The organism is Ochrobactrum sp. RH2CCR150 (assembly GCA_014138095.1).
Taxonomy (GTDB): Bacteria; Pseudomonadota; Alphaproteobacteria; order Rhizobiales; family Rhizobiaceae; genus Brucella; species Brucella gambitense.
Window position 1 is genome coordinate 1 of the sequence record JACGXE010000012.1, and the last position, 113,457, is coordinate 113,457.

A 113,457-nucleotide genomic window follows, 5' to 3' on the forward strand; every position below is an offset into this window, starting at 1 on the left:
TACTTTGTGCTGGCTGTGTTCGTGCTTGGGGTCTTCGCCATCTGGCGCATCACCAACTCGCCCTTCGGCATGATCCTGAAATCGGTGCGCGAGAACGAAAGCCGCGCCATATCGCTCGGCTATTCCGTCAATCAGTATAAGCTGGCCGCATTCGTGATGTCGGCAGGCCTTGCGGGCCTTGCAGGTGGCATGAAGGCGCTTGTCTTCCAGTTTGCGACACTCACCGATGTCGGCTGGCAGATGTCGGGCGAGGTCATCCTGATGACCCTGCTTGGCGGCATCGGCACGCTGATCGGACCCATCGTCGGCGCCGCCTTCGTCGTCGCCCTCCAGAACTATCTCGCAACGTCCGACTTCCCCGTCACAATCGTCACGGGCCTCATCTTCATGGCATGCGTCATACTCTTCCGTAAAGGCATCGTCGGAGAGTTCTATGCCTCACGTCTAGGAAAGAAACTGTTCGGGTAATCACCCATCAATGAGCCGCTGTATCGGCTGATCGCGGCTCCGCATTTTACTGGATATACAATCATGACCGACACCTACGATTACATCGTGGTTGGCGCGGGCACGGCAGGTTGCGCCCTCGCGAACCGACTGTCCGAGAATCCCGACCGTTCCGTCCTGCTGCTGGAAGCGGGCGGCAAGGACAATTATGCGTGGATCCACATCCCGGTCGGCTATCTCTATTGTATCGGCAATCCGCGCACCGACTGGTGCTTCACCACGGAAGCCGAACCCGGCCTGAACGGCCGCGCGCTCGGCTATCCGCGCGGCAAGGTGCTTGGCGGCTGCTCGTCGATCAACGGCATGATCTATATGCGCGGTCAGGCCCGCGATTACGATCTCTGGCGGCAGGCCGGTTGCGAAGGCTGGGGCTGGGACGATGTGCTGCCGCTGTTCAAGAAATCGGAAGATTATTATGCGGGCGCGAGCGCCCTGCACGGTACCGGCGGCGAATGGCGCGTCGAGAATGCCCGCCTGCATTGGGATATTCTTGATGCTTTCCGCGATGCCGCCGTTGCCGCTGGCATCCCCGCCACCGACGACTTCAATCGCGGCGACAATGAAGGTGTGTCCTATTTCAAGGTCAACCAGAAGCGCGGGATTCGCTGGAATACTGCCAAGGCCTTTTTGCGCCCGGCGCTGGAACGCCAGAACCTGCGCGTTGAAACCGGCGCGCATGTACGCCGCATCGAGATTGCAGAATTGCGCGCCAATGGTGTGACCTTCGACCAGAACGGTACGACCCGCATCGTCAAGGCAAGGCGCGAGGTCATTCTTGCCGCCGGTTCCGTCGGCTCGCCGCATGTGCTCGAACTGTCGGGCATCGGGCGCGGTGACGTGCTGCAACAGGCAGGCATTCCGGTCACGCTGGAACGCAGCCAAGTTGGCGAGAACCTTCAGGATCATTTGCAACTGCGTTGCGCCTATAAGGTAACGGGTATTCCGACCCTCAATGAGAAGGCCAACAAGCTTTTCGGCAAGGCGATGATCGGGCTGGAATATCTGCTGCGCCAGTCCGGCCCCATGTCGATGGCGCCGAGCCAGCTTGGCGTCTTCACCCGTTCGGACCCGTCCTATGAAACTGCCAATCTGCAATATCATGTGCAGCCGCTGAGCCTCGAGAAGTTCGGCGAAAACGTTCACCCCTTCCCCGCTTTCACGGCCAGCGTATGCAATCTGCGCCCGGACAGTCGCGGCTCGATCCACGTCAAATCGCCGGATCACCGCACCCAACCGGCCATCCGGCCGAACTATCTTTCCGCAGAAAGCGACCGCCGTGTTGCAGCCGACTCCATCCGCCTCACCCGCCATATCGTTGCGCAGGCGCCCTTGCAGCAATACCGCCCGGAAGAATTCAAACCCGGTCCGAGCTATGAAACGCAGGAACAGCTGGAAAAAGCCGCAGGCGATATCGGCACGACCATTTTCCACCCGGTCGGCACCTGCCGCATGGGACAGGATGCGGAAGCGGTTGTCGATCCGCGCCTGCGGGTCAACGGTATTGCGGGTCTCCGCATTGCCGATGCGTCCATCATGCCGACCATCACGTCCGGCAACACCAATTCGCCGACGCTGATGATCGCCGAGAAGGCTGCACAGATGATTATCGCGGATAATCGGTAAGGCAGTGCCTATGCGGGTGGAGAATACTTAAACAAATAACTAGAGCGGCTCCGACGATTCAGCTTTTACGGAGCCACTCTAGAACCAGATTCCTGAGAGAACAGTGAGCGGAAATGGCAATCCGCTCACGCGTCTGTGAACGCAATTTCAGATTTGCTGCTGCTCAATTTTCAGAAAAAATTTTCCTTGTTTAATTCCATGCAAACGGGAATTATCGGCATCAGGGAGGGCTGGGGAGAATGATCATCTAATGATCGCAATCCGGGACCGGCTTTCCAAAATGTTCAGCTAAGGAAAACAAAAATGTCGTCAGCCCTTTCCCGTTACGCTTTGAGCCGTCGCGCCGGTCTGAAAGCCCTTCTCTTCACCGCTGCAGCGCTGACCGTTGGCTTTGCCTCGGCCCCGAGCCATGCAGAAGACAAGACCATCAAGGTCGGCATCATGGGCGGCGAAGACGAAGACGTCTGGAAAGTCGTTGCCGAAGAAGGCAAAAAGCACGGCCTCAACATCGAGCGCGTGACCTTCAACGACTATAACCAGCCGAATGAAGCGCTGGAGCGCAAGGAAATCGACGCCAACGCTTTCCAGCACAAGCCTTATCTCGATGAGCAGATCAAGCAACACGGCTACAAGATCAGCGTTGCCGGTTATACGGCTGTCTGGCCGATCGGCATCTATTCGCGCAAGCACAAGAGCCTCGACGAAGTGAAGGAAGGCGGCGTCATCGGCGTGCCGAACGATCCGTCGAACGAAGGCCGCGCGCTTCGCGTTCTCGAAGAAAAGGGCCTGATCAAGCTGAAGCCGGATGCAGGCATTCTCGCAACGCCGATCGACATCGTCGAAAACCCGAAGAAGCTTGAAATCAAGGAACTCGACGCCGGTGTGGTTGGTCGTTCCATCGACGATCTCGATGCAGCCATCGTCAACAATGACTGGGCTGCCAAGGCAGGTCTGAAGAAGGAAGAAGCCATCGGTTGGGAATCGAAGGAAAACAATCCTTACAACAACTTCATCGCGGTCCGCAGCGAAGACGAAAACGCCGAATGGGTGAAGAATCTGGTCGCTTCGTTCCAGAACGACGCCGTGAAGGCCGAGCTCGACCGCGCCTATAAGGGCACCGGAATTCCGGCCTGGAAATAGGCTTTTCATCCGCAAAACACCGCGCCGGAAAGTGTTTCCGGCGCGGCTTTTATTGACGTATGAAAAAAAATTGCCCAAAAGCATCGGCGTTGAGCATTAGCTCCATGGCTTAGCCAGGCCTCATTATTCCTGAAGCCTCATCCGATTGCAGTTTGCCGCTGTGCGCAGCGGTGCTTCAAACTATAGAAGAAACGACCGTGACCCCCGTGACCCCCGCGATCATTGAACCGCCATCCACCGCAACAGCGCCCATCGTCGAGATGAAAGACGTGCGCCGAATGTTCGGGAACACGGCAGCCATCAATGGCGTGTCGCTCTCCGTATCACGCGGCGAAATCCTTGGTATTATCGGTCGCAGCGGCGCGGGCAAGTCCACGCTGATCCGCTGCGTCAACGGCCTCGAAAAGCCCGACGCAGGCTCGATCCAAATCGAAGGTCGCGAAATCAGCGGCCTCGGTGAAACCGAGCTGCGCCCTTTGCGCCGCCGCATCGGCATGGTGTTCCAGCATTTCAATCTGCTCTCGGCCAAGACCGTTACGGATAACATCGCCCTGCCGCTCAAGATTGCAGGCAAATCCAGGACCGAGCGTGCACGCCGTGTCGCCGAGCTGCTCGAACTGGTGGGCCTGTCCGACAAGGCAAACCATTATCCGGCCCAGCTTTCCGGTGGCCAGAAACAGCGTGTCGGCATCGCACGCGCGCTTGCCGCCGAGCCCGCGCTGCTGCTGTCCGACGAGGCGACATCGGCGCTCGACCCGGAAACCACCCAGTCCATTCTGGCCCTGCTGAAAGACATCAACACCAAGCTTGGCCTGACCATCCTGCTCATCACCCATGAGATGGATGTCATCCGCCGCATCGCAGACCGCGTTATCGTGCTTGATCATGGGGCAATTGCCGAAGAAGGCCCCGTCTGGAAGGTCTTCGCCAATCCGCAATCGCCGGTCACGCAGAGCATGTTGCAGGTGCTGACACCGGAACTGCCCGCCTCGTGGCGTGCGCGCCTGACGGACAAGGCAGGTGATCGCGCCATCCTCCGCGTCAAGCTTTCAGGTGAAGCCGCGCGAGGCGCTTTCTTCAACGATGTGGCAACGGCAACCGGCCTCGTGCCGCAGTTGATCCATGGCGGCATGGACACGATCCAGGGCGAGCCGGTCGGCACGCTCTTCATCAGCCTACCCGCTGAGGACAAAGTGAAATTCGAAGCCGCCATCTTCTATCTCAACACCCATGCAGACGCCACGGAGGTACTCGGCTATGTCTCAGGCAATGCTTGATCTTCTCTGGCGCTCCTTCTGGGAGACCATCATCATGACCGGCTTTTCGAGCCTGATTTCGCTCGTGGTCGGTCTGCCGCTCGCCCTCATCATGATCCTGACCGAACGCGGCGGCCTTGCGCAGAACCTGACGGTCAACACCCTTTTGGGCGCGATCATCAACGGCTTCCGTTCGGTGCCGTTCATCATTCTTCTGGTGGCGCTTATCCCCGTAACCCGCTTCATCGTCGGCACGTCGATCGGCACATGGGCCTCCATCGTCCCGCTCTCGATTGCGGCCATCCCCTATTATGCGCGCATCGCGGAAGTATCGCTGCGCGAGGTCGATTACGGTCTGGTCGAAGCGGCGCGCTCGATGGGCGCAAGCCGCTGGACAATCGTGCGCGAAGTGCTGGTGCCGGAAGCCCTGCCCGGCATCATTGCCGGTTTCACCGTGACGATCATCACGCTTGTGGGCGCTTCGGCCATGGCAGGCGCCATCGGCGCAGGCGGTCTTGGCGATCTCGCCATCCGCTACGGCTATCAGCGCTTTGAAACACAGATCATGATCGCCGTCGTGATCATCCTGATCATCATGGTCTGCGGCATTCAGTGGATCGGCGACCGTCTGGTCAGCCGCCTCGACAAGCGCAACCTGCGCGCCTGATCACGCTCGCTTACCGCTTCCTCTCACGGAAACCCGCTTCCAGCGTGTTTCCGTCGGGATCGAAGACCAGCGCCGCGTAATAGCCCATCTCTTCCGGCCCCTGATAAGCGGGACTGCCACTGTCGCTGCCACCGGCGCTCAATGCCACGCGGTGAAAGGCTTCCACCGCATCGCGGCTTCCAGCTGTGAACATGAGATGCAGATGTTCGCCCGGCTTCGCCTCGGCTGCATCCATAGCCACGCCGTCTGCAGGACCTCCAGAACCATGAATCCAGAGGAAAGGCACTGGCGCCCTCTCCCCGCCGCTGACGAAGAAGCCACTGCCCGAACGCGCAATAACTTCCAGTCCAAGCTCAGGCATACAGCTTTCATAGAATGAAAGGCTGCGGCGAATATCTTTGGCTTTGAAGCCAATATGATCGAAGAGCGACATAGATACCAATATATCGCAGGCCAGAATAAAGAAAAGCGGCGCGCCCAAATTTGGGCGCGCCGCTTTTCATTTGGAAATGTTTTCGCAAATTATCCGCGGGTGCGCGAAAGTCCGTCCTTCGCAGGTTGGTATCGCGGATCGAGCTGCACAGCCTTCGAATAGGAGCTGGCAGCTTTCGCCTTTTCACCGCGATGCTCGTAAACCAGCGCCTGATTGGCCCAGCTTTCCGCAACGCCCTGATCCAGCGTGATGGCCGTGTTGAAATCGTCGAAGGCGTTGTCGTAGTCGTTCAGCGCCACATAGGAAAGGCCGCGGCCGTTATAAGGCTCCGGCGCTGTGGAGTTGAGCGAAATCGCCTTGGAGAAATCCTCGATGGCCTGCTTGTGCTGGCCCTTGGCCTGATAGATCAGGCCGCGATTGTGATAGGCGCGACCATCAGTGGTCTGCAAGGCGATAGCCTGATTGAAATCGTTCAGAGCCTGATCGAGACGGCCCGCCTGACGGTAGACATTACCGCGACCGATATAGGCGGCGTCATACTGTCCATTGAGCTGGATGGCCTTGCTGTAGTCCTGTGCAGCCTTGTTGGTATCGCCCATATAGCGATAGACCAGCGCGCGGTTGGAATAGGCCTGATAGAAATTCGGATTGAGCGCAATTGCCTGATCGAAATCGCGGATCGCTTCCTTGTAGCGCCCGGCCTTGCCATAGGCAGAGCCGCGAACATTGTAGCCTTCCGGATCACGCGGATTGGACTGGATCACGCTGGTGAGCGAGCTGATATTCTCGCTCGAACCCTGCGCCCGATCAACAGTGCTCAGCGCAGTCGTGGTCGAGCTTTGGCAGCCAGCCACAGTCAGAGCCAACAGCGTGGCAGCAATCAAAAAACCGTGACGACCGATTCCAGCCCGGTTTCCACCGAATGTCTCAACTCCCGAAATCCTGGTTTCGGACGATTGCATCACCTTGAAGCGTGTTGGCAACGACAGTGTTCCTTTTAGTTCCATCGAAACCGGGCAGTTACGGCCCGTTTCTTCTCCACCCCGCCCCGGCTTTCGTTCAACGCACGGGCGCTTCACAGCCGAAGAGTCTTGCGGGACCGCCTTGTTCATTTCAGTCCGCGCCAGCCCGGCAAGGGCTCACTGGAACTGTCAGATAAAAACAGCGAAAAGGCGGCAGCAAAAAACCTGTATCGCCTTCCAATATCCGGCCCGAAAGCTGAATATCCTAATCATTTGTTTTTACACATAACTCGCCCGGCAAAGTCTAGAAACTTTTTTAGAGCCAACGCTAAACTTTAATAAAAAGATGAAACCGAGCTGTTTCGGCAACAAAAACTCTGAAATCAGGACATGCAAAAACCGGCGCAACCGAAGGAAGCACCGGAAAGCAAAAAGGCGCCACAAAAGCGGCGCCTGTTTTGAGGTCGATCAGCGAGCGCCGCGGGCGCCGCCAACGAGGCCTTCACGCTGTGCACGCTTGCGAGCGAGCTTACGGGCGCGACGAACGGCTTCTGCCTTTTCGCGAGCGCGCTTTTCAGATGGCTTTTCGTAGTGGCCGCGCATCTTCATTTCGCGGAAGATACCTTCGCGCTGCATCTTTTTCTTGAGAGCGCGGAGAGCCTGATCAACATTATTATCGCGGACGAGTACCTGCACGTGTATTCCCGTATCGGTTAGAATTTCGGTTAAGCCTGAGGCCGTTCGGGGGTCTTTTAACGATTTCAGCCGGACTGACCGGCCGAGCAACGCCCTAAGGCTCCCAAGCTTCGCAACGGAAACGCTGCAAATTGGTGCTGGCTATTACCAGATCGAGCCCAGGCTGTCCACCTCAACATGCAAATTTGGCCATCTCCCCCTGTGAAATACCGTCTTTACACCAATTGACTATAGTTCCGGCCAGACAAATGCGTTAATGAGCCGCTCGTTTCCCGCATAATTCGGCCTCAATAGTCGTCCAATGGGGATGCCCCACCCCGCTTCCGGCCTTCTACAGAGTTAACCGGCGCGTTTCCTGTTTTTTGATTCCATTTGTTTGTTTCATGCCCCTCCGCAAGCGACTCGTTATCCAGTTCACAGGCTATGAAGGCCTGCACCCCAAAGCCGTCCGCGTGCGCCACGCGCAAGTCCTGAAAGACTTCGACAAGCTCTGGAACGCCAAGACCAAGCTGCCGCCCATGACGGACGAGCCGGACAATAGCGGCACGACGTTGGCTGTCACTGAGGGCAATGGCTGGCGAACGGAGACCGAGTTTTGCCAGTTCGGCACTGCGGATATTTTTGACGACTACGCCGCGCGCTCGACGCCCAGGCGGATGCTGACCGGCTTCTTCGCCTTCATGAACATCCTGTTTACCGGCACGCTGTGGCGCTATCTCACGACGAGTTGGCGCTTCGTGCTGTTCTTCCTGTGGCCATTCCTGCTGTCGCTCGCCATTTTGGGCGTTGCAGCCCTTATCGCCACAGCGCCGATGCTGGCCGGTTTTTCAGCGCTGCATCTTCTCTGGTCCGCGCCGCTCGCAGCCTTCCTTGCAACGCTTCTCGTGCGCAGGCCCGGCGACAAGTTCTTCATGTCCTATCTGCTCGACGACTGGTCGGCAGCCTATGACCGCATTCATGACCGCAACGCGAAGCTGAACCAGCGCCGGACGGCCTTTGCCGAGACGCTGATGCGCAAGATCGAAGAAAGCCATGCGGATGAAGTCATCATTGTTGCGCATAGTCTCGGCACTGTGCCCGCTATCGAGGCGCTTGCCACCGTTCAGCGTCAGCGCCCCGACCTTCTGAAGCTGCAGCCGGTATCGCTGCTGGCCGTCGGCTCCTGCCTGATGATGATCGCCCTGCATCCACGAGCGAAAGCGCTCCGCGAGGATGTGCGTGTGGTGCTTGAGGATAGCCCGGTCCTATGGTCGGAATTCCAGGTGCTGACAGATATCATCCATTTCTACGGTTCCGACCCAGCCAGCGCCCTTAAGATCAAGGCGGTCAATCCGCCACTCATTCATCGCATCCGTTTCAAGAACGTCCACAGCGAAAACCGCTACAAGCGCTCCAAGGGCAACTTCTTTCTGATGCACCTTCTCTATGTGCGCGGGGCCGAGAAAAAGAACTTCTACGATTTCGGCATGTTCCTGCATGGCCCGTTTTTCTTCCGCGAGCTGATGACCACGCATAAAGGAAAAGCCGCCCCTCTCGATGAAGAAGGGCGGCTTCCGGTATCCTATCGCGAAGCGGCTTGATGCCGTTCAGCCTTAGAGCCTGAATCAAAAAGCGACATGTGTGTGCGAAAATGGTGATTTTCGAGTACCGGAGCGGAGCGTACTTTTGGGTCCGTGAGCACCGGAATGAAGGAAATTGCCATTTGCAGCCACACAGGGCGACTTTTGGAACAGGCTCTTAGTCTTTTGGCGGCTCTACAACGGCAATCGTCAGCCAGGTGGCCGTCAAGGCGGGTTTCAGCGAGTTCTCGATTTCGAGCGTCACATCGTAATAGTTCACGACTCGTCCCGATGGGCGAATATCGGCATCGGCCAGCTTGAAGCGCGCACGCACCCGCGCGCCGGTCTTGACCGGTGACTGGAAGCGCAGCTTGTCGAAGCCGTAATTGATGCCCATCGTTGCGCCTTCCAGCATGGGCAGCGCTTCATAGGCCAGCGTGGACAAAAGCGACAGCGTCAGAAAGCCATGCGCAATGGTGCCGCCAAAGGGCGTTTCCTTGGCAGCGCGTTCCGGATCGACATGGATGAACTGGTGATCGTCGGTCGCATCCGCGAACTGGTTGATCATTTCCTGTGTGACTTCGCGCCACTCGGAACATCCGATTTCCGTGCCGATTGCGTCGCGCAACTGATCGAGCGTGATTGCGTCTTTCATTCGCTGGCCATTCCTGCTGAACTGATTTGCCCTTTGTTTAACCCATAGCGCGCTTAGTGTCTGAATCAAAAAGCGGCAGGCCGTGGCGAAAATGGTGATTTCGAGAACCGGAGCGCAGCGTACATTTGGGTACGTGAGCACCGGAAGCGCAGAAATTGCCATTTGCAGCCCGGCATGGCGACTTTTGGATCAGACACTTAGGCGGCAACCAGAATTTCCCGCGCAATGTCATCCCAATGCGTGAAAACCTGATGCGCGCCCTTGGACGAAAGGCGCTCGGCATGGCCGTCATAGGTATGTGCGCCGCCGGTATAACCAAAAGCGGTCATACCCGCAGCAATCGCGCCTTCGACACCGAAGGGTGAATCCTCGATCACCACGCAGCGCGACGGATCGACGCCCATCTTGTCGGCGGCGAACAGAAACAGATCCGGCGCAGGCTTGCCGCGCTTCACCATGGTGGACGAATAAACCGCATCGCCGAAATAATGGTTGATGCCTGTCTTTTCCAGACTGAAGGCAATGCGCTCGGGATGCGAGGACGAGGCCACGCAACGCTTCTGCGGCAGTTCACGCAGGAAGCTGGCGATACCAACGGTCGGCTCCAGCGCTTCCGCGAACAAGGTCCGGGTGGCAGGCCAGAATTCGCCATCGACGCCATCCGGCAGGCGATGGCCGGTCATATCCTCGATCATCTTCATTATATCGGCCTGTTTCATGCCGATTCCCTTGGCCACCGTGCCCTGCGGCAGTTCCATGCCGTGATTGGCATAGACGCGCTCGAAAGCGAGGCAGGACAGAACTTCGCTATCGACGAGAACGCCGTCACAATCGAAGATCACAAGATCAAAGGGGGATACACTGCTCATTTTGGCTCCAGTGGCCCTATAAAGGGATGCATATTTTGTCGCGCAGATTGGGGATGCGCGCCTGTCGGTGTTGATATAGAGACTGTTGGTCTATTACGCACGTAATTCAACACGAACGTGACAATATTACCGATTACCGGCCAGGCATTCCCAGCAAAAGTGTGAAGCGATTTTGCGTTTGGGAATGCATAGATACAAAATTGCGGCCATTAGCTTTGCGGAGAGTTTCATGACGACAAATGTGGCATTGGTTGGACTGGCACGCGATCTTGCAGCGCGAGCTGAAACCGGCAAGCCGATCCGCATCGGTCTCATTGGCGCTGGCGAGATGGGCACGGACATCGTCACGCAGGTGGCGCGGATGCAGGGCATCGAAGTCGGCGCACTTTCCGCCCGCAGGCTTCCAAACACGTTCAAAGCTGTGCGCACCGCCTATGGCGACGAAGAAAATGCGCAGGAAGCCAACAGCGAAGCGGCGATGACCCGCGCCATCGAGAATGGCAAGATCGCCGTCACCGGCGACAATGACCTGATCCTCTCCAACCCGCTGATCGATGTCGTGATCGACGCCACCGGCATTCCGGAAGTGGGCGCGGAAACCGGCATCAAGGCGATCCGCAATGGTAAGCATCTCGTGATGATGAATGTCGAAGCCGACGTCACCATCGGCCCCTATCTCAAAGCCGAGGCCGACAAGCGGGGCGTGATTTATTCGCTTGGCGCCGGCGATGAGCCATCATCCTGCATGGAGCTGATCGAATTCGTGTCCGCCATGGGCCACAAGGTTGTGGCCGCCGGCAAAGGCAAGAACAATCCGCTCAATTTCGATGCGATCCCCGACGATTATCAGGAAGAGGCGGACCGCCGGAACATGAATGTCCGCCTGCTTGTGGAATTCATCGACGGCTCCAAGACCATGGTCGAAATGGCGGCCATCGCCAACGCCACCGGGCTTGTCCCCGACATTGCAGGCATGCATGGCCCCAGAGCCGCGATCGACGAGCTGAACCGCACCCTGATCCCGAAAGAAGACGGCGGCGTTCTCAACAAATCGGGCGTGGTCGATTATTCCATCGGGCGCGGCGTATCGCCGGGCGTCTTCGTCATCGCCAAGATGGAACATCCCCGCCTTGTCGAGCGGCTGGAAGACCTGAAGATGGGCAAAGGCCCCTATTTCACCTTCCACCGCCCTTTCCACCTCACCTCGCTGGAAGTGCCGCTGACCGTGGCGCGCGTGGTGCTGCACGGCAAGACCGATATGGTGCCGCTGCCGAAACCCGTGGCGGAAGTCTGCGCGGTTGCCAAGAAGGATTTGCAGCCGGGCGACCGTCTCGATGCCATCGGCCAATATTGCTATCGCTCCTGGATCATGACGACGCCGGAAGCCCGTGCAGCCAAGGCCATTCCCTGCGGCCTGCTCCAGAACGGCTCGGTCATCGCGCCGATCAAGAAGGGTGAACTCATCACCTACGCCAATGCTGCGCCGCAGCCCGGCTCGAAGATCGCCGAACTGCGCGCTTTGCAGGACAAGATGATTTACGGCTGATCCGGCCTCATGATGTCAGAAATATACCGGCAACTGAACAAACGAGGGTACCATCGAGCAAAATGCAATTCTGGTTCCGAGGCATCAGACTAGTCGCTTGTTTCCTTGTCGAGAATGAAAATGGAAATGTCTGGCTGCGGGATCGCTTCCACCGTTTGATTGCTGAGCTTGATATCCGACGCCTGTTGGTCATCCAGAAATTTGGCAAAATATTCGGTTTTAAATATTGTTTCTATCTCATCATCACTCATAGACGTGCATTTACTATACACATCCTTCCCAAATTTATGAAGATGCTCCAACGTTGCCAGCACTCGCATTATCTCGTCAGGCTTGCCTCCCATTGCATCGGAGGCTGCAGCATGTAGCAGAAACAAAGAACCCGGCAAGGCTTGACGCTCTCCTGCGGCACAATAGATAAACGTTGCGGCTGAAGCTGTCATACCACCGTTGATGGCCCTGACGGGAACAGATGAACCCTTCACAATCGTATAAGCCAGCAATCCGTCAAAAGCACTTCCACCCGGGCTGTTGATGACGAGATTTATGCCTTTCAATGAAGGATATTTTATACTGAGCTGATTGAACGTATCCCCCAGTTCTGCAACACTCTTTTGCGTCACTGTAGCAGTAAAATAAACATTAGCCGTAACCGCATTTTTACCGTCGTCCTGAGGGAAAGTAGCGATAACTTCGGCTTGCGCATAAGAAAAATTAAAAATATAGATCATAATAAAAATAATGAAGTTTTTCATAAAACCTCCAAAGAAATAAATAAATAAAGGGCGGGAATTTCCCGCCCTTTATTTCAATCAGAAATCAATTTAGTGATCAAGCGCCTTCACAATACTCTCCACCATCTTCTTCGCATCGGCGAAGAGCATCATGGTGTTGTCGCGGAAGAACAGTTCGTTTTCCACGCCCGCATAGCCGGAGCCCATGCCGCGCTTGATGAACAGAACCGTGCCGGCCTTGTCGACATCGAGGATCGGCATGCCGAAGATGGGTGACTTCGGATCGGTCTTCGCGGCTGGATTGGTGACGTCATTTGCGCCGATAACGAAAGCCACATCGGCCTGCGCGAATTCCGAATTGATGTCTTCCAGCTCGAACACTTCATCGTAAGGCACATTGGCCTCGGCCAGCAGCACGTTCATATGGCCCGGCATGCGACCGGCCACCGGATGGATGGCGTATTTGACTTCCACGCCTTCCGCCTTGAGCTTGTCGGCCATTTCACGCAGTGCGTGCTGGGCCTGCGCCACCGCCATGCCGTAGCCCGGCACAATGATGACCTTGGAAGCGTTCTTCATGATGAAGGCAGCGTCGTCGGCAGAACCCTGCTTGACCGGACGCTGTTCAACCTCGCCAGCCGGACCGCCAGACGTATCGCCGCCAAAGCCGCCGAGAATGACCGAGATGAACGAACGGTTCATGCCCTTACACATGATGTAGGACAGGATCGCGCCCGATGAGCCGACCAGCGCGCCGGTGATGATCAGCGCCAGATTGCCAAGCGTGAAGCCGATGCCTGCCGCTGCCCAGCCCGAATAGGAGTTGAGCATGGAAACCACGACCGGCATATCCGCGCCGCCGATTGGCACGATGATCAGCACGCCGAATACCAGCGACAGCAGCACGATCAGCCAGAACACGAAATGGCTTTCGGTGTTCACCAGCACAACAACCAGCACCACGATGGCTGCAGCCAGCGCGGCATTGATGACATGACGTCCCGGCAGCATGATCGGCTTGCCCGACATGCGACCGTCAAGCTTGAGGAAGGCGATGATCGAACCGGTGAAGGTGATCGCGCCGATGGCGACGCCCAGCGACATTTCGATCAGCGCCTGACCGTGGATCTGGCCTACTTCGCCGATACCGAAGGAATGCGGCGAGTAGATTGCGGCAGCGGCCACCAGAACGGCAGCAAGACCGATCAGCGAGTGGAACGCGGCGACGAGCTGCGGCATAGCCGTCATAGCGATGCGGCGTGCGATGACCGCACCGATACCGCCACCGATGGCGATGCCGATGACGATCAGCGACAGGCCGCCGAAGCTTGGACGCGCCAGCAGAAGCGTGGTGACGATGGAAATCGCCATACCGATCATGCCGTACATATTGCCCTGACGGCTGGTCGTCGGATGCGACAGGCCGCGCAGCGCCAGAATGAACAGCACGCCGGAGACGAGGTAAAGGAAGGCTGCGAGATTAACGCTCATAATGGTTCAGCCTCACTTTTCTTTTTTCTTGTACATGGCGAGCATGCGCTGGGTGACCAGAAAGCCGCCGAAAATGTTGACGCTCGCGAGAATGAGCGCAATGAAACCGAAGCCGGTTGCCCAGCCCGAAAGCGAAAGGCCGACGGCCAGAAGCGCACCCACCACGATCACCGATGAAATGGCGTTGGTAACGGCCATCAACGGGGTGTGCAGCGCAGGCGTGACCGACCACACGACGTAATAGCCGACGAAAATCGCCAGAATGAAAATCGCAAAGCGGAACACGAACGGATCAATCACGCCACCCGATGCGGCATGCGCGGCAGCCGCCGCAGCATCACCCAGACCACCTGCGTTTTCCGCAGCCTGACGGACAGCATCTGCGGCCTGGTTCAAGCTCTCAAGAGCTTTATCGAGACTAGTTTCGGCCATTATGCCTCTCCTCCATCAACAGGAGACTTGGGGGAAGACGAAGACTTAGCAGCAGTCTTCGGTGCTTTTGCAGGCGCTTTTTTCGCTGCTTTCGGTGCTGGTTTGGCATCGCCGACTACCTCCGCCTTCGCCACTTTCGGCTTAGGTGCCGCTTTCGGCTTGGCAGCAGGCTTCGCTGGCTTTTCAACAGCAGGCGCGGCTGCGGCAGGCGTAGCATCAGCCTTGGCGAAAGCCGGATGCAGGATCGCACCCTGATGCGTCAGGAGCGTTGCCTTGACCAGTTCTTCCTGCGGATCGATCTTGAGAAGCTTGGTTTCCTTGTCGACGAGCGTTTCAAGGAAAGCAATCAGGTTGCGGGCATAAAGCTGCGACGCGCTCGCAGCAATACGGCCCGACATGTTGAGATGGCCGACAATCCTAACGCCATTTACTTCAGCAACTTGACCAGGCACAGCGCCTTCCACATTGCCGCCGCGCTCGACCGCAAGATCGACCAGAACGGAACCCGGACGCATGGAAGCGACCATTTCCTTGGACACCAGACGCGGGGCCGGACGGCCCGGAATGAGCGCCGTGGTAATGACGATATCCTGCTTGGCAATATGGTCGGCAACGAGTGCGGCCTGCTTCGCCTGATATTCCTTCGACATTTCCTTGGCGTAACCGCCGGAGGTTTCCGCGGCCTTGAACTCATCATCCTCAACGGCGATGAACTTCGCACCGAGCGAGGCGACCTGTTCCTTTGCAGCAGGGCGAACGTCGGTTGCCGTCACGACAGCACCGAGACGACGCGCCGTTGCAATGGCCTGAAGACCCGCAACGCCTGCCCCCATAACGAAGACCTTGGCGGCAGGAACCGTACCGGCTGCCGTCATCATCATCGGCATGGCGCGGTCATAGACTTCCGCCGCGTCGATCACAGCCTGATAACCGGCAAGGTTTGCCTGCGACGACAGCACATCCATCACCTGCGCACGGGTGATGCGCGGCATGAATTCCATGGTGAAAGCCGAAATTCCGGCCTTTGCGAGCGCCGCCACCGAATCTTCATGACCATAGGGATCAAGCATGGCAAACAGTGCTGCGCCCGATTTATACCCTTTGAGTTCCGTTTCCGTGGGACGGCGCACTTTCAAAATAACGTCTGCCGTTTTGGCGTCAGCCGTTGTGCCTATGCGGGCACCGGCGGCAGCAAAATCGGCATCGGGAATGCGCGATTTCTCACCGGCGTTTTTTTCCACGACGACATCGAAGCCGAGCGCGATGAATTTCTTCACCGTCTCCGCCGATGCCGCAACGCGTGTCTCGTTGGGGTCACTCTCTAGCGGGATAAATAACGTCTGGGCCAAGCTGGTTTCCCTTTCATGGTCGTAATCCGGGCTTGATCCGGCCTTGCGGTCGGGCAGAATTGCGAGCCTCTCAAATGAGACCCTTTGAAATAAACTGAGATACAGACATGCATAAAACCTCGGCACGGTAACCCATGCCAAGGCATTCGATCAAATCATGCGGGGTTAATCCCGGTTCGCTCTCTGAGCTTGCAGCATTTTTGCAAGACCGGATGACGCCATCCGGCCTGCGTCAATGCGCTAGAGGATGAACCAGGCAGCGACGCAGACTAGGACAAAAAGAATGGTCGCGGAAAAGAAACCACCAGCGAAAAAGCCGAACGCCATGGCAATCATAAGGGCGACAACCGCCACCGTGCCCCATTTAAACAGGCCCGTGAAACCGGCATAAGTTTTCTCATGCTCAGCATAGTCCATCGGTGCGCCAAGTTCAGCCGGAGCCGTCGTATGATGTTCTGCCATTTTCGTTCCACCCATTCAGATTTTCCACCCAACATCGATGATGTTAAGCGAAAACACCTGCAATCTTCAATCTGCACACAACAAAAGCCCGGCATGAACGCCAAGTCTTTTCGTCGCAGCAACCCTCTCACTCCGCGTAAAGCGGTTCCGCAGTCTTCGTAAATCGGATTCGCGCGATGCGCTACATCTAATTATTTAGAACACTGCCTATAGAACGCATAGTAATCGCTTATACGCCCAGTCCCGTATATTTCGCAGTCGGCAATATCGTCAGCGGCACAACAGTGCTGCGGCTATCAGCAAACATCGCCTGCCGCTCGCGCGGCAATGACTTGAAGAACGGAAAACGCACCGCGACCGCATCGCGAATATTGCGGATCGGCGCGGCCCCCAGCCCAACCTTGATGCCATAGCCCGCATGTTCACGCGCATCGGCCATCATCGACGTGCCGAAAATACGTTTGTAAAACGCCATATGCTCCGGCTTGACCGAAGCAAGGCATTGATCGGCCACGAAAAATTCCGATGCCATCGCGGCAATGCGCAACGTGATATAGGGTATGGCCGGATATTCGCTCAAAAGTTCCGGATCGGCGGCAAAGCGGGTCGGATCGACGAAATGCATGCCGCTATTGAGCAACGGATCGAGGATATCGGGAAACAGCGCATAGCTTGTTCCCTTGCGATGATCTGGCGTGATGTGATGAATGCGCAATGTGCTGACGAGCTGCCCGTCAACATGCACCCCATAGACGAAAGCGTGGCTGTCCCGATCGATATCGTCGACAATGGACGGCACTTCGGCCTCATCCATCACATTGCGGGTACGATAGGAGCGGTAGCGAAGCCGACCGATCTCTTCCAGATCTTCCGCATGGACGATCCGTCGATATTCGACACGATCCAGAAAATGCAGCAGCTGTCGCGCAAAATTGGATAGCGGCGGTTTCTCCCCCGAGACAGCTGAATCAGTCATATAAGCGATTTCCGCACCACCAAATCATGCAAATCATGCACTTCAATTTAGCGCGCAGAATAAGCAGGTTTACCTTCATGTAAAGGTATAAGTTCAATTGTTTATTTCATCCGCTATCCGCCTTTTTGGTGTCACCTGCCCTCCCGTCTGCCGAGACGCTGAATTCCATTCACAAACGTGAAAAGAAGTGCGCAAAAATTCGCTTCAAAAAAAACACAACGCGCTCATCTGACCTCCAGATCGGAACGCGCTTATGTTCTAAAATCCGACTTAACGAGACCAGCCGGAAGCCCTTATAAAGCGTTGGCGATGGCCTGAAAGGCATGCATGGACTCATTCTCCAGTTCCTGCCCATCAACATTATAATTATCGTAAGCCGATGTCTTTGCGATCACGACCTTCTTGGCTGGGTTCACGTAAATGAACTGACCATATATCCCGATCGCAGCGTAATCTCCTTGATGATCAACCGGCAACCACCACTGATAACCGTAGCCAAACGGGACATCGCGTAACGCTCCGGGACGTCCCGGCAGAAGGTAAGGTGCATCCGGGGTTACCGAATCATGCACCCATTGCGCAGGGACCAGCTGTTCGTCGCGATAGTTCTTTCCCTCGTTCAGATAAAGGAGACCAAAACGGGCATAATCACGCAAAACTCCGTTGAGCCCGCCTGCGGCCGCGACCTCCCCGGTCGGGTCTGTCAGCCAATACGCATCGGCCTCGGCACCCAGTTTGGTCCAGAGTTTGTCAGCAAAATATTTTTGCAACGGAACGCCGGTCGCCCCTTCCAGCACCATAGCCAGCACCTGCGTATCCGAAGATACATAGTGGTTGACCGTTCCCTGCGGACGCTCACTCACCAGCCCGGCTGTAAACCGGTTAATCGATCCGCGCTTCATCTCCACGGCATAACGGACAATATCCGAGTTCGGATGACCATATTCTTCGCTGAACTTGATACCGGAAGCCATTTGCAGCACGTTCTTGACCGTGACCCCTTTATAGCCGCCGCCCGCCAGAATTGGCGCGTAGTAATCAACTGCCTGCTCCAGCTTGATTTGGCCATCGTGCACCGCATTTCCGACAAGGAATGAAACGAACGACTTGGACACCGAAAACGCGATGGCCTGCGTCTTCTCCGAATTGCCACGTCTGTATTCCTCATGAACGACGACACCGTCTTTTAGCACGATGAAACCGGTGGTTTTGCTGCGTTCCAGCCATTCAGATAGTTCCCGCATCACGTCTTTATAGAAGAAACTATTCGGCAATGGACGCTCCGCCCTCAACAGCGGACTGACTTCGCCTTCACGCGCAACTCGAACCGACGGATACTGCTTGTAAAGACTACGAAAATTCGCGTCTATGTTCTCGGGCTTGAAGGTCTGGGCATATTGATAAACAACCCAGGCCGTTTGAATTCGACCCCAAAATACAGCGACAATGGCACAAAGAACCAACAAGAAAGCAATAAAAATAAAAAACTTATTGCGAGATACAAACTTCATCCGGACCCCCTATAATATAATTATATCAGTATAATTTAAATATAAATGAAACAAATATCAGTATAGCAGACGACCCTGCTTCAGGCAACCGTACGACCGCCTTCGCGCCATGTGACGGATTTTGTCGTCATGGAGCCGATTGTGTCCGCAGGCAGCGGCATGCCGAGAAGATAGCCCTGCACAAGATCGGCGCCAGCGGCAACGCGAATGAGCGCCAGTTGCTCTTCGGTCTCCACACCTTCGACGGTGACGCCAAGACCCAGCTCATGCGAGAGCTGCGTCACACCGCGCAACAGCATCAGCGACCGGCGGTCGGTGGTGATATCGCGGACAAAGGAACGGTCGACCTTCACCTTGGTTAGCGGCAGCGTGTTGAGATAGCTGAGGCTGGAATAGCCCGTACCGAAATCGTCGAGCGCGATATTGATGCCGGCATTTTTCAGCCGTTGCAGAACCATGGATGTCTTGTTGCGGTCGGCAATGATCGCGCTTTCTGTCACTTCGACTTCCAGACGATGCGCCGGAAGACCGGACTTCTGCAAGGCAGAGGCGATATCGCGGGCAATCTCGCTGCTCTTCAGATCGATGGCCGACAGATTGACGGAAACGCCGATACGATCACCCCAGGTCAGGCAGTCCATGCAGGCCTGTTCCAGCATGAAACGGGTGATATCGGTGATAATGCCCATTTCCTCGGCCAGCGGAATGAATTCGGCTGGCGGCACGTTGCCCAATTCTGGATGCACCCAGCGCGCCAACGCTTCACAGGCAACAATGCGCAGAGACTGCGCACTGACGATTGGCTGGTAGACAACCTTGATTTCATTGTTGCCAATGGCCTGCCGAAGATCAGCCTTGAGCTTCTGGCGGCTGCGATATTTGGTATCCATCGCGCCGACGAAAACCGCCCATTGCCGGTCTTCATGGCCCTTCGCTTCATAAAGCGCCAGATCCGCATTGATATGCATATTGCCGACATCGCAATTGGCAATGTTTTCAATCGCAATACCGGCGCTGATGTCGATATGGACGTGATCACCATCGAGATCATAAACGCCAGACACGACCGACGTGATGTGATCCATGACACCGGTAATTTCCGCCTGCGTCTGGAGATTGAAAACAAACACGACGAATTCGTCGCCGCCAAACCGTGAGACCACAAAGCGCTGCTGGTCGAGCGAATAGAGCCGCTGCGCAAACAGCCGCAACAACACGTCGCCCGTATGGTGGCCGAGCGTATCGTTGACATGCTTGAAGTGGTTGATATCGATGACCACCAAAGCAGCAAGGCTTTCCGGCGACTGTTGAGCGCGCAGCGTGCGCACCATGGTCTCGAAATAGTTACGATTGGGAAGACTGGTCAGACCGTCGAACCGCGCCATGTGCTGAATGCGGGCTTCCGCCTCGACGCGCTGCGTCACATCCTCAAACATGAGAACCGCGCCGTCGCCGACTGTCTGGTTACCGATACATTCTATATAGCGTTCACCGGAAAGCTGGAAAATGTCGCGCGTCTTGCGTCCGGCGACAAGGTCGGTCATGCGGGCGCGGACATTCGCCATATCATTATGCGGAAACAGCCCTTCCCGTGCGCAATAGCGCAGCAGCACTTCCAGCCTGCGCCCATGCAGCTTGGTGTGTTCGGCGATCCGCAGCATCGCCTTGGCCTTGTTGTTGATCACCGCAATCCGCTGCTGGCCGTCGAGCATAAGAAGGCCCTGCGGCATGTTATTGAGCGCGGCATCGAACCGGCCCGCCACAATCGACAAACGCCGCTTGCCCATGACGGCTGCAAAGAGAAACTCACGCAGTCCGTTGGCCATCTCGATATTGGACAGGAAATACGGGATCAGCAGCAGGCCGATGATGATGTGAAAGGGAGTCCCCGCAAGCACAAGCCCGGCCAGCACCGGGATAAGCGTGCAAATCGACATCAAGACGACAGCCTTCGCCGAGGCATAATTGCGCCCGACGATGGAAACGACCGAAGCCAGCAGAATGGTCAGGCTGGCCAGTTCGGCAAAGGGATCCCGCAGCACGAAGATCGAGAAGAAGCACAACATGCCAAGCGTCGCACAAACCAGCGAAGCGCCGATGAGATAGCGCAGTTCCCAGCGGTCGAGATCGGCGGATGTGAGATGGGTGAGCCTGGCGCGATCGAACTGCCGCATGTCGTAGAGACGACCGAGAGCGACAACGGCAAAAAGCCCGGCAAAGCCGATGAAATGCCAGTCGACAGTTTTCACATAGATGACAACACAGGCCACGACATGGGCCAACAAGCCAAACCAGAGCGTGGTGCGATTACCATACAGTGATCGCATGAAAGAAAGCCGCACGTCTGCAGGTATGTCAGGTTTACGGCTCCGCCACATGTCCTTGCTTGTATCCCTATCGTGGGGGCAATTATTGCACTAATGACTTAAAAATATCTTTCGCGAAATGAAACCACAAGCTGTTACCCCCGCCACCATAAGATGTATCCCAATTATTCTCACGGGAACAACTTAACTGCAACCTAGAAAACAGCAATACAACCATAGGCTTTCGTGGCGAAGGCCCTTGAACAATTTAGCTATGAAAGCAGAGTGGAAAAACGAGCTGTATTACGCCTCCCGGCGCGCTGGCTGTTCGCAGGTATTCTACAACAAAACTAGAGAATATCCCCGAATAATAACAGCCGACGGGGAAAACCCGGAGGAAACCACGCTAGTGCGGAATAAATCCCCATCCCGCACTGACGCCCTCAGAGGCTGTGACCACCGTCCACATTGACGATGGTGCCGGTCATGTAGCGGCTAGCATTGGATGCCAGCATCAGCACCACACCGTCCAGATCCTGCGGTTCACCGAGACGGCGCAGCGGATTACGTCCTTTGAAGTAGCCCGCAGCCGGTCCATTGAGCTGTTCTTCATTGATTCGGGTCGGAAACCAGCCCGGCGAGATCGCATTGACGCGAATATCATGTGCGGCCCATTCGAGTGCAAGCGCACGCGTCATCTGGGTGATGCAGGCCTTCGACATGGAATAGGCGGCAGCGCCTTTCTGCGGTCTGTCGCCCAGAATACTGGTCGTATTGATGATGGAACCGCCTGCGCCTTGCGCGATCATGCGGCGTGCAGCTTCCTGCGCCACGAAGAAAGCACCCGCGACATTGACCTCGAAAATATGTTCGAGCATGTCGCGCGTCGTGTCGAGCGCCCGCGCCATATGGGCGACACCAGCATTGTTGAACAGGGTCGAGATCGGCCCGAAACGCTGCTCGGCTTCATCGAAGGCGCGCATGATTTCATCCGGATGGGTGACATCCGCCATGATTTCAAGAACTTCACCGCCCGATGGGCACAGGCTTTCACCTGCATGCGTGCGTGAAATAGAGATCACCCGCGCCCCGTGCCCTGCCAGCACATGCACCATGCGCAAGCCCAGACCCGAGGAGCCTCCCGTCACGGCAATGACCTTGCCCCGGACGGAGAAAAGCTGATCGTCAGTCATACATCCCCTCAACTGCCAATCCATCTTTGCCCCTGGTAGAGCGCATCCCGAAAAGAGTGAAACAATTTTCAGGATGCGCCTCGCTGCAAAATTCTAGAGCACATTCATAGCGGCATTTGAACCGCGCGCAGACGCAAATTTAGCCTTAAATCGGGACAATACACAAAAGGCGCGCGAGCGTGATGAAAAGACGACACTTCCCGCCAATCGCGTGAGGTTATGCTGATGCACATCTTGCCTGAAAACTGTTTCACTCTTTTCGGGATGTGTTCTATTGCAGAAGGCTGAATGCCGCTCCAGATAAGAGCCAAATCAACGGATCCGAGTGCTATGTCGAAGTCCCGCCCCCTGATTGCTGTCCCAACTGACGTCAAACCTTTCGAGAACTACACCTGGCATGCGGCACCGGATCAATATCTGGCTGCAGCAATCGATGTCGCGCAAGTGACACCGCTTCTCGTGCCAAGCTTTGGCGACAAGATGGATCTCGACGCCATTCTCGACGCAGTGGACGGCGTGTTGATCACCGGCTCGAAATCGAACGTCAATCCGTCGCTTTATGGCGTGGAACCGAGTGCCGCTTTCGAACCCTATGACAATGCCCGCGACGCGACCTCGCTGCCGCTGATCCGCGCAGCCATTGAAAAAGGCGTGCCAGTGCTGGCGATCTGCCGCGGCATTCAGGAGTTGAATGTGGCGCTTGGCGGCACACTCGCCACCGAAATTCAGGAATTGCAGGGTCGCATGGACCACCGCGCGCCGGAATCTGAAAGTCAGGCAGAGCGTTTCGCTATCCAGCACCCGATCCGGATCAAGCCGGATTCATGCCTCGGCGCAATTTTGAAAGAAGACAGCGTGCGCGTGAACTCCGTTCACCGTCAGGCTATCGACCGGCTTGCGCCACGCCTTGAAGTGGAAGCTGTGGCTGAAGACGGCACCGTGGAAGCCGTTTCCGTCAAGGACGCAAAGGGCTTTGTTGTCGGCGTCCAGTGGCACCCGGAATATTGGGTCCAGTCCGACGCCCCCTCGCGGAAGATATTCGAAGCCTTTGGCGATGCGGTGCGCGAGCACAAGGGTGGGGAATAGGGGAATAGGGGAATAGGGGAATAGGGGAATAGGGGAATAGGGGAATAGGGGAATAGGGGAATAGGGTGATTGACGCAGAGGCGTCTATCAAGCTCCTTCTTCACTTACTCCCCTACTGCCTTACTCCCCTACTCCCTTAACATGCACCGTTTCCGGCACCGGCGTGATCGCCTTGCCGGTATCAAACCATGAGATGAGATTGTCGATCACCAGATCCGCCATGGCCTGACGGGTCTTATGCGAGGCCGATGCGATATGCGGCAGCAAAACCGTGTTTGGCGCATCGAGCAGGCCTTGCGGCACTGACGGTTCATTCGAGAAAACGTCCAGACCCGCAGCGGCGATGGTGCCATTGTTCAGCGCCGCAGCCAGCGCGTCCTCATCGACCAGCGAGCCGCGACCGACATTGATCAGCACGCCATCGGGCCCGAGCGCTTGCAGCACTTCGGCATTGACCGCCTTGGCAGTTTCCGCACCGCCCGGAGCAACTAGAATAAGCGTGTCTACCGCCTTGGCCAGCTCAAGCAGGCTCGGATGATAATCGTAAGCGACACCCTCAGCCTTGGTGCGATTGTGATAGGAAACCGGCAGGCCGAAAGCCTCCACACGATGGGCGACCGCCTTGCCGATACGGCCAAGGCCGAAAATGCCGACCTTGCGTCCACGCAGCGACAGCTTTGACAGCGGATAACGGCCTTCCTTTTCCCAACGGCCCGCACGCAGGAATTCTTGCGACTTCGACAATTCGCGCACGGTGTCGATCAGGAGACCAAGCGCCGTATCCGCCACTTCGTCGGTCAGTACGTCTGGCGTGTTGGTGACCATCACATTTCGGGCAGCGGCATATTTGGCGTCAACCGCATCATAACCAACGCCGAAATTGCCGATGATTTTCAGGTTGGGCAAAGCGTCGATCAGCGCCGCATCGACGGTGGACATGCTGGCAATGCCCTGCACGTCGCCCGCCCAGGCCGCATCGACCAGCGCCGCATCACCGCGCGGAATACGGCGGACGGAAAACTCCCCGGACAGACGGTCGACGGCATAATCGTTGAAGTTTCCGAGCACCAGAACGGTTGCGTCGCGCTTGGTCATGACAATATTCCTCTGGGAAGCATTTCGCAGTTCACGGGGAGACCGGCGACCGGTCTGGGTGAACCGGACCCGGAGCGGGGGAAATCAGGGATGTTTGGGCTTGGACGTCGATTGCCTTATATGCAGTTCCGGCTTGATGAGTTCCTGCGTCGAGGCAACCTCGACACCGTTCAACTGATCGAGCAGAGCGCGGGCGGCGCGGCGGCCAACTTCGCGCTGGCCGTTCCAGACGGTTGTAAGCGCAGGCGTGGCAATGGCCGCCTCTTCCAGATCGTCATAGCCGGTGACGGAAATATCGTCGCCCGGCACCAGTCCGGCGCGCGCGATCCCGTTCATCAGGCCGATTGCGGTCAAATCATTCCAGCAGACGGCGGCGGTCGGCTTGTCCTTCAAGGCGAGGAACTGCGGCGCGACTTCGAACCCGCCCTGCTTGGTACGCGGACCCGCAATGCGCCAGTCGTCGCGAATTTCCAGCCCGGCTTTGTCCATCGCCTGCACATAGCCGCGATAACGGTCACGGCCGGTCGAGGTCTGGTCGGTACCGCCAATCATCGCAATGCGCTTGTGACCAAGTGAAATCAGATGGTTGGTGGCAAGGCCGACGCCATAGGCATCGTCGCCGCGAAACACCGGCGCGTGAACGCCTTCGACACTGCGCGCGATGAACACGACCGGCAGGCCGTTATCCTCGGCAATCTGGATATCTTCCGGTGGCGTGCCGATGGCGGGCGACATGATCACGCCGTCAGCGCCAAGCTGCAAAAGCGTATCCATGAAGGTGCGCTGCTTTTCCAGCTGATCGTAATGATTGGAAAGAATGAAGGTCTGGCGCGACCGGTCGAGTTCCGATTCGATGGATTTCAGAATTTCCGCGAAGAACGGGTTCATGATGTCATGCACCACGACACCGACGATCCCTGACCGTGATGTACGCAGGCTCGCTGCCCGACGATTATAGATATAACCGATGGCGCGGGCATGTTCCTTGATCTTCTCACGGGTCTGGTCGGCGACAAGCGGACTGTCGCGCAGCGCAAGCGAAACGGTAGCTGTCGAAACACCCAGCGCATCAGCGATGGTCGAAAGCTTGATTTTCTGGGCCAAGTCGCCTCCCCCAACGGTCCATGCCACGAACACCCCTATGTCTCACGTCACACGGGCGTCATCATTAAAACGGTTATGCCATTGCAATTATTGAATTGGAAGTTTTTTTGGCAGTAACCCGTAGCCGGATTTGCTTATTCGGCTTCGTCGTCGTCGCTGGCATCGGACGATGGTTCTTCAACCACACGCGAGAGACCACGCAGCGCAAGATTGCCTTCCATACGGCCAAGCATTTTCAGGAAAGTCTTGCGTTCCTTCTTGTCGAGACCCTTCAGCATGTCCTTGTCGGTCTTGCGGATGGATTTCTCGATCGCCTTGATCGTCTCAAGCCCGGCCTGGGTGAGATAGACATGCGACTGGCGCTGATCGGTTTCGGACGCACGCTTGGCGACAAAGCCCTGCCCTTGCAGGCGCGCAATCGTCTTGGTGATGGTCGGCGGGCGCACACCGAGGCGCTGCGCAAGCACGCCGGGCGTCAGTCCGTCTTCAGCAGCGAGTTGCAGCATGACTGCGTCCTGCCCGGCATAAAGTCCCTGTTCCAGAAGCCGTGTGGCCAGAACTGTTCTTGAAAGACGCGCGACGGATTGTAACCGGTAAAGTACAACCGCTTTATTGTCCTTGTTCATTGCCACCTCACCCTTTGTTGCGACTTCATTTTGTCGCTCGATCGACATTGCCCGAGATGTTTATAGCGTAAAATATTGTCCGACTTATGAAACAACAAGGTTAAAAACGTTCCGCTAAATCAAAAGCCAGTCTTGTCGCCGCTCGGCTTGCCCCTCCGGCGAACCGAGTTTAGGTTCAGGGCCCGATAAACAAAGTGAGGAAAACATGACGGAACTGCGCGATCAGAACAGCGATATGATTGTCGTCCTGCCCCTTGGCGCACACGAACAGCATGGCCCTCATCTGCCATTCGAGACGGATACGATTATCGCGGAAGGTATTGTCGCGCGGGTTGGCGAGGCGATTCCGGCTGGTCTGAACGTCAACTTCCTGCCGGTACAGCCTGTCGGCTATTCCATCGAACATATGGATACGGAAGGCACCCAGAGCCTTGCCTTTTCGGAAGCGGTCAACCAGTGGATCGGCATCGGCGAAAATCTGCACGCGGGCGGCATCCGCAAGCTGGTCATGCTCAACGCCCATGGTGGCAATTCGCCTTTGATGACCATCGTTGCCACTGAATTGCGTGTCCGCCTTGGCATGCTTGCGGTCGCAACCAGTTGGACTCGCTTCGGCCTTCCCGAAGGCCTGATCACTCCGGAAGAGAAGGCGCTCGACATCCATGGCGGTTTTATCGAAACCTCGGTGATGCTGGCCCTGCGACCCGACCTCGTGGACATGTCGAAAGCTCGTAATTTCAGCAATGCGCAGTCCGGCTTTGCTCAGGAGTTCAAATATCTGCGCGCCTATGGCCCGCATGCGTTTGGCTGGAAAATGCATGACCTGAATGCCGACGGCGTTGCAGGCAATGCTGCTGCCGCGACGGCAGACGCAGGCGAAAAGCTGATCGCCAATGCCGTGTCCGGCTTTGTCGATCTGCTGCGCGACGTCGACCGCTTCGATCTGGCGCGGTTCAAATCCTGAAGCGGGAAACCGCGCGTTTCCGGTCAATCCGACCAGCGGTTCATCAATGGCGGGAATGTGATGCGGCAGATGTAATAATATAGCGTTGCATATGGTATTACTGTCGTCGTTCCCTTATATGAATTGTCCGATCTGAAGCCCCGTTATGCGCCTTTGTGCGCCGACCGATCCGGGGCCGTAACTTCAAGAGGCAAGACCATGAGCCAGGCTGAAGCCCAAACCACAGCAGAGGCGACCACTGAAGCTGGCCGCATTCCCGTTACCGTTCTGACCGGTTATCTGGGCTCGGGCAAGACCACCCTTCTCAACCGCATTCTGACCGAGAATCACGGCAAGCGTTATGCCGTGATCGTCAATGAATTCGGCGAGATCGGCATCGACAACGACCTGATCGTCGAGTCGGATGAAGAAATCTACGAAATGAACAATGGCTGCATCTGCTGCACCGTGCGTGGCGACCTGATCCGCGTGGTTGAAGGTCTGATGCGCCGCCCGGGCCGCTTCGACGCCATCGTCGTGGAAACCACCGGCCTTGCCGATCCGGTTCCTGTCGCACAGACCTTCTTCATGGATGACGACGTGCGCGCCAAGACCGGCCTCGACGCTGTTGTCGCGCTGGTCGATGCCAAGCATCTGCCGCTGCGCCTCAAGGACAGCCGCGAAGCCGAAGACCAGATTGCCTTTGCCGATGTGGTGCTGATCAACAAGACCGATCTGGTAACGCCGCAGGAACTGGCCACCATTGAAGCGACCGTGCGCGCCATCAATCCGCATGCCGTGATTCACCGCACCGAGCGCGCTTCGATCCCGCTTGAGCGCGTTCTCGACCGTGGCGCCTTCGACCTGAAGCGCGTTTTGGAAAACGATCCGCATTTCCTCGACCATGATCACCCGGATCATGTTTGCGGACCGGATTGCGATCACGATCACGGGCATGACCACCATCATCATGATCATCACGGGCACGACCACCACGCGCATGATCACGACCATGATCATCATCACCATGACCACGATCATGTCTGCGGCCCGGACTGTGACCACGATCATCACCATCATGACCACGCCTCGCCGATCCATGATGTCACCGTAAAGTCCGTTTCGTTGCGGGCCGGTGACATCGATCCGGCGAAATTCTTCCCGTGGATTCAGAACATCACCCAGACCCAAGGGCCGAATATTCTGCGCCTCAAGGGCATCATCGCTTTCAAGGACGATCCGGACCGCTATGTGGTTCAAGGCGTTCACATGATCATCGAAGGCGATCACCAGCGCGCATGGAAGCCGGAAGAAAAGCGGGAAAGCCGCCTTGTCTTCATCGGACGCGAACTCGACCCGGCTGAATTGAAAGCCGGTTTCGAAAACTGCCAAGTTAAATAAGAAATACTGGACACTGATGCCTACAGTTGCCCCGCTTGACCTCGAAGGTCATTGCCTCCATGCACGCTTCATTGGCGGCGTTCCATTTTTTGCCATGGCCGATGGGACGATCCACCGGCTCGATAACGGCAACCAGAGTTCAACGGCCCATGACGGGCTGTTGAGCGCTGCGGTTTCCGTTGACGGCAAATCACTCATCACCGGCGGCGAAGACGGTCGCGTCTGCCGCACCGATGCCAACGGCACGGTGACCGAACTTGCCAAAGTTCCGCGCAAGTGGATGACGGCGGTTGCTGCCGGTCCCGGCGGCACGGTCGGCTTTGCATCGGGCCGCTCGGCCTGGGTGCGCAGTTCTGATGGCAAAGTGCAGGAATTCCCGCAGGAACGTAGCGTTGAAGGCATTGCCTTTGCGCCAAAGGGCCAGCGGCTTGCGATTGCTCGTTACAACGGCGCAACGCTGATCTGGACTGGCACGGCAGCCAAGCCTGCCGAACTGGAATGGAAAGGCGCGCATATCGGCGTCATTTTCTCGCCCGATGGCCGCTTTCTCATCACCTCGATGCAGGAAAATGCCTTGCATGGCTGGCGTCTCGAAGACACCAAACACATGCGCATGACCGGCTATCCGGCAAAGGTGAAGGACTGGTCATGGAGCGTGAAGGCCAAGTGGCTTGCAACGTCCGGTGCACCTGCGGCCATTGTCTGGCCTTTTGCAGGCAAGGACGGCCCGATGGGCAAGGCCCCGCTTGAGCTTGGCCTGCGCGGCGACAGCATGGTGACGGCGGTTGCCTGCCATCCCGTCGAGGACATCGTCGCCATCGGTTATAATGACGGCATGATCATGCTGGTTCGTTTTGCTGATCAGAAGGAAGTTCTGCTGCGCCGCCCCGGCAAGGGCGCGGTCTCCAGCATGGGCTGGGACGATCAGGGCCACCGCCTCGCCTTCGGTTCGGAAGCGGGGGATTGTGGAATCGTGGATATTACGAGCTGAGATATAGGGGAATAAGGGAGTAAGGCAGTAGGGGAATAGGTTTTAAGAGAGTGTCAGGCACTTCTCGCCCAACATACTCCCCTATTCCCTTATTCCCCTACTCACCTAAAACTCAGGGTCTCTTCATCGAAACCGCAGGTGCACCGTCCGGTCCGAGCGATGCGACCCACTGGCTGATCGCGGCGGCATCCTTGTCACCAAGCATGTGATCGGCATCAATCGTGCGCGAATCGACGCGTGCGCCGCTGGAGCGCAGAAGCGCTGAGAGTGCTGGCGCAAACGGCGAATAGAGCTTATCTTCGTCACCGGTGATCGTCAGCACGCGCGTCTTGCTCAGATTGGCGACCGGCGTATTGTCCAGCACCGGCATCGAGCGCATCAGCACAGCGCGTTTCACCAGATCGGGATGCAACATCATGGTTGCCGCCAGCAGATTGGCGCCGTTCGAATAACCCACAAAGGTCGCATGGGTGAGGTCGAGGTCCTTGTCGTCGGCAAGACGCGTCAGGAACGTCACGAAAGCATTGGCTTCGAGCTTGATATCCTTCTGGTCGAACTTGACCGGCGTGATGCGCTTGTACCAGCGCGTACCGCCGTCCTGCATGACGCGACCGCGAATGCCGAGCAGCGTCGCGCGCGGCCAGATCTTGGATGCCAGCGGAATGAGGCTGGTTTCATTACCACCCGAACCGTGCAGCAGGATAACCAGCTCGTTGGACGCCTTTTCCGGCGTATAGAAGCGGTGAATGAACTGCTTGCTGCGGGAAAAATTCTGTTCCGGCGTGATTTCCGTATCCATCTTCTTCTCGCGCATGGTGACGCCTTCACCGAGCTTCGGGGCGCCTTCTTCTTCTTTCATCGAAGCGGCGATGCCGCTCAGTGCCTTGCCCTGACCTTTCGTGGAAACAGCCACAGGCTGCCCCTCAGCAAAAGCCGAGCCGGTCGATACCATAAGCGCAGCCGCCAAAGCGGCAATAAACATCTTCTTTACCATGATCTCTACATAGCCAACGAGACGTTAACGAAGGTTTGAAAGCAGCACGAGGAAAGAGGCCATACGTGCCAGCCTTCGCGGCGAATGCAACTCCCTTAACAGCAGAGATTGAGCGAGAATATGGCAGAATAACGAAAAATTTCGACGTGTTACAATTCTGTTACAAGTTGGGAAAAGCATCAACAATGCGTGAGCCACAAACTAGTGGTGAAAACACCATGTTTCTGACGCGTTCAGCGTCAAAATAGGATATTATTCCAGGAGGATGGATAACGGACATGAGCAGCTTCAAACCCGGTCGTCTTTCGCATGCCCGTCTCACACATGATGTGGTGACACCGAAAAACATCTATCTGCATCGCCGCCAGTTTATGGCCGGTCTCGGCGCGCTTGCCACAATAGGCGCCATTGGGGGCTTCGCATCCTCGGCATTTGCAGATCCGCTCAAAGCCGCCGCCTCTGCCTACAAGGTCGATGAAAAGCTGACGCCGAAGGAAGACGTCACCACCTATAATAATTTTTACGAGTTCGGCACCGACAAGAGCGATCCTTCCGCCAATTCCGCGGATTACAAACCGCTGCCCTGGAAGCTGACCGTCGACGGGCTGGTGAAACAGTCGAAAGAGTTCGACATGCGCGACCTGATCGCCAAAATGCCGCTTGAGGAACGCATCTACCGTATGCGCTGCGTCGAGGCGTGGTCGATGGTGATCCCATGGATCGGCTTTCCGCTTGCAAGCCTGCTGTCGCAGGTCGAGCCGCTCGGTTCCGCCAAATATATCGCCTTCACCGGTGTCGTGCGCCCCGAGGAAATGCCCGGCCAAAAAGGGCTGTTTCAGGTGCTGGACTGGCCCTATGTCGAAGGGCTGCGGCTTGATGAAGCCCGGCATCCGCTGACCATTCTCGCCGTCGGGCTTTATGGCGAGACGCTACCCAATGCCAATGGCGCGCCGATCCGCCTTGTTGTGCCGTGGAAATACGGCTTCAAAGGCATCAAGGCCATTACCCGCATCTCCTTTGTCGAAAAGCAGCCGCCCACCTCCTGGCAGCAGCAAGCTGCCAATGAATATGGCTTCTATGCCAATGTGAACCCGGCGGTCGATCATCCGCGCTGGAGCCAGGCAAGCGAACGACGCATCGGCGAAGACAGTTTCTTCGCCTCAAGCCGCCGCCCGACCTTGCCCTTCAACGGCTATGCGGACGAGGTCGCATCACTCTATGCCGACATGGACCTGAAGGCGAATTACTGACATGACGGCTGAGAGGGCAGCGACAAGCGAAACGCGCAGGAAAAAGCCGACGGGTCGCAAATCCGATGGCTGGAAGGTCTGGCTTCTCTATGCGGTCGGGTTCGTTCCGGCAGTCTGGACCTTCTATCTCGGCGCGACTGGCGGTCTTGGCGCTGATCCGGTCAAGACATTCGAACATACGCTTGGTCTCTGGACGCTGCGCTTCCTGATCCTGACACTGCTCGTGACTCCGATCCGCGATCTGAGCGGTATCAGCCTGCTGCGCTATCGCCGGGCGCTCGGTCTTCTCGCCTTCTATTATGCGCTCATGCATTTCGCGACCTATATGGTGCTCGATCAGGCGCTGAATTTCCCGGTGATCCTAGCCGATATTCTCCGCCGCCCCTTCATCACCATCGGCATGGTCAGCCTCGCTTTGCTGGTGCCGCTGGCGCTGACATCCAACAACTGGTCGATCCGACGGCTCGGACGCCGCTGGACCAGCCTGCACAGACTGGTCTATGTCGCCATCGCAGGCGGTGCGATCCATTTCATCATGTCGGTAAAAAGCTGGCCTGCGGAGCCGATCATCTACGCCGCTATTGTCGCAACGCTGCTTCTGTGGCGCGTGGTGCGTCCCTACAGAAGTAGCCGCAAGACCATCGCGCCGCGTCCGCGCGGAGAGGCCGTCGCCGTCAAGAAGTAACAGCTTATAGAAGCTTCAGTTTTTAAAGCTTCCAGTCTATCGAGATAAATTTCTCCATTTTCTGGATAGGCACTGACATAGTGCCGCAAATCATGTCAGTATCGCCGCAGATTCCTCATTTATTACTGCAACCGGCGAGCACTGAGGCACATGACGTCTATTTTGAGATCGGCGCCCGTTCGCATCGCAGGCAAGTTTATCTTCGTCGTTTTTGCTCTTATCTTTGCGATCTGGGCAAGTTTTGCGATGTGGTATCAGTTGCCATTTGGCAGCGTTGTTCGCCAGGCGGTCATCGCGCTTTGGCTGCTCATCACGCTTTGGATTGTCGCCGGAGAACGGCAATTCTCATGCTGGCGCAAACGACTGTTCTTCTGCCTTCTCGCCCTCATCATTCTCGGCTGGTGGACGACAATCCGCCCTTCCCTCGACCGGATATGGGCTCCCGATGTTGCACGCACCGTCACCGGCAAGGTGGATGGCGACATGGTCACTTTGTTCAATGTCCGCGATTTCGAATGGCGCACGACCGAAGACTTTACGGAAAACTGGAAAGACGAAACCTACGATCTGAGCACGATCACGTCGGTGGATATCTACCTGTCCTATTGGTCGAGCCCGGCCATCGCCCACACGCTGCTTTCCTTCGGCTTTGCTGACGGACGTCATGTGGTCTTTTCCGGCGAAATCCGCCGCGAGCATCATGAGGTTTTTTCGTCCATTGGCGGCTTTTTCCGCGAATTCGAGCTGGCGATGATCGCCGCCGAGGAACGGGATATCATCTATCTGCGCACCAATGTCCGCAAGGAAGACGTCTATCGCTATCAGGTCAAACTGCCGCCCGGACCGGCCAGGCAATTGTTCCTGTCCTATGTAGAACGCGGCAACCAGCTGGCCGCCAAGGCAGAGTTCTATAATACGGTGACCACAAACTGCACAACCATGATCTTCGGCATGGCGCGCCTGCTCGACCCGACATTCCCGTTCGACTACCGTATTCTGCTGTCAGGCTATCTGCCGGGTTATCTCTATGACAATCACTGGATCGAGAATGGCGGCTCTCTGGAAGAAGTACGCCAGCGCGCATCCATCGATGCAAAGGCACAGGCAGGCGGACGCGACGGCTTTTCGCAACGCATCCGCGAATAAAAAGCCCCGCAAAAGCGGGGCTTTCTCATGCATTCGCGCTGAAATCAGATCGCAGCGGTGATGATGATCTCGACCTTGTACTCCGGCGTTGCAAGCGCTGCTTCACCGGTTGCGCGGGCTGGCGTGTTGGCCGGATCGACCCAGGCGTCCCAGACAGCGTTCATTTCGGCGAAATCCTTCATATCGGCCATCCAGATGATCGCCTGGAGGATCTTGGACTTGTCCGAACCGGCTTCCTCGAGCAGGCGATCCACTTCAGCCAGAACGGCCTTGGTCTGATCGGTCACGCTGGCGCCCGGCTTGCCTACCTGACCGGCGAGGTAAACAGTATTGCCGTGAACCACGGCCTGGCTCATGCGCGGACCAACTCCGATGCGACGGATGCTCATGGTGAACTCCTCTGAATGCTGCTGCGGAAAGTGCTCCGCATTGGAAAAAATGTGCGCTCTCTTATGGAAGCCCGGGCGCTGTTTGGCAATGGCATTGCCATGCGCAATCGCTTAATTTCAAAAACAGGAGGAACGACTATGGAGAAGCCGCTTGCCGACATTTACCGGGATTATATTGCCTGCCTGAACCGACAGGATTGGGGTAATCTCGGGCGCTTCGTCCATCAGGCGGTCGCGCATAATAACAGGCCTTTCGGACTGGCTGGCTATCGCGCCATGCTGGAGCAGGATTTCAAGGCGATCCCCGACCTCCAATTCAATATAGAACTGCTCGTCAGCGAACCGCCGACTGTCGCCGCGCGCCTGGCATTCGACTGCACACCCATTGGCGTCTTGTTCGGCCTGCCGGTCAACGGCCGTAAGATCCGGTTTGCGGAAAACGTCTTTTACACCTTTGAGAATGGCCTTATAAAAGCGGTCTGGTCGATTATCGACAGAGCAGCCATCGAAGCGCAGCTTTGATCGCATCTGCGGATTGACTCTTGAGGCCCCTCCCCCTATAAGCCGCGTCACGTTCGCCCGCGCGGGTTAACGGATGGTTTGCGCTGTCCGCCGCAAGGGAAAAGAACCAGCTCCTGTTCATGCGAGCATGATCCCGGAAACGGGAAACCGGCTTCGGGCCAGATCATGTTCAACTGAAAAACAGAATTAAGAAGGGCCGCACACCGCGGTATTAAAAAAATGAAGCGCACTTATCAGCCATCCAAGATCGTCCGCAAGCGTCGTCACGGTTTCCGTGCACGCATGGCTACCACCGGCGGCCGCAAGGTTCTCGCCGCTCGCCGTTCGCGCGGCCGTAAGCGGCTTTCCGCTTAATCTTTTCCCGCGCAGCTGCGCGGTGAACAAAGATATGAAAAAGCCGAAACAAATACTCCGCCTTCGCAAGAGAGCGGAGTTTTTGGCTTTGAGGAACGGTGAAAAGCGGCGTGGACCGCTGTTTCTTCTCGAAGTTCGCGAGCGGACGGAAGAGGAATCGGCAGTGGCCAAAATTGGCGACAAGCCCCGCGCCGGCTTCACCGTCACCAAGAAGAACGGTAACGCCGTGATACGAAATCGCATCCGCCGCAGGCTGAGAGAAGCGGTACGTTGTCACGCGGGACGTGACATGGCGCCTTCGACCGACTATGTGATCGTAGCGCGCGAGCAAGCTCTCACTGCGCCCTTTTCGCGACTGACCGAGGAACTCACCCGCCGCATCACGGCCAGGGCTGAGCGGAAGGGCGAAGGGAAACGCCGAACGGAAAGACCGGAATCAGGACCCGTCAATGGAAAATAAACGCAATTTCTTCATCACCATTGCCCTGTCCATCCTCATACTGACGCTGTGGCAAGTGTTTTATCTGGGTCCGAAAACGGAAGCCCAGCGGGAGCAGGCACGCATTGAGGAGCAGCAGCGGCAGGCCCAACAGGCAGCCCAAACTAGCCAGGCAGGCAATGGTGCAGGCGATACGCCGCAGACGCCAGCCGCCTCAGGCACAATTCCCGGCCATGGTGATGTGGCAGCCGCTGGCGGCGCACTGACCCGCGAAGCCGCAATCGCCCAGACGCAGCGCGTCCAGATCGATACGCCTTCGCTGCGCGGTTCGATCAATCTGACCGGCGCGCGTCTTGATGACCTCTTCCTCAAGAACTATCACGAGACCGTCGACGACAATTCTCCGAATATCGAACTGCTCGCGCCTTCCGCGCTGAAGCAGGGCTATTTCGTCGAACTCGGCTTTACCGGCAATGACACGACCGGCCCGGTTCCGGGTCCGAACACCGTCTGGTCCGTGGAAGGCAACGACAAGCTGACCCAGACCACGCCGGTCACGCTGACCTATACCAACGAAAAGAACATCACCTTCAAGCGCGTCATCTCGGTTGACGACGCCTATATGTTCTCCGTTGACGACACGATCACCAACAATACCGGTGCGCCGATTTCGCTGGCCTCCTATGGCCGCGTTACCCGCTTCAACCAGCCGGAACACGCCAGCGCTACCTATGTTCTGCATGAAGGCCTGATCGGCGTCATGGGTCAGGACGGCCTGCAGGAAATCAAGTATTCCAAGGTCGAAGACGACAAGGACATTTCGTTCAAGGACGTCATGGGCGGCTGGCTCGGCATTACCGACAAGTACTGGGCCGCAACGCTCGTACCGCCGCAGGACGAAAAGTTCACCGGCCGCTTCTCGCACTTCACCAATGATCGCCCGCGCTACCAGACCGATTTCCTCGGCGCGCCGATGACCATTGAGGCTGGCCAGTCGCAGACGCTGAAGAACCACGTCTTTGCCGGTGCAAAGGTCGTGACCCAGATTCAGGCTTATGAAAAGCAGCTCGGCATCAAGCAGTTCGAACTGCTGATCGACTGGGGCTGGTTCTACTTCATCACCAAGCCGATGTTCTACCTCATCGACTGGATCTACAAGTTCTCCGGCAATTTCGGCGTCGCCATTCTGGTTGTCACCGTTCTGCTCAAGGGCCTGTTCTTCCCGCTCGCCAACAAGTCGTACAAGTCGATGGCGCGCATGAAGCTGGTTCAGCCGAAGATGACGGAAATCCGCGAAAAGTACGCGGACGACAAGATGAAGCAGCAGCAGGCCATGATGCAGCTGTACAAGGAAGAGAAGATCAATCCGCTCGCAGGCTGCTGGCCGGTGCTGGTGCAGATTCCGGTGTTCTTCGCGCTCTATAAGGTTCTCTACGTCACCATCGAAATGCGCCATGCGCCGTTCTTTGGCTGGATTCAAGATCTTGCAGCGCCCGATCCAACCTCGCTCTTCAACCTGTTCGGCCTCCTGCCTTTCGCCGTGCCGCACTTCCTGATGATCGGCGTCTGGCCGCTCCTGATGGGTATCACGATGTTCCTGCAGATGCGCATGAACCCGACCCCGCCGGATCCGACGCAGGCTGCGATCTTCACCTGGATGCCAATCATCTTCACCTTCATGCTGGCTTCGTTCCCGGCTGGTCTGGTGATCTACTGGGCATGGAACAACCTGCTCTCGATCACCCAGCAGGGCATCATCATGAAGCGTCAGGGCGTCAAGATCGAGCTCTTCGATAATCTGAAGAGCCTCTTCAAGCGAAAGCCCAACGAGGCGAAGAAATAGAACTGAAAGAACCCCGCTTAGGCGGGGTTTTTCATGCCGTCATGTTGACAATGCGGCCCATACCATTGATGCGTGTGTTCTACAGAATAAAGCGACCAGGATAAAAACATTGAGCGAGCAGGATAAGAAGCAGGCGGCAATCAATGCGGCTCAGGCGGCGGCAGATGCAACCCGCGCGGCGCAGGCAGCACTGGTCGAGCAAGGCCGTGCGCTTTTCAAGAAGTCGTGGATCTTCATCCGCGGCGTGCCGTCGATGCAGTTCCTGCCGCCGGAAGGTCCGGTGGAGATCGCCTTTGCCGGCCGCTCCAATGTCGGCAAGTCATCGCTGATCAATGCTCTGGTCAACAAGAAGGGCCTTGCGCGCACGTCCAATACGCCGGGCCGCACGCAGGAACTGAACTATTTCGTGCCGGACGGTTATTCCGGCGAAAACGGCGACCTGCCGCCGCTGGCCCTCGTGGACATGCCCGGCTATGGCTTCGCCGAAGCGCCGAAGGCCCATGTCGATGCCTGGACGCGGCTTGTTTTCGACTATTTGCGCGGACGCACCACGCTGAAGCGCGTCTATGTGCTGATCGACGCCCGCCACGGCATCAAGAAGAACGACGCCGAAGTGCTCGACCTTCTCGACAAGGCAGCTGTCTCCTACCAGATCGTGCTGACCAAGATCGACAAGATCAAACCGGCGGGCGTGCCGCGCCTGATGGCGGATACGCACAAGCTCACCTTCCGCCGCGCAGCCTGCTTCCCCGGCATTATCGCCACCTCGTCGGAAAAAGGCCTTGGCCTCGACGATTTGCGCGCCGCTATTGCTCTGGTGATCAAAGAATCCTGATTTCAGCCTGACCTGTCCTCAAAGCCTGACTCAAAAAGCGGCCTGTGTGTGCGAAAATGGTGATTTTCGAGTACCGGAGCGGAGCGTACTCAAAGTACGTGAGCACCGGAATGAAGAAAACTGCCATTTGCAGCCACACAGGGCGACTTTTGGAACAGGCTCTCAAAGAGGACAGGTTTCCGGCAGGTGGTTCAGCCCCTGATTGCGGCGCTCGAACTGCACGTCGGTCTTTTCCCCGTCGCGGGTGATGCGCAGCACATAGATGCTGTCGAAATCGTCGCCTGACCATTTGGGCACGTCATGCTTGTCGCCGCCATTCTCTTTGACGATATTGCGCACCAGCTTGACGATCTGCTTGTGCTCCCAACCGACCAGAACGGTCGCATTGCGATAGGCGGGTGCTTCCAGCGCTTCTTCCAGCTTGTCGATATCTTCGAAACCAAAACGCGTATCGACCGGCAGGCCGAGCGCAATCGCGGTTGGCTCGACAGTCGCCAGCGGACGCACATAGGCATAGGTCTCGCCCTTGTCGTCCTTCTCTTCGGACGGATTGGGCGCGAAAATCGCCGACGGTTTGCCGAACTGTTTGGCGATGACCGCTGGCAGTTTCAGCGAGCGGTTCAGGCCGCGGCAGCTCAGCTGCCCCAATCCTGCTTCCGGCTTTTCGCCATGGCGGACAAAGATCACGGTTTGTGTGGAGGATGCCGCAGCAGCAGTGCTTTGGGCGGCGTTGAGGGCAAAGAGCGAAACCAGAGCGGTCAAAATCAACCGACGCATTGAAACAACTTTCTTCATCATACAGTGAAACTATAAAACCACATTTACATAGAACATTGGCGTGAGCATGCGAAGCATGTGTCCAGCCAACTATTCGTGAAAAATAAGTCGCGAGACCGTTTTCGCGGATTCCATTTGAATCAAAACCGGTCTAGAAAAGCCTGCCTCTTCTGCCCTGTCGCCAGCCATGGAGCCCGCGATGACGACTCTTGAAAATTCCGAAAAGCAAGCGCAACTCCTCTCCGCCGCCCTGCCCTATATGCAGCGCTACGAGAACAAGCACGTCGTCGTGAAATATGGCGGCCACGCCATGGGTAATCCGGAGCTTGGCAAGGCTTTTGCCCGTGATATCGCGCTTTTGAAGCAATCCGGCATCAACCCGATTGTTGTGCATGGCGGCGGACCGCAGATTCAGGCCATGCTGACCAAGCTGGGCATCGAATCCCGCTTTGAAGGCGGATTGCGCGTCACCGACGAAAAGACCGTCGAAGTGGTGGAAATGGTTCTGGCCGGTTCCATCAATAAGGAAATCGTCGCCCTCATCAATGCCGAAGGCGAATGGGCCATCGGCCTGTGCGGCAAGGACGGCAACATGGTTTTCGCGCAGAAAGCGCACAAGACCGTCATCGACCCCGATTCCAATATCGAAAAAGTGCTCGATCTCGGCTTCGTCGGCGAACCGGCGGAAGTCGACCGTACCCTACTCGATCTTCTGGCGCGTTCCGAGATGATCCCGGTCATCGCACCGGTCGCTCCCGGCCGCGACGGCCACACCTACAACATCAATGCAGACACCTTTGCGGGCGCCATCGCAGGCGCGCTTGCCGCAACCCGCCTTCTGTTCCTGACCGATGTTCCGGGCGTGCTGGACAAGGACAAGAAGCTGATCAAGGAACTCTCCGTGTCCGATGCGCAGGCGCTCATCAAGGACGGCACGATTTCCGGCGGCATGATCCCCAAGGTCGAAACCTGCATCGAAGCAATCCGCCGTGGCGTGGAAGGCGTTGTCATTCTCAATGGCAAGACGCCACATTCCGTTCTGCTGGAACTCTTCACCGAACATGGTGCCGGCACGCTGATCGTGCCATAAAGACCCATGACCAACAGTTCTGATCCTTCGGCCTTCACTCCAGCTTTTGCACACGTCACTGACTGGGTGTTCGATCTCGACAACACGCTTTATCCCCACGCCGCCAATCTGTTTTCGCAGATCGACGTGAAGATGACGAGCTATGTCGAAAACCTGCTGCAATTGCCGCGTGAGGAAGCCCGGCGCATCCAGAAGCAGTTCTATCTCGACTATGGCACCACGCTGAAAGGCCTGATGGAATGCCACCAGATCGATCCGGACGACTTTCTGCAAAAGGTGCACGATATTGACTATAGCTGGCTGAAGCCCGATCCGGCGCTCGGCGAAGCAATCAAGTCTCTGCCAGGTCGCCGTTTCATTTTCACCAATGGCGATCGCGGCCATGCCGAACGTGCGGCACGCCAGCTCGGTATTCTGGATAATTTCGACGACATTTTTGACATCGTCGCTGCCGGGCTGATGCCAAAGCCGGAACGTGTCACCTATGACCGTTTTCTCGGCGCTTTCGGCGTCGATGCCAGCAAGGCGGTGATGTTCGAGGATCTGGCGCGCAACCTCGTGGTACCCAAGGCGCTCGGCATGAAAACCGTTCTGGTGGTGCCGAATAATTTCGAGCCGACCTTCTCGGAAATCTGGGAAAGCGATCCGGAATTTACCGATCAGGTGGACTATGTGACGGATAATCTGACCCAGTTTCTGGAACAGATCATTGCAGGCAGATAGGCATTTCACCGGCCTCGAACAATCGATTGATGCGGCGGCCCATCGTATTCTCGACCGGCTGCCGCGCAGCCGCCTGAGCGACGGGCTGATTGAATTTCTGGTCTTCGGCCTGAAACAGGCTTGGGCCTGCCTGTTTGGCGGCGCCATGCTGGGTCTCATCATCCTGACCGGCTGGCTTTGGCCGGAAAGCGGCGTTGGAGGTATCGCCAGTGTCGTTACCCGCTATGATTTCCTGTTCCTTTCCGCCATTGCCATCCAGCTTGCTATGCTGGTCTTCAAGCTGGAAGCATGGGAGGAAGCCAAGGTCATCCTGATTTTCCATGTTGTCGGCACGGCCATGGAAGTGTTCAAGACCCATGCCGGTTCGTGGGTCTATCCTGAAGAGAACTTCTTCCGTATTGGCGGCGTGCCGCTGTTTTCAGGCTTCATGTATGCGGCGGTCGGCTCCTATATGGCGCGCATCAACCGGATCTTCGATATCCGGCTGAACCATTATCCGCCGCTCTGGACAACACTTGTGCTGGCGGCTGCGATCTACGTCAATTTCTTCGCCCATCATTTCATCTGGGACATTCGCTGGCCGCTCTTTGCGCTGACATTTGCCTTGTTCTGGCGCACCAGCATGCATTATCGCGTGTTCCGTTTTCGGCACAAAATGCCCCTGCTCGTCGCCTTCCTGCTGACCTCGTTCTTCATCTGGTTTGCAGAAAATATCGGTACTTGGTCGAAAGCCTGGCTTTACCCCAACCAGCATAATGGCTGGGTGCCGGTTTCGCTCGGCAAGCTCGGCTCATGGTATCTTCTGATGATCATTTCCGTCGTGCTGGTCACGCTGGTTCACCGTCCCCGCCCCTATCAGGGCGAGGAAGACGCCGAAGCGCTTACTCCTGAAAAGGCAAAAACATAAGCCTCCAACGCTCGGTCAAAACCTGCCCGTGACGTCGATGCCCGCACCATAGGCCATATCTCTGTTCACGGTGCGCGCCAGATAAGGCGTGATGCCAACACTCAACACCTCACTAAATGCGTAGGACAAAGTGGTCGACAGGCTGCCGCGTGTATGCGCTGCATCGACATCGAAGCTGAGCGCGCCGATATATTCGGCACTCGCCGTCACGCTCGGGTCATCATGCAATATGTCTTGCTCGATCTCCGCATTGATCAACCAACGCACCCGGTCGCTCAACGGCATGGCATAATTCGCCCCGAGATAGACGCCCAGACGCCGCGACTTCACATCCGAATAGGTGAACGGGAAATAAGCGTCGGTTTCCGTGTAACCATCCATTTTCAGATTACTGTAGCGCAGCCCGGCATAATAGCCGATGACAGCATTGTCGGAGAGATCGTGCGATCGCCCAGCCTCCAGAGACGCGCCCCAGCCTTTTACCGCGCTCTCGCCTGTGCCTGCTTCCGTGTAATCGAGAACCTGCCGCGTCCGCTCTATATCGTAGCGATTGGCGGCGACCGAGCCTTGCAGATACCAGTGACCCGTTGCCGTTGGCGCGCGCCAACGGGCATAGAAGCCGCCGCCGATATTGTCATTATCCCGGTCGAAACTGTCCGGCATGTCGCGCCAGAAAGAATGCGCAACGGTGACCCCCGCCAGAAAGTTATCGGTGAAGGCATGCGCCATGGAAATCCAGCCAAGCGCATCGGTCGTCCCGCCCGCGCGCCCGACATCGGCTGAAAGCGAGTAGCAACTTTCGCCCGCCTTCGCGACATCGCACGAGCGCTGCAAGCGCCCCAATGTTCCACGCTGCGACTCCATGACGGAGAATGTGTCCCCGGCCAGAGCCGCAACTGTTTTCGCAGTATTGGTCACATCAATGCCAACCGATTGCGTAGGTTGGGTTGATCCTGTGCCAGCTTGCGACGATCCAGACGATTGCGTACCAGATGTCTGCTGCCCGGTTCCGCCTGCGCCGGGGCCCGTTGTGGACGTTCCGGTAACCGGTGGCGTCGAACCGTTGCCCGCTGCAGGTGGTTCCGAAGTTTCCCCACCCGAAGACGATCCCGGTTGAGCGCCAGAACCAGCCCCCGCCCCCGGTGTCTGCGGTTCTGTACCGCCCGAGCCAGTTCCCGGTGCAGGCGTTCCGGTAACAGGTGGCGTTTCCGTCTCCCCCGGATCGGGTTTCGGCGTGGGCGTGCCTGTGACCGGCGGAGACGAAATCAAGAGCTTCCAGATGGTTGCATGCGAAGCGCCGGATGCCAGCGTCGATGTTCCAACCACAACTGTCCCATCTGCCGACATGGCATTGGCTGTTGAAGACACACCTCCGAGTGTGCCCAGATCGGTTGGCACGGTCGCGCCATTCGCCCAATAGACAGCATGCAGATTGCCGTCCGTTCCCGACGACGAGCCGGCAATGATCGAACCATCAGCTGAAATGGAGGCGACGTCAGAATAATAGCCGCCAAGTGTGCCGAGATCGGTTGGCGTCGTCGCGCCTGACTTCCACGATACGGCGTGAGTTTCGCCAAGCTCAGTATAAGATATGCCTGCCAGAACGGAGCCGTCCGCCGACAGCGTGAACACATCGGAATAGAACCCGCCGAGTGTGCCAAGATCGACCGGCGATGTTGCGCCATCGGTCCACGATGCGGCATGGATTTCGCCACCGCTCGTTTCCGACTGCCCGGCAATGACGCGCCCATTGGCAGATACGACATTAGCTGCGGAATTTGAGCCACCAAGCGTGCCGAGGTCCGCTGGCGTCAGTGCACCGTTTGTCCATGAAACCGCGTGAGCAGCGCTAGACGAAAAGTCTGCGTAACCGACAATCACACTGCCATCAGCGGAAACCGCCTTGGCATAAGAGGTACTGCCGTTGAGCGTGCCGAGATCAGTCGGCGATGCAGCACCATCCGTCCACTTGACCGCCCGGTTCTTGCCGCCCGATGTGGTGGAGTTGCCGACAATGACACTGCCATCGGCAGACAAAGCAACAGCGTCAGAAAAATTACCGCCCAGTGTTCCGAGATCGGTTGCCAGCATCGCGCCACCCGCCCATGAAACAGCGTGTTGCTCGTTGTCAAATGTCGCCTGACCGACGATGAATGTGCCATCCGCCGAGACGGCATTGACGCCGGAACTACCGCCGCCCGACACCGACAGAACTGTTGGTGTCGCATTTCCCTGAGACCAGGAAACCGCCGATAATCCGCCGCCAGCCATATAGGCCCTGCCCGCTATGATGGATCCATCAGCCGACACCGCCGTCGCAGTGGCGTCGCCGGCAAGTGCTCCGAAATCCAGCGGCGGACCGGACTGCGTCACATCCGCTGCATACGCAGGATACAAAGCAGACGCCATCCCGAGTAGAAGCCCGGGAATACTTTTGAGAATCGCTTTCATAGCGACCTCTTAATTAATAAGATGAGAGAATGCGGGAATATATTTATTATTTAAGAAAATATAATACATGATACCCTCACACAAACATGTGGTTTTATCATATATTTAATTTTAATTACGACAATATCTATTGTTTCATATTAGAACACATTGTGTTCATTTATAATTACTTTTAAATAATACACGCATGTAAACTCAGCGCGTTTCAAAAGGCATTTTAATTCAGATGAACGGAAGCTGCGGGCCCAGCATCTAAGCTTTCAAGCCTCTCCTCCTCACCCCGCTCAATCAGTTTGGAGAGTTCCTTAAATGGCGCAGGCGGGAGAGGTCACCCTCGCCCGCCTGCCTATTCTTATTCGATCAGCTTCCACCGAACGGAACGCCTGAGCTAAAGATCAACGGCTCTGGCTTTTCCATTCATGCGGAACCCTGCGCCTATCGTGGCAAGCCCTAGAACTTACCGGAAAGACCGATGATGGCCCCGAACGCAGTATCCTTGTTGACCGTACGGTTGACATAAGGCGTGACACCGACACTGACAGCATCGCTGAATGCATAAGACACTGTCGTTGACAGGCTGCCGCGTGTATGTGCGGCATCGGAATCGAACTTGTAAGAACCGACATAATCGGCACTGGCGATCACGCTCGGGTCTTTATGCGAAAGATCCTGCTCGATTTCCGCATTAACAGACCAGCGCACCTTGTCGGTCAGCGCCATGCCGTAATTGGCACCGAGATAGGCGGTCGAACGCTGTGACTTCACATCCGAATAGGTGAACGGGAAATAAGCATTGGTTTCCGTATAACCGTCCATCTTCAGATCGTCGTAGCGTAGCCCGCCGTAATAGCCAACGGTTGCCTGATTGGCGAGATCGAAGGATTGACCTGCTTCCAGCTGCACGCCCCAGCCATTGATGGTGCTGTCGCCCGTACCCGGCTCCGTATAGCCCAGAACCCGTCGCGTCCGCTTGACGTCATAGCGATTGACCGCAGCAGAACCCTGCACATACCAGCTGCCATTGGCCGTCTGGTCTCTCCAGCGCGCATAAAGACCACCGCCGATGTTGTTATGGTCGTGATCGAAATCACCTGGAAGATCGCGCCACAGAGAATGCGCAATGGAAACGCCCGCCGAGAAATTATCGGTAAAGGCATGACCCAGTGTCATCCAGCCGAGCATATCCTTGGAATTGCCTGACTTGCCGATATCGGTCGAGATCGAATAGCAGCTCTCGCCCGCCTTCCAGACATCGCAGGATGTTTGGAGACGACCGAGCGTCGCCCGCTGCGATTCCATGACAGAAAAAGTGTCGTGAGCGAGCGCCGCCACTGTTTGCACCGTGTTGGTGACATCAATACCCACTGGTTTGGGGTCAGGATTGGGAGGCGTGGGCTTTTGATCTGGATCCGGGTTTGGCGGTGTCGGCTTGGGATCCGGATCTGGGGTGGGCGGGGGAACGAGCTTCCAAAGAGCCACATGATCGGGGCCATATTCGGGCGTTGCATATCCGACAATTACCGTGCCATCGTCGGAAACTGCATCGGCCCGACTGCTGAGGCCACCCAGTGTGCCAAGATCCATCGCTTGGGTCGATCCGTTCACCCATGCCGCCGCGTGCAGATTGCCGTCAGTGTAATCCGCCCCTCCAACGATGACCACGCCATTGTTGGAAACTGCCTTTGCAATACTCGTGCCCCCACCAAGGGTGCCGAGATCGGTCGCGTCCGCAGATCCGTTTATCCATGATACCGCGTGGTATGTTGCAGTAGTTCTATTCGAAGCCTCAAAAATCTCCGACTCTCCAATAATCACCTTACCGTCGCCAGAAACTGCAACTGCACTGCTGGAGTGTCCATCCCCAACGGGGTTGAGCACTGTCGGCGTGCTCGCGCCATTCACCCATGAAAGCCCGCGTTCACGATAGGAACCGAGATCTTCATTTCCAATAATCACCGCACCGTCGTTGGAGACTGCGATTGCCTGGCTACTGATCGCCTCAGTAGGTGCGTCGAGTTGTGTCGGAGTCGTTGCTTCGTCCCTCCATGACGCCGCGAACTGTTTTCCTGCACTATTCTGCGCCCAGCCAACGATGACGTTGCCGTTCCTCGAAATTGCAAGTGCGGCGCTGTTATCACCGCCGAGAGTGTCTAAATCCGTGGCCAAATTGAAAACATTATCCGCAGACACCCCCACCCATTTTGCCGCGTGACTATGATCGTTTTCGTCCATAAAGTGACCAACGATCACACTTCCGTCACCGGAAACTGCTGTAGCTGTGGTCTTGGATACGACATCGAGAAAACCCTCCCCATAGTCCTCATAGCCGTCGAGCATCACGCCCGCAGACGAACCGTTCAGCCACACTGTAGCGAAGTTGCCTGAAGCCCCATAACTATCGCCGCTCCACCCAACGATCACCTTGCCGTTCGCGGAAACAGTAACTGCACCGCCCGCGTTACCCTTATAGTCGAGTTCTGTCGCTACACCGTTCACCCAAGATACCGCATGCAGGGTAGTCTTGGACTGCCCGAATGGGTTGGTTTTCTCTACAAACTCCGACCCAACAATCACCTTACCATCGGCTGAAACTGCAGCTGCATCACTCTGATCATTACCGAGACCATCAAGCAAGCCAGACTGCCCTAGCGTCCAGTCATCCGCCATCGCCATGTTTACACATCCCACCAGCGCGGACGTGCCAAGCAATAATGCAGCTGCCCTTTTCAAAACCGTGTTCATCGAAACCCTTTAAAATAAGCTTTGCAGTATTTCGCCCCACGCACTGCAAAAGAGACATGAGGAGAGCCCAAGAGGCGGGAGGAGCCCTCCCCACCACATTGGCGCGACCGGCGCGCAAATGTGGAAACAACCGAGATTTCTGGAAAGATGACAATGATTAAGCTGAAATGAACACAGAATCCGACAGGCCCGCCGCTCCCAAGAATAAGCTTGAGACCAACACGCGCACGACAACTCGTGCCGGACAAAGGCACGAATATCGCATATTCTATATTCGATTTAGCTTTATATTACCTATCTTTACATAGAAAAATTCAAGTTGAAGGATATATTGAAATCGAAATCGAACAATACATAAGAATCCCAAATGTATTTTCAGATTATTTCATTCTAAATTTCTAATTAAATACATTGTGAACAAAATCAAAACGTGCACCACCATCTGTTGAAGGGGTGAGGAATTGTGGAATACATTGAAGGAGACACCCAATCTGCGCGCAAGTCGGGTGCATTGAACTGTCTATCGATTGCAGGTTCGAGACGGAATCCAAAAAGAGGGCGCACAGAGATTTGGCCCGTCCGATGGAATCGGAAGGGGCGCTACATGCCCGGTTAGCCGTGCTTGGCAGCCTACAGCTTATAAAAATCCTTGATCTGATCCCAGGCTTCGTCCGCGGTTTCGACGAAGTTCAGAAGCTCGATGTCGGCAGGCGAAATCGTGCCCTGCTCGGCCAGAAATTCGATATTGATCGCCTTGGTCCAGAACTCCTTGCCGAACAGGATTAGCGGCATGCGTTCCATACGGTTGGTCTGGATCAGCGTCATCGCCTCAAACAATTCATCCATCGTGCCGAAGCCGCCCGGAAACACGCAGATCGCCTTGGCGCGCATCAGGAAGTGCATTTTGCGGATCGCGAAATAATGGAAGTTGAAGCAGAGCTCCGGCGTCACATAGGGGTTCGGCGCTTGCTCATGCGGCAACACGATATTGAGGCCAATGGTCGGCGCACCGACGTCTGCAGCACCGCGATTTCCCGCTTCCATCACGCCCGGACCACCGCCCGTCACCACGATAAACTCGCGATAATAGGTCGTGGCGGAATATTCCGAGCACAGGCGGGCGAATTTGCGCGCTTCCTCGTAATAATGCGAATTGGCTTCGAGATTCTTTTTCTGAACCTCGTTCTTCGCCGCCCAGGCTTCGCCGCCCGGCTCCGGAATGCGCGCGCCGCCAAACATCACGACCGTTGATTTGATGCCGCGGTCCGCAAGGATCAGCTCTGGCTTGAGAAGCTCGAGTTGCAGGCGCACGGGGCGCAGGTCGCGGCGCGTCAGGAAGTCGTCATCCGTAAAGGCAAGGCGATAGGCAGGCGCTTCCGTCTGGGGTGTCTGCGGTACGGTTTTTGCCTGCTTGATCGCTTCCTCGGAATTCGGGAACGGCGTCCAGCCGGACTTCTCCATCGGGTTCATGCTTCTCACCTGCTCCTTACAACCTGTTACCAAATCCATTTTGGCGCTAAATGCTTAATCTGTCTCAAACATGACAGACATTGTTCGAGAATGGAGATCAAGAGAGCGCAATTGCGCCCCGATCATGATTGACCCATATGGCGCCTTCGCTTAATCACTTTCATGACAATCGGCCGGACCAAGCGCCCGGCCTGCCATCCGCCGCCCATTCACGGAGACTGCACCCCATGACCAAGCCAGACCTCGCCTCCCTTGAAAAGACCATCGACAAGGCTTTTGACGAGCGCGACGGTGTCAACACGGCAACCCGCGGCGAAATCCGCGATGCCGTTGAACAGTCGCTTATCCTGCTCGATCGCGGCGAGGCCCGTGTCGCAGAAAAACAGGCGGACGGCAACTGGCAAGTCAACCAATGGCTGAAGAAAGCCGTGCTGCTCTCCTTCCGTCTCAACCCGATGGAAGTCATCAAGGGCGGCCCGGGCCAGTCCTCCTGGTGGGACAAGGTGCCGTCCAAGTTCGACGGCTGGACTGCCAATGAGTTCGAAAAGGCCGGCTTCCGCGCCGTACCGAACTGCGTCGTGCGTCATTCGGCCTATATTGCGCCCAACGCTATCCTGATGCCGTCTTTCGTCAATCTCGGCGCTTATGTCGATGAAGGCACCATGGTCGACACCTGGGCGACCGTCGGCTCCTGCGCACAGATCGGCAAGCATGTGCATCTTTCCGGCGGCGTCGGCATTGGCGGCGTTCTGGAACCGATGCAGGCCGGACCGACCATCATCGAAGACAATTGTTTCATTGGCGCGCGTTCGGAGGTCGTCGAAGGCTGCATCGTGCGTGAAGGTTCGGTGCTCGGCATGGGTGTCTTCATCGGCAAGTCGACCAAGATTGTCGACCGCGCAACCGGCGAAGTCTTCTATGGCGAAGTTCCGCCCTACTCGGTGGTCGTCGCAGGCACCATGCCCGGCAAGAACGTACCCGGCGAAAACTGGGGCCCGAGCCTCTATTGCGCCGTGATCGTCAAGCGCGTCGATGAAAAGACCCGCTCGAAGACCTCGATCAACGAATTGCTCCGCGACTGACGCGTTGCAGAGCTGACAGACAAAGAAAAGGCGAAGCTTGTGCTTCGCCTTTTTCATTTGAGGCATTCGTGCTTCACGATGGACTGCCCTTCGGATGGCACAATGCCTTCAGTCCGGGACTTCGTCCAAGAGCTCCATCCTGAAGCGTCGGCATTTTAGTAGTCTGACCGCAACACTTCAGGACCAACATCCAATGGAACGCACTATTTTCTATGGCTGGACGGAGAAGCGTCTCCGAACCGATTGGCCGAACCGTCCCTTTGAGCCGACGATTCACGACGGATTGTTGCGGGCGCAGTGTAATCGATATTCTGTCGGGTCCCCAAGAACGGGCCCGAACCAGTCATTCTGAAAGCCTTTTCCTGAGCAACCTGATCTTCGGGCATTCCCACATAAGGATTTTCTGCATGAGCAGCACCCGCACTGGAAACGACAGCGACGGTGACGGCAGCAAGAGCTAATTTCTTCATGTTCGTACTCCTAACAATATGTCCCTTTATCGGCATTCAGCCGCAGCCTTTCACCAGGCCGTTGGGGACAGTTCAAAAGAGCGCAGCGCTTCCCGCAATCACTCCGCTGTCGCTCAAATGAGATACAATTAGAAGAAATTCCAGTCACGAAAATGCGATATTGACCACGGATATATACCTATAACTTCTTAGAAAAACTCTGCGCTGAAAATATTATTGAGTTATTTTAATTAGTTAGAGAAAGTTTATGCGATCACACCCGCGTGATGTGGCTCCAATACCCCAGACAATGCACATCGAACATTGTATTTCAAATATGAACAATGAGAAGCTTCTTATAATCCCTCGTGCCAAATGAAGAAGGCGAAGCTTGTGCTTCGCCTTCTTCATTTTGGACTACCGGTTGCGATCGATCCCTGGATCGATCGCTCCCTTCGGATGGCACGAAGCCTCTGGTCCGGGCATGTGTCCGGGGAGGCTTCGCAGCCATCCTCCGGGGAGATTCTATTCGGTCAGGCCATTAGTTATCAAAGCTTGAAGGCGAGGCATCGCCGAAGCGATGGGCCGAACCATCCTGATAAACCGGGGCCGACTGACGAATGGTTGCCGTTGCGGTATAATCGACATTGCCCTTCGTGCTGAAGAGCGGGCCGGAATTCGGCTGCTGGAACGCCTTCTCCTGAGCAACCTGAGATTCAGGCATGCCGACATAAGGATTTTCGGCATAGGCAGCACCGGCGCTAAGAGCGACGGCAAGGGCGGCAAGGGCGAGCTTTTTCATTTTCGATCTCCTAGTAAAATGGAGCGGCGTATGAATTCGTCGTTCCGATACATCCTAAATGGGTGACAGTGGCGGAAAGTTCCATTCACGAAAATGTGGAGATCATCACAGCTTCGTGCGCATTCGTTGATCAAAACGTTGCAATCGATTTAAAAAAACATATTAAAAACAATATTTATAACTATGAGAATATGATCACATACGCATTACAGCCTTTAATCTGTCCATTGCCAGTGAACAGTCTGTTCGACTTTATTGTATAATAAAAGTGAACAATTAGGGGACTATCGGCAGCTCCGCATACGACGATAGCAACCTGACCAATCAGGCGTACATTCCGCCGCAACAAGCCAGTGCAACAAAAAAGCCGCATCAAGGATGCGGCCTTTCATAAACAGTTTCGGGCCCGAACTTACAGTTCGCTATCAGTTATTCGCAACGGCAACCGAACGCCCGGCAATGGAAACCCACTGGCCAGAATTGGCAGACGACTGCATCTTGATATAGCGGTAGGACGTCTTCTCGACGGGAAGAACCTCGTCACGCATATTGTCGAGAATATAATCGCCATGATCGGTACGGGCGGTGAGCACGATATGCGCTTCGCTGCCCTGCACCATGGTGATGAGAAGTTGAGACGGGCTCATGCCGCGCGCCATCAACTGCGCACGCTTCATCAGAACGTAGTCCTCGCAATCACCCTTGCCATTGACCGGAATGGTCCAGTAATCGCGCTTGCCATAGTTATCCATATCGGAAACCGGCTTGATACGGTGATTGATGGAGCTGCTGACGCTCTGCAGGAGCTTCATACGCTGCGGAGTAAGCTGCATCGGCGGCAACACGCTATGGCCACGGCAATCGCGTGGATTGCGCCCGCAATAGTCCTTGTGTCCGTAAGGGATGCTTGTCACTCCGCCCGCTTCACTCCACTGTGCAGCCTTGGCTGGTACCATCGTTGCTCCGAAGAGCGTCATCATGCCTGCTACAGTTGTGGTGATTAAACGCATGCACAGTTTCCCATTAATTTAGAAAGGTTCCCGCTGACCGGCCCGTTTCCCGGGTCTCGTTATCAACTCTTTTTTAACTAACGATGACAGAGGCCCTCCGGTCAAGAAAATTTCGTTCTCAAATTGCAACCAAGTTGGAAAAGCGCGTGAAGAGGGAATTTTCAGACATGGTTACGGCCAACGGTTTGTGGTTCCATCCGGACGCATCCCGATCTAGTCTCACTCTCCAGACGATTCTTGAGTGAAGAAACCGACATCATGAGCCTACCAGTCAATCCCGCCGATAATCTCGCCGCCCTTATCCACTGCCCATCTGTTACGCCCGCCGAAGGCGGCGCGCTGACGGCGCTGGAAGCAATGCTGAAACCAATGGGCTTTTCCGTCGAACGCCCCGTCTTCAGCGAAGAGGGCACGCCCGACATCGAAAACCTCTATGCGCGTAAATCCGGCAACGGGCCGCATCTGATGTTTGCCGGTCATACGGATGTCGTGCCGCCCGGCGATGAAAACGACTGGAAGCATCCGCCCTTCTCCGCCGCCATTGAAGATGGCGTGATGTATGGGCGCGGCGCGGTGGACATGAAGGGTGGCGTCGCCTGTTTTGTCGCCGCTGTGGCCCGCCATGTGGAAAAGCACGGCAGCCTGAAGGGCAGCGTCTCCTTCCTCATCACCGGTGACGAAGAAGGTCCTGCGGTCAACGGCACCGTAAAACTGCTCGACTGGGCAAAGCAGCGCGGCGAAAGCTGGGACGCTTCGATTGTGGGTGAGCCGACCAATCCCAATGCGCTGGGCGATATGATCAAGATCGGTCGTCGCGGTTCGCTTTCCGGCACGATTACCGTTCATGGTGTGCAGGGCCATGCAGCTTATCCGCATCTGGCGGAAAATCCGGTGCGCGGCATCACCACGCTGGTGGATAGCCTGCTTTATCCGGCGTTCGATCAGGGCACTGACGATTTTCAGGCCAGCAATCTGGAAGTCACCACCATCGACGTTGGCAACAAGGCCACCAATGTCATCCCGAACAAGGCGACGGCCTCGTTCAATATTCGCTTCAACGACACCTGGACGGCGGAAAGCCTGCAAGCTGAGATCCGCACGCGACTGGAAAAGGCCGCCCGCGACAACCGCCTGCGCCCCGGTCGCGAAACGCCGATCAGCTATGAGCTGACGTGGCGCGAAAGCCCAAGCCATGTCTTCCTGACCCGCGACGAGAAACTGATTGGCACGCTGACGGCCTCTGTAGAGGCGGTGACCGGCAAGCGGCCAGAGCTGTCGACCTCCGGCGGCACGTCGGATGCGCGTTTCATCAAGGATTATTGCCCGGTGGTGGAATTCGGCCTCGTGGGCCAGACCATGCACATGGTCGATGAGCGTGTGGCCCTTGCCGACCTTGAAGGGCTGACACAGATTTATGAGCGCTTCATCGCTGATTTCTTTGGGTAACGCAAAGGCCCGGAAAGCTGCATGACTTTTCGGACTGGATAATGCGAAACATTGGGGAGCCCATGCCGAGCCTGGACGATATTTACCGATATTTCCTGGGTGTCTGGAAAATGATGCTCGGTCGCCGCGACGGTCTCGATTATCTCGACATATCCGCCGAGGGTTTTTGGTCTTCCTTTTTCGCGATAGCGGTAGCCCTGCCACCGCTTTTTGCCAGCTGGGTAGCCTATGCCGCCGACCTCACCGCCGGGCGCGAGGAAGCGGGTATCCGCTTTGCCATCGTCATGAGGGCGGCCTTCGTCGATATTGCAGCATGGGTGGTGCCGCTTGCCCTCATCGGCATGCTGGCCAAACGGATCGGCATCGTCAAACGCTATGCAGCCTATGTGATCGCCACCAACTGGGGCAGCGCACTCCTGGCCTGGGTCTTTGCGCCGATCACCTTGCTACAGCTGTTTTTTCCGGGGCGTTTTGATGTCGCGACGCTTTTCGCGTTCATCATGTTCGGCGCTTCGATTGTGCTGAGCTACCGGCTGACCTTTGTGGCGTTGCAACGCCCGCACGCTTTCGCGGCACCGTTCTTCGCCTGCGTCTTCTTCGGCTCGCTGTTCCTCACCGTACTGCTTCAGCAGATCTTCGGCATTGGCTTCGACCCGCACGCTTATTAAAACGGAAAAGCGTAGTCGACGCCGATCAGATAAAGACCGTAAGGCGGTGCGACTTGTCCGCAGGCCTTGCGGTCGCGCGCTTCAAGCGCCGCCTGCAAATCATCCGCCGTCCAGCGGCCCACGCCCACTTCCATCAGGCTGCCCGCGAAGGAGCGCACCTGATTGTGCAGGAAAGAGCGCGCCGAAACACGCATCTCGATGATCTCGCCATGGCGCGTGATATCGAGCCGGTCGAGCGTCTTGACCGGACTTTTAGCCTGGCACTGCGTGGCGCGAAAGGTCGTGAAATCATGCTCGCCCAGAAGAAGCTGCGCCGCTTCGTGCATCGCCTCGTGATCGAGGCGCTTTTGCACCCACCATGCGCGCTGATAATCCACCGCCAGCGGCGCACGGCGATTGTGGAAGCGATAGAGATAATGCCGTCCCTGCGCCGAAAAACGCGCATCGAAACTGTCGGTCGTCTTCTCGACATTGAGGATGCTCACGCGCTCATTGGCCATAACCAGATGCGCATTGACCGCATCGCGCACCTTGCCCGCACCCCAATCCTTGCTGAGATCCACATGCGCAACCTGCGCCGTCGCGTGAACGCCTGCATCAGTACGGCCCGCAGCGCTTAGCGCCAGATCCTCGCCGCAGAATTTCTTGAACGCCTGCTCGATAGCGCCCTGCACGGTATGGCCGTTTTCCTGACGCTGCCAACCCGCATAGGGGGTGCCGTCATATTCGACCAGAAGTCTGTAGCGCGGCACGGGCCTACAAAACCTTCGTAACCGTTGCGCCGCGCAGAAATTCCTGCGCTGGCAAAGACTTGCCGCCCGAACGCTGCAAGGTAACAAGCCGCACGGCGCCCTCACTACAGGCAACCGTCAGCCGGTCGTCCAGCACGGTACCAGCCGCACCTGAACCTTCGCCCAGCGTCGAACGCTGAAGCTTGACACGTTCGACAACGCCGTTGATTTCCATTTCGCACCAGGCACCTGGAAAAGGCGCAAGGCCGCGAATGGCATTGTGCACATCGCGCGCAGGTTTCGACCAGTCAATGCGCGCTTCGGCCTTGTCGATCTTGGCGGCATAGGTGACGCCCTCTTCGGCCTGCGGCTGCAATGTCAGGCTTTCGCGCTCAAGCGCACCCAGCGCCCGCACCATCAGGTCCGCGCCGATCATGCTCAAACGATCATGCAACTCGCCCGCCGTCATATCCGGCGTGATCGCCACTTTTTCAGCCATGGCGACAGGGCCTGTATCGAGCCCCTCGTCCATTTTCATGATCATCATGCCGGTTTCGCTATCGCCCGACATGATGGCGCGCTGGATAGGCGCGGCACCGCGCCAGCGCGGCAGAAGCGAGGCATGGCCGTTATAGCAGCCAAGCCGCGGCGCATCGAGAATGGCCTTGGGCAGAAGCAAACCATAGGCGACGACGATGGCGACATCGGCCTCCAGGCTCGCAAAAACTTCCTGCTCTTCCGTACCCTTCAGGCTTTTCGGCGTGAAGACGGGAATACCGAACTGCTCGGCCTTTTCATGGACAGGCGACTTGGTCAGCTCCAGCCCTCTGCGCCCTGCCGGACGCGGCGGCTGCGAATAGACGGCCACCACATCATAGCCCTGCCCGATAATGGCGGTCAGGATCGGCACCGAAAAATCCGGTGTGCCCATGAAGACGATACGCATCTAAAGCACTCTCTTCGACGCCCGTTGGCTGGCGAGCTTCTTGAACTTCTTGATGACCATATCGCGCTTCAGCTTGGAAATATGATCGATGAAGAGCACGCCATTGAGATGATCGATCTCGTGCTGCAGGCAGGTGGCCATCAGGCCATCGGCTTCCATTGCATGCGGCTTGCCATCGGCATCGAAATATTTGACCTGAATGGCAGCTGGCCGTTCCACTTCCGCATAATAATCGGGGATGGACAGGCAACCTTCTTCATAAGCGCTGACTTCATCCGTCACCCCGACAATCTCGGGATTGATGAAGACATGCGGCGCTTTTTCCTCGCCTTCCTTGGCAAGGTCGATGACGAGCATGCGGATCGGCTCGCCCACCTGAATGGCGGCAAGGCCAATGCCCGGCGCGTCATACATGGTGTCGAACATGTCGCCGGCAAATTTGCGCAGCTGATCGTCAAAGCGCTCCACTGGCTTGGAAACCAGGCGCAACACAGGATCGGGAAGGATGACAAGCGGTTTTACTGACATGCGCTTCACGTAATCGCTTGTGACAGAATCGTCAATTGTGCTTTGCAAAATGTTCTTGTTTTGATCTCATCAAGCCCATACGAATCAGCTAAGCTTGGCGCATGGAAAACCAGAACCTCTTGAATGAGCCGCTTTTGCAGCTCGGTGCTACATCGCTCACGCTGGGAGATATTCTTCTGGCTGGCATTGTGGTGGTGGTGCTTTGCCTCGTCATTTTCCTGATCGCCGCAACGCGCTCTGCGCGCCTGCGCGCTGTTGCCGAAGCACAGGCCGAGGACCGCGCCCGCGATGCAGAATATCGCATGGCGGAAATCCTGAAAGCACAGGCAGAGATGCAGGGCCGCATGCAGACCATGGCGGAGGTTTTCGGTTCGCGACAGGCGGAGTTGAACCAGTCGATCCGCGAACGGCTCGATGGCATGACGCATCGCATCGGCCAGACCATGACCGAGCAGACCCGCTCGACCCATGAAAATCTTGCCAAATTGCAGGAGCGGCTGGCCGTCATCGACACGGCACAGAACAATATCCAGTCGCTCGCCGGACAGGTGGTGCAGTTGCAGGCGATCCTCGCCAACAAGCAGACGCGCGGCGCTTTCGGCCAGTCACGCATGGAAGCGATCATTGCCGACGGTTTGCCACAAGGCGCTTATGAATTTCAGGCAACACTGTCCAACGGCACCCGCCCCGACTGCCTCGTGCGCATGCCCAATAAAGCACCCTCACTGGTAATCGACGCCAAGTTTCCGCTCGAAGCTTGGAACGCCATGCGTGAGAAGGAGCATCCGGACGCCCGCAAAGCTGCCGTTGTGCAGTTCCGTCGCGATATGGAAATCCATATCAAGGATGTTTCCGACAAATATCTGATCCCCGGCGAAACGCAGGATACGGCTTTTCTGTTCGTGCCCTCGGAGTCGATCTTTGCCGATATTCACGAGCATTTCGAAGCGCTGATCCAGCGCGCGCACCGGGCGCGGATTGTGATCGTTTCACCATCGCTGCTGATGCTGTCGATACAGGTCATTCAGGCGATCCTGAAAGACGCCCGCATGCGCGAACAGGCGCATGTCATTCAGGGCGAAGTGATCCGTCTGATGGAAGATGTGGGCCGCCTCGACGAGCGCGTGCGCAAGCTGCAAACGCACTTTGTGCAGGCCAACAAGGATATTGACGATATTCTGGTGTCGTCCAACAAGGTCACCCGGCGCGGCGCGAAAATCGAAGCGCTGGAATTTGGCGAAAAGCCCGCCGAGGAAACGCCGCCTCAACAAGCAAGGCCGGCGGAAAGCACCCCCACCCAAATGCGTCTGCGCGTGGTGGATGAGGACTAATGGAGCCTTTTCCCTTTTCCCTTGTCCTTCGATCCTTCGATGAACTCAGGATGAGGGCGGCGGCAGCGCCTCTATTGTAAGCTTCCCTCATCCTGAGGAGGTGCGAAGCGGCACCTCAGGATGAGTTCATCGAAGGATGGGAGTAAGAACCCTTCATGAATTGGCTGGACGATCTGAATGACCGAGATCGCGTTCCGGCCAGACTAGATCGCGCACGCGCTGTTTCAGAACCTTGGCTTCCGGGAAACCGCCGTCACGTTTGCGCTCCCAGATAAGTTCTTCATTGCCATCTGGCATCAGCACGCGGATCTCAAAAACCCCGCCAGTCCCCGGACGCAATGCGACCTCCGCCAGATCCTGCCCGAAAGTCTGCAACAATTCCTGCGCCATCCACGCTGCGCGTAACAGCCAATTGCATTGAGTGCAGTAGGTGATGGAGATGCGGGGATTTGCTGACACGGTTTTCAACTTTCTGAACGTAGACGATTTCAAGATGATCATCGCGACTTGTTAGACAATCGAGCTTGACGCAACATCTAGCTTCCAAAGACGCGCGGGGGCAAGTCATGGAAGTAACAGTCTACATTCTGCGTTGTGCGGACGGGTCCTATTATGCCGGGCTCACCAAGCAGAATATCGAAGCCCGGTTATGGGAGCATAATGAGGGCATTTATGACGGGTACACAAAGAAGCGGAGGCCCGTCGAACTCGTTTTCACAGAGACCTATGACCGGATCGTGGATGCCATTGCACGCGAACGCCAGATCAAAGGTTGGTCACGGGCGAAGAAAGAAGCATTGATTGCGCTGAACTATGAAGGCCTGCCGGAACTTGCGAAACGAAAATAGTTTTCTGTCACGCACTACGCCTCTCCCTCATCCTGAGGTGCGGAGCGAAGCGTAGCCTCGAAGGACGAGGGGGAGGCAGCGCATACAGTACGCTGCTTACAGCTTCAATGACTTTCCCTCGCCCTTCGAGACGCCGTTTTCAACGGCTCCTCAGGATGAGGGAAAGCGCGTAGCGCCCTCTTCCAACACCTCAAGAAAAGATTAAGGGCACCGAAGTGCCCTTTTCCAGAATGCCGTAATGTCGGCTGAGGATAACGTGTCTAACTCAAACACCGTTTCCTTCAGCCGAACGAAGGATCAATCATCGCCCATCTTGAGCGCCTGAATGAAGGCCTCCTGCGGGATTTCGACCTTGCCGAACTGGCGCATGCGCTTCTTGCCTTCCTTCTGCTTTTCCAGAAGTTTGCGCTTACGCGTCACGTCGCCGCCGTAGCACTTGGCCGTCACGTCCTTGCGCAGCGCCGAGATGGTTTCGCGCGCCACGATACGGCCTCCGATAGCAGCCTGAATCGGAATCTTGAACATATGCTGCGGGATCAGCTCTTTCAGCTTCTCGCAAAGCGCACGACCGCGCTTTTCCGCAGCCGTTCGGTGAACCAGCATCGACAGCGCATCGACCGGCTCTTCGTTCACGAGGATCGACATCTTGACCAGATCGCCCTCGCGATATTCCGAGAGGTTGTAGTCGAACGAGGCATAGCCCTTCGAGATCGACTTCAGGCGGTCGTAGAAATCGAACACCACTTCGTTGAGCGGCAGTTCATAAGTGATCATGGCGCGCGGGCCGACATAGGTGAGGTCCACCTGAATGCCGCGGCGGTCCTGACACAGTTTCATGATTGCGCCGAGATAATCATCCGGCGTCATGATGGTTGCCTTGATCCAAGGCTCTTCGATGGCCGAAATCTTCACCACATCCGGCATATCAGCCGGGTTGTGCAGCTCCTTCTGTGTGCCGTCGATCATGTTCAGACGATAAACAACCGAAGGCGCCGTCGTGATGAGGTCGAGATTGAACTCGCGCTCAAGACGTTCCTGAATGATTTCCAGATGCAGCAAGCCGAGGAAGCCGCAACGGAAACCGAAACCGAGCGCTGCGGAGGTTTCCATTTCGAACGAGAACGAAGCGTCGTTGAGGCGCAGCTTGCCCATGGCGCCGCGCAGATCTTCAAAATCCGCCGCATCGACCGGGAACAGGCCGCAGAACACCACCGGCTGCGCAGGCTTGAAGCCGGCCAGCATCTTGCTCGTCGGGCGGCGATCATCGGTGATCGTATCGCCGACGCGCGTATCGGCCACTTCCTTGATGGAAGCGGTGATAAAGCCAAGCTCGCCCGGGCCGAGTTCGTCCATCTGAACCATTTTCGGCGTGAAGACACCGGTGCGTTCCACCGGATATTTCGCGCCCGTGCCCATCATGCGGATAGTCTGGCCCTTCTTGAGCACGCCGTCGATGACGCGCACCAGAACGATAACGCCGAGATAGGAATCATACCAGCTGTCGACCAGCATGGCCTTGAGCGGCGCATTGCGGTCGCCTTCCTTTGGCGCGGGCAGCTGGGTGACGATGGCTTCCAGCACGTCTTCGATGCCGATGCCGGTCTTGGCAGAAATATGCACGGCCTGCGACGCATCGATGCCGATGACTTCCTCGATCTGCTGCTTGACGCGCTCAGGCTCGGCAGCGGGCAGATCGATCTTGTTCAGCACGACCACGATTTCATGGTTGTTGTCGATGGCCTGATAGACATTGGCCAGCGTCTGCGCTTCCACGCCCTGGGAAGCATCCACCACGAGAAGCGAACCCTCGCAAGCCGCCAGCGAACGCGAGACTTCATAGGCGAAGTCGACATGTCCGGGGGTGTCGATCAGGTTCAGCACATAATCTTCGCCGTTCTTCGCCTTATAGGTGAGACGGACGGTCTGCGCCTTGATGGTGATGCCGCGCTCGCGCTCGATATCCATCGAGTCGAGAACCTGATCCTTCATCTCGCGCGTATCCAGACCGCCGGTCAATTGAATGAGGCGGTCGGCCAGCGTCGATTTGCCATGATCGATATGGGCGACGATCGAAAAATTGCGAATATGGTCAAGTGGTGTGCTCATGCGCGCGATTTAACAGCAAGCAGCGGAATCTCAAAGCTCTATTGCGCTTTAAATACGGGAAAAAGCCCTGCTATCATGATCGTGACAACAAGTCCCCTTTGCCTTGTGGCAAAAAGGCGATAAATCACCGGCAATACAGACGCATTGCGGCGGCTGCTCGCAAGCGGCGCAACTGGCTTTCATGCAGGAGTTTAGGATGAAGACCGAACCGAACGAAGTCCACAACAGGCCGAAACTGGTCACCGTTTTCGGCGGCTCCGGCTTTGTCGGGCGCGCGGTCGTAGCAAGTCTCACCAAGCGTGGCTATCGTGTGCGCGTTGCCGTGCGCAAGCCCGAAGTGGCTTATTATATGGCGCCGCTCGGCAATGTCGGGCAGATCCAGATGGTGCAGGCCAATGTCCGCAATCGCGCTTCGGTCGAGTTGGTCGTCAAGGGTTCCGACCATGTCGTGAACCTCGTCGGCATTCTCGCAGAAGGCGGCCGCCAGCGTTTCAACACGGTTCAGGTGCTGGGCGCGAAGAACATTGCCGAGGCCGCCAAGGCCGCCGGCATTCCGATGACCCACATTTCGTCGCTCGCCGCCGATGTAAACTCGGCTTCGGATTATGCCCGCACCAAGGCTGAAGGCGAAAATGCCGTTCTCGCCGTGCTGCCGGAAACCGTTATCCTGCGTCCGTCGATCATTTTCGGCCATGAAGACCGCTTCTTCAACCGCTTTGCCAATATGGCGCGCTTCTCGCCCTTCCTGCCGGTCATCGGCGGCGGCGAAACGAAGCTTCAGCCGGTCTATGTCGGCGATGTTGCGGAAGCTGTTGCCCGCGCCGTCGATGGCAAGCTGATGCCGGGCGGCGTCTATGAACTCGGCGGTCCGGATGTGCAGCCGTTCAAGAACTGGATGAAGGACATGCTGCGCGTCGTCGACCGCAAGCGCGTCCTCATTTCGCTGCCATGGTGGGTTGCCCGCCTGCAGGCTTCGGTTCTCAGCCTGCTGCCTAACCCGCCGATCACCAACGATCAGGTAACGCTCCTGAAATCCGACAATGTCGTTTCGGAAGCCGCCATCAAGGAAGGCCGCACATTGCAGGGCATGGGCATTACGCCGGAAGGCGTCGACGCCGTTCTGCCAGCCTATCTCTGGCGCTACCGCGTGGCCGGTCAGTACACCAAGACCGGCTTTGCGTGAGATATCGATAGTCGGAAATGAATAAGGGGCCTCGCGGCCCCTTTTCTTTTGCTCATCCCCAAATCAACAAAGCGGCTAGGCCAGCGGAGCCGACGATCAGACGCCACCAGGCAAAGAGCTTGAAGCCATGGCGCGAGACATAGTCGAGCAGATAGCGCACAACGAACACACCCGAGATGAAAGCCATCACGAAGCCGACGGCGATCAGCGCGCCATCATTCATCGTGAGCATGTCGCGGCTCTTGTAGAGATCGTAGGCGAAGGCTCCAGCCATGGTCGGCATGGCGAGGAAGAACGAGAATTCAGCAGCCGACCGCTTGTCGGCACCCAGTAGCAGCGAACCGACAATCGTCGAACCCGAACGCGACACGCCGGGGATCATGGCGAGGCACTGGATGAAGCCGATGGCAAGGCACATCGGCAGCGGATAATCCATCACATCCTGATAGCGCGGCTTCAGATTGAGCTGGTCGACCCAGAGCAGGATCAGACCGCCGACAATCAGCATGATGCAGACGAGGATCGGCGTTTCGAAAAGCACGGTCTTGATGAAGCCATGCGCAGCCGCACCGATGAAAGCGGCGGGCAGGAAGGCGACCAGAATACCAAAGACAAAATGACGCGTGCGTGCATCGCGTGGAAAATCTGTCAGAAGCTTCAGCAGTTTCGCCGAATAAACGGTCAGAATGGCCAGAATAGCGCCGAGCTGGATCAGCACCTCGAATGTCTTTCCTGTGGATTCAAATCCCAGAAAATGCCCGACCAGCAACAAATGCCCGGTGGAAGAAACCGGGATAAACTCGGTCAAACCTTCGATGAGACCGAGAAACGCGGCTTCCAGCAGATTAAAAATATCCATGAAGTCAGTACCTTAGAATGGTTGGCACGATGATGGCATCTGAACCGGCTCGCATTAGCGGCTAGGGCGACTAAAACGGGCACTTCCAGCGATTGCTTGTCTCCCGCAAACATAGGTCTTATAGACTTTATATTCCGTTGAGGCGGCGTCGAATCGCTTGGCAGCAGAAATAGCCTGCTGCATGGGCAAACGCCAGCCGCCGTACCAATCTCCGGATGTTCAATTCAAGCTGTTAGTCGAGAGTACCGCGTCGATCATGCTTACGCTGTTTCATCATCCCATGTCTTCAGGCTCACGTTATGTGCGGCTTATCCTCGGCGAATATGGCGTGGAAGCGGAACTGATCGAGGAAAGGCCATGGTCGCGCCGCAAGGAATTTCTGGCGCTGAACCCCGCGGCCACCTTGCCCGTGCTGCTGGCTGAAAACGACCTGCCGGTCGTGGGTGCAACCGTGATCGCCGAATATCTCGACGAAACGCGCGGCGCATTGAAGCGCAACCGTCGCCTCTTGCCGGAAAGCCCGATGGAGCGCGCCGAAGTGCGCCGCCTCGTGGACTGGTTCCTGCTGAAATTCGAAAACGAAGTCACGCGCCACATCACGCGCGAGCGCGTTTATAAGTTGCAGATGGCGGCTGAAATGGGCGGCAGCGCGCCGGATTCGACCGCAATCCGCGCAGCCCGCACCAATATTCGCCAGCATATGAAATATATCGACTGGCTGGCCGCCACCCGCGACTGGCTGGCGGGCGCGCATCCAAGCTATGCCGATATGGCGGCCGCTGCTGCTGTTTCCGCACTCGATTATCTCGGTGAAATCGAATGGGGCGAAACCCGTGCCGCGCGCGACTGGTATGCGCGCATGAAGTCGCGTCCCGCTTTCCGCCCGCTTCTGTCCGATCGTGTGCGCGGGCTTGCCCCGGTGGCCCATTATGGCGACCTCGACTTCTGAGACAAAGGCAGACAGGCTGAAGCGCTTCCTCGTCGAAGAAGCCAAAGCCGTGGGCTTCGACGCTGTCGCCTTCACCACACCGGATGCTATTCCGCGAGCACCCGAACGCCTGCGGCAATATCTTGCCGACGGTCATCACGCCGATATGCTCTGGATGGAAGAAACCGAAGAACGCCGGGCCAATCCCGGTGTACTTTGGCCGGAAGTTCGTTCCATCATGATGCTGGCCATGAATTACGGGCCGGACACCAACCCGCTGGCGATACTTGATCAGAAGGATCGTGCGGCCATATCGATCTATGCGCAGAACCGCGATTATCACGACATCATCAAGGGCAAGCTGAAGCATGTGGCGAGCCGCTTTGCCGCGCGCGCCGGGCAGGACGTCAAGGTATTCGTCGATACCGCGCCCGTCATGGAAAAGCCGCTGGCGGAAGCTGCCGGACTAGGCTGGCAAGGCAAGCACACCAATCTGGTCAGCCGCGAGCTTGGTTCATGGCTGTTTCTCGGCTCGATCTTCACCACGGCGGAAATCGCACCGGATGAGCCAGATCACGATCATTGCGGCTCCTGCCGCGCCTGTCTCGACGCCTGTCCCACCAAGGCCTTTCCAGCGCCCTACCGCATCGATGCGGGCCGCTGTATTTCCTATCTCACCATTGAGAACAAGGGCCCCATTCCGGCGGAATTTCGCAAGGCCATGGGCAACCGCATCTATGGCTGCGATGACTGTCTTTCGGTCTGCCCGTGGAACAAATTCGCGCAGGCGACCAGCGAAATGAAGCTGAAGGCGCGTGACGATCTAAAAGCACCGCGTCTGAGCGACCTGCTGGCGCTCGACGATCCGGCGTTCCGTGCGCTTTTCTCCGGTTCGCCGATCAAGCGGATCGGGCGCGACCGCTTCATCCGCAACGTGCTGATCGCAGCGGGCAATTCTGCCGATACAACGTTGTTGCCGCAGATTGAGGCGCTGCTTGGTGATGCCGCACCTGTCGTGCGCGGGGCGGCAGTCTGGGCCTTGAAGCAGCTGGCAGAGCCTAGCCATGTCGATGCCTTGCAAAAACGTCTGGCCTCCGCCGAAGAGGATGCTACGGTACAGAAAGAGTGGAATACGGAGACAGTCTGACATGCGCATTTTCCTGTTCGGAGCCGGATATTCGGCACAAGCCTTTGCCAAGCGAATGACGGGAGAAGTAGAGCGCATTGACGGGACAACCCGGCACGAGCAAAAATTCCCAACTCTTGAGAAATCCGGCATTTCGCCAGTCTTGTTCGATGGGGAAACGCCTTCGCCCGAACTTCTGGAGCGACTCGCCAAGACAACCCATGTGGTGATTTCGATTGCGCCCGGCGAAGCGGGCGACCCGGCGCTTGCATGGGTCGAAGAAGCCTTGCGCCGTACCGACAATACGATACGCTGGATCGGCTATCTCTCGACCGTCGGTGTTTATGGCGATCACAAGGGCGCATGGGTGGATGAAACCACGCCCTGCAAGCCGGTTTCGCGCCGCAGCCTCGAACGTGTCGAGGCGGAACAGGCCTGGACAAGCCTGAGCGAGAGACACGGAACGCCGCTGGCGATCTTGCGGCTGTCCGGCATCTACGGCCCGGGTCGCAATGCTTTCGTCAATCTGGAGCGCGGCACGGCGCGACGTCTCGTCAAGCAGGATCAGGTTTTCAACCGCATCCATGTGGAAGACATTGCCGGCGCTTTGCGCTTTCTCGCGGGCACCGATACGGGCGGTATTTTCAACATTACCGACAATGAGCCATCGCCGCCGCAGGATGTCGTTGCCTATGCGGCGGAGCTGATGGGCGTCACACCGCCGCCGGAAGTGGCCTTCGAAGATGCGGAACTGACACCGATGGCGCGCTCCTTCTATGGCGAGAACAAGCGTGTCTCCAATCAGCGCATTCAGGCACTGGGCTACACATTCGCCTATCCCGACTACAAGACCGCCTTTTCGGCCATGTGGAAGGACGGAAACTGGCGCTGATTGCACGCGTGCACCCCTTCGGGTAAAACGCCCTGACGCAAATTCCAAACCGGGACATAACAATGGGTAACAGCAAGTCAGCAGATAAATAAGCCGCAACAGCTTTTCCAACCTGTTGCGGCATCTGTCCCGGACCAACGTCTTCCATTGCAGGCAGATTGCCGCCCGATTGTCTTCGAGCGGATGCTTTGTCATGCCATTTGATCATCAGAAAACTCCATCCTGGAGCTTCACCTTGCCATTCGCGCTCGCGCTAATGGCTCCCTTCGACATCCTCGCCTCGCTGGCCATGGATATCTACCTGCCGGTGGTTCCATCCATGCCGGCAATTCTGAAAACCACGCCTGCCATGGTGCAACTGACACTCAGCCTCTACATGGTGATGCTGGGTGTCGGGCAACTCGTCTTCGGTCCCTTGTCCGACCGCATCGGGCGCAAGCCGGTGCTGCTTGGCGGGGGTGTCGTCTTCGCACTTTCTTCCTTCGCTCTGGCGGCGACGGATAGCGCCACGGTTTTCATCGCCTTGCGTTTCACCCAGTCGGTCGGCGCCTCAGCCGCGCTCGTTGCAACCTTTGCCACGGTGCGTGACGTTTATGCCGACCGTCCGGAAGGCGCGACAATCTACGGCCTGTTCAGCGCCATGCTGTCCTTCGTTCCGGCCATCGGCCCCATCGCTGGCGCATTGATCACAAGCAGTTTCGGCTGGCGCGCGATTTTCATAGCGCTCGGCATGTTTGGCCTTGTCGCAACATGGCGGGCGTTCCGCCTCTGGCCGGAAACACGCCCTGACCGCAATGGCGCGGACCACCTAAGCTTATTGAAAATATTGAAGGATTTTCCGTTCTGGACCTACACGCTGGGCTTCGGCACGGCGATGGGCACCTTCTTTGTTTTCTTTTCCACGGCGCCGCGCATCCTGATCGAAAGAGGCGGTTTCGGAGAGATGACGTTCAGCCTGGCATTTGCAAGCGTTGCCATGGTGATGATTGTCGCCACGCGCCTTCTCACACGCCACACCCGAAAATGGGGCGTAGGGAAAAGCGTGGCGTTGGGCATGGTCGTACTCCTTGCCAGCGCGCTGATTTTGCTCCTAACCGAAAACCTGCTGCAACCATCCTTCACCAGCCTGATACTACCCATGTGGCTGGCTGCCATCGGCATTGTTTTGACCGCATCCATGACGGCAAACGGCGCTTTGTCTGCTTTCGACGACAGCGCAGGCATGGCTGTCGCTCTCTATTTCTGCATACAGAGCCTGATGGTCAGTCTGGCAGGAACAGCGCTCGTCATTTTGCTGCCCGGCGACACGGCTTGGCCGCTGATTGCGTTCTGCACCGTCATGCCCCTTGTGGTCCTGACCATGCTTGCAAGGCTGCAACGGAATTGATCCATATGCCGGTCGGTTGGCACAAACAGCCGACCGGCATTGCTGGCCTGCATTTCTCACAGCATAATGCCCGCAGCTTTGCTGTTTGATTCGCAGTCACAGCGCCCTTTGGCAAACCATGGAATTGCCCCATGATCGCAAACAAACTGAAGAAATTTGTCCTCATTGCGTCGCTGGCAACGATGATCGCGCCCGACTTCGTGCCTATGGCCATGGCGGATGATATGCCCGCCAAGCAGGCTTTCGGAGCGGAAAAGATGCCCGTGCTGGCGCAATCGCCACAATCGATCGGCTTTTATGCCAAGGGCTGTCTTGCAGGCGCTGTTGCGCTGCCGACAGACGGCCCGAACTGGCAGGTCATGCGCCTGTCGCGCAATCGCCGCTGGGGTCACCCGCGCATGATCGGCTTGCTGGAAAAACTCTCCCGCGATGCCGCCAAGGATGGCTGGCCGGGGCTGCTCGTCGGCGATATTTCGCAGCCGCGCGGCGGTCCGATGCTGACCGGCCACGCTTCGCATCAGGTGGGGCTCGATGCCGATATCTGGCTGACACCGATGCCCAAGAAGCGCTTCACGGATGCCGAACGCGAAAGCGTTTCCGCCGTCTCGATGCTGAAAGGGGATTCACTTTATGTCGATCCCAAGAAATGGACCCCTGCCCGCACGGCGCTGATCAAACATGCCGCGAGCTATCCGGAAGTGGAGCGCATCTTCGTGCATCCGGGCATCAAGAAGCAGCTTTGCGATACGGTGACCGGCGACAGAAGCTGGCTCGGCAAGGTCCGCCCCTATTGGGGACACTTCTACCATTTCCATGTGCGTCTGACCTGCCAGCCCGGCTCGCCACAATGCAAGCCGCAGCCCAAGGTGGCGGCGGGCGACGGCTGCGACAAGTCGCTTGCCTGGTGGTTCACCGATGAGCCGTGGAAGCCAGCCAAGCCGTCAAAGGAACCGCCGAAGAAGCCGCGCCCCGTCATGGTGTCTGATCTTCCAAAGGCCTGCGCTGCCGTGCTGGCCGGTCCTGCACCAAATTCGGTTGCCGACGTCACCTATGGCGTGCAGTAATCAGACATCATGCTCCGTCGTTTGACGGCGGGGCATTCTCTCTAAGCCCTCTTTTCACCGGCCCATAGCTCAGCTATAGGTTTCAAACGATTTAGAGCTTGATGACAAGGTTATCAATTTCATGACAGAGCGCCTGCGCATCGCATTGATCGCCCACGATTTGAAGAAAGATGACATGGTCGCCTTTGCGCGCGCGCATGAAAAGGCATTGTCGCGTTTTGATATCGTGGCGACAGGAACGACCGGCGGGCTGATCCTTGATGCCTGCCCTTCGTTGACGATCCAGCGCGTCAAAAGCGGCCCGCTCGGCGGAGACCAGCAGATCGGCGCCATGATTGCGGAAGGCACCGTCGAAGTGCTGATCTTCTTCATCGATCCGCTGTCGCCACTTCCGCATGACGTGGACGTCAAGGCGTTGACCCGCCTCGGCAGCGTCTACGACATACCAATGGCGCTGAACCGCGCCACGGCAGAAAAGCTGATCAAAGCTTTAGACTGATACAATCGAAGAAATATAACAGCCCATGGGTAAGCCCCCAACACCCAAAGGGCACAAGAAACGGCAGGGAGAGAGAATGCAGGCCATGATCGACGCCGAACAGAGTTTCCAGTTTCCAGTCCTCGTCGGCGATATCGGCGGCACCAATGCCCGCTTTGCAATCCTTGTCGATGCCAATTCCGATCCGAAGGAATTCCCGGTTCTTCAGACGGCGGACTATGCGACCATCGATGAAGCCATTCAGACGGCCATTCTCGACCAGACGTCGTTGCAGCCGCGCTCGGTCATTCTGGCCATTGCAGGCCCCGTCGAAGGCGATGAAATCGACCTCACCAATTGCGATTGGGTTGTGCGCCCGAAGAAGCTGATCTCCGATCTGGGCTTCAAGGACGTGACCGTGCTCAACGATTTCGAGGCGCAGGCGCTGGCCGTGGTGTCGCTTGAAGGCCATCATATGGAGCGGATCGGCGGCAAGCCGGACGAGGTGATCGCAACCCGCGTCGTGCTCGGCCCGGGCACAGGCCTCGGTGTGGCGGGTCTGGTGCGCACCCGCAAGGCGTGGGTGCCTGTTCCCGGTGAAGGCGGCCATGTCGATGTCGGCCCGCGCAGCGAACGCGACTATCAGATTTTCCCGCATATCGAGCAGATCGACGGGCGCGTTTCCGCCGAACAGATTCTGAGTGGACGCGGCCTGCAAAATCTCTATGTGGCGATCTGCACGGCCGATGGCGTCACCCCTACCCTGGAAACACCCGCCGACATCACTTCCGCCGGTCTCGATGGCAGCAATGCGCAAGCCAGCGAAACGCTCGACCTGTTTGCGACCTATCTTGGCCGCGTGGCGGGCGACATGGCGCTTGTCTTCATGGCGCATGGCGGCGTTTACCTGTCGGGCGGCATTCCGCAGCGCATTCTGCCTGCCTTGCGGGCGGGCGCGTTCCGCGCTGCCTTCGAGGACAAGGCGCCGCATCAGGCCATCATGCACGACATTCCGATCCATGTGATCACCTATCCGCTGGCGGCTTTGAGCGGCCTGTCGGCTTTCGCCTGCGCACCTTCGCGCTTCGAAGTCTCGACGGACGGGCGGCGCTGGCGCTTCGGCTAAGGCTATTCTGTGCCATTGGGATGGATAATAACGTCACATAAGGCTATAGAAACGCGGCGGGGAATTGGCTTTCGGCCTTTTCACCGCCGCGTTTTTGGTTTTAATACCAACGCATTTTCAACGGCAGTCTCGGACATACCGAGCTCAGGAATGAAGCGCTTTTGCACGTGAGCTTATTCAAGAAGAAAAAGAAGAAAATCGACACGGGCGAAGCGACCCGCGTGATCCGGCGCATGATGTCGGAGAATATCGGTGAATATAAGAAGAACTATATCATCGCCATCATCGCATCGCTGATCGTGGGCGGATCCAACGCCGCGCTCGCCTATATGATGAAGCCGATGATCGACAAGATCTTCTATGAGCAGAACCTGCCCCTGATCTGGGTCATCTGCGGCACGCTGCTGGCGATTTTCATCCTGCGCGGTTTTTCCGGCTATGTGCAGGCCGTCGAGCTTGCCAAGATCGGCAATAATCTGGTCGCGCGCTATCAAAAGCGTATTTTCGACCATCTGATGAAGCTCGGCCTCGACTTCTATAATGATACGCGCTCCGGCCATCTGGCGGCGCAGATCAACCAGAATGTCTCGGGCATCCGCGACCTGCTCAACATGACGATTTCATCGATTGCGCGCGATTTCATCTCGCTGGTCGGGCTGGTCTGCATGATGTTCTACATGGACCCTATGCTGTCGGTCGCGATCTTCCTGATCGGCCCGCCGCTCATTCTGGCCGTCGCCTATATTTCGCGCCGCATCCGCTCGGTCACGCGCGATCTCGTGCATCTGAATTCGCATCTTCTCGGCGCCATGCAGGAATCCGTGCAAGGCATCGCCGTGGTGAAGGCCTTCACGATGGAAGACCAGCTGCGCGCCAAGATCGGCAATCTGATCGATATGTCGGAAGGGCGCAGCAACAAGATCGCCAAGGTGTCGGAACGCACGACGCCAATTTCCGAAATACTGGCCGGTTTCGCTGTTTCCGGCGTGCTGGCCTATAGCGGTTATCGCGCCATTCTCGACCATCAGCCGCCCGGCGCGACCTTCGCCTTCATCACCGCAATGCTTTTGGCCTATGATCCGGCGCGCCGTCTCGCCCGCCTTCAGGTCGGTCTGGAAAAGGCGCTCGTCAACGCCCGCATGATCTATGAAGTGCTGGATATCAAGCCGCACCAGCGCGATGCCGCTGATGCGGTGCCGCTCAATCCTGGCCCCGGCGAAATCCAGTTCGAGAACCTGTATTTCTCCTATAGCGAGCTTGCGCCGGTTCTGCATGGCGTCAGCTTTGTCGCCAAGGCGGGTGAAACCACGGCGATCATCGGCGCATCGGGTGCAGGCAAGTCAACGCTCATCAATCTCGTGCAACGGTTCTACGATCTCGACAAGGGAACGATCCTGTTCGACGGACAGGATATTTCCAAGGTCACCAAGCGTTCGCTGCGCCACGCCGTCGCCTATGTGTCGCAACAGCCCTATCTGTTTGAAGGCACCATAGCCGACAACATCCGCTATGGACGCCCGGACGCGACGGAAGAAGAAATCGTCAAGGCAGCCCAGCTTGCCCATGCGCATGATTTCATCCTGCAACAGCCGCAGGGCTATGACACGCCGATTGGCGAAAACGGCGCGACGCTTTCAGGCGGGCAGCGCCAGCGCATTTCGATTGCGCGCGCCATTGTGCGCAAGGCGCCGGTGCTGCTTCTCGATGAAGCAACGTCTGCCCTCGACAATGAATCGGAAAAGCGTGTCCAGCAGGCGCTGGAAACGATCATGAAGGGCCGCACCACCATCGTCATCGCGCACCGCCTGTCGACGGTCGTCAATGCCGACCGTATTGTGGTCATGGAAGCGGGACGCGTGGTGGAAGAAGGCCGTCATGACGCGCTGATTGCCATACCGAACGGCGTCTATGCCCGCTTCTACCAATTGCAGAGCGGCAGCGCTGATAATATGCCCGAACCGACAATCGAAGAACTGACTGCGGATGATGTGCCAGCGGGCACAGGAGGACAGAATGACCGGTGAACCGGATAGCCGTAACAGCGAAATGGGCCTTGTCGTCGTCGGCGCTGGTGGCCGCATGGGCCAGACCCTCATCCGGACGATCCAGTCGATTGATGGTGCCAAACTCGCTGGCGCCATCGAGCGCCCCGGCTCGCCGCTGATCGGCAAGGACGCCGGTGAAGTGGCCGGTGTCGGCGCGCTTGGCGTCACCATCACCGATGATCCGCTGCCGGTTTTCGCCAAGGCGCAAGGCGTGCTCGACTTCACAAGCCCCGCCGCCAGCGTCGCCTTTGCCGGTCTCGCAGCGCAAGCCCGCATCGTCCATGTCATCGGCACTACCGGCTGCTCGGCGGAAGACGAAGAGAAGTTCCGCGCCGCCGCCCGCCATGCCACCATCGTCAAGTCGGGCAATATGAGCCTCGGCGTCAATCTGCTCGCCGTCATGGTGCAGAAGGCTGCGCAGGCGCTCGGTCCGGAGGATTTCGACATCGAAGTTCTCGAAATGCATCACAAGCACAAGGTGGATGCGCCAAGCGGCACCGCCCTCCTTCTCGGCAAGGCGGCAGCCGAAGGCCGCGGCATCAGCCTTGAAGACAACAGCGTGCGGGCGCGTGACGGCTATACCGGCCCCCGCACGGAAGGCACCATCGGCTTTGCCACGCTGCGCGGCGGCTCGGTAATCGGCGACCATTCGGTGATTCTCGCTGGCCCCGGCGAACGCATTGTGCTGTCGCACCACGCCGAGGACCGCACCATCTTCGCACGCGGCGCGGTGAAGGCCGCACTCTGGGCTTATGGCAAGAAGCCCGGCCTCTATTCCATGCTCGACGTGCTCGGGCTGAACGACTGATCCTTCCACCAACGGAGCATTGCATATGTCTCGTACTCTCGTCCTGGTTCGCCATGGCCAAAGCGAATGGAACCTGAAGAATCTTTTCACCGGCTGGCGCGATCCGGGCCTGACCGAACAGGGCCATGCCGAAGCCAAGGCCGCAGGCCAGCGCCTCAAGGCTGCGGGCCTGAAATTCGACATCGCCTATACGTCGGTGCTGAGCCGCGCACAGACCACCTGCCAGCACATTCTGGATGAGTTGGGCCAGTCGGGCCTTGAAACCATCCGCGATCAGGCTCTGAACGAGCGCGACTATGGCGATCTCTCCGGTCTCAACAAGGACGATGCCCGCGCCAAGTGGGGCGAAGAGCAGGTCCATGTCTGGCGCCGTTCCTATGACGTGCCTCCTCCGGGCGGCGAAAGCCTGAAGGATACGGGCGCGCGCGTCTGGCCTTATTATCTGCATCAGATCCAGCCGCACGTGCTGCGCGGCGAGAGCGTTCTGGTGGCTGCACACGGCAATTCGCTGCGCGCGCTCATCATGGCGCTCGACGGCCTGACGCCGGAACAGATTCTCAAGCAGGAACTGAATACAGGCGTGCCGATCATTTACCGGCTTAATGCTGATTCGACTGTGGCCTCTAAGGAAATTCTGGAAGCCTGACACGCAGTTGGCAGCAAATTTATCGGGCGCGACACCGCGCCCGATGGCGTTTTCAACACGGAAAACGGACAGCTTGAAAAAAAGCTCACTGAATTTCGAAAACGCGATTGACAGAGGCAAGCTGACCCCTTAGATGGGTCCTCGTCGCCCAGATGGCGGAATTGGTAGACGCACCAGCTTCAGGTGCTGGCGCTCGCAAGGGCGTGGAGGTTCGAGTCCTCTTCTGGGCACCATTCCTAAGTCTTCGAACCACTACCAAGGTTCAGAAGCACCCCAAAAAGCCCGCGCAAGCGGGCTTTTTTGCTATCCGGGCCTATCGCATGCCCCGTGCGGCCAAAGCCCGGCCTGAGCTTCAGGAAAACAGATATGCAGTTCACTTCCGCAGATCGCGACGCCTTTTTCGAGCTTCTGAAATGGCGGCGGGACGTACGTCATTTTCGAGGCGACCCGATAGACGAAACGATGATTCAAGCACTGCGGCAGGCGATGGATTATGCGCCCTCTGTCGGCAATGCGCGGCCCTGGCGCGTCTTCGCCGTGGAAAGCCTTGAGAAGCGTCAGGCAGTCCACGATGCGTTCAGGCAAGCCAATCGCAAAGCAGCACAGATTTACGACGGCGCACGCGCCGAGGCCTATCGTGACCTGAAACTGGAGGGGCTTGCCGTCGCCCCGTTGCAGCTTGCCATCTTCACGGAAACGGAACCGGCGGAAGGGCATGGCCTCGGGCGACAGTCGATGGCTTCCACGCTGGAGCAAAGCACGGCTATGGCCGTGCAAAATCTCAACCTCGCAGCCCGGTCGCTGGGCCTCGGTGTCGGCATGGTGTCTATACTCGACCCGGTGGCCATGGAACGGCTTTTCGACGTGCCGGCGAACTGGCGTTTCAGCCTTTATCTGTGCGTCGGCTGGCCGAGCTTCACCGACGACACGCCGCTGCTGCACAAATGCGGCTGGCAGGAAAACAGCAGGACCGACTGGCGCCCCTGCTGATGTACTCTAAGAGCAGAAGCCCGACCCCAGCCAGGTTCCTCCGTTCGTGTAATACACGTTGAGGACTTCCCGCTCTGCAAAAACGCTGAGCGGCCCCTTATTATTCAGCAAGGCAAACAGTGTTTCCTCGGTAAACGGAACGCTGACCCGCTCAAGGTATAGCGCCCTCGAACGATGCTGCGGACGGCTGGGCCAAACGACGACCATTTCTTCGATTTCGTTCAATGTTCTCTGGATTGCAGCTTCGGCTTCTGCCAAGTCCACATAGAACGCATCATCCCATTCCGGCATAACGTCATCGGTGATTGCATAGAAACTGAGCATTTTCGTCACGATCGGTCTCCACCCCGGTGCACTCTCGCGGTACGCCCCCGCGTTGTGCCCTTCGATCTTTGGTGATCAGGGTGTTCGTAACCGCACTGTAACGGTCCCACGACCTTTAGCTTCAGAGAAGCCTGGACATACGTCGCAGGCACCCTGACCATAAAGGACGAAGGTTCGGCATCTTTTGGCGACACCAGCCATACAGTGTGGGGCTACGACACCCCAGACCGCCGCGTAGCGGTCCATCACTAGGCGTAGAGGATTTCGGACAGCTTGTCACACGCAAAATCTGCCAAGCGACAGGCTTCTGCCGGATGATCGCAACACACTGTGAAACAAGCGAAATCGATGGCTGGATAACCATGGCAACCATACGATATCTCTGTTTTAGAATGAAGTAATATTCAACAGTTCGGCGGCATCGTTTGTGCCGTTTCCGCCAAGGCCTATGCGCTGTCACATTCGCACGCCAAGCGCCCTATCGATTTGTTTTCAATCGTATTTCAGGACACAAAACCGCTTCGCACTTTTGTTGGAAATGCTTTATATCCAAAGATTAAGCAATTCCGTTGGAGCAAGTGTTGATGCGCGCCTTCGTTCTCGCCCTTTTTCGCGGCACCTCGTCATTCTGCGCGACCGGACTGGCGTTCGGCACCCTGTTCTTTGCCGCAGCGCTGACGCCGAGCCTTATTCCGCGCACCTATGTCATTCAGGGTGCGCTGTGCGGGCTGGTCTTCGCAATCGGCTATGGCATCGGCGTGCTTTTCGGTGCGCTGTGGCGCTATCTCGAACTGCCGGAAATACAAGGGCGCAAGCGCGCTATCCTGAAAATCGTCGTCGGCATTGTCTGCCTCGCCGTGGCGCTGATCGCCCTTCGTTCATCCGCTGGCTGGCAGAACTCGATCCGCACGGCAATGGATATGCCGCCGGTGCCTTCCGCCTATCCCGCCACGCTGACCGCGATTGCCATTGCTGTCTTTCTGGTACTGCTGATCATCGCCCGTATCCTCATTCGCATCGGCCGCTATTTCTCGGCGAAGATGCGCCGCATCATGCCGAGGCGCGTTGCAAACGTCATTGCGGCTTCGGTGACGGCTTTTCTGATCTGGACCGTAGCCAATGGCGTGTTGATCAATACGGCCTTCAAATCGCTTGATGCGTCGTTCAAGCGCTACGACTCCCTGATGGAGCCGGACCGCGTGCAGCCATCCTCTCCCGACAAGACCGGCAGTGCCGCGTCCCTGATCAATTGGGAGGATCTGGGGCGCGCCGGGCGCGAATATGTCGCCACCGCGCCGACCGCAGCGGAGATTTCCGCCTTTACCGGACGCACGGCCATGGACCCGATCCGCGTCTATGCCGGGCTCAATGTCAGCCGGACGCCGCAGGAACGGGCGCAACAGGCGCTTGAAGAACTGAAGCGGCAGGGAGGTTTCGACCGGTCTGCGCTGGTGATCATCGTGCCGACCGGTACGGGCTGGGTCGATCCCTCGGCCATGATCGGACTGGAATATCTGCGCGACGGTAACGTTGCCAGCATTGCCATGCAATATTCCTATCTGAACAGCCCGCTATCGCTGCTGTTCCAGCCCGAATATGGCGCGGAGTCAGCGCGCGCGCTGTTTGAAACGGTCTATGATTACTGGAAAAGCCTGCCCGTCGACAAACGGCCGAAGATCTATCTGCATGGTCTGAGCCTCGGCGCTTTCAATTCGCAAAGCTCGGTATCGCTGTTTGAAATACTGGATGCGCCCCTGAATGGCGCCCTGTGGAGCGGCCCGCCCTTCCCCAGCGCGCTATGGCGCTCGCTGACGCGCAGCCGCAATACCGATACACCGGAATGGCTGCCTGTGGTGCGCGACGGCGCCTTCGTGCGCTTCATGAACCAGAATGGCGAAGCGCCCGGCAATGGCAACGAATGGGGCGTGATGCGCACGATCTATCTGCAATATGCCAGCGATGCCATCGTGTTCTTCAACAGTAGCATGTTCTATCGCGAGCCGGACTGGATGAAAGAGCCGCGCGGTCCCGATGTATCAGCCGATTTACGCTGGTATCCGATCGTGACCGCGCTGCAACTGGTGGTCGACATGGCATTTGCCGACAGCGCGCCCATGGGGCATGGACATGTCTATGCCCCTGAGCATTATCTAGAAGCCTGGCGTGACATAACCGGCGCCGAAAACTGGCAGAGCGACGATATCAACCGGCTGAAGCAATATCTGCGTCACAAGGTGGACGAAGGTAATGCCGAAGGGTTCGAGGAACGCGGGGGCTAGCCCCAAGGAATTTGATCGTAACGGCTGTTGCAGTCATCTGAAAATCGACCGTAACAGCCCGGCTTTGAAAAGAATTTGGCGGCGGGCCAACCGTTGGCCGCCTTTTGAAACAAGCTCAAATGCTATTATGCGGTTCCGCTATCCGAAACGGAAAGCGCCCGGTCACGCCATGCGCTGACGGCGGTACCCTGTGTCTGATTTTCGACGACGATGTGATGGCCTTCATAAATGCCGGAAGCAACCCACTGCTTCGCCGCTTTCTGATACACATCGATCGTAATTCCGAGTTGGTCTACCTTGGCTTGTGACAGCATGTATTCCCTCATGAATGGTGAATATGAAAAGTGAAGTTGGAATATATAATCGATTTGACGACAGTCTGATGTCACATTTTCGCTACCGGACTGTAATTTTCATAAAACACAATATTTTGAACAGCTTATGGCTGTATAAGCCCACATCGGGTTAATGCGGGTTTATTTAGAAGAATTACCATGTTTACTTAATTGATTTATACTTGATGCTGAATTCAATTTGCTTCTGCATCAAGCTGAAACATGACAAACTGAGTAAATTGTTCCGGATTGAAATTATTATCAGAAGCGATGACCACCGTTTTACGTCCGCCGATTGTCGGCCCAAAGGTGACCGACTCAATATTATCGATGTCGAGGCCGAAATCACCTTCCCCCAGCCGCAGGACAGCTTCCTTGGCCATCGGCGTTAGCGAGGCATCCTTGAGTGTCGCCATGCCGCTGATATCGGTCGCCCCGGCAAAACGTGCGCGGTAGAAATTGATCTGACTGCCGACGCCATGCGCATATGAGCGTTCGACCGTCAGCAGATCATCGCCCCAGGCGAGAAATTCCGACATGCCGTTGTCGTTCCAATAGGGCAGCTTGGTCGCCTTGGTGAAGATCGGCCCCGTATCATAGGCATATTCCGCCTTCACCGCGCCGGACAGAATATCGAAAGCGAGGATGCGGGCGCGGCTGCCTTTTTCCAGCGTTGCCTTGTCACCATCCTGAAGCAGCGCATTTTCCAGCCCGACAAGCAGCGTTTTGCCATCCGGCGAAAAGGTCAGGCTTTCAAAAGACAGATTGTCGCGAATGCCGCGCGTGCCATCGGCATTCGGGATGTAATAATCGGGCAAGGCAAATTCACGGATCAGGCTGCCATCGATGCGTGATTCCCGCACGGCGGGTTTGCCGTTGCGGTCGCCTTCGCTGGTCCAGAACAGCGTTCCGGTGCCCGCATGAAAACGAATGGATTCCGGATCGACATCCTTGATCGCGAAGGGCTTGCCCTCGGCATTCAACAACGTGACGGTGGAGAGGATATCGACGCTGTGCAGCCCCTTTTCGTCAGCAACAATCTTGAGCGTATAGAACCGGGCTGGTGCCTTTTCGGAACGGTCGTCGGAAATGGCGTAGTAGATGTCATGCGCCGCATCATAGTCGAGACCGGATATGCCGCCGAACTCGACGCCTGCAATTTGTAGGCCGGTTGGCAGCACGATCTCCCCAAGCAGCGTGGGCTTTTTGAAATCCTGCGCGAAGGCCGCAGTCGTCAAAGAAACAACGGCGCAAAATGCTGCAACAAAAAGCGGAGACTTCATCAAACGCACCTTGGCCGGTTCACAAACAGAAAGCCTATCTGATAGCGGCAAGATTTGAAGCGTTCATGACGGTGACATTTTCCGCCTTGCAACGGGACGCATTTCCAGCAAAAGTATGGAATGGTTTTGTGTTTTCATAGGCGTAAAAACAAATAGTTAGCAATAGATTATGCGTTGTTTGTCTGGGTAGAACAACTAAGAGGCCCGCCATGGAACAGCCCGATTACGACCGCGCATTCGGCGAGATTATCCGCTGGCTGAAGCAGGAAGGGTTGATCCTGCAAACCGATCTTGAGGGCAATACGGAGCTTTCCACCCGTGCCGAACGCATCGGCCGCAAAAGGCGGCGCGAGGCGGCGGCAACACAAGAATAAACCCACATCATAAATCGGGGGAGTTGAGATGCGGCACAAGGGTCTGCTGGAATTCGGGCGGAATCGGACGCTCTATGGACTTTTCCTGTTCTGCGCGGTCTGCGCCATCGCGGGCAGTCTGCTGAGCTATAATGGCGAGACCTCTTTCTGGCGCTGGCTGCATTATCTCACCAAGCCGACCGCAACGCTGTTCCTGCTGGCGGCAGTGCTCTGTTCCGGCAAGCCGCGCTCGAAATCCTATGGCTTTGCCGTGGCCTTCGGCCTTGCCCTCGCGGCCCTTGGCGACTTTTTCCTGATGCTGCCCGGCGACTATTTCATGGCCGGGCTGATCTGCTTTCTCATCACCCATTGCGCCTATATTTACGCCCTGTCGCGCCATACCCGCTTTGCACAGAACAAGGGCGCCTTCGTCGTCTTCTCGCTTGCGGCATTTGCGGTGATTACCGGCCTTTGGACGGCACTGCCGGGGGCCATGAAAATCCCCGTCATCATCTATGCCGCGGCTCTCGGCGTCATGGCCGCGCAGGCTTTCAGCCGGGCAACCGGCACGGAACCGGAAACACCGCAACACTATGCCGCCTGGCTGGCGGCACTGGGCGGTGTGTGTTTCATGGTCAGCGACACGCTGCTGGCCTATGACCGGTTTCGCTTCGATATTCCGCTGAGCGGGTTCTGGGTGCTCGCCACCTATTATGTGGCGCAGTTCCTGTTCGCCCGGTCGACGGAGGATTTCACCCATGAACGATAATCTCGACGCGGCTTTCGCCCGTCTGCGTCAGTCATGGCTGGATCATCGCCCGCCCTATGAGCAGCGCATCGATGATCTCAAGCGCCTGCGCGCTGGCCTGGCGGCCCGGCTTGACGACATGGCGAAGGCGATCAGCGCCGATTTTGGAAACCGCTCCGCTCATGAAACCCTGCTTGGCGAAGCCAGCGTGGTCTTTGCCGAAATCGATGATGCGCTGCATCATCTCAAGCGCTGGATGAAGCCGAAACGCCGCAAGGCGGGCTGGAAATTATGGCCGGCGAAAGCAGAGCTTCGCTTCGTGCCACTGGGTGTCGTGGGCGTCATCGCGCCGTGGAACTATCCGGTCAATCTGGCGCTCGCACCGCTGGTGGCCGCCATTGCGGCAGGCAATCATGTTCTGATCAAACCGTCCGAACACATGCCGCAAACGGCAGCCTTTCTGCACAAGCTCATCAGCACGGTCTTTCCGGACAATCGTGTTGCCGTGGTGCAAGGCGATGCAGCCCTTTCGGCCCGCTTTGCCAGCCTGCCTTTCGACCATCTGTTCTTTACCGGTTCCACCGCCGTCGGGCGCAAGATCATGGCAGCGGCAGCGGCCAATCTGACGCCCGTGACTCTGGAACTTGGCGGCAAGTCTCCGGCCATTGTCAGCGAAAACGCCAATCTGGTTCGGGCCGCACGCGCCATCGCAAACGGCAAGTTCTTCAATGCCGGACAGACCTGCATCGCGCCGGATTATGTACTGATCCACCACAGCAAACGCGACGCGTTCATAGCCCTGCTGCGCGCGGAAATGCAGGCTCGTTTTGGCGGCGCGTCCGCAGATCCAGACCGCACCACCATCATCAACGATGCGCAGTTGCAGCGGCTAACCGGCCTGCTGGCCGATGCGAAGGACAAGAGCGAAGGCATCGTCGAGCTGCTCGCGCCATCGACCGAACCGCGCCTCATGACGCCGACGCTCATTCTTGAGCCGCAAGCGACCAGCGCCATCATGGCGGAAGAGATTTTCGGCCCGCTACTGCCGATCATCAGCTATCGCTCGACCGATGACGCCATTGCCCATGTGCTTGGTTATGACCGCCCGCTGGCGCTATATTGTTTCAGCGAGAATACAGCCGAGATCGAGACGATCCTCGCCCATGTGGTCGCAGGCGGGGTCTGCATCAACGACACGCTCTACCATTTTGCCTGCACCAGCCTGCCCTTCGGTGGCGTCGGCGCGAGCGGCATGGGCCAGTATCACGGTTATGACGGGTTCCTGACCTTTTCCAAGGCCATGCCGATACTGACGAAATATGCGCCTGCCCCAAGCGACCTCATCAAGCCGCCCTATCGCGGCCTGACCGACAGGCTGGTTCGTTTCATTGCCCGTTGAACATCTGCCCTAAACACTCAATTGTGCTTAGCCGCTCTGTTCAAATTGCATAGCAAACTATCTATATAGAAGAGTATAGATTTGAAATATTGATCTTGAACTGACGACCTTACGGGTGAAAAGGGTGCAGAAGAAAAAGGAAGCAAACCGGATATCGAAGTCGATCCTGACGGCGATCCGCAACAGGCCGGGTTTCAGGCCTCTCAACGCCAATATCACTGGCGGTGATATTGTTATTGCATCCTATAATGTTCACAAATGCATCGGCATCGACAAGCAGTTCAATCCGCAGCGCACCGCAGATGTCATCAGCGAAATCGACGCGGACGTTATAGCGTTGCAGGAAGCCGACAAGCGTTTCGGTGAACGGTCAGGGCTTCTCGATCTTGGCCTGCTGGAACGCCGCCACGGCCTCATTCCCGTCCCCATCACCTCCACAATGCCCAAGGGGCATGGCTGGCATGGCAATGTGCTGCTGTTTCGCGAGGGCATTGTCCGCAATGTGCAACAGCTGAAACTGCCCGGCGTGGAACCACGCGGCGCGCTTGTCGCCGACCTGCAATTTCCGGCGGGACCGTTGCGCGTGATTGCCGCGCATCTTGGGCTTTTGAAACGCTCCCGCGAGCAGCAGGCGGAAAGCATCCTCACCGCCTTGCAGGAAGCCGACACGCTGCCGACGCTGTTGATCGGCGATCTCAATGAATGGCGCATCGGCAAGCGTTCCTCGCTCGCCGCGCTCATGCCGACCTTCAACCATGTTGCAACGGCGGTACCGAGCTTTCCGTCACGTTTTCCGGTCTTCGCGCTCGACCGGGTGATGGGCGCGCCGCATAATCTCGTGACATCGGTGGAGGTTCACAACACGCCGCTGGCGCGCACGGCCTCGGATCATCTGCCGATCAAGGCGCATCTTGACCTGAAGACCGCCATCGACCTGTTGCACAATCTCAATCCAGAGATACCCGCAAGCAGAACCGGCTCATAGATAGGGCGATCCGAGCCAGATGATCCGGTCGATGAGGCGCACCAGAAACGGGCGGTTCTTGAGACGCGTGAGATTGACCTGACGGCTCTCCTCAATGACCTTGCCGATCCGCTCTTCCACCTGACGCGCCACATCGCGATCCAGAATTTCCAGATCGATCTCGAAATTGAGCCGCAACGAGCGCGGATCGATATTCGACGAGCCGACATAGGACCAGGTGCCGTCAATCGTCATCAGCTTGGAATGGTTGAACGCGCCGCCCGCGCGCCAGATCCGACAGCCATCCTTCAAAAGCTGGTCGAACTGAGCACGCATGGCGCGGTCGACAAGCTTGAGATTATTGACCCCCGGCACCACGATATCCACCGACACGCCGCGCCGCGCCGCCGTAACCAGCGCACTGATCAGTTCGCGGTCCGGCAACAGATAGGGCGACATGATGAGGATATGCTGTTCGGCTATCGAGAAAGCACCCATCATCATGCGATGGTTGGTTTCGACATTCTTGTCGGGGCCGGAGCCGACCACGCGCACCAGCGTACCTGTACCCGGCGGGCTTTCGGGTGCGGCAATGCGCCATGCGTCACCGGTCAGCAATTCACCTGTTGCAAATCGCCAGTCCTCGGAAGCGATGTGGAACAGATCGGCAATGGCCGGTCCTTCCAGCCGGAAATGCGTATCGATTGCCACCGCATCGCCAGCAATCGCCCGCACGAAACCGGCGCGGATATTCATGCCGCCTGTAAAGCCATATCGCCCGTCCACGACAAGGATTTTGCGGTGAGTGCGCAGATTGGCATAAGGCAGGCGCAGTCCGATGATGATGTTGCCGTTGAAGACATCGACCGTCACGCCATTTTCCTTGAGCAGGCTCACAATGCTCGGGATGGAGTAACGCGCGCCGACCGCATCGATCAGAACCCGCACTTCCACACCGCGCTTGACGGCTGCGCCCAGCGCTTCGGCAAACTGGATGCCGATGGCGTCGCGGTCGAAAATATAGGTTTCCAGCAAGATGCTGCGCTCCGCCTTGCCGATGGCTTCCAGCATGGCGGCATAGGCCTCGTCGCCGGTTTCCAGCATTTCGATACGATTGCCGCTGGTGAAATCATAAAGACTGACGGCATCGCCCAGAATTTTCATCGCGCCGAACTGTCGCCCGAATGCTGCGCGCACGAGGTCGTTGGTCGTGTCGAAATGCGAGAGGTGATAAAGCGCGATATGCCCTTGCGCGCGCTGCTGGGTGAGTGTCGAGCGCCTGATCCGGTTGACGCCCGCAATGGCATAGACCACCGCCCCGACAATGGGCGACAGCACGATCACGCCAACCCAGCCGAGTGCGGTGCGCACTTCGTCCTTGGTCATGGTTGCATGAATGGCCGCTATCGTGCCCAGCACAATCGACAGGACAGCCAGAATATGCGGCCAATAATGGGAAACCAGATCGAACATCGAACAGACTTTTCCAACAACAATTGAGTACCGGGAAACCGGCAGCGCCCCCGCGTCAAGTTCCTGAAATATGTAGCCGATAGAGATTAAAACAGGTGTAACGGCAAAGAGATAGAGCCCAACGGGCCAAAAAAATGCAACCGCCGCGAATTAGTTTATGCGCAAAAACAAAGAGATATGGTCGCCTGCCCCTGAAACAGGCGTGGTTTCAGGGGCCCAACAGGCTGGCCGGATCGGCATGCGCGGCCAAAGCTGGTCAAACGCTCCGCATGCCTTATATTGTTGCGTGGGTTACGAAAATTGGGTCACGACAATTCGAGGGACAAGAGGGTTATTCGATGGCAACGACGAACAAAGATTTCGACAATCCGGTGTTACCGACAGAGCTGACATCCAAGTGGGGATGGTTCGTTGCGCTCGGCGTGGCGCTTCTCATTCTGGGCGGCATTGCCTTCGGCAATCTGGTGCTGGCTACGGTGGTTTCTGTCTACTATGTCGGCATGATGATGCTGATCGCCGGTGTGATCGAAATCATCCATGCTTTCGGTGTGAAGACCTGGGGCCGGTTTTTCTTCTGGCTCCTGAGCGGCCTGCTTTATGCGGCAGCGGGTGTCGTCACCTTCATCAATCCCATTTTGGCGGCAGGCATCCTGACATTCCTGCTGGCGGCAGCCCTTCTCGGCTCCGGCCTTTTCCGCGTCTGGATGGGCTTCAAGTCGAAACCGGCATCCGGCTGGGGCTGGATCGTGGCCGGTGGCGTCATCACCGCGCTGCTCGGCCTCATCATCGCCATTCAATGGCCGGTCAACAGCCTGTTCATCCTCGGCCTTTTCCTGGCCATCGATCTGATTTTCCAGGGCTGGACCTATATTGCCTTCGGTCTCGGCATCAAAAGCCGGTAACAAGCGCAGTCATTTCCTTAAAGCGGCGCGTTCAACGCCGCTTTTTCATGTCTTGCCGGGACTTGTAACGCGGCGCTTGTTGAGATTTTGCCCAATGACTGCTAGATGCAGCGCAACATCTTTGCGGCGCATATTTGCGCGGCCCAACATTTCGCCATCACGAGTTTCTTCATGCCTGCTGACAATCCCGTTTCCAAGCGCCGCACATTCGCGATTATCGCGCACCCGGACGCCGGTAAGACCACGCTGACCGAAAAGCTGCTGCTGTTTGGCGGCGCTATCCAGCTTGCCGGTGAAGTGAAGGCCAAGAAGGATCGCATCCAGACCCGTTCGGACTGGATGAACATCGAACGCGACCGCGGCATCTCGGTCGTCACCTCGGTGATGACCTTCGAATACAAGGACTGCATCTTCAACCTGCTCGATACGCCGGGCCACGAAGACTTCGCAGACGACACCTACCGCACGCTGACCGCTGTCGACAGCGCCGTCATGGTCATCGACGCCGCAAAAGGTATCGAGCCGCGCACGCTGAAGCTGTTCGAAGTCTGCCGCATGCGCGACATTCCCATCGTCACCTTCGTCAACAAGATGGACCGCGAAGCCCGCGATCCGCTCGAAATTCTTGACGAGATCGAAGAAAAGCTGGCGCTCGACACGGCGCCTATCACCTGGCCGATCGGCTCCGGCAAGAGCTTTGCAGGCACATATGACCTGCATAACAATACAATGCGCCGTCAGGACAATGAAGAGCAGCCCACGAAGGTCAGCGGCCCGGAAGAAGCCGCCGCGCTGCTGCCTGAAAACGAGCGTGAAGCCTGGCTGGAAAATACGGAACTGGCGCGCGGCGTCTGCCGTCCGTTTGACCTTGCTTCCTTCCGCGAAGGCCATATGACACCGGTCTATTTTGGTTCGGCGCTGAAGAATTACGGTGTGCGCGATCTGATCGAAGCCTTCTGCGATTTCGGCCCGTCGCCGCGCGACCAGCAGGCCGACACGCGCATGGTCGGTTCCACCGAAGACAAGATGACCGGCTTCGTGTTCAAGATTCAGGCCAATATGGACCCGAACCATCGCGACCGCATCGCCTTTCTGCGCGTTTGCTCGGGCAAGCTGTCACGCGGCATGAAAGCCAAGCTGGTGCGCACCGGCAAACCGATGAGCCTGTCTGCGCCGCAATTCTTCTTTGCCCGTTCGCGCCAGATCGCCGACGAAGCCTTTGCTGGCGACGTGGTCGGCATCCCGAACCATGGAACGCTGCGCATCGGCGACACGTTGACCGAGGGCGAGGATATCCTGTTCCGTGGCGTACCGAACTTCGCGCCGGAAATTCTGCGCCGCGTGCGTCTGGACGATGCGATGAAGGCCAAGAAGCTGCGCGAAGCGCTGCAACAGATGGCCGAAGAAGGCGTCGTGCAGCTGTTCGTGCCCGATGATGGTTCTCCGGCAATTGTCGGTGTCGTTGGCGCGCTCCAGATCGACGTTCTGACCGAACGTCTGAAAGTGGAATATTCGCTGCCGGTCGGCTTTGAAATGTCGCGCTTCTCGGTCTGCCGGTGGATTACGGCAGATGATCCGGCCGAACTCGACCGCTTCATTGCATCTCATCGCGCCGACATTGCGCATGACCTCGACAATGATCCGGTGTTCCTGGCGCAAAACGGCTTTTCGCTCAATTACGAAGCCGAGCGCTGGAAGAACATCCGCTTTGCAACCATCAAGGACTATCAGGTCCGCGACAAGGCATGATGCGGTAATGTTATGACCGATCCTGTTCTGGCTGCTCTCGATCTGCCTGATGCCCTGCTGCATCGGCTTGCCGGTTATAGCAGCCAGCAGGACGTGCTTGGCCGCTCATTTGCCAATGTCCTGCTGCTCGATCATGATGCGCACGAACCGCTTGTTCTGAAAATCGAACCGGCAAGCACGGTCAGCGAACTGGCCGATGAGTGCACCCGGCTTGAGTGGCTTTCCGCGCAGGGCCTGCCCTGCCCTAGGGTCGTCGCTTTTGAAACGATGGCCGACCGCCACTTTCTTCTGATGACGCGCTTGGCCGGGTCCGACCTCGCATCGTCTGTCGGCACTCTTCCGCCGGACCGTATCGTCTCCATTCTCGCAACAGCCTTGAAGGCGCTGCACAGCGTCGACCCTGCGGCCTGTCCATTCGACCATCGGCTGGAACACCGCATTGAACATGCACGCAAGCGCGTGGAAGCGGGTGCGGTCGATGAAGATGATTTCGATGATGAGCGCGAAGGCCGCAGCGCCGAAGATCTTTTCTCCGAACTATGCCGCCTGAAACCGTCGCAGGAAGATCTCGTCGTCACCCATGGTGACGCCTGCCTGCCAAATTTCATGGCCAGCGACGGCGCATTCACTGGTTTTATCGACTGCGGCAGGCTTGGCCTTGCAGACCGCCATCAGGATCTGGGACTCGCCTGCTGGAGCATCCGCTATAATCTCGGCGACGAGTGGGTGAAACCCTTCCTCGACCTCTATGGCGCAACGACCATCGATGAAGCGAAAATCACCTATTACCGTCTGCTGGACGAGTTCTTCTAGGCAGACAGCTTCATTATTTCGTGTCGAGCAGCCGTTCGGCGATCTTCGCGGCCAGCTTTTCGGCCACCTCGCCTTTGCTCATTTCGGGCCATTCCTCGATGCCGGAACGGCTTAAAATCCGCACGCGGTTGTGGTCGCCGCCCATGACGCTGCTGCCATCCAAGCCATAGGACACATCGTTGGCGACGATCCAGTCGGCGCCCTTTTTCGCAAGTTTGGCTCTCGCATTTTCGGCCACATCCTGCGTTTCAGCCGCAAAGCCGACCACCAGACCGGGACGCTTGTCGCTATGGCCAACACCGGCCAGAATGTCGGGGTTTTCGACCATGGCAAGCGTGGGAGCGCCTTCTCCGGGCTTCTTCTTGATCTTCTGTCCGGCTTCATTGGCGGTGCGCCAATCGGCAACGGCCGCCACCATGATTGCCGCATCGGCGGGCAGATGCAGCTCCACAGCAGCCTGCATTTCCCGCGCCGTCTCGACTTGAATGACATCGACGCCTTCGGGATCGGCAATCGTGACCGGACCGGACACCAGATGCACCGTGGCACCCAACCGCGCCAGAGCAGCGGCGATGGCGTGGCCCTGCTTGCCCGACGAGCGGTTGGCGATGTAGCGGACCGGGTCGATCGGCTCATGCGTTGGCCCGGATGTCATGACGATGGATTTTCCGGCCAGCGGCAGTGCGCGCGGCACCAGCAGCGTTTCCACAGCCGCCACGATGGCCAGCGGCTCGCTCATCCGGCCTGTTCCCGCCTCGCCGCTTTCCGCCATTTCGCCCTTCTCGGGACCGATGAAATGCACGCCGTCCTTTTCCAGTGTCAGACGGTTGCGGCGGGTCGCCGGGTTGTCCCACATGGCCGGGTTCATGGCAGGCGCAATCAACACCGGAACCTTGCGCGCCAGCAGAACGGCACTGGCCAGATCGTCGGCCAGACCATTGGCCATCTTGGCCATCAGGTCAGCGGTCGCAGGTGCAACCACGATCAGATCGGCATCGCGCGCCAGCCTGATGTGCCCGACATCCTGCTCATCTTCCCGCGAAAACAGATCGGTAAAGACATGATCGGCGGAAACCGCGCCGATGGTCAGCGGCGTTACAAATTGCTGTGCAGCAGCCGTCATCAAGGGGCGAACCTGTGCGCCACGCTCGCGCAAACGACGGATCAGGTCGGGCGTCTTATAGGCAGCAATACCGCCACCAATGATGAGCAGAACGCGCTTGCCCGTAAGTGACGCACCAACTTTACCCAGACCAGCAGGCGCAGGCGTAACCTGCGCCGCTTCCTCCAGTGCGGTCAGAAGAAGCCGCGCTTCCTCTTCCATGGAACGCCCGTTGCGCGCAGCGCGCACACGCAGCTTTTCCTTGGCGGCATCGTCGAGATTGCGGATAGTGATACTGGCCATTTGATTGCACCGGCTTATTGCAAGTGCAATCAATGAAATCACTTTATTGACTGCTTGTCACTTCAAAAGTGCGATTACAGCCAGATATAGAGCTTGATCGCGATCGCAGCGAGCGCAATTGCAATCACCACCTGCGCGATGCGGCCCCAGCGCGAATGCTTGGCTTCGGCGCGACCAATGGCTTCCGCCGTGGCCGCATCAAAGCGCAAGCCGTTGGCAGCCATATCATCCAGCGCAACCGAAACGCGTTCAACACGCGCCACCAGTTCCGGCGTCTTGCGGGTGAAATGCAGCAGCGCATAGGCGCTGTCCTTCGCGTCGAGCAGCATGCCCTGGGGGCCCAGGTTTTTGCGGATCCAGTCGCCGACAACAGGCTCAGCCGCCTTCCACATATTGAAATGCGGATCGAGCGTGCGCGACACGCCTTCAACCACAACCATGGTTTTCTGGAGCATCAGGAGTTCCGGCCGGGTCTCCATGTCGAAAAGCTCGGTCACTTCGAACAGCAGCGTCAAAAGCTTGGCCATGGAAATGGTTTCCGCCGGCTGGCCGTGGATTGGCTCCCCGATGGCGCGAATGGCCTGCGCAAAGCTTGCCACGTCGTGGGTGTGCGGCACATAGCCTGCTTCGAAATGCACTTCCGCCACGCGCATATAATCGCGCGTGATGAAGCCATAGAGAATTTCTGCCAGGAAGCGGCGCTGCTGCTTGTTGAGCCGTCCGGTGATGCCAAAATCGACCGCAACGATGATACCTTGCGGATCGACGAACAGATTGCCCGGATGCATGTCGGCATGGAAAAAACCGTCGCGCAGCGTGTGGCGCAGGAAAGACTGGATCAGCGTTTCGGCAAGCTTCTTCAGATCGAAGCCAGCGGCAGCCAGCGTCGAAATATCCGACATCTTGGTGCCATCGATCCATTCCAGCGTCAGCACATCGCGACCGGTGCGCTCCCAGTCGACCTGCGGAACGCGGAAACCTTCATCGCCCTTGATGTTTTCGGCAATCTCGGAAAGCGCTGCCGCTTCCAGTCGCAGATCCATCTCGATGCGGGTGGTCTGCTGCAACGTCTCGACAACCTGAACCGGACGCAGGCGGCGCGTGAAAGGCACATGGCGCTCCTGCATACGCGCAACCATGTAGAAGCCTTCAAGATCGCGGGCGAAACGCTGGCGGACGCCGGGGCGGATCACCTTGACCGCAACCTTCGTCGGCCTGCCGTCCTTCATGACTTCGGCCGGATGCACCTGCGCCATCGACGCCGCCGCTATCGGCGCATCGAAATGCAAGTAGAGATCGTCGATCTTGCGACCGAGCGAACCTTCAATACCCGCAACCGCATCAGCCTGCGGAAAATAATCGAGACGATCCTGCAATAGCTCCAGATCGGCAGCCACATCGCGCCCGACAATATCGGGGCGGGTCGCCAGAAACTGGCCAAGCTTCACATAGGATGGGCCAAGCTTGTTCATCGCCCGGGACATACGCTCGGAACGCTGCATGTGTCGCGCACGCGGACGCGCCAGCATGCCCGCAATCTTGTGGCCGAAAGCCGGAAGACCGGAAAGCCCTTCCACGGGAAGCGCACTGATCACGCCTTCACGCGTCAAAATCCATCCGGCGCGCGCCAGCCGGAAAGCGGCGGAAAGATTACTCATGCGATAAAGCCCGCCCCAGCACACCGGCCCGAATTCATGACAGGCATGATCACAGCTTCCAGCCCGAATGCAGCGCCGCAATACCGCCGGTGAAATTGCGATAGCTCACGCGCTCGAAACCGGCGGTTTCGATCATGGCGGCGAAATCCTGCTGCTTGGGGAATTTGCGGATCGATTCGACCAGATAGCTGTAGGAATCCGCATCACCGGTAATCATCTTGCCGATGCGCGGAATGGCCTGAAACGACCACTGGTCATAGACCTTGTCGAGGATCGGCAGTTCGACCTCGGAAAATTCGAGACACATGAACCGGCCACCCGGCTTCAGCACGCGATAGGCTTCCGACAGGGCCTTGTCGATATGCGGCACGTTGCGAATGCCAAAGGCAATCGTATAGGCGTCGAAACTGTTATCCTCGAAGGGCAGTTCCTCGGCATTGGCTTCAACGAATTCGAGATTGTCGGCAAGGCCCTTCTTGATCGCGCGTTCGCGACCGACACCCAGCATCGAGCCATTAATGTCGAGAATGGTCACATGCGCCTGACGGCCCGAAGCCTCGACAATGCGAAAGGCGATATCGCCAGTGCCGCCGGCCACATCCAGCGATGTCCAGCCCGGACGCTTGGATGGCGCAAGCCAGGCGATCATCGCATCTTTCCAGACGCGGTGCATGCCTGCCGACATGAGATCGTTCATCACGTCGTATTTGTTGGCGACCTTATGGAAAACGTCGTTTACCAGAGTCTGCTTATCGTTTTCGTCAACCGCCTGGAAGCCGAATGAATGCTCCATGCCGCCTTTTGCGCCCACGCGGTCCGCATTGCCGTTCTGCTGGCTCATAGCTCATCCTGCTTTTGAATAGTCTGACGAAAACGATTTTCGGTTATGCATATAAAGCTTGTGCCGAACGATACAAGCACAGACGTTTTATCACTACCCCTTTTGTGATCATGACCCTTAAACGAGCTTGCACCGGCGTTGAAAAATGGCCAAAGAGACATAAAACTGTGCGTGTGCGCTTGCCACGCGTTTTCTCCGGCGCAATCTGCCGCTAAAGTTCAAAACGATAACAAGAAAAGTGGAAAGATCATGGGCGTTACAGTCGTCAGCCATCCGCTTGTCCAGCACAAGCTCACCCTCATGCGCAAGCGCGAGACTTCCACGGCCAGCTTCCGGCGGCTTCTCAAAGAAATTTCGCTGTTGCTTTGCTATGAAGTGACGCGCGATCTCGAACTCACCACCATGGAGATCGAGACCCCGCTTATGCCGATGGAAGCGCCGATCCTTGAAGGCAAGAAGCTGGTCTTCGCTTCGATCCTGCGCGCAGGCAACGGCCTTCTGGAAGGCATGCTCGATCTGGTGCCCGCAGCCCGCGTTGCCCATATCGGCCTCTACCGCGACCACGACACGTTGCAGCCGGTTGAATATTACTTCAAAGCGCCGGAAGACATCGTCAATCGTCTTATCATCGTGGTCGATCCGATGCTTGCCACCGCGAATTCGGCCATTGCCGCCATCGACAAGCTGAAGGAACGCGGCGCGACCAATATCCGCTTCCTGTGCCTGCTGGCAGCGCCTGAAGGCATCGAGCGTTTCGTCAAGGCCCATCCGGATGTGGATGTTTACACTGCCTCGATCGACGAGCGCCTCGACGAAAAGGGCTATATCGTTCCGGGCCTCGGCGATGCGGGCGACCGCATGTACGGCACGAAATAAGCTAGAGCATTTCCAGCAAAAGTGCGTAGCGGTTTTGCGTAGGATAATGCGTAAAAACAAAAAGTTAGAGCGGTTCCACGATTCGTTTTAACCGGAACCGCTCTAAAACGTAACCAGACAGTAATCCGCGCCGGATACTCTCGTTTTTGTAGCGGGGTAAGCATGGCGCGGATTTTCTTTATTGTTCTGATGCTGGCGGGATTAGCCACGGCCTTTCCGATTCTCTTCGAGAGATTCCAGTCGGCAACCGTCGAGCAAGCCGCGACGGCAACACCCTCTGCAACATCCTCACAAAACCCTTCCGCCTATAGCGGACGTCGCGCGCAGATTACGCCCGACAGCCGCGGGCATTTCATCACCGATATCCGTTTCAACGGCCAGAATCTGCGCGGGATGATCGATACGGGCGCAAGCTCGGTTGCCATCAATGCCAGCACTGCCCGACGCATCGGCATTTCGCTACGGCCCGACGATTTTCGTTATCGCGTTTCGACAGCCAATGGCGAAACACCGGCGGCGCGCGCTGTGCTCAGCAGCGTGGAAATCGGGCGCATTCGCGTGGAAAATGTCGAGGCGCTCGTGCTGCGCGACGAAGCGCTTTCCGATATCCTGCTTGGCATGAGTTTTCTCAAGCGCCTGCGCCATTATGAAGTGGCAAATGGCGCGCTGATCCTCACGCAGTGACATGTTTCTCTGCTGGCACTACAGTCACATTCTTCGTGATGCCGGGCTGCAACGAGCAATTTCCTGTGCTCCGGTGCTCACGTACCCAAAAGTACGCTCCGCTCCGGTGCTCGAAAATCACTCGTTTCGCCACGGCCTGACGAATTTGCAACTGTAGTGCTAGGATGCATGCTTCAGATTCTTGACATGACGGAACCCAACCATGACCGCGGACCAACGCCTGACCGAGCTCGAAATTCGCGTCGCCGAACAGGAAAAGACCATCGACGAACTGTCGTCCGTGCTGGCCGAGCAATGGAAGCTCATCGACCAGCTTTCCAAGAAACTCGGCGCGCTGACCGACCGCTTTCTCGAACTGGAAGAACAGACCGCGCCCGACGTGCCTGTCACCAAACCTCCGCACTGGTAAGATCATGCTTGAAATCATCGATCTAGCCGACCGCCCCGACCTCATCCCCGCCTGTGCCACATGGAATTTTGGCGAATGGGGCGAATTCTGCGGCGGAACGCTGGAACAGACCATCACAGACTTCCACAATCTCGTGCAGGCCAATGATGGGCAGATCGCACGCATCGCGCTTTTTGATGGGGAGCTGGCAGGCACTGCGCTTCTGATCGACAATGATCTGGAAACGCACCCGCATCTGAAGCCATGGGTGGCCAGCGTGTTCGTTTCGCCCGACTATCGCGGTCGGGGCATCGCCAAAAGCCTTGTTGGCGCCATCGAAAAGGCTGCCGCAGAACTTGGCCACGACGAGGCCTATCTCTATACGGACAAGCCCGACCTCTACCGGCAGATCGGCTGGGTGGATTTCGAAAAACTCGACGGCCACTATGCCGGCATGCTGATCATGAAAAAGAAAATCGCGCGATAATCCGCGCGATTCTTTTCTTCGAAACGGCTTTATTGTGCCAGCGGGATCGGGCAGCTCACACCAGTTCCGCGCAGACCGCAATATCCGTTCGGATTCTTCGCCAGATATTGCTGGTGGTAATCCTCGGCATAATAGAACACCGGCGCATCTTCGATTTCGGTGGTGATCGGGCCGAGACCGCGCCCTGCCAGCGCTTTCCCATAAGCATCGCGGCTCTTTTCAACCGCCGCCCGATCCGCGTCATCAAAAGTGTAGATGACCGAACGATAGGTCGTGCCGATATCGTTGCCCTGTCGCATGCCCTGCGTCGGATCATGCTCTTCCCAGAACAGGGTCAGCAATTCATCAAGGCTCACGATTTTCGGATCATAGACCACCAGCACCACTTCGGCATGGCCGGTCAGTCCCGTGCAGGTTTCTTCATAGGTCGGGTTGGGCGTCATGCCGCCCGCATAACCCACTGCAGTCACATAGACGCCCGGCACCTGCCAGAACAGCCGTTCCGCGCCCCAGAAGCAGCCCATGCCGAATAGGATCTGCTTGCAACCTTCCGGCCACGGGCCCTTCAACGGATGGCCCGAGACGAAATGCGTCGCGGACATTGGAAGCGCTGTTGCGCGACCCGGCAAAGCCTCGTCCGTGGAGGGCATCTGTACCTTCTTGCGATAGCTGTCGAGGAAACTCATAGATTTCTACCTCCTGTAGCCCTGTGGCGGAATCGACGGTCAGGCAGTGAAGCGCCCCAGGGGACGTCCGCGCCGATGACCAATCACATAGAACAACAATGCGAGCACGCCGAAGAAGAGCCATCCGGGCTGCCCGAGCGCTGGAACACAGACCGCGTTCCAGAATGTAGCTCCTATATAGTGCGTCACGAACGATTCTACATCGGCCAGCGTTTCCGGCGCGTTGCGCGCCCACATGGAAAGCAGCGGTTTGGCAACCAGCTTCGACGCACCGACCGAGCGGGCGCCATCGAGAATGGCGAAAATGACCGCCAATGCCAGAAAAACAACCGCGAAACTACGCAATACAAATCGGATCACGATTCCCTGCCCCAGACCTTCAGGCACATATTCAAGCGCGTCGGGTGCGTCCCGACATCGCCGACCTGTCCCTTTTCATACCGCCAAATCCTGACTTAAGGAAGGCGCCGCCCCTCAAACCTTCGTGCAACGAAATAATGCGTTCAAATATATTCTTTAAAAACAATATGTTAAAAGGGGACCGAGACTCTTTGCACAGGTTCGGCAGATTTGGCGTAAAAACTTGCAAAGAGCTATTGATCATATGCGTATTCTGGCTATATTGCGCGCCGCTACCGTATGTTGGCGAATAACCAGCGCCAGACAAAATGCGGTAACTCGTTTGCAGTCAGATTTCACCGTGAAACGCGGTTTTCCCCCGACAGCAAGGCAGACGGAGAGGTGGCCGAGTGGTTGAAGGCGCACGCCTGGAACGCGTGTATACGGGAAACCGTATCGAGGGTTCGAATCCCTCTCTCTCCGCCATTTAATCCCCGGAATTCAGAAACATCGACGAAACGCTCTGAGACACTCAGGTCGGCTGATCGTGCTGCTTGATTCCCGTGAGCCGTGGCCCACGGGGTCTCGTTACTGATCGACCTCCGTTGGAGGTAATCAGATAGGGCCTTCTTCCTTCAGCGCCTTCTGCGCTGCCGGGCGCGCCATGACACGTTCACGCAAGGCAAGCGCCTTCGGATAAGCGCTGAGATCGACTTGCATCACCAAGCCCCAGCCAATCACGACAGACGCATAAACGTCGGCCTGCGACAGTTCTTCGCCCAGCCAATAGTTATGGCCATCTACCAGCATGGCTTCAAGCTGGCCCATGCGACGGTTGACATTGGCAAGCACGCCCACCTTGGCTTCTTCGGTCAAGTTCGGCGTGAACAATCCGCCGAAGGCCGTGTGCAGGTCGCTGCAGAAGCCGAGTGCTTCCTGCAACCGTGCGCGTTCCATCGTGCCATAGGCAGGCTTGAACGACGCGACATCCGAATGATCGCCGATATATTGCAGGATGGCTGCGTTCTGGGTGATCACCACGCCCGGCTCGAGTTCCAGAGCCGGAACTGCGCCACGCGGATTGACCGTCAGGTACTCGGCGCCGCTTTCGGTAACCTTGGTTTTCAGGTCCACGGCTTCAAACGTGTAAGGCAGGCCGGCTTCGCTGAGAACAATATGCGGTGCGAGCGAACAGGCACCGGCTTTATAATAGAGCTTCACTGAGGATATCTCCGAAGAATTGCAACGCGGGATTTCTATCAATTCCCGCAGCCCCTGCAATATTGTTGGGGGCAATTTTTCGTGTACTCAGCCGATGCCGGAAATTCTTTGCCGAAAAGCGTCGCGATCAGAAAAGCGAAGCAATGCGCGCAGGCTTGGAGGATGACATCCGGGGCACCACGACCAGCTTGTTGAACTCGCCGCGTTTGAAGGCGCGCAGGAAGCGCGGATAATCCCGGAACACCACGCAACCATTGGAATCGCCGTTGCGACCCAGCATGAATGTATGCGCCAGAAGCCCGTCGCGATTATAGCGATTGTTGCCGTCGGCTGGCGTCAGGCGGATCGCCTCAACGCCGTGGAAAAGCGCTTCACGCATGCGCAGATTATAGCTGTGCGGCGGCGTGGGGCCACGGTTCTTCTGGTTCGCATAGGTGGGATTGTCACGCATGCGACCGATCCCGGAATGAGCTTCGAGCTTTTCGCCGCTCGGCAAATAGACGGTCGCGGCGGAAATATCATAGATGGCGACGCGGCTGCGCGCAGCCTGATTGATCAGCGGGCTGAAAAGACCGGGTTCCGGGCTTTCCGTCAGGCCGCTTTCGGGCGCATAGGCAAGCTGTGTCTTGGGATGCATACGCGACGCGCGTAGCGGCGGCTTGGCCCCCGGCAGAGGCACATCATCGGGCACGAACATGTCGCGGTCGGCTTCGTCGTCAGCCGCCATATCCGTCTTCTGGTCAGGGGCTGATTGCGGCAACGGTATTGCATTGCCAACCGGCAGATTGAGCGTGTCACTGCCTTCCGCATCGGTTTCTTCAGCCTGCGACAGGGGCAGAATGCCAGACTGGCTCTGCGGCTGGATCTTGGCGAGTGCGACCAGTGCTGCAGGCGTCTGCGGCGCGCTGGCATAACCAAGCGCAACAGCGCCCGGTATGGCGGCTTTCGCAGCCGCGTCGGCTGCAACCTTTTCGCCCGTCTTGTCGGTTACCGGATCAGCCGAGGCGACCGCAATCTGCTCAGGCAACCGCACGCGATCTGCACGCGGTTCGATCAACGATGCTACATCGACCGACTTTGGCTCGATCACCGAATCCGGACCGATATCGGCAATGATCGGCTGATCATCGTTCATCTTGTTGCGACGCCAGTCGAGGTTGGAATAGGCGGCATCCGCCGTATAGGCCTTGATGAAGCTTTCACGCATTTTGTGCGTCGGGGTGCGGGTCTGGTCGACAAGGGCCAGCGCTTGCGGCATGGCTGCGGGAATGCGCCGTATGACCGGAGCGACAGGCGCAAATGCGGGAATGGCCGTTTCAAGCGTGCCGAGCGCGGTCAGCATCCAGCCGCCAGCGACAAGACCTGTCGCGGCAAATGCCGTCACGCGCAAAACGCCACGCAAACTGAACGGAAGGCCGATACGGCCGCTACGCGGAGCCGCATAGCCATACACTTCTGTTACACACGCCATGATACTAACCCGACTGGAATTCGACTTCGCGGCCCCACTTCGGGCCTCGCCTCGCATGTCAGTTCGGCAAAAAAGCGAACAGGACATGGCAAAGCGGTGGCCGAAGCGAAGCAGTGACCGCATTGGTCGCTTCCAGCATGGCGAATTATGGTAACCAAAGTCTTTACGAACGGCGTGTGACTGATAATTCCTCTCCGAAAGAGGAAAGCTGCATCAGCCCGTCAGGCGAAAAGTGGCTGGCGCATCACTAGATAATTCAGGGAATTCATCACCCTCGGTTACTGTGCGATTGCGCCCGCGATGCTTGCCGCGCATCAGGGCAAGATCGGCGCGAGACACCGTTTGCCATAGCGTTTCGTCGTGACGCAGCATGGCGATGCCGAAACTGCATGTCACATGGCGGTCGCTCGGCAGCGCCGCAAATGCATGGCGACCGACCTGATTGCAGAGCCGCTTGGCAAAGCGTTCGCAGTGCTGGGCGCTGCCCGCAGCCAGCAGAACGAACTCTTCCCCGCCGACACGGCTGACGATCACATCCTGTCCGGCCAGTGCCTGCAGCAGATGCGAAAACTCCACCAGCACACGGTCACCCGTCGCATGGCCCAGCTCATCGTTGATCGCCTTGAAATGATCTATATCCGCAATAATGACGCCATGCGTTGCACCTTGCGCGGCATTTGCCAGTTTGCGTCTTGCGTGGCGTTCCATACCACGCCGGTTGAGAAGACCGGTCAACGGGTCGGCATCGCGTTCATTGCGCAACTTGTCGATAATATCGAGTGCGGCGACGGTCAGAATGAAGAGACCGAGCAGAACTCCCCCCATCGACGCAGCCACCGTCACCCATGACCAATAAGGCAAGGACAGCAATTCTCCGGAGCTGAGCACGTCATCGAGCATGACAATCGTGAAGATGCTGCGCAGAAAGAAATGCGCCGCCAGCAGCGCCAGAACCAGACGCAGCGCCGTTTCGATCCACCGGTCACCTGGCACGCGCCGGGCATGCAGGCAAAGAACCGCGGCTAAAGTTCCAAGACCGACATTGGCCGCGACAACGAGATAGCTGTAGATCGCGCCCTGCCAGGCAAGAAGGCCGACGACCACCAGCGTTGAAACCGTTATCAGCGACGCTGGTACCGGCGGGAACCCCCGCCCGAGCCGCACCATCACTGCCTGACAGAACAGCCAGCCAGCGGCGAGTTGCAGCAGGATCGCCAGAAGAAATGTCTGCCGCAGATCGGGCAGCGGCGGCGAAACCTGCACGAAATGTCCAAGAGAAAATGCCGCGAAGCTCAGGCCGAAAAGCAGCATGTGCTTTCGCCGTCTGTCGAGCACCCACAGGCTCGTCATCGCGACTGCAAACAGCATGATCAGCAGAGAGGGGACAATCTTCACGAGAAACCAGACCATTAATCGATTGAATTAATATTCAATAAGTAGTTAGGCCAATCTGAATGTGCAATTGCATATATGAGTCAAATTAACTTTTGTAGAGCAATTGAAGAATTCGAAATAATACATTCTATTTTTTAAATACAGCAAACGCTAATAAAAAAATACAAACAAGGGCATCCATCGAAGAACTGAAATTTATTCTTAAGTCGTCAATTAATGTTTATCCCCAGATATCATCACCTTCAGAAGGCACCGGCCCGCTTGAAGCCATTTTAGACCATTATTACCTGTTACTAATGAGAATGAAGGCTTGGTCTGAAAAAGGCTTAGTGCGATCCTGTGACCATGCCATTCGAGCGGTTCCAGCCGGAAATCAGGCTGCTGGCGCTCAATTTATTGTTTGCATTTCCAACGCCAGGCCCTTCGACACGTGTGCTGGCAATGTCCTCGCGGAGAATTTCGATGCGCCACCAGTTCGACCTTTTTGCTCCCGCTGCAAAGGCTGGAGAAGAACGGGCGGAGCTGCGTCCGGCCCGCGCGAAGCCCAAGCGGGACATCGGCGCAGCACCTGCTTTGAACGAAGCGGAAATGGTGCGTCAGTTGAAGGATAGCGGGCGTTATCGCATTTTGCGCCGCCTTGATCCCCTGCCCGTCGTGCCAGATGCCGACACACAAGCATTTCCGCGTCTTGGCGTCGTGGTGGATACGGAAACCACCGGATTGAATGCCGCGCAGGAAGAAATCATCGAAATCGGTGCTGTGGCGTTCCGCTATGCCGATGATGGCGCGATCGGTGATGTCTGCGCCACTTTCGGCGCCTTGCAGGAACCGTCAAAGCCGATCCCGGCAGACATTACGCGCATCACCGGCATCACCGACGAGATGGTGAAGGGCCAGACAATTCCGCTGGCGGAGCTGGAAGCATTGATTGCCGATGCCGATCTGATCATCGCGCATAATGCCGGTTTCGACCGTCCGTTTCTCGAGCGGTTCTCGCCGGTCTTCACCAACAAGCCATGGGCCTGTTCGGTCAAGGAAATCGACTGGACGGCGCGGGGCTTCGAAGGCACCAAGCTTGGCTATCTGATCGGCCAGAGCGGCTATTTCCATAATGGACACCGCGCCGAGGATGACTGTCAGGCGCTGCTCGCTGTGCTGAAGGAACAGTCGGGCGACACCACACCCTTTGCCGAACTGCTGCAGGCCAGCCAGAAATCGCGCCTGCGCATCTATGCCGAAAACAGCCCCTTCGAGATGAAGGACAAGCTGAAGGAGCGCCGCTATCGCTGGTCGGACGGCAGCGATGGTCGCCCGAAATCATGGTGGACGGAGATTGGCGAAGATGAACTCGACGCCGAACTCGAATATCTGCGCACCGAGATTTACCCATGGCGCGATGCCGAGCCGCTGATCCAGAAGCTCACCGCCGTGGATCGCTATAAGGAGCGCGCACCGCTTAGGACTGGTAAATAGCAAGGGCGGAAGTTAGCACCGTCCTCATCCTGAGGAGAGGTCCTGAGCTTGTCGAAGGACATCGTCTCGAAGGGTGAGGAGAAGGCGGGACAAAATTTCAGCCTTTCCGCCCGCATCCCTCGCCCTTCGAGACGGCGCTTCGCGCCTCCTCAGGATGAGGGATGCGTTTGGCGATCACGCAATAACCGGCCATGGCTTCTGCGCTGGCCGCATCTCTTCATACGCCTGCGCCAGCCGCAACACGCCCAGATCGTCGAAACGTTGGCCGAAAATCTGCAAGCCGATTGGCAATCCCGTCGACGTATAACCGCAATTGATCGAGATCGCCGGTTGTTCCGACATGTTCATCGCAACGGTGAAGGCAATGTGCTCGAAAGGACGCTGCGGATCATTGACCGGCGATGCCCATTCCGCCGGATAGGTCGGCATTGGAGCGGTCGGCGAAATGATGAAGTCGAAATCCTTCGATGCGGCGAGCGCCGCATGACGCATCGCGTCGATCTGCGCGAAGCCGGAATAGACCTCCTCGCCGTTCAGACCTTCGGCGGTTTCAGTCCACTGATAGATGTAAGGCAGGATTTTCGCGCGGTTTTCCGGCGTCATCTTCTTCACATCCGCCCAGGACCGCGCACGCCAGAAGCGGTCTAGACCATCGATCATGGTGCGATTGAGGAATGGGGCAACCGGCTCGACTATCGCACCCGCATCGGCAAAAAGCCTGGCCGCGGCTTCGACTACAGCGCGGGTTTCATCGCCCACGGGTTCACCGAAACCGGCATCGAGCCACAGACCGATCTTCAGACCCTTGACGTCAATATCAAGGTTCATCCAGTCAATGTCCTGATAGGGCAAGCTCATGGCGTCACGGCGGTCGGGTCGCGACAGCACCGACATGTAAAGCGCACTGTCGGCAACCGTGCGGGTCATCGGACCGGCAACGCGGCCGAGAAATGCCGGATCAATCGGAATACGCCCGAAGGATGGCTTCAGACCGACGAGACCGCACCAGCCGGCAGGCAGGCGGATGGAGCCGCCAATATCGGTGCCAATATGCAAAGGACCGTAACCGGCAGCACCGGCGCTGCCCGCACCGGCGCTCGAACCGCCCGGATTGGTGTTCAAATCCCACGGGTTGCGGGCAAGCTTATGGAAGCTCGACAGCCCCGACGACAACATGCCGAGGTCGGGCATGGTCGTCTTGGCGAGCAGCACGCCGCCAGCCTCGCGCGTGCGTGCCGCAGGCGGTGCGTCAGCGGCAACGGGCTTCAGCGGCAGCGCCGCGCAGCCAAGTGGAACTGCCGTTCCCTCGGTCGCGATATTTTCCTTGATCGTCAGCGGCACACCATCGATGGGACCCGCAGGTTCACCCTTCGACCAGCGCACTTCCGAGGCCTTGGCCGCCGCCCGCGCCGCATCCGGATCGTAAGCCCAAAGCGCATTCAGCTTCGGCTCATAGGCTTCGATGCGCGTGATGACAGCTTCGGTGACCTCGACCGGCGAAAGCGACTTCGCCTGATAGGCGGCCACGAGTTCGACGGCTGACAAATCGGCAAGATTCGACATTGGATATTTCCTCAAATCACTCAGGCAATTTCAGTGTGGAATCGGATCGCCGCGCTCGCTTGCGGCGACCGGAGAAAGGCTTTGGCACGGCGTCGACCAGCGCCCGCGTATAGTCATGCTGCGGATTGTCGAACACCGCATTGGTCGGCCCCTGCTCGACAATATTGCCGCGATAGATCACCGCAACACGGTCGGTAATCGCGCGCACGACGCCGAGGTCGTGGCTGATGAAAAGATAGGAAAGGCCGAACTTTTCCTGCAAATCCATCATCAGGTTCAAGACCTGCGCCTGAATGGAAACGTCAAGTGCGGAGACCGGCTCGTCGGCGACGATCAGCGCCGGTTTGGTGATCAGGGCGCGCGCGATGGCAATGCGCTGGCGCTGCCCGCCGGAAAATTCATGCGGATATTTTTCCGCAGATGCTTTCGGCAGGCCAACCGCTTCCAGCACTTCCGCCACGCGGTCGTCGCGGTCCTTGGCGCTGGTGCCGCTTTCCAGCGACACGATCGGCTCGGAAATGATGCGCTTGACCGTATGGCGCGGATCAAGCGAGCCGTAAGGGTCCTGAAAGATCGCCTGAAAGCCTTTGCGCGCTTCACGCAGGCCCGCGCGATCCAGCGCATAGATATCCTGCCCGTTGATGAGAATCTGACCCGATTGCGGACGTTCCAGCCCCATAACAGCACGCGCCAGCGTGGATTTGCCGGAACCGCTTTCGCCGACGATACCAAGGCTTTGCCCTGCTTCGATCTCTACATTTACACCATGCAGAACCCGCAATGCGCTCGTCCGCGAGAAAAAGGATGCGCGCGGAAGCTGATATTCGCGCACCACATCGCGCACCTGCAAAATCGTCTTGCTCATGAAACCACCTCGCCTTCGCGCGGATGCAGGCAGGCGGCGCGATGCACGATACCGTCATTCTCGGCGATGAAATCGAGACCCGGTATTGCCTGTCGGCAATCGTCCTGCACAAAGGCGCAACGATCGGCAAAGGTGCAATATGGCGGGCGCGCCAGCGGGTCCGGCACGACACCCGGAATGGCGGCAAGGCGCTGACGCTTGCCCGTGGCGTGGCTGCGCACCAATGCGGCCCCATGCGGCGAGGCTGCAAACAAGCCGCGCGCATAAGGATGCGCCATGCGGTGGAAGACGGCTTCCGTGCGTCCGGTCTCGACAATGCGGCCCGCATACATGACGGCGATCCGGTCGGTCATTTCCGAAACCACGCCGAGATCGTGGGTAATCAGCATCAGGGCTGTGCCGGTTTCGTCAATCAACTCGTCCATCAAATCAAGAATTTGCGCCTGCACGGTCACATCAAGCGCCGTTGTCGGCTCATCGGCGATCAGCAGGTCCGGCTCGCAGGCAATCGCCATGGCGATCATCACGCGCTGGCGCTGTCCGCCGGAAAGCTGGTGCGGATAAAGATCGAGATTGAAGCGTGGCGCAGGTAGCCCCACGCGATCCAGAAGGCGGCGCGCTTCACGCTCCGCATCGGCGCGGCTTTCACCCAAATGCAGACGGCGGCCTTCGGCAATCTGCGCGCCGATGGACTTGACCGGATTGAGCGCCGTCATCGGCTCCTGAAAGATCATCGCCATGCGGCGTCCGCGCATCTTGCAGAGTTCCGCTTCCGGCTTGTTCGCCAGATCCTCGCCATCGAAACGCAAGCCACCGCGCACGCGCATCCGCTCGGGCAGCAGGCCCATGGCGGCCAGCGCCGTGATCGACTTGCCGCTGCCGGATTCGCCCACGACACCGAGGCGTTCGCCACGGTTCAGCGTCAGCGTGATGCCGGACACAATATCTGCGGAACGGTCGCCGAAGGGCAACTCGACGGACATATTGTCCATTTCGAGAAGAGGCGTTTTTGGCAATGGAGCTGTCATCTTTGCCTCCTGACGCGCGGGTCGAGCACATCGCGCAAGCCGTCACCCAGCATGTTGAGGCCAAGCACGGCGAATGTGATGGCGAGGCCGGGGAAAATGGCGAGCCATGGTGCGTCGTAAATAAAGGTCTGTGCGTCGTTGAGCATCTTGCCCCAGCTTGGCATCGGCGGCTGGGTGCCAAGGCCGACATAGGAAAGGCCCGCTTCGGCAACGATAGCCAGCGCAAACTGGATCGTCGCCTGCACGATCAGCACATGGTTGATATTGGGCAGCACATGCAAAAGCGTGATCGACACATCGCCACGCCCTGCGCAACGGGCTGCCTGCACATATTCCCGCTTCCAAAGCCCCAGCGATGCGCCGCGCGTGACACGCGCAAACACAGGAATGTTGAAAATGCCGATGGCGATCATCGCATTGACCGCACCGGGACCGAAAACAGCCGTGATGATCACCGCCGTCAGAAGCGCCGGAAAGGCGAAGGCCAGATCGGTCATGCGCATGACGAAACCGTCCACCATGCCGCCGCGTGCAGCCGCGAAAGCGCCCAGCGGAATGCCGATCCCCGCACCGACAAGCACGGCGATGATCGACACGGCGATGGAATTGCGCGCGCCGACCATGATCATGGAAAACACATCGCGACCGAAATTATCCGTGCCGAACAGATGATTGAGGCTTGGCCCTTGCAACTTGTCGCGGAAATTCATGGCCGTTGGCGAATAGGGCGTCCACAAAAAGGAGATGAGCGCCATCGCGACGAGAATAACCGTGATGAGCGTGCCGATGGTCAGGCTGCGGCTCAAAAGCACCGTTCGGAAAAAGCCGGGCTTCGGCAGGATTTGCGTGTCGCTCATCGGCTGCCTCCCGTCGAAAGGCGCGGATCGATGAAGCCATAGACAAGGTCAACGATGAAATTGACCGCGATCACGGAAGCGGCAAGCAGCGTCACCAGCGACTGCACGGTGACGAGATCGCGCTGCGCGATGGCCTGAAACACCAGCCTTCCAAGGCCGGGCAGATTGAAGACGTTTTCGATGATGATGGTTCCCGCCAGCAGAAAGGAGAATTGCAGGCCGATGATGGTGACGACCGGGATCAGCGCATTAGGCACCGCATGACGCCACAGTGCCGCCTTGCGTGTCAGGCCCTTGGCGCGCGCGGTCCGCACGAAGTCCTCACCCAATGTTTCAATGACGGCAGATCGCGTCACACGGGCCAGAATGGCGGCAAGCGGCAGCGCAAGCGCCAATGCTGGCAGGAACAGCGAGCGGATACCGTTCCAGAAGCCGCCTTCCCAACCCGCAAAGCCTGAAGCCGGAAACCAGCCGAGTTGCAAGGCGAACAGCAGGATCAACAGCAGGCCAAGCCAGAAATTCGGGATAGCCACGCCAACCTGCGCCACGCCCATGGACAGCACATCACCAGTCTTGCCGCGCTTGGACGCTGCATAGACGCCGACCGGAATGGCAACCGCGACCGACAGAACCATCGACAAAAGTGCCAACGGCAGCGTGACCATGATGCGCGGACCGAGCAGTTCGCTGATCGGCACGGAATAGGTGTAACTCGTGCCAAAATCGCCTTTGAGAAAACCGCCGATCCATGTGAGATAACGCCACCAGATCGGCTGGTCGAGGCCGAGCTGGGTGTGGAGCGCAGCCAATGTTTCAGGCTGCGCATTGATGCCGAGGATCACCGCTGCCGGATCGCCCGGCAGAACCTGCATCAGCAGAAAGACGATGACGGAAGCCGCAAGCGTCGTCAGCAAGAGCGAGACCAAACGCCCGGATATATAAGCCAGCAAAACGACCTCCTTGAAAAGACGGATATCCGCTTTCCACATTCCAACTCGCCGCACGCTCTCCCCTTATGTTTATGGAGCGCACAACCATTCTTGTTGTTCGCCGCCCCTTTGCCGAAGCGTGGGGGCGGAGATTTTTATTCGGCCCAGTAAGCCTGGGTCAGATCATCAGCCGGGATCGGCATGTTTTTCCATAAACCCTTGACGTTCTTATTCCAGACGCCAATTTTCGGCAGCGCATAGAGGAAGACATTCGGTTCGTCGGCGGCCAGTTTTTCCTGCAACTTCTTGACGAGTTCCAGCTGTTCTTCGTCGCTGCCAGCCTCGGCATAAGACTTGTAGAGCGCCTTATAATCCGGGTTGTTATAGTTGAAGTAGTACTTGTCGCGGGCATAGATATCGAGATCGCGCGCTTCGGTGTGGGCGATGATCGTCGCGTCGAAATCCGACCGCTTGAACACCTGATCCAGCCACTGTGCAAACTCGATCGGCACGAGATTGACCTGAATGCCGACCTCGGCCAGCATCGCCGCAATGATCTCGCCGCCGCGACGCGCATAGGCCGGAGGCGGAAGCGTGATGGTGATCGATGTGCCTGCCGGTACACCCGCCTCTTCCAGAAGCTGCTTGGCCTTGGCCGGATCATACGGATAGGTCTGCGAGAGATCGACATAGCCCGGATCGACCGGCGAATAATGCGAACCGATTGGCGTGCCGAAGCCCGAATAAGTGCCTTCGATCAGCGCCTTGCTGTCGATGGCATGGGCCAGCGCCTGACGCACCTTCACATTATCGAAAGGCGCCTTGGCATTGTTCAGCGACAGGATGACCTTGCCTGCCGTATCGCCAACTTCAACCTGCAACTTGTCGTCGCTCTTGAAGCGGCTGATCAGCTCCGGGGCCTGGAACATCGGGAATACGTCAATGTCACCCGCAAGGATGGCGGCGGCTGCAGCCGATGGATCGCTGACGAAACGGAATGTGACGGCGGAGAGCTTTGCTGGCTCACCCCAATAGTCCGCATTGCGTTCCAGCTCGACGCGGTCGCCCTGCACCCAGCGCTTGAACTTGAACGGACCAGTGCCAACCGGCTTGGTCTTGTTTTCGCCAGCCGAATTCGGCGCGACCATCACCGCATCGCCCCAGCCCATATTGAACAGGAAGTTCGAGGTCGGGCGCTTCAGCGTGACAACGGCGGTCGCCGGGTCAGGACATTGCGTGCTTTCAATCGGCGCAAACAGGCCCTTCTGCGCATTGGTGGAATCCGGAGCGACAGCGCGCTCGTAGGAGAATTTGACCACCGAGCAGTCGAACGGCGTGCCGTCGTGAAACTTCACGCCCTGACGCAGCTTGAACGTATAGGTCTTCTTGTCGTCGGAAACGGTCCAGCTTTCAGCCAGAAGCGGCTTCACCGTGCCGTCTTCGACAATGCGCACAAGACCTTCATAAAGGTTGGCATAGGTAACCTGCCGGATACCGGCGGCGGCATTGGCGGTCGGGTCCAGACCCGGAGGCTCCAGCACTTCGCCGACCACCAGCGTGTCTTTCGCAAAAGCACCGTTGATCGATGCCAGCATCGCAGCCGTTATAAGCCCGGCTTTCAGTAAGTTACCCATGGGCTCCCCTTATCCCTTTTGATTTAAATCGAACGCCCGCCATCCACGTCGAGCGCAACCCCGGTAATCATAGAGGCAGCAGGCGAGCAAAGGAAAGCCGCCGCTTCAGCCAGATCATCAGGTTTCAACAGGCGGCCCATCGGGATGGAATCGCGGAACTTCTTGCGAATTTCTTCGGTGTCCTCACCCATGAATGTGGTGAGAAGCGGCGTTTCACCGGCAACCGGGTTCAGCGCCACAACGCGGATTTTCGACGGTGCGAGTTCAATGGCGAGCGCCTTCGTCACCGAAACAACCCAGCCCTTGGTGGCATTGTACCAGGCAAGGTTCGGACGCGGACGACCAGCACCGGTCGAAGCGACATTTAGAATGACGCCTTCCCCATTCTTTTTCATGTGCGGAATGAGCTTGCGCGTCATCAGATAGACGCCGCGCACATTGACGCCGAGAATGCGATCGAACTCTTCCGGCTCCACCAGTTCGGCATTTTGCGGTTTGTGACCGATGCCGGCATTGTTGATCAGAATATCGACCTTGCCAAATTTCGACAAAGCGGCTTCCACTGCCGCATCGACATCAGCTTCCTTGGAAATATCGGCAGCCACGGCCAGCGCTGCATCGCCGATTTCGCCTGCGACGCGCTCAGCGCCTGCCTTGTCGCGGTCAACAATGACGACCTTTGCGCCGCCGTCAGCAAAGCGCTTTGCCATGCCTTCGCCAAACCCCGAACCTGCTCCCGTGATGAGCGCGACCTTACCTTCAAGCGACACTATGCTTCTCCCAAACGCCATTTTCAGCGCATTTTCGAACGGGAAACCGGTTCCCACTTTCCCTGAAAATGCTAATTCAACCGTGATACACGGAAATCGTCTTCAGCGAGGCAAACCCGTAAAGCGCCTCAAAACCCTTTTCGCGGCCATGGCCGGATTTCTTCACGCCGCCAAACGGCAGTTCGATGCCGCCGCCAGCGCCGTAATTATTGATGAAGACCTGACCGGCATGGACCGCATGCGCCAGGCGGAACTGACGTCCGCCATCATTGGTCCAGATGCCGCAGACGAGGCCGTATGACGTCCCATTGGCAATCGCGATGGCTTCTTCTTCCGTGTCGAAAGGCAGGATAACCTGCACCGGGCCAAAGATTTCCTCCTGCGCCAGACGATGATCGGCAGGCACGTCGCGGATCAGCGTCGGCAACACATAGGCCCCGCCTTCCGGTGCATCCTCGGTCAGCACACCTTGCGCGGCAATGGCCAGCCCGCTTTCCTTCGCCAGATCGAGATAGCTTTCGACAATCGCCTTCTGGCGCTGCGACACGACCGGACCGACCGACGGATCGGCGCTGGCCGGGCCAACTTTCAGCGCGCGGTAGCGTTCGCTCATGCGTGCGACGACATCTTCATAAATGCTGCGCTCAACGAGAATGCGCGACGAAGCCGAGCACGTCTGACCGGCATTCTGAATGCCCGCATTGACCAGAAACGGCAAAGCGCGGTCGAGATCGGCATCGGCGAAAACGATCTGCGGCGATTTTCCGCCAAGTTCCAGCGTAACCGGCACCGTGTTTTTTGCCGCTGCGGCCTGTACCGCTTCACCCGTGCGCACCGACCCCGTGAACGAGATGTGGTTAACATCGGGATGTTCGGAAAGCGCGGCACCTGCTTCCGCGCCAAGCCCGGTCACGACATTGAGCGCGCCGACCGGCAGACCAGCCTTTTCAGCAATACGCGCAAATTCGAGAATGGTCAGGCAGGCTTCTTCGGCAGGCTTGACCACAGCTGCATTGCCCATGGCAAGCGCTGCGCCAAGGCTGCGACCCAGGATCTGCATCGGATAGTTCCACGGAATGATATGGCCCGTGACGCCATGCGGCTCATAGATCGACAGAACAGTAAAACCGTTCTGATAGGGCAGCGTGTCACCATGCACCTTGTCGGCGGATGCGCCGTAAAATTCGAGATAACGCGCCAGCGCCACCACATCGGCGCGAGCCTGAGTGACCGGCTTGCCAACATCCTTCGATTCCAGATCGGTCAGGAGATCGATGTTCTTCAACACTTCTTCCGAAATGCGATGCAGCACACGGCCACGCTCGGTCGCGGTCAGCTTGCCCCAGTCGCCGGAAAGCGCCTTGCGGGCGGCCGCCACAGCCTGATCGATATCGGCCTTGGTGCCGCGCGCGATCAGCGCCAGATCGCTGCCATCGGAAGGGTTCTTGACGGTGATATGTTCGCCGCCAGCCGCATCGTGCCACTGACCCGCGATGAAATTGCCATAACGGAGCAAGCCAGCTCCTCCCGTCTGGTTCTCATGCTTCATCTTCATTCTCCCGAAGAGGCTGTTCCGCCTCCAATCTTGCAGTGGTAGCGCGGATATGCGCCCGCGCCAGCCGCTCAGCCTGCTCACCATCGCGCGCGGCAATGGCCTCAACGATAGCGCCATGTTCGCGGATGGCGTCGCGCGCACGGTCTACCGACAGCGAAAAGGACGGCGCGAAAACCTGCGATGTCATGCGCAACAGCGGCACAAAGGCGATCAGCGAGGCATTGCCTGCGGTGTTCATCACCGCCATGTGAAAATCGACATTGGACTGGGTATAGGCTTTGGGATCCCACGGATCGACCACTGCCGACTGGCCCGCAACATGGGTACGCAATCTGGCGATATCCGCATCACTCGCCCGCTCGGCGGCAAAGCGCGCAGCGACACCGTCGAGCACTTCACGCACGGCATAGGCGTCGATCAGGCGGGTGAGATCGGCGGAGGCGACACGCACCCCCCTGCCCGGCAGATGGATGACCAGCCCGTCACGTTCCAGAACACGCAAGGCTTCCCGCAAAGGCGTGCGGCTGATGCCGAATTCGGTGGCGATATGCTCCTGCCGGAGGATCGCGCCCGGCGCATAAACGCCCGCATAGATTCGCTCCCGAAGCGCCTCTGCCACTTCGTCCAGCAACCGGGTCTGACTACGCCATTCATAAGCCGACAATCGAAAAGCCTCCCAACTTTTCTCAAACTATATCCTGGATACAAAATCGGTCAATCCAATTTTCGGCGGCTTTTCTGAAAAGATGAAAGTCTGTTGACGACCTATCATTCTGGGAAAAGCAGACAGAGAGTAAGGATCATTCCGGAGGATGAATCGTTTCCGATCCCGCTTCGAATGATGATCATCAGTTTTCGACGGTTTCGGCCAGTATCCCCGCCAGTTGCCTGATCTGTTCGGGGCCGTGATCCATGTGCCGGATCACGATTTCCATCGGCTCGACCGCAGGCAGGCCCGCAAGCTCCGGCACGGCGCGATGGGCAGGCAAAATAACGCGCATCGGCAACAGGCTGACGCCAAGTCCCTCCGCCACAGCGCTTTGAATGCTCACGAGACTGGAACTGGTGAACACCACATGCCACGGCCTGCCGATCCGGTCGAGCGCCTCCATCATGTCGCTGCGATAAAGCCCGTTCGGCGGAAAGGCGACCAGCGGCAGCGGTTCAAGTCGCGACATCGAAGACACCGGAAAATCCGCACTCTCAAGCCATGTCAAAGGCTCCGGCCAGCGCATTTTGCCAACCGTCTCGCCACGCTTTTGCTTGACCATCACGAGATCGAAATCACCCGTCTCAAAACCTTTCTGCAAGTCGCGGCTCAGACCACTCGTCACTTCCAGTTTGATATTCGGATGTTCCCGCATGAAAGCGGCCAAGGCAGGTGTGACCAGCCGCGACGCGAAATCTTCCGGCAGCCCCAGACGAAACACCGTCGCAAGCGCACTACCGGTCATGGCGGCTGCGGCTTCATCATGCAGATGCAGCATGCGCCGCGCATAGCCAAGCAGCTTTTCCCCGGCATCGGTGGGCCGCACATCGCGCCGCGCCCGCTCCAGCAAGGCCTGTCCCGCGGCCTCTTCCAGCCGCAATATTTTCTGGCTGATGGTCGATTGCGTCGAATGCAATTGCTGCGCTGCAACCGTGAAGCTCCGGCTGTCGACAACGGTGACGAAGGCCCGCATCAAATCGAGATTGAACATAGTATTCATAAATCCACTGAATATCAGTTCAACATTTAATTTTCAAATATAACTGCCAGGCTGTATGAAAACGATCAACCAAGGAGGGCCGCAAATGCGCCGAACACTATTCAGCTTAAGTGCCTTGGCATTGATTGCAGGAGCGATTGTCATGAGCGAACCCACCTTGCCCGGCCATCAGGCCATCGCACAAACCGAAACCGGCCTTATCGAAGCAGCCAGCAGCGGCAACCTCGCCGCCGTGAATGCCGCCATCAAGGCCGGAGCCGATCTTGAAGCGCGTGGCAAAAATGGCGAAACGGCCCTGCTCGCCGCGACCCACGCCAATCAGATCGACGTCGCTCGCGCTTTGATCGAGGCGGGCGCGAATGTGAATGCCAAGGACGCGATCAATGACAGCCCCTATCTTTATGCAGGTGCGCGCGGCCATCTCGAAATCCTGAAACTGACGCTGGCGCACGGTGCCGACCTGAAAAGCACCAACCGTTACGGCGGAACGGCGCTGATCCCGGCTTCCGAGCGCGGCCATGTCGAGACGGTGCGCACGCTGATCGCGGCAGGCGTGAATGTCGATCACGTCAACAAGCTTCACTGGACCGCCTTGCTGGAAGCCGTCATTCTGGGCGATGGCGGCGAACGCCATGTCGAAATCGTCAGGCAGTTGATCGATGCCGGTGCCGATGTAAACCTTGCCGACAAGGACGGCGTGACGTCATTGCAGCATGCGCGCCAGCGCGGCTTTGCGCCAATGGTCGCCCTTCTTGAAAAGGCAGGCGCGAAATGAGCACCGACCGCGCCTTTCTCGATCAGGCCATAGCGCTTGCCTTCAACAATATCGAACAGGGCGGGCGTCCGTTCGGCGCTGTGGTGGTCAAGGACGGAGACGTCATTGCCACCGGCGTCAACCGCATGCAGGCCGAATGCGACCCGACCGCCCATGCCGAATTGCTGGCGCTGCGCGCGGCAGGCAAGGCCCTGCAATCGCCGCGTCTTGACGGTTGCGCCGTCTATGCCAGCGGCCAGCCCTGCCCCATGTGCTTCGCGGCCATGCGCATGGCGGGCGTCGACAAGATCCTGTTTGCCAATTCCAACGAGCAGGCCGAACCCTATGGCCTTTCCACCGCCAAAATCGCCGCCGAACTGGCCAAGCCCGTCAGCGCGCAGACCGGTATCCGCTTTGAACATTGCCCATCGGAAGAAGGCGAGCGCCTCCTTCGCTCATGGCAGGATCGCAGCGGCACACAATAAAGTCTCATCATGCAGAACAACCATGCCAGCACCGGCGGCAACCAGACCGCACCCATTGCTCTTGTCGCGCTCGTCGCTCTGATCGGCCTCAATTTGCGGCCTTTCCTGACGGGACCGGGGCCGGTTCTGTCAGATATTGCCGCCGATACCGGCATGGGTTTCGGTGCGCTTTCGCTGCTGACCTTTCTGCCCATGCTGCTGATGGGGCTTGGTGCTTTCGTCGCCCCGCGCATCCAGTCGCTTTTCGGCACACGCCGCAGCATGTTTGCAGCACTTGCAATCCTTGCAGCCGGATCGGCGCTGCGCGGTATCGTGCCGGACGGCCTGTCGCTGATTATCACGGCTGTTCTCTGCGGCGCTGGCGTTGCCATGATACAGGCGCTGATGCCCGGCCTCATCAAGGCCAGATTTCCGTCGTCCATCGCCACGATCACTGGACTTTATTCCGCAACGATCATGGGCGGCGGCGCGCTCGGCGCGCGACTGGCGCCATGGTTTGCCGGTGCGGCCCATAACTGGCGCTATGCGCTCTCTTTGCTGGCCATTCCCGCCGTACTCGCGCTGGTCGCAGCCGTAGCGATCCTGAAAGACCGCCCAAGCAAAGCGAAAGCATCAAGCCGAAAGTCGGGCATCACAGCCACACTGCTGCGGCGTCCGCGCACATGGGCGCTGATGGCCGCATTCGGCCTTGTGAATGCTGGTTATTCCTCCATGGTCGCATGGCTTGCGCCTTATTATCAAACCCTGGGGCTTGAGGCCTCGGCGACGGGCAGCCTTGTCGCCACCATGGCGATTGCGCAGGCGTTGAGCGCCTTTGCGCTGCCCATGCTCGCAAGACGCAGCGTCGACCGTCGCCCATGGCTGTTTTTCAGCCTGTTGATGCAGGCCGTCGGCTTCGCCGCGCTTGCCTTCGCGCCCGATATCTCGCCCGTTCTGTGGTCGGCGATCTGCGGCGCTGGTCTCGGCGGCAGTTTCGCGCTTGCGATGATCACCTCGCTGGACCATTTGCCGAAACCGGATGAAGCAGGTGCTCTGGCCGCCATGATGCAGGGCGGCGGTTTTCTGATTGCAGCACTTGGGCCTGTCGCAACTGCACTGCTCCACAACATCACCGGCGGCTTTGCTGCGGGCTGGATCATGCATCTTGTACTGGTCGCGGCGATCTGCCCGCTCTATCTCAGTTTCAACCCCCGCCACTATGCGCGGGTGATGAACCTGCCTGTTTCGCCCGCAAACGGCACACAATAGCGTTACCCGATCAATTTATCGGGCAAAAACGGTGTTCGGCGGGCAATTTTGAGTTAGATAGCTTGCTCACCTTCCCAATCGGGTTAAGGTTGCTGCCATCCCTTAGACTGGTCAATGACATGAAGCACGAAACCGTCATCAAGCAAGGCACGTCCGTCGCACCGGACGGATTGCCCAAGCCGAGAATCTATTGGGCATGGGCTACCTTGATGGTCGGCTTGACGCTTGCCGTCATCGACGGCACCATTGCCAATGTCGCCTTGCCGACAATCGCCGCCGATTTTTCCGCCGGTCCCGCCGCCTCGATCTGGATCGTCAACGGCTACCAGCTCGCCATCGTCATCAGCCTGTTGCCGCTGGCAGCGCTTGGCGAAATCTATGGCTATCGCCGCATCTATCTGGCGGGCGTTGCACTGTTTACGGTCGCATCGGTGGCTTGCGTCTTCGCGCGCTCGCTCGAAACGCTGACCCTTGCGCGTATCGTGCAGGGATTGGGCGCAGCAGGGCTTATGAGCGTCAACACTGCGCTGTTACGCTATACAGTTCCGCAAGCGAAATTCGGCACGGCTATCGGCCTCAATGCTCTCTTTGTCGCGGTTTCCTCGACCATTGGACCAACGCTTGCGGGCGTCATCCTGTCCTCGCTGACCTGGCCCTGGCTCTTCGTCATCAATATTCCGCTCGGCATTGCAGCGGTTGCGATGGGCATCCGGACCCTGCCGGAAAACGAGCGCTCAGCGCGCAAGTTCGATGTCGTCAGCGCCGTCCTCAGCGCTTTGACCATCGGCCTTCTGATCACGACCAT

General features: G+C 57.6%; 110 protein-coding genes and 2 tRNA genes (1 of these 112 only partly in view). 58 read left to right on the plus strand and 54 right to left on the minus strand.

The window, feature by feature from the left end; genetic code table 11:
- The 5 genes from FHW03_RS19735 to FHW03_RS19755 form a co-directional block, all read left to right on the plus strand.
- A partial coding sequence (locus tag FHW03_RS19735) for a branched-chain amino acid ABC transporter permease (protein ID WP_182522182.1) occupies positions 1 to 468 on the plus strand: 468 nt, incomplete at its 5' end.
- A gap of 63 nt (positions 469 to 531) precedes the next feature.
- Positions 532 to 2,130 carry a GMC family oxidoreductase N-terminal domain-containing protein gene (locus FHW03_RS19740; RefSeq protein WP_182522183.1) on the plus strand — a complete coding sequence of 533 codons (1,599 nt, stop codon included), beginning with the start codon at positions 532 to 534 and terminating at the stop codon, positions 2,128 to 2,130.
- Between the two features lie 303 nt (positions 2,131 to 2,433).
- Positions 2,434 to 3,270: a MetQ/NlpA family ABC transporter substrate-binding protein gene (locus FHW03_RS19745; RefSeq protein ID WP_182522184.1), complete on the plus strand. Its 837-nt coding sequence runs from the start codon at positions 2,434 to 2,436 to the stop codon at positions 3,268 to 3,270.
- Positions 3,271 to 3,530: 260 nt separating this feature from the next.
- A complete protein-coding gene (locus FHW03_RS19750; RefSeq protein WP_182522272.1) occupies positions 3,531 to 4,547 on the plus strand; it encodes a methionine ABC transporter ATP-binding protein in 1,017 nt (338 codons plus the stop codon).
- Entirely contained in the window at positions 4,528 to 5,193 is a 666-nt protein-coding gene (locus FHW03_RS19755) for a methionine ABC transporter permease (RefSeq protein ID WP_182522185.1), read from the plus strand. The genes FHW03_RS19750 and FHW03_RS19755 overlap by 20 nt, the downstream gene beginning before the upstream one ends.
- Positions 5,194 to 5,203: 10 nt before the next feature.
- On the opposite strand, the gene FHW03_RS19760 is transcribed toward FHW03_RS19755, so the two are convergent.
- The 3 genes from FHW03_RS19760 to rpsU all read right to left on the minus strand — a co-directional run bounded on the left by FHW03_RS19760 (position 5,204) and on the right by rpsU (position 7,284).
- Complete coding sequence (locus FHW03_RS19760) at positions 5,204 to 5,626, minus strand: VOC family protein (RefSeq protein WP_182522186.1); 423 nt, start codon at positions 5,624 to 5,626, stop codon at positions 5,204 to 5,206.
- Between the two features lie 89 nt (positions 5,627 to 5,715).
- Positions 5,716 to 6,633, minus strand: coding sequence for a tetratricopeptide repeat protein (locus FHW03_RS19765; protein WP_182522273.1), 918 nt, complete (start codon positions 6,631 to 6,633; stop codon positions 5,716 to 5,718).
- Between the two features lie 423 nt (positions 6,634 to 7,056).
- Positions 7,057 to 7,284 carry a 30S ribosomal protein S21 gene (gene rpsU, locus FHW03_RS19770; RefSeq protein ID WP_078341232.1) on the minus strand — a complete coding sequence of 76 codons (228 nt, stop codon included), beginning with the start codon at positions 7,282 to 7,284 and terminating at the stop codon, positions 7,057 to 7,059.
- Between the two features lie 383 nt (positions 7,285 to 7,667).
- Between rpsU and FHW03_RS19775 the strand changes: the two genes are divergently transcribed.
- Positions 7,668 to 8,864 (plus strand): alpha/beta hydrolase, encoded by a 1,197-nt coding sequence (locus tag FHW03_RS19775; protein ID WP_182522187.1) that lies wholly within the window; start codon positions 7,668 to 7,670, stop codon positions 8,862 to 8,864.
- A 157-nt stretch (positions 8,865 to 9,021) separates the two neighbouring features.
- Here FHW03_RS19775 and FHW03_RS19780 read toward each other — a convergent pair whose 3' ends face one another.
- Both FHW03_RS19780 and FHW03_RS19785 read right to left on the minus strand, forming a co-directional pair.
- A complete protein-coding gene (locus FHW03_RS19780; RefSeq protein WP_182522188.1) occupies positions 9,022 to 9,498 on the minus strand; it encodes a MaoC family dehydratase in 477 nt (158 codons plus the stop codon).
- 197 nt (positions 9,499 to 9,695) lie between these two features.
- Positions 9,696 to 10,367 carry an HAD family phosphatase gene (locus tag FHW03_RS19785; RefSeq protein WP_138787185.1) on the minus strand — a complete coding sequence of 224 codons (672 nt, stop codon included), beginning with the start codon at positions 10,365 to 10,367 and terminating at the stop codon, positions 9,696 to 9,698.
- Positions 10,368 to 10,596: 229 nt separating this feature from the next.
- Between FHW03_RS19785 and FHW03_RS19790 the strand changes: the two genes are divergently transcribed.
- The gene (locus FHW03_RS19790) at positions 10,597 to 11,913 is read left to right on the plus strand and encodes a 1-deoxy-D-ribulose 5-phosphate reductoisomerase (RefSeq protein WP_182522189.1); all 1,317 of its coding nucleotides are present in this window, start codon (positions 10,597 to 10,599) and stop codon (positions 11,911 to 11,913) included.
- A gap of 89 nt (positions 11,914 to 12,002) precedes the next feature.
- On the opposite strand, the gene FHW03_RS19795 is transcribed toward FHW03_RS19790, so the two are convergent.
- From FHW03_RS19795 to FHW03_RS19835, 9 genes are all read right to left on the minus strand, one after another.
- Complete coding sequence (locus FHW03_RS19795) at positions 12,003 to 12,668, minus strand: ATP-dependent Clp protease proteolytic subunit (RefSeq protein ID WP_182522190.1); 666 nt, start codon at positions 12,666 to 12,668, stop codon at positions 12,003 to 12,005.
- Positions 12,669 to 12,737: 69 nt separating this feature from the next.
- A complete protein-coding gene (locus FHW03_RS19800; protein ID WP_182522191.1) occupies positions 12,738 to 14,138 on the minus strand; it encodes an NAD(P)(+) transhydrogenase (Re/Si-specific) subunit beta in 1,401 nt (466 codons plus the stop codon).
- Between the two features lie 12 nt (positions 14,139 to 14,150).
- The gene (locus FHW03_RS19805) at positions 14,151 to 14,570 is read right to left on the minus strand and encodes a proton-translocating transhydrogenase family protein (RefSeq protein ID WP_182522192.1); all 420 of its coding nucleotides are present in this window, start codon (positions 14,568 to 14,570) and stop codon (positions 14,151 to 14,153) included.
- Positions 14,570 to 15,919 (minus strand): Re/Si-specific NAD(P)(+) transhydrogenase subunit alpha, encoded by a 1,350-nt coding sequence (locus tag FHW03_RS19810; protein WP_182522193.1) that lies wholly within the window; start codon positions 15,917 to 15,919, stop codon positions 14,570 to 14,572. The genes FHW03_RS19805 and FHW03_RS19810 overlap by 1 nt, the downstream gene beginning before the upstream one ends.
- Positions 15,920 to 16,159: 240 nt before the next feature.
- Positions 16,160 to 16,381: an aa3-type cytochrome c oxidase subunit IV gene (locus FHW03_RS19815; RefSeq protein ID WP_078341239.1), complete on the minus strand. Its 222-nt coding sequence runs from the start codon at positions 16,379 to 16,381 to the stop codon at positions 16,160 to 16,162.
- 229 nt (positions 16,382 to 16,610) lie between these two features.
- On the minus strand, positions 16,611 to 17,357 hold the full coding sequence (locus FHW03_RS19820) for an acetyltransferase (RefSeq protein WP_078341224.1): 747 nt from the start codon (positions 17,355 to 17,357) through the stop codon (positions 16,611 to 16,613).
- A 293-nt stretch (positions 17,358 to 17,650) separates the two neighbouring features.
- Positions 17,651 to 18,868 (minus strand): serine hydrolase, encoded by a 1,218-nt coding sequence (locus tag FHW03_RS19825; protein WP_182522194.1) that lies wholly within the window; start codon positions 18,866 to 18,868, stop codon positions 17,651 to 17,653.
- An 80-nt stretch (positions 18,869 to 18,948) separates the two neighbouring features.
- Positions 18,949 to 21,246: an EAL domain-containing protein gene (locus FHW03_RS19830; protein ID WP_182522195.1), complete on the minus strand. Its 2,298-nt coding sequence runs from the start codon at positions 21,244 to 21,246 to the stop codon at positions 18,949 to 18,951.
- A gap of 371 nt (positions 21,247 to 21,617) precedes the next feature.
- A complete protein-coding gene (locus tag FHW03_RS19835; protein ID WP_182522196.1) occupies positions 21,618 to 22,367 on the minus strand; it encodes an SDR family oxidoreductase in 750 nt (249 codons plus the stop codon).
- A gap of 330 nt (positions 22,368 to 22,697) precedes the next feature.
- On the opposite strand from FHW03_RS19835, the gene FHW03_RS19840 reads away from it, so the two are divergent.
- A complete protein-coding gene (locus FHW03_RS19840) occupies positions 22,698 to 23,453 on the plus strand; it encodes a gamma-glutamyl-gamma-aminobutyrate hydrolase family protein (RefSeq protein ID WP_182522197.1) in 756 nt (251 codons plus the stop codon).
- Positions 23,454 to 23,573: 120 nt separating this feature from the next.
- Here the strand turns inward: FHW03_RS19840 and FHW03_RS19845 are convergent, their stop codons facing one another.
- The 3 genes from FHW03_RS19845 to FHW03_RS19855 form a co-directional block, all read right to left on the minus strand.
- Positions 23,574 to 24,548: a 2-hydroxyacid dehydrogenase gene (locus FHW03_RS19845; protein ID WP_182522198.1), complete on the minus strand. Its 975-nt coding sequence runs from the start codon at positions 24,546 to 24,548 to the stop codon at positions 23,574 to 23,576.
- 84 nt (positions 24,549 to 24,632) lie between these two features.
- Positions 24,633 to 25,652 (minus strand): LacI family DNA-binding transcriptional regulator, encoded by a 1,020-nt coding sequence (locus tag FHW03_RS19850; protein ID WP_078339941.1) that lies wholly within the window; start codon positions 25,650 to 25,652, stop codon positions 24,633 to 24,635.
- A 134-nt stretch (positions 25,653 to 25,786) separates the two neighbouring features.
- Entirely contained in the window at positions 25,787 to 26,278 is a 492-nt protein-coding gene (locus tag FHW03_RS19855; protein ID WP_182522199.1) for a MarR family transcriptional regulator, read from the minus strand.
- A gap of 205 nt (positions 26,279 to 26,483) precedes the next feature.
- Here FHW03_RS19855 and FHW03_RS19860 point away from each other — a divergent pair, with 205 nt between their 5' ends.
- The 3 genes from FHW03_RS19860 (at position 26,484) to FHW03_RS19870 (ending at position 29,613) form a co-directional block, all read left to right on the plus strand.
- A complete protein-coding gene (locus FHW03_RS19860; protein WP_182522200.1) occupies positions 26,484 to 27,242 on the plus strand; it encodes a creatininase family protein in 759 nt (252 codons plus the stop codon).
- 198 nt (positions 27,243 to 27,440) lie between these two features.
- Entirely contained in the window at positions 27,441 to 28,622 is a 1,182-nt protein-coding gene (locus tag FHW03_RS19865) for a GTP-binding protein (RefSeq protein ID WP_182522201.1), read from the plus strand.
- A 16-nt stretch (positions 28,623 to 28,638) separates the two neighbouring features.
- On the plus strand, positions 28,639 to 29,613 hold the full coding sequence (locus FHW03_RS19870; protein ID WP_182522202.1) for a WD40 repeat domain-containing protein: 975 nt from the start codon (positions 28,639 to 28,641) through the stop codon (positions 29,611 to 29,613).
- Between the two features lie 112 nt (positions 29,614 to 29,725).
- On the opposite strand, the gene FHW03_RS19875 is transcribed toward FHW03_RS19870, so the two are convergent.
- Positions 29,726 to 30,607: an alpha/beta hydrolase gene (locus tag FHW03_RS19875; protein WP_182522203.1), complete on the minus strand. Its 882-nt coding sequence runs from the start codon at positions 30,605 to 30,607 to the stop codon at positions 29,726 to 29,728.
- A gap of 278 nt (positions 30,608 to 30,885) precedes the next feature.
- Between FHW03_RS19875 and msrP the strand changes: the two genes are divergently transcribed.
- The 3 genes from msrP (at position 30,886) to FHW03_RS19890 (ending at position 33,688) form a co-directional block, all read left to right on the plus strand.
- Positions 30,886 to 31,857, plus strand: a complete 972-nt coding sequence (gene msrP / locus FHW03_RS19880; protein WP_182522204.1) for a protein-methionine-sulfoxide reductase catalytic subunit MsrP — start codon at positions 30,886 to 30,888, stop codon at positions 31,855 to 31,857.
- A gap of 1 nt (position 31,858) precedes the next feature.
- Entirely contained in the window at positions 31,859 to 32,542 is a 684-nt protein-coding gene (msrQ, locus tag FHW03_RS19885) for a protein-methionine-sulfoxide reductase heme-binding subunit MsrQ (RefSeq protein WP_182522205.1), read from the plus strand.
- A gap of 150 nt (positions 32,543 to 32,692) precedes the next feature.
- Entirely contained in the window at positions 32,693 to 33,688 is a 996-nt protein-coding gene (locus FHW03_RS19890; RefSeq protein WP_182522206.1) for a DUF4105 domain-containing protein, read from the plus strand.
- Between the two features lie 44 nt (positions 33,689 to 33,732).
- Here FHW03_RS19890 and FHW03_RS19895 read toward each other — a convergent pair whose 3' ends face one another.
- Positions 33,733 to 34,077: a RidA family protein gene (locus tag FHW03_RS19895; RefSeq protein WP_182522207.1), complete on the minus strand. Its 345-nt coding sequence runs from the start codon at positions 34,075 to 34,077 to the stop codon at positions 33,733 to 33,735.
- 138 nt (positions 34,078 to 34,215) lie between these two features.
- Here FHW03_RS19895 and FHW03_RS19900 point away from each other — a divergent pair, with 138 nt between their 5' ends.
- The 5 genes from FHW03_RS19900 (at position 34,216) to yihA (ending at position 38,070) form a co-directional block, all read left to right on the plus strand.
- Positions 34,216 to 34,599 (plus strand): ester cyclase, encoded by a 384-nt coding sequence (locus FHW03_RS19900; RefSeq protein WP_182522208.1) that lies wholly within the window; start codon positions 34,216 to 34,218, stop codon positions 34,597 to 34,599.
- Positions 34,600 to 34,818: 219 nt separating this feature from the next.
- Complete coding sequence (gene rpmH, locus FHW03_RS19905) at positions 34,819 to 34,953, plus strand: 50S ribosomal protein L34 (RefSeq protein WP_006467565.1); 135 nt, start codon at positions 34,819 to 34,821, stop codon at positions 34,951 to 34,953.
- 34 nt (positions 34,954 to 34,987) lie between these two features.
- Complete coding sequence (gene rnpA, locus FHW03_RS19910; protein WP_182522209.1) at positions 34,988 to 35,413, plus strand: ribonuclease P protein component; 426 nt, start codon at positions 34,988 to 34,990, stop codon at positions 35,411 to 35,413.
- On the plus strand, positions 35,403 to 37,235 hold the full coding sequence (yidC, locus tag FHW03_RS19915) for a membrane protein insertase YidC (RefSeq protein WP_182522210.1): 1,833 nt from the start codon (positions 35,403 to 35,405) through the stop codon (positions 37,233 to 37,235). Before rnpA ends, yidC begins: the two co-directional genes overlap by 11 nt.
- A 190-nt stretch (positions 37,236 to 37,425) precedes the next feature.
- The gene (gene yihA / locus FHW03_RS19920; RefSeq protein ID WP_247880528.1) at positions 37,426 to 38,070 is read left to right on the plus strand and encodes a ribosome biogenesis GTP-binding protein YihA/YsxC; all 645 of its coding nucleotides are present in this window, start codon (positions 37,426 to 37,428) and stop codon (positions 38,068 to 38,070) included.
- Between the two features lie 162 nt (positions 38,071 to 38,232).
- Here yihA and FHW03_RS19925 read toward each other — a convergent pair whose 3' ends face one another.
- Positions 38,233 to 38,847: a hypothetical protein gene (locus tag FHW03_RS19925; protein WP_182522211.1), complete on the minus strand. Its 615-nt coding sequence runs from the start codon at positions 38,845 to 38,847 to the stop codon at positions 38,233 to 38,235.
- Between the two features lie 199 nt (positions 38,848 to 39,046).
- On the opposite strand from FHW03_RS19925, the gene argB reads away from it, so the two are divergent.
- The 3 genes from argB to FHW03_RS19940 are packed head-to-tail and all read left to right on the plus strand — an operon-like array spanning position 39,047 to position 41,567.
- On the plus strand, positions 39,047 to 39,937 hold the full coding sequence (gene argB / locus FHW03_RS19930) for an acetylglutamate kinase (protein ID WP_182522212.1): 891 nt from the start codon (positions 39,047 to 39,049) through the stop codon (positions 39,935 to 39,937).
- A gap of 6 nt (positions 39,938 to 39,943) precedes the next feature.
- The gene (locus FHW03_RS19935) at positions 39,944 to 40,660 is read left to right on the plus strand and encodes a pyrimidine 5'-nucleotidase (RefSeq protein ID WP_182522213.1); all 717 of its coding nucleotides are present in this window, start codon (positions 39,944 to 39,946) and stop codon (positions 40,658 to 40,660) included.
- Positions 40,647 to 41,567: a DUF817 domain-containing protein gene (locus tag FHW03_RS19940; RefSeq protein ID WP_182522214.1), complete on the plus strand. Its 921-nt coding sequence runs from the start codon at positions 40,647 to 40,649 to the stop codon at positions 41,565 to 41,567. The genes FHW03_RS19935 and FHW03_RS19940 overlap by 14 nt, the downstream gene beginning before the upstream one ends.
- Before the next feature lie 15 nt (positions 41,568 to 41,582).
- Here the strand turns inward: FHW03_RS19940 and FHW03_RS19945 are convergent, their stop codons facing one another.
- The 3 genes from FHW03_RS19945 to FHW03_RS19955 all read right to left on the minus strand — a co-directional run bounded on the left by FHW03_RS19945 (position 41,583) and on the right by FHW03_RS19955 (position 48,230).
- On the minus strand, positions 41,583 to 43,940 hold the full coding sequence (locus FHW03_RS19945) for an autotransporter domain-containing protein (RefSeq protein ID WP_182522215.1): 2,358 nt from the start codon (positions 43,938 to 43,940) through the stop codon (positions 41,583 to 41,585).
- A 528-nt stretch (positions 43,941 to 44,468) separates the two neighbouring features.
- Complete coding sequence (locus FHW03_RS19950) at positions 44,469 to 46,691, minus strand: autotransporter domain-containing protein (protein ID WP_182522216.1); 2,223 nt, start codon at positions 46,689 to 46,691, stop codon at positions 44,469 to 44,471.
- Between the two features lie 699 nt (positions 46,692 to 47,390).
- Positions 47,391 to 48,230, minus strand: a complete 840-nt coding sequence (locus FHW03_RS19955) for an LOG family protein (protein ID WP_113534782.1) — start codon at positions 48,228 to 48,230, stop codon at positions 47,391 to 47,393.
- 227 nt (positions 48,231 to 48,457) lie between these two features.
- Between FHW03_RS19955 and dapD the strand changes: the two genes are divergently transcribed.
- A complete protein-coding gene (dapD, locus tag FHW03_RS19960; RefSeq protein ID WP_078339922.1) occupies positions 48,458 to 49,312 on the plus strand; it encodes a 2,3,4,5-tetrahydropyridine-2,6-dicarboxylate N-succinyltransferase in 855 nt (284 codons plus the stop codon).
- A 203-nt stretch (positions 49,313 to 49,515) separates the two neighbouring features.
- On the opposite strand, the gene FHW03_RS19965 is transcribed toward dapD, so the two are convergent.
- The 3 genes from FHW03_RS19965 to FHW03_RS19975 all read right to left on the minus strand — a co-directional run bounded on the left by FHW03_RS19965 (position 49,516) and on the right by FHW03_RS19975 (position 51,540).
- Entirely contained in the window at positions 49,516 to 49,782 is a 267-nt protein-coding gene (locus FHW03_RS19965) for a hypothetical protein (protein ID WP_182522217.1), read from the minus strand.
- 520 nt (positions 49,783 to 50,302) lie between these two features.
- Positions 50,303 to 50,563, minus strand: a complete 261-nt coding sequence (locus FHW03_RS19970) for a hypothetical protein (RefSeq protein ID WP_182522218.1) — start codon at positions 50,561 to 50,563, stop codon at positions 50,303 to 50,305.
- A 425-nt stretch (positions 50,564 to 50,988) separates the two neighbouring features.
- Positions 50,989 to 51,540, minus strand: coding sequence for a transglutaminase-like cysteine peptidase (locus FHW03_RS19975; RefSeq protein WP_182522275.1), 552 nt, complete (start codon positions 51,538 to 51,540; stop codon positions 50,989 to 50,991).
- Between the two features lie 291 nt (positions 51,541 to 51,831).
- On the opposite strand from FHW03_RS19975, the gene dapE reads away from it, so the two are divergent.
- Positions 51,832 to 53,019, plus strand: coding sequence for a succinyl-diaminopimelate desuccinylase (gene dapE, locus FHW03_RS19980; RefSeq protein WP_182522219.1), 1,188 nt, complete (start codon positions 51,832 to 51,834; stop codon positions 53,017 to 53,019).
- 62 nt (positions 53,020 to 53,081) lie between these two features.
- Positions 53,082 to 53,687, plus strand: a complete 606-nt coding sequence (locus tag FHW03_RS19985; RefSeq protein WP_182522220.1) for a hypothetical protein — start codon at positions 53,082 to 53,084, stop codon at positions 53,685 to 53,687.
- On the opposite strand, the gene truA is transcribed toward FHW03_RS19985, so the two are convergent.
- Genes truA through def form a run of 3 tightly spaced genes read right to left on the minus strand, consistent with a single transcriptional unit; the run spans position 53,684 to position 55,892 of the window.
- Positions 53,684 to 54,439 carry a tRNA pseudouridine(38-40) synthase TruA gene (gene truA / locus FHW03_RS19990; protein ID WP_182522221.1) on the minus strand — a complete coding sequence of 252 codons (756 nt, stop codon included), beginning with the start codon at positions 54,437 to 54,439 and terminating at the stop codon, positions 53,684 to 53,686. The two genes, FHW03_RS19985 and truA, sit on opposite strands and share 4 nt — an antisense overlap.
- A 4-nt stretch (positions 54,440 to 54,443) precedes the next feature.
- Positions 54,444 to 55,364 carry a methionyl-tRNA formyltransferase gene (fmt, locus tag FHW03_RS19995; protein ID WP_182522222.1) on the minus strand — a complete coding sequence of 307 codons (921 nt, stop codon included), beginning with the start codon at positions 55,362 to 55,364 and terminating at the stop codon, positions 54,444 to 54,446.
- Positions 55,365 to 55,892, minus strand: coding sequence for a peptide deformylase (gene def, locus FHW03_RS20000; protein WP_182522223.1), 528 nt, complete (start codon positions 55,890 to 55,892; stop codon positions 55,365 to 55,367).
- Positions 55,893 to 55,993: 101 nt separating this feature from the next.
- On the opposite strand from def, the gene FHW03_RS20005 reads away from it, so the two are divergent.
- On the plus strand, positions 55,994 to 57,223 hold the full coding sequence (locus FHW03_RS20005) for a DNA recombination protein RmuC (RefSeq protein ID WP_182522224.1): 1,230 nt from the start codon (positions 55,994 to 55,996) through the stop codon (positions 57,221 to 57,223).
- Positions 57,224 to 57,376: 153 nt separating this feature from the next.
- Here FHW03_RS20005 and FHW03_RS20010 read toward each other — a convergent pair whose 3' ends face one another.
- Entirely contained in the window at positions 57,377 to 57,682 is a 306-nt protein-coding gene (locus tag FHW03_RS20010) for a SelT/SelW/SelH family protein (RefSeq protein ID WP_182522225.1), read from the minus strand.
- A gap of 107 nt (positions 57,683 to 57,789) precedes the next feature.
- Here FHW03_RS20010 and FHW03_RS20015 point away from each other — a divergent pair, with 107 nt between their 5' ends.
- Positions 57,790 to 58,071 (plus strand): GIY-YIG nuclease family protein, encoded by a 282-nt coding sequence (locus tag FHW03_RS20015; RefSeq protein WP_182522226.1) that lies wholly within the window; start codon positions 57,790 to 57,792, stop codon positions 58,069 to 58,071.
- Between the two features lie 297 nt (positions 58,072 to 58,368).
- Here the strand turns inward: FHW03_RS20015 and lepA are convergent, their stop codons facing one another.
- Positions 58,369 to 60,177 (minus strand): translation elongation factor 4, encoded by a 1,809-nt coding sequence (lepA, locus tag FHW03_RS20020; RefSeq protein ID WP_151591693.1) that lies wholly within the window; start codon positions 60,175 to 60,177, stop codon positions 58,369 to 58,371.
- A gap of 196 nt (positions 60,178 to 60,373) precedes the next feature.
- On the opposite strand from lepA, the gene FHW03_RS20025 reads away from it, so the two are divergent.
- Positions 60,374 to 61,360, plus strand: a complete 987-nt coding sequence (locus FHW03_RS20025; protein ID WP_182522227.1) for a complex I NDUFA9 subunit family protein — start codon at positions 60,374 to 60,376, stop codon at positions 61,358 to 61,360.
- A gap of 52 nt (positions 61,361 to 61,412) precedes the next feature.
- Here the strand turns inward: FHW03_RS20025 and FHW03_RS20030 are convergent, their stop codons facing one another.
- Positions 61,413 to 62,219 (minus strand): undecaprenyl-diphosphate phosphatase, encoded by an 807-nt coding sequence (locus FHW03_RS20030; RefSeq protein ID WP_182522228.1) that lies wholly within the window; start codon positions 62,217 to 62,219, stop codon positions 61,413 to 61,415.
- Positions 62,220 to 62,475: 256 nt separating this feature from the next.
- Here FHW03_RS20030 and FHW03_RS20035 point away from each other — a divergent pair, with 256 nt between their 5' ends.
- The 12 genes from FHW03_RS20035 to bluB all read left to right on the plus strand — a co-directional run bounded on the left by FHW03_RS20035 (position 62,476) and on the right by bluB (position 73,709).
- Complete coding sequence (locus FHW03_RS20035; protein ID WP_182522229.1) at positions 62,476 to 63,168, plus strand: glutathione S-transferase family protein; 693 nt, start codon at positions 62,476 to 62,478, stop codon at positions 63,166 to 63,168.
- Complete coding sequence (queG, locus tag FHW03_RS20040; protein ID WP_182522230.1) at positions 63,149 to 64,294, plus strand: tRNA epoxyqueuosine(34) reductase QueG; 1,146 nt, start codon at positions 63,149 to 63,151, stop codon at positions 64,292 to 64,294. The genes FHW03_RS20035 and queG overlap by 20 nt, the downstream gene beginning before the upstream one ends.
- Position 64,295: 1 nt before the next feature.
- Positions 64,296 to 65,165, plus strand: a complete 870-nt coding sequence (locus tag FHW03_RS20045; protein WP_182522231.1) for an SDR family oxidoreductase — start codon at positions 64,296 to 64,298, stop codon at positions 65,163 to 65,165.
- A gap of 193 nt (positions 65,166 to 65,358) precedes the next feature.
- Positions 65,359 to 66,552, plus strand: coding sequence for a CmlA/FloR family chloramphenicol efflux MFS transporter (gene cml, locus FHW03_RS20050; RefSeq protein ID WP_182522232.1), 1,194 nt, complete (start codon positions 65,359 to 65,361; stop codon positions 66,550 to 66,552).
- Positions 66,553 to 66,683: 131 nt separating this feature from the next.
- On the plus strand, positions 66,684 to 67,616 hold the full coding sequence (mepA, locus tag FHW03_RS20055; protein ID WP_182522233.1) for a penicillin-insensitive murein endopeptidase: 933 nt from the start codon (positions 66,684 to 66,686) through the stop codon (positions 67,614 to 67,616).
- Positions 67,617 to 67,737: 121 nt separating this feature from the next.
- Complete coding sequence (locus FHW03_RS20060) at positions 67,738 to 68,115, plus strand: methylglyoxal synthase (protein WP_138787227.1); 378 nt, start codon at positions 67,738 to 67,740, stop codon at positions 68,113 to 68,115.
- Positions 68,116 to 68,191: 76 nt separating this feature from the next.
- Positions 68,192 to 69,220: a glucokinase gene (locus tag FHW03_RS20065; protein ID WP_182522234.1), complete on the plus strand. Its 1,029-nt coding sequence runs from the start codon at positions 68,192 to 68,194 to the stop codon at positions 69,218 to 69,220.
- 167 nt (positions 69,221 to 69,387) lie between these two features.
- A complete protein-coding gene (locus tag FHW03_RS20070; protein ID WP_182522235.1) occupies positions 69,388 to 71,244 on the plus strand; it encodes an ABC transporter ATP-binding protein in 1,857 nt (618 codons plus the stop codon).
- A complete protein-coding gene (gene dapB / locus FHW03_RS20075; protein WP_182522236.1) occupies positions 71,234 to 72,073 on the plus strand; it encodes a 4-hydroxy-tetrahydrodipicolinate reductase in 840 nt (279 codons plus the stop codon). The genes FHW03_RS20070 and dapB overlap by 11 nt, the downstream gene beginning before the upstream one ends.
- Before the next feature lie 25 nt (positions 72,074 to 72,098).
- Complete coding sequence (locus tag FHW03_RS20080; protein ID WP_078339901.1) at positions 72,099 to 72,719, plus strand: 2,3-bisphosphoglycerate-dependent phosphoglycerate mutase; 621 nt, start codon at positions 72,099 to 72,101, stop codon at positions 72,717 to 72,719.
- A 146-nt stretch (positions 72,720 to 72,865) separates the two neighbouring features.
- A tRNA-Leu gene (locus FHW03_RS20085) sits at positions 72,866 to 72,952 on the plus strand.
- A 133-nt stretch (positions 72,953 to 73,085) separates the two neighbouring features.
- Complete coding sequence (gene bluB, locus FHW03_RS20090) at positions 73,086 to 73,709, plus strand: 5,6-dimethylbenzimidazole synthase (RefSeq protein ID WP_182522237.1); 624 nt, start codon at positions 73,086 to 73,088, stop codon at positions 73,707 to 73,709.
- 6 nt (positions 73,710 to 73,715) lie between these two features.
- Here bluB and FHW03_RS20095 read toward each other — a convergent pair whose 3' ends face one another.
- Positions 73,716 to 74,042: a hypothetical protein gene (locus tag FHW03_RS20095; protein ID WP_182522238.1), complete on the minus strand. Its 327-nt coding sequence runs from the start codon at positions 74,040 to 74,042 to the stop codon at positions 73,716 to 73,718.
- 575 nt (positions 74,043 to 74,617) lie between these two features.
- Here FHW03_RS20095 and FHW03_RS20100 point away from each other — a divergent pair.
- Entirely contained in the window at positions 74,618 to 76,312 is a 1,695-nt protein-coding gene (locus FHW03_RS20100) for an alpha/beta-hydrolase family protein (RefSeq protein WP_182522239.1), read from the plus strand.
- 125 nt (positions 76,313 to 76,437) lie between these two features.
- Here the strand turns inward: FHW03_RS20100 and FHW03_RS20105 are convergent, their stop codons facing one another.
- Both FHW03_RS20105 and FHW03_RS20110 read right to left on the minus strand, forming a co-directional pair.
- Positions 76,438 to 76,626: a hypothetical protein gene (locus tag FHW03_RS20105; protein ID WP_109369667.1), complete on the minus strand. Its 189-nt coding sequence runs from the start codon at positions 76,624 to 76,626 to the stop codon at positions 76,438 to 76,440.
- A gap of 215 nt (positions 76,627 to 76,841) precedes the next feature.
- Complete coding sequence (locus FHW03_RS20110) at positions 76,842 to 77,930, minus strand: esterase-like activity of phytase family protein (protein ID WP_182522240.1); 1,089 nt, start codon at positions 77,928 to 77,930, stop codon at positions 76,842 to 76,844.
- Positions 77,931 to 78,139: 209 nt separating this feature from the next.
- Here FHW03_RS20110 and FHW03_RS20115 point away from each other — a divergent pair, with 209 nt between their 5' ends.
- The 4 genes from FHW03_RS20115 to FHW03_RS20130 all read left to right on the plus strand — a co-directional run bounded on the left by FHW03_RS20115 (position 78,140) and on the right by FHW03_RS20130 (position 81,415).
- The gene (locus FHW03_RS20115) at positions 78,140 to 78,304 is read left to right on the plus strand and encodes a hypothetical protein (protein WP_162762703.1); all 165 of its coding nucleotides are present in this window, start codon (positions 78,140 to 78,142) and stop codon (positions 78,302 to 78,304) included.
- Between the two features lie 28 nt (positions 78,305 to 78,332).
- Complete coding sequence (locus FHW03_RS20120) at positions 78,333 to 79,052, plus strand: lysoplasmalogenase (RefSeq protein ID WP_078339895.1); 720 nt, start codon at positions 78,333 to 78,335, stop codon at positions 79,050 to 79,052.
- A complete protein-coding gene (locus FHW03_RS20125) occupies positions 79,042 to 80,430 on the plus strand; it encodes a coniferyl aldehyde dehydrogenase (RefSeq protein ID WP_182522241.1) in 1,389 nt (462 codons plus the stop codon). Before FHW03_RS20120 ends, FHW03_RS20125 begins: the two co-directional genes overlap by 11 nt.
- Positions 80,431 to 80,554: 124 nt before the next feature.
- Positions 80,555 to 81,415 carry an endonuclease/exonuclease/phosphatase family protein gene (locus FHW03_RS20130; RefSeq protein ID WP_182522242.1) on the plus strand — a complete coding sequence of 287 codons (861 nt, stop codon included), beginning with the start codon at positions 80,555 to 80,557 and terminating at the stop codon, positions 81,413 to 81,415.
- Here FHW03_RS20130 and cls read toward each other — a convergent pair.
- Complete coding sequence (cls, locus tag FHW03_RS20135) at positions 81,410 to 82,867, minus strand: cardiolipin synthase (protein WP_138787240.1); 1,458 nt, start codon at positions 82,865 to 82,867, stop codon at positions 81,410 to 81,412. The two genes, FHW03_RS20130 and cls, sit on opposite strands and share 6 nt — an antisense overlap.
- A 338-nt stretch (positions 82,868 to 83,205) precedes the next feature.
- Here cls and FHW03_RS20140 point away from each other — a divergent pair, with 338 nt between their 5' ends.
- The 3 genes from FHW03_RS20140 (at position 83,206) to FHW03_RS20150 (ending at position 86,331) form a co-directional block, all read left to right on the plus strand.
- Entirely contained in the window at positions 83,206 to 83,769 is a 564-nt protein-coding gene (locus tag FHW03_RS20140) for an HdeD family acid-resistance protein (RefSeq protein ID WP_182522243.1), read from the plus strand.
- 171 nt (positions 83,770 to 83,940) lie between these two features.
- Positions 83,941 to 85,518, plus strand: coding sequence for a peptide chain release factor 3 (locus FHW03_RS20145; RefSeq protein ID WP_182522276.1), 1,578 nt, complete (start codon positions 83,941 to 83,943; stop codon positions 85,516 to 85,518).
- 12 nt (positions 85,519 to 85,530) lie between these two features.
- Entirely contained in the window at positions 85,531 to 86,331 is an 801-nt protein-coding gene (locus FHW03_RS20150) for an APH(3')-II family aminoglycoside O-phosphotransferase (RefSeq protein WP_182522244.1), read from the plus strand.
- Between the two features lie 13 nt (positions 86,332 to 86,344).
- Here FHW03_RS20150 and coaBC read toward each other — a convergent pair whose 3' ends face one another.
- The 3 genes from coaBC to ubiE all read right to left on the minus strand — a co-directional run bounded on the left by coaBC (position 86,345) and on the right by ubiE (position 90,235).
- Entirely contained in the window at positions 86,345 to 87,736 is a 1,392-nt protein-coding gene (coaBC, locus tag FHW03_RS20155; RefSeq protein WP_377515299.1) for a bifunctional phosphopantothenoylcysteine decarboxylase/phosphopantothenate--cysteine ligase CoaBC, read from the minus strand.
- Positions 87,737 to 87,810: 74 nt separating this feature from the next.
- Complete coding sequence (gene ubiB / locus FHW03_RS20160) at positions 87,811 to 89,394, minus strand: 2-polyprenylphenol 6-hydroxylase (RefSeq protein ID WP_182522245.1); 1,584 nt, start codon at positions 89,392 to 89,394, stop codon at positions 87,811 to 87,813.
- Between the two features lie 49 nt (positions 89,395 to 89,443).
- Entirely contained in the window at positions 89,444 to 90,235 is a 792-nt protein-coding gene (gene ubiE / locus FHW03_RS20165; protein ID WP_182522246.1) for a bifunctional demethylmenaquinone methyltransferase/2-methoxy-6-polyprenyl-1,4-benzoquinol methylase UbiE, read from the minus strand.
- Between the two features lie 249 nt (positions 90,236 to 90,484).
- On the opposite strand from ubiE, the gene upp reads away from it, so the two are divergent.
- The 4 genes from upp to FHW03_RS20185 all read left to right on the plus strand — a co-directional run bounded on the left by upp (position 90,485) and on the right by FHW03_RS20185 (position 92,670).
- A complete protein-coding gene (gene upp / locus FHW03_RS20170; protein WP_182522247.1) occupies positions 90,485 to 91,111 on the plus strand; it encodes a uracil phosphoribosyltransferase in 627 nt (208 codons plus the stop codon).
- Between the two features lie 162 nt (positions 91,112 to 91,273).
- Positions 91,274 to 91,795 carry a TIGR02281 family clan AA aspartic protease gene (locus FHW03_RS20175; protein ID WP_182522248.1) on the plus strand — a complete coding sequence of 174 codons (522 nt, stop codon included), beginning with the start codon at positions 91,274 to 91,276 and terminating at the stop codon, positions 91,793 to 91,795.
- A gap of 202 nt (positions 91,796 to 91,997) precedes the next feature.
- Complete coding sequence (locus FHW03_RS20180) at positions 91,998 to 92,204, plus strand: SlyX family protein (RefSeq protein ID WP_078339885.1); 207 nt, start codon at positions 91,998 to 92,000, stop codon at positions 92,202 to 92,204.
- 4 nt (positions 92,205 to 92,208) lie between these two features.
- Complete coding sequence (locus tag FHW03_RS20185) at positions 92,209 to 92,670, plus strand: GNAT family N-acetyltransferase (RefSeq protein ID WP_182522249.1); 462 nt, start codon at positions 92,209 to 92,211, stop codon at positions 92,668 to 92,670.
- A 29-nt stretch (positions 92,671 to 92,699) separates the two neighbouring features.
- Here FHW03_RS20185 and msrA read toward each other — a convergent pair whose 3' ends face one another.
- The gene (gene msrA / locus FHW03_RS20190; RefSeq protein ID WP_182522250.1) at positions 92,700 to 93,356 is read right to left on the minus strand and encodes a peptide-methionine (S)-S-oxide reductase MsrA; all 657 of its coding nucleotides are present in this window, start codon (positions 93,354 to 93,356) and stop codon (positions 92,700 to 92,702) included.
- Positions 93,357 to 93,395: 39 nt separating this feature from the next.
- On the minus strand, positions 93,396 to 93,716 hold the full coding sequence (locus FHW03_RS20195) for a hypothetical protein (protein WP_182522251.1): 321 nt from the start codon (positions 93,714 to 93,716) through the stop codon (positions 93,396 to 93,398).
- 375 nt (positions 93,717 to 94,091) lie between these two features.
- Between FHW03_RS20195 and FHW03_RS20200 the strand changes: the two genes are divergently transcribed.
- Positions 94,092 to 94,181, plus strand: a tRNA-Ser gene (locus FHW03_RS20200).
- Between the two features lie 129 nt (positions 94,182 to 94,310).
- Here the strand turns inward: FHW03_RS20200 and gst are convergent.
- From gst to FHW03_RS20215, 3 genes are all read right to left on the minus strand, one after another.
- Positions 94,311 to 94,916: a glutathione transferase gene (gene gst / locus FHW03_RS20205; RefSeq protein ID WP_182522252.1), complete on the minus strand. Its 606-nt coding sequence runs from the start codon at positions 94,914 to 94,916 to the stop codon at positions 94,311 to 94,313.
- A 127-nt stretch (positions 94,917 to 95,043) separates the two neighbouring features.
- Complete coding sequence (locus FHW03_RS20210) at positions 95,044 to 96,387, minus strand: DUF2778 domain-containing protein (protein ID WP_377515303.1); 1,344 nt, start codon at positions 96,385 to 96,387, stop codon at positions 95,044 to 95,046.
- A gap of 213 nt (positions 96,388 to 96,600) precedes the next feature.
- A complete protein-coding gene (locus FHW03_RS20215; protein ID WP_377515305.1) occupies positions 96,601 to 97,797 on the minus strand; it encodes a diguanylate cyclase domain-containing protein in 1,197 nt (398 codons plus the stop codon).
- 447 nt (positions 97,798 to 98,244) lie between these two features.
- Here FHW03_RS20215 and FHW03_RS20220 point away from each other — a divergent pair, with 447 nt between their 5' ends.
- Positions 98,245 to 99,255, plus strand: coding sequence for a 3'-5' exonuclease (locus FHW03_RS20220; protein ID WP_182522253.1), 1,011 nt, complete (start codon positions 98,245 to 98,247; stop codon positions 99,253 to 99,255).
- 174 nt (positions 99,256 to 99,429) lie between these two features.
- Here the strand turns inward: FHW03_RS20220 and FHW03_RS20225 are convergent, their stop codons facing one another.
- The 10 genes from FHW03_RS20225 to FHW03_RS20270 form a co-directional block, all read right to left on the minus strand.
- The gene (locus FHW03_RS20225; protein WP_182522254.1) at positions 99,430 to 100,818 is read right to left on the minus strand and encodes an amidase; all 1,389 of its coding nucleotides are present in this window, start codon (positions 100,816 to 100,818) and stop codon (positions 99,430 to 99,432) included.
- Between the two features lie 16 nt (positions 100,819 to 100,834).
- Positions 100,835 to 101,683, minus strand: a complete 849-nt coding sequence (locus FHW03_RS20230) for an ATP-binding cassette domain-containing protein (RefSeq protein ID WP_182522255.1) — start codon at positions 101,681 to 101,683, stop codon at positions 100,835 to 100,837.
- Positions 101,680 to 102,711: an ABC transporter ATP-binding protein gene (locus tag FHW03_RS20235; protein ID WP_182522256.1), complete on the minus strand. Its 1,032-nt coding sequence runs from the start codon at positions 102,709 to 102,711 to the stop codon at positions 101,680 to 101,682. The genes FHW03_RS20230 and FHW03_RS20235 overlap by 4 nt, the downstream gene beginning before the upstream one ends.
- Positions 102,708 to 103,568, minus strand: a complete 861-nt coding sequence (locus FHW03_RS20240; RefSeq protein WP_151592547.1) for an ABC transporter permease — start codon at positions 103,566 to 103,568, stop codon at positions 102,708 to 102,710. The genes FHW03_RS20235 and FHW03_RS20240 overlap by 4 nt, the downstream gene beginning before the upstream one ends.
- Positions 103,565 to 104,518 carry an ABC transporter permease gene (locus tag FHW03_RS20245; protein ID WP_078339956.1) on the minus strand — a complete coding sequence of 318 codons (954 nt, stop codon included), beginning with the start codon at positions 104,516 to 104,518 and terminating at the stop codon, positions 103,565 to 103,567. The genes FHW03_RS20240 and FHW03_RS20245 overlap by 4 nt, the downstream gene beginning before the upstream one ends.
- 134 nt (positions 104,519 to 104,652) lie before the next feature.
- On the minus strand, positions 104,653 to 106,131 hold the full coding sequence (locus FHW03_RS20250) for an ABC transporter substrate-binding protein (protein WP_182522257.1): 1,479 nt from the start codon (positions 106,129 to 106,131) through the stop codon (positions 104,653 to 104,655).
- 23 nt (positions 106,132 to 106,154) lie between these two features.
- Positions 106,155 to 106,901 carry an SDR family oxidoreductase gene (locus FHW03_RS20255; RefSeq protein WP_151592543.1) on the minus strand — a complete coding sequence of 249 codons (747 nt, stop codon included), beginning with the start codon at positions 106,899 to 106,901 and terminating at the stop codon, positions 106,155 to 106,157.
- 76 nt (positions 106,902 to 106,977) lie between these two features.
- A complete protein-coding gene (locus FHW03_RS20260; protein WP_182522258.1) occupies positions 106,978 to 108,450 on the minus strand; it encodes an aldehyde dehydrogenase family protein in 1,473 nt (490 codons plus the stop codon).
- Positions 108,440 to 109,120 (minus strand): GntR family transcriptional regulator, encoded by a 681-nt coding sequence (locus tag FHW03_RS20265; protein WP_078339873.1) that lies wholly within the window; start codon positions 109,118 to 109,120, stop codon positions 108,440 to 108,442. The genes FHW03_RS20260 and FHW03_RS20265 overlap by 11 nt, the downstream gene beginning before the upstream one ends.
- A 184-nt stretch (positions 109,121 to 109,304) precedes the next feature.
- Positions 109,305 to 110,156: a LysR family transcriptional regulator gene (locus FHW03_RS20270; protein WP_377515310.1), complete on the minus strand. Its 852-nt coding sequence runs from the start codon at positions 110,154 to 110,156 to the stop codon at positions 109,305 to 109,307.
- Positions 110,157 to 110,307: 151 nt separating this feature from the next.
- Here FHW03_RS20270 and FHW03_RS20275 point away from each other — a divergent pair, with 151 nt between their 5' ends.
- From FHW03_RS20275 to FHW03_RS20290, 4 genes are all read left to right on the plus strand, one after another.
- The gene (locus tag FHW03_RS20275) at positions 110,308 to 110,940 is read left to right on the plus strand and encodes an ankyrin repeat domain-containing protein (protein WP_377515312.1); all 633 of its coding nucleotides are present in this window, start codon (positions 110,308 to 110,310) and stop codon (positions 110,938 to 110,940) included.
- Positions 110,937 to 111,404 carry a nucleoside deaminase gene (locus FHW03_RS20280; protein ID WP_182522261.1) on the plus strand — a complete coding sequence of 156 codons (468 nt, stop codon included), beginning with the start codon at positions 110,937 to 110,939 and terminating at the stop codon, positions 111,402 to 111,404. Before FHW03_RS20275 ends, FHW03_RS20280 begins: the two co-directional genes overlap by 4 nt.
- 9 nt (positions 111,405 to 111,413) lie before the next feature.
- On the plus strand, positions 111,414 to 112,652 hold the full coding sequence (locus FHW03_RS20285; RefSeq protein WP_182522262.1) for a cyanate transporter: 1,239 nt from the start codon (positions 111,414 to 111,416) through the stop codon (positions 112,650 to 112,652).
- 119 nt (positions 112,653 to 112,771) lie between these two features.
- Positions 112,772 to 113,457, plus strand: the beginning of a protein-coding gene (locus FHW03_RS20290) for an MFS transporter (protein WP_182522263.1). The gene runs 709 nt beyond the window's last position; 686 of the gene's 1,395 nt are visible here — the first part of the coding sequence; its start codon is at positions 112,772 to 112,774; the stop codon falls past the right edge of the window.

What these genes read in the sequence shown, in the direction of transcription:
- FHW03_RS19955 (WP_113534782.1), bottom strand. Translation starts at nt 48,230, where the DNA reads ATGAACCCGATGGAGAAGTCCGGCTGGACGCCGTTCCCGAATTCCGAG.
- FHW03_RS20140 (WP_182522243.1), top strand. Translation starts at nt 83,206, where the DNA reads ATGGCAACGACGAACAAAGATTTCGACAATCCGGTGTTACCGACAGAG.
- FHW03_RS19950 (WP_182522216.1), bottom strand. Translation starts at nt 46,691, where the DNA reads ATGGCGATGGCGGATGACTGGACGCTAGGGCAGTCTGGCTTGCTTGAT.
- ubiB (WP_182522245.1), bottom strand. Translation starts at nt 89,394, where the DNA reads ATGAGTAATCTTTCCGCCGCTTTCCGGCTGGCGCGCGCCGGATGGATT.
- FHW03_RS20225 (WP_182522254.1), bottom strand. Translation starts at nt 100,818, where the DNA reads ATGTCGAATCTTGCCGATTTGTCAGCCGTCGAACTCGTGGCCGCCTAT.
- rpmH (WP_006467565.1), top strand. Translation starts at nt 34,819, where the DNA reads ATGAAGCGCACTTATCAGCCATCCAAGATCGTCCGCAAGCGTCGTCAC.
- coaBC (WP_377515299.1), bottom strand. Translation starts at nt 87,736, where the DNA reads ATGGCCAGTATCACTATCCGCAATCTCGACGATGCCGCCAAGGAAAAG.
- FHW03_RS19855 (WP_182522199.1), bottom strand. Translation starts at nt 26,278, where the DNA reads ATGAACAAGGACAATAAAGCGGTTGTACTTTACCGGTTACAATCCGTC.
- FHW03_RS19925 (WP_182522211.1), bottom strand. Translation starts at nt 38,847, where the DNA reads ATGCGTCGGTTGATTTTGACCGCTCTGGTTTCGCTCTTTGCCCTCAAC.
- FHW03_RS20210 (WP_377515303.1), bottom strand. Translation starts at nt 96,387, where the DNA reads ATGGCGTGTGTAACAGAAGTGTATGGCTATGCGGCTCCGCGTAGCGGC.
- FHW03_RS20220 (WP_182522253.1), top strand. Translation starts at nt 98,245, where the DNA reads ATGCGCCACCAGTTCGACCTTTTTGCTCCCGCTGCAAAGGCTGGAGAA.
- FHW03_RS19815 (WP_078341239.1), bottom strand. Translation starts at nt 16,381, where the DNA reads ATGGCAGAACATCATACGACGGCTCCGGCTGAACTTGGCGCACCGATG.
- lepA (WP_151591693.1), bottom strand. Translation starts at nt 60,177, where the DNA reads ATGAGCACACCACTTGACCATATTCGCAATTTTTCGATCGTCGCCCAT.
- FHW03_RS19765 (WP_182522273.1), bottom strand. Translation starts at nt 6,633, where the DNA reads ATGGAACTAAAAGGAACACTGTCGTTGCCAACACGCTTCAAGGTGATG.
- FHW03_RS20185 (WP_182522249.1), top strand. Translation starts at nt 92,209, where the DNA reads ATGCTTGAAATCATCGATCTAGCCGACCGCCCCGACCTCATCCCCGCC.
- msrA (WP_182522250.1), bottom strand. Translation starts at nt 93,356, where the DNA reads ATGAGTTTCCTCGACAGCTATCGCAAGAAGGTACAGATGCCCTCCACG.
- FHW03_RS19830 (WP_182522195.1), bottom strand. Translation starts at nt 21,246, where the DNA reads ATGTGGCGGAGCCGTAAACCTGACATACCTGCAGACGTGCGGCTTTCT.
- FHW03_RS19760 (WP_182522186.1), bottom strand. Translation starts at nt 5,626, where the DNA reads ATGTCGCTCTTCGATCATATTGGCTTCAAAGCCAAAGATATTCGCCGC.
- FHW03_RS19780 (WP_182522188.1), bottom strand. Translation starts at nt 9,498, where the DNA reads ATGAAAGACGCAATCACGCTCGATCAGTTGCGCGACGCAATCGGCACG.
- argB (WP_182522212.1), top strand. Translation starts at nt 39,047, where the DNA reads ATGACGACTCTTGAAAATTCCGAAAAGCAAGCGCAACTCCTCTCCGCC.
- FHW03_RS19845 (WP_182522198.1), bottom strand. Translation starts at nt 24,548, where the DNA reads ATGACCAAGCGCGACGCAACCGTTCTGGTGCTCGGAAACTTCAACGAT.
- FHW03_RS20215 (WP_377515305.1), bottom strand. Translation starts at nt 97,797, where the DNA reads ATGGTCTGGTTTCTCGTGAAGATTGTCCCCTCTCTGCTGATCATGCTG.
- FHW03_RS20240 (WP_151592547.1), bottom strand. Translation starts at nt 103,568, where the DNA reads ATGAGCGACACGCAAATCCTGCCGAAGCCCGGCTTTTTCCGAACGGTG.
- mepA (WP_182522233.1), top strand. Translation starts at nt 66,684, where the DNA reads ATGATCGCAAACAAACTGAAGAAATTTGTCCTCATTGCGTCGCTGGCA.
- queG (WP_182522230.1), top strand. Translation starts at nt 63,149, where the DNA reads ATGGCGACCTCGACTTCTGAGACAAAGGCAGACAGGCTGAAGCGCTTC.
- FHW03_RS20120 (WP_078339895.1), top strand. Translation starts at nt 78,333, where the DNA reads ATGCGGCACAAGGGTCTGCTGGAATTCGGGCGGAATCGGACGCTCTAT.
- FHW03_RS19865 (WP_182522201.1), top strand. Translation starts at nt 27,441, where the DNA reads ATGAGCCAGGCTGAAGCCCAAACCACAGCAGAGGCGACCACTGAAGCT.
- FHW03_RS20150 (WP_182522244.1), top strand. Translation starts at nt 85,531, where the DNA reads ATGACCGATCCTGTTCTGGCTGCTCTCGATCTGCCTGATGCCCTGCTG.
- FHW03_RS19835 (WP_182522196.1), bottom strand. Translation starts at nt 22,367, where the DNA reads ATGACTGACGATCAGCTTTTCTCCGTCCGGGGCAAGGTCATTGCCGTG.
- dapD (WP_078339922.1), top strand. Translation starts at nt 48,458, where the DNA reads ATGACCAAGCCAGACCTCGCCTCCCTTGAAAAGACCATCGACAAGGCT.
- msrP (WP_182522204.1), top strand. Translation starts at nt 30,886, where the DNA reads ATGAGCAGCTTCAAACCCGGTCGTCTTTCGCATGCCCGTCTCACACAT.
- FHW03_RS19775 (WP_182522187.1), top strand. Translation starts at nt 7,668, where the DNA reads ATGCCCCTCCGCAAGCGACTCGTTATCCAGTTCACAGGCTATGAAGGC.
- FHW03_RS20145 (WP_182522276.1), top strand. Translation starts at nt 83,941, where the DNA reads ATGCCTGCTGACAATCCCGTTTCCAAGCGCCGCACATTCGCGATTATC.
- FHW03_RS19745 (WP_182522184.1), top strand. Translation starts at nt 2,434, where the DNA reads ATGTCGTCAGCCCTTTCCCGTTACGCTTTGAGCCGTCGCGCCGGTCTG.
- FHW03_RS20025 (WP_182522227.1), top strand. Translation starts at nt 60,374, where the DNA reads ATGAAGACCGAACCGAACGAAGTCCACAACAGGCCGAAACTGGTCACC.
- FHW03_RS19970 (WP_182522218.1), bottom strand. Translation starts at nt 50,563, where the DNA reads ATGAAAAAGCTCGCCCTTGCCGCCCTTGCCGTCGCTCTTAGCGCCGGT.
- rnpA (WP_182522209.1), top strand. Translation starts at nt 34,988, where the DNA reads ATGAAAAAGCCGAAACAAATACTCCGCCTTCGCAAGAGAGCGGAGTTT.
- FHW03_RS20005 (WP_182522224.1), top strand. Translation starts at nt 55,994, where the DNA reads ATGGAAAACCAGAACCTCTTGAATGAGCCGCTTTTGCAGCTCGGTGCT.
- FHW03_RS19965 (WP_182522217.1), bottom strand. Translation starts at nt 49,782, where the DNA reads ATGAAGAAATTAGCTCTTGCTGCCGTCACCGTCGCTGTCGTTTCCAGT.
- bluB (WP_182522237.1), top strand. Translation starts at nt 73,086, where the DNA reads ATGCAGTTCACTTCCGCAGATCGCGACGCCTTTTTCGAGCTTCTGAAA.
- FHW03_RS19860 (WP_182522200.1), top strand. Translation starts at nt 26,484, where the DNA reads ATGACGGAACTGCGCGATCAGAACAGCGATATGATTGTCGTCCTGCCC.
- FHW03_RS19900 (WP_182522208.1), top strand. Translation starts at nt 34,216, where the DNA reads ATGGAGAAGCCGCTTGCCGACATTTACCGGGATTATATTGCCTGCCTG.
- FHW03_RS20275 (WP_377515312.1), top strand. Translation starts at nt 110,308, where the DNA reads ATGAGCGAACCCACCTTGCCCGGCCATCAGGCCATCGCACAAACCGAA.
- FHW03_RS20105 (WP_109369667.1), bottom strand. Translation starts at nt 76,626, where the DNA reads ATGCTGTCACAAGCCAAGGTAGACCAACTCGGAATTACGATCGATGTG.
- FHW03_RS20065 (WP_182522234.1), top strand. Translation starts at nt 68,192, where the DNA reads ATGCAGGCCATGATCGACGCCGAACAGAGTTTCCAGTTTCCAGTCCTC.
- FHW03_RS19740 (WP_182522183.1), top strand. Translation starts at nt 532, where the DNA reads ATGACCGACACCTACGATTACATCGTGGTTGGCGCGGGCACGGCAGGT.
- FHW03_RS19975 (WP_182522275.1), bottom strand. Translation starts at nt 51,540, where the DNA reads ATGACGCTCTTCGGAGCAACGATGGTACCAGCCAAGGCTGCACAGTGG.
- FHW03_RS20260 (WP_182522258.1), bottom strand. Translation starts at nt 108,450, where the DNA reads ATGAAGCATGAGAACCAGACGGGAGGAGCTGGCTTGCTCCGTTATGGC.
- msrQ (WP_182522205.1), top strand. Translation starts at nt 31,859, where the DNA reads ATGACGGCTGAGAGGGCAGCGACAAGCGAAACGCGCAGGAAAAAGCCG.
- FHW03_RS20285 (WP_182522262.1), top strand. Translation starts at nt 111,414, where the DNA reads ATGCAGAACAACCATGCCAGCACCGGCGGCAACCAGACCGCACCCATT.
- FHW03_RS19985 (WP_182522220.1), top strand. Translation starts at nt 53,082, where the DNA reads ATGCCGAGCCTGGACGATATTTACCGATATTTCCTGGGTGTCTGGAAA.
- FHW03_RS19890 (WP_182522206.1), top strand. Translation starts at nt 32,693, where the DNA reads ATGACGTCTATTTTGAGATCGGCGCCCGTTCGCATCGCAGGCAAGTTT.
- FHW03_RS20035 (WP_182522229.1), top strand. Translation starts at nt 62,476, where the DNA reads ATGCTTACGCTGTTTCATCATCCCATGTCTTCAGGCTCACGTTATGTG.
- FHW03_RS20060 (WP_138787227.1), top strand. Translation starts at nt 67,738, where the DNA reads ATGACAGAGCGCCTGCGCATCGCATTGATCGCCCACGATTTGAAGAAA.
- FHW03_RS19795 (WP_182522190.1), bottom strand. Translation starts at nt 12,668, where the DNA reads ATGAAAAACTTCATTATTTTTATTATGATCTATATTTTTAATTTTTCT.
- cml (WP_182522232.1), top strand. Translation starts at nt 65,359, where the DNA reads ATGCCATTTGATCATCAGAAAACTCCATCCTGGAGCTTCACCTTGCCA.
- FHW03_RS19935 (WP_182522213.1), top strand. Translation starts at nt 39,944, where the DNA reads ATGACCAACAGTTCTGATCCTTCGGCCTTCACTCCAGCTTTTGCACAC.
- FHW03_RS19785 (WP_138787185.1), bottom strand. Translation starts at nt 10,367, where the DNA reads ATGAGCAGTGTATCCCCCTTTGATCTTGTGATCTTCGATTGTGACGGC.
- FHW03_RS20175 (WP_182522248.1), top strand. Translation starts at nt 91,274, where the DNA reads ATGGCGCGGATTTTCTTTATTGTTCTGATGCTGGCGGGATTAGCCACG.
- FHW03_RS20280 (WP_182522261.1), top strand. Translation starts at nt 110,937, where the DNA reads ATGAGCACCGACCGCGCCTTTCTCGATCAGGCCATAGCGCTTGCCTTC.
- FHW03_RS19825 (WP_182522194.1), bottom strand. Translation starts at nt 18,868, where the DNA reads ATGAAGTTTGTATCTCGCAATAAGTTTTTTATTTTTATTGCTTTCTTG.
- FHW03_RS19790 (WP_182522189.1), top strand. Translation starts at nt 10,597, where the DNA reads ATGACGACAAATGTGGCATTGGTTGGACTGGCACGCGATCTTGCAGCG.
- FHW03_RS19750 (WP_182522272.1), top strand. Translation starts at nt 3,531, where the DNA reads ATGAAAGACGTGCGCCGAATGTTCGGGAACACGGCAGCCATCAATGGC.
- dapB (WP_182522236.1), top strand. Translation starts at nt 71,234, where the DNA reads ATGACCGGTGAACCGGATAGCCGTAACAGCGAAATGGGCCTTGTCGTC.
- FHW03_RS20180 (WP_078339885.1), top strand. Translation starts at nt 91,998, where the DNA reads ATGACCGCGGACCAACGCCTGACCGAGCTCGAAATTCGCGTCGCCGAA.
- dapE (WP_182522219.1), top strand. Translation starts at nt 51,832, where the DNA reads ATGAGCCTACCAGTCAATCCCGCCGATAATCTCGCCGCCCTTATCCAC.
- def (WP_182522223.1), bottom strand. Translation starts at nt 55,892, where the DNA reads ATGTCAGTAAAACCGCTTGTCATCCTTCCCGATCCTGTGTTGCGCCTG.
- FHW03_RS19870 (WP_182522202.1), top strand. Translation starts at nt 28,639, where the DNA reads ATGCCTACAGTTGCCCCGCTTGACCTCGAAGGTCATTGCCTCCATGCA.
- FHW03_RS19895 (WP_182522207.1), bottom strand. Translation starts at nt 34,077, where the DNA reads ATGAGCATCCGTCGCATCGGAGTTGGTCCGCGCATGAGCCAGGCCGTG.
- yidC (WP_182522210.1), top strand. Translation starts at nt 35,403, where the DNA reads ATGGAAAATAAACGCAATTTCTTCATCACCATTGCCCTGTCCATCCTC.
- FHW03_RS19755 (WP_182522185.1), top strand. Translation starts at nt 4,528, where the DNA reads ATGTCTCAGGCAATGCTTGATCTTCTCTGGCGCTCCTTCTGGGAGACC.
- FHW03_RS19875 (WP_182522203.1), bottom strand. Translation starts at nt 30,607, where the DNA reads ATGGTAAAGAAGATGTTTATTGCCGCTTTGGCGGCTGCGCTTATGGTA.
- ubiE (WP_182522246.1), bottom strand. Translation starts at nt 90,235, where the DNA reads ATGAGCCAGCAGAACGGCAATGCGGACCGCGTGGGCGCAAAAGGCGGC.
- FHW03_RS20235 (WP_182522256.1), bottom strand. Translation starts at nt 102,711, where the DNA reads ATGACAGCTCCATTGCCAAAAACGCCTCTTCTCGAAATGGACAATATG.
- FHW03_RS19800 (WP_182522191.1), bottom strand. Translation starts at nt 14,138, where the DNA reads ATGAGCGTTAATCTCGCAGCCTTCCTTTACCTCGTCTCCGGCGTGCTG.
- FHW03_RS20030 (WP_182522228.1), bottom strand. Translation starts at nt 62,219, where the DNA reads ATGGATATTTTTAATCTGCTGGAAGCCGCGTTTCTCGGTCTCATCGAA.
- FHW03_RS19840 (WP_182522197.1), top strand. Translation starts at nt 22,698, where the DNA reads ATGTCGAAGTCCCGCCCCCTGATTGCTGTCCCAACTGACGTCAAACCT.
- FHW03_RS20250 (WP_182522257.1), bottom strand. Translation starts at nt 106,131, where the DNA reads ATGGGTAACTTACTGAAAGCCGGGCTTATAACGGCTGCGATGCTGGCA.
- FHW03_RS20080 (WP_078339901.1), top strand. Translation starts at nt 72,099, where the DNA reads ATGTCTCGTACTCTCGTCCTGGTTCGCCATGGCCAAAGCGAATGGAAC.
- FHW03_RS20100 (WP_182522239.1), top strand. Translation starts at nt 74,618, where the DNA reads ATGCGCGCCTTCGTTCTCGCCCTTTTTCGCGGCACCTCGTCATTCTGC.
- FHW03_RS20270 (WP_377515310.1), bottom strand. Translation starts at nt 110,156, where the DNA reads ATGTTCAATCTCGATTTGATGCGGGCCTTCGTCACCGTTGTCGACAGC.
- FHW03_RS20045 (WP_182522231.1), top strand. Translation starts at nt 64,296, where the DNA reads ATGCGCATTTTCCTGTTCGGAGCCGGATATTCGGCACAAGCCTTTGCC.
- cls (WP_138787240.1), bottom strand. Translation starts at nt 82,867, where the DNA reads ATGTTCGATCTGGTTTCCCATTATTGGCCGCATATTCTGGCTGTCCTG.
- FHW03_RS20230 (WP_182522255.1), bottom strand. Translation starts at nt 101,683, where the DNA reads ATGAGCAAGACGATTTTGCAGGTGCGCGATGTGGTGCGCGAATATCAG.
- upp (WP_182522247.1), top strand. Translation starts at nt 90,485, where the DNA reads ATGGGCGTTACAGTCGTCAGCCATCCGCTTGTCCAGCACAAGCTCACC.
- FHW03_RS20110 (WP_182522240.1), bottom strand. Translation starts at nt 77,930, where the DNA reads ATGAAGTCTCCGCTTTTTGTTGCAGCATTTTGCGCCGTTGTTTCTTTG.
- FHW03_RS20125 (WP_182522241.1), top strand. Translation starts at nt 79,042, where the DNA reads ATGAACGATAATCTCGACGCGGCTTTCGCCCGTCTGCGTCAGTCATGG.
- fmt (WP_182522222.1), bottom strand. Translation starts at nt 55,364, where the DNA reads ATGCGTATCGTCTTCATGGGCACACCGGATTTTTCGGTGCCGATCCTG.
- FHW03_RS20115 (WP_162762703.1), top strand. Translation starts at nt 78,140, where the DNA reads ATGGAACAGCCCGATTACGACCGCGCATTCGGCGAGATTATCCGCTGG.
- FHW03_RS19805 (WP_182522192.1), bottom strand. Translation starts at nt 14,570, where the DNA reads ATGGCCGAAACTAGTCTCGATAAAGCTCTTGAGAGCTTGAACCAGGCC.
- FHW03_RS19820 (WP_078341224.1), bottom strand. Translation starts at nt 17,357, where the DNA reads ATGACTGATTCAGCTGTCTCGGGGGAGAAACCGCCGCTATCCAATTTT.
- FHW03_RS20015 (WP_182522226.1), top strand. Translation starts at nt 57,790, where the DNA reads ATGGAAGTAACAGTCTACATTCTGCGTTGTGCGGACGGGTCCTATTAT.